77 protein-coding genes and 3 pseudogenes are annotated in these 81106 nt (G+C 38.3%); 40 read left to right on the top strand and 40 right to left on the bottom strand.

All coding sequences use genetic code 11. The features are described 5' to 3' along the window. The 6 genes and pseudogenes from AACV00_RS03590 to AACV00_RS03565 all read left to right on the top strand — a co-directional run. Positions 1 to 816 (top strand): annotated as a pseudogene (locus tag AACV00_RS03590) (electron transport complex subunit RsxC); the annotation flags it as partial. Between the two features lie 5 nt (positions 817 to 821). Further along, on the top strand, positions 822 to 1898 hold the full coding sequence (gene rsxD / locus AACV00_RS03585) for an electron transport complex subunit RsxD (RefSeq protein ID WP_004243022.1): 1077 nt from the start codon (positions 822 to 824) through the stop codon (positions 1896 to 1898). An 11-nt stretch (positions 1899 to 1909) separates the two neighbouring features. Continuing rightward, entirely contained in the window at positions 1910 to 2536 is a 627-nt protein-coding gene (rsxG, locus tag AACV00_RS03580; protein ID WP_004251120.1) for an electron transport complex subunit RsxG, read from the top strand. A 1-nt stretch (position 2537) separates the two neighbouring features. Continuing rightward, a complete protein-coding gene (locus tag AACV00_RS03575) occupies positions 2538 to 3242 on the top strand; it encodes an electron transport complex subunit E (protein WP_004243024.1) in 705 nt (234 codons plus the stop codon). A 12-nt stretch (positions 3243 to 3254) separates the two neighbouring features. Then, positions 3255 to 3893, top strand: a complete 639-nt coding sequence (nth, locus tag AACV00_RS03570) for an endonuclease III (RefSeq protein ID WP_004243025.1) — start codon at positions 3255 to 3257, stop codon at positions 3891 to 3893. A gap of 112 nt (positions 3894 to 4005) precedes the next feature. Beyond that, the gene (locus AACV00_RS03565) at positions 4006 to 5949 is read left to right on the top strand and encodes an exoribonuclease II (RefSeq protein ID WP_108716979.1); all 1944 of its coding nucleotides are present in this window, start codon (positions 4006 to 4008) and stop codon (positions 5947 to 5949) included. 223 nt (positions 5950 to 6172) lie between these two features. Here the strand turns inward: AACV00_RS03565 and yciH are convergent, their stop codons facing one another. From yciH to pgpB, 5 genes are all read right to left on the bottom strand, one after another. Next, positions 6173 to 6496: a stress response translation initiation inhibitor YciH gene (yciH, locus tag AACV00_RS03560; RefSeq protein ID WP_004248106.1), complete on the bottom strand. Its 324-nt coding sequence runs from the start codon at positions 6494 to 6496 to the stop codon at positions 6173 to 6175. Beyond that, positions 6489 to 7235, bottom strand: coding sequence for an orotidine-5'-phosphate decarboxylase (gene pyrF / locus AACV00_RS03555; protein WP_161737329.1), 747 nt, complete (start codon positions 7233 to 7235; stop codon positions 6489 to 6491). The genes yciH and pyrF overlap by 8 nt, the downstream gene beginning before the upstream one ends. 43 nt (positions 7236 to 7278) lie before the next feature. Next, positions 7279 to 8448, bottom strand: coding sequence for a lipopolysaccharide assembly protein LapB (lapB, locus tag AACV00_RS03550; protein ID WP_004243030.1), 1170 nt, complete (start codon positions 8446 to 8448; stop codon positions 7279 to 7281). Positions 8449 to 8460: 12 nt separating this feature from the next. Further along, complete coding sequence (locus AACV00_RS03545) at positions 8461 to 8778, bottom strand: LapA family protein (RefSeq protein ID WP_004243031.1); 318 nt, start codon at positions 8776 to 8778, stop codon at positions 8461 to 8463. A 158-nt stretch (positions 8779 to 8936) separates the two neighbouring features. Next, complete coding sequence (gene pgpB / locus AACV00_RS03540) at positions 8937 to 9656, bottom strand: phosphatidylglycerophosphatase B (protein WP_004248109.1); 720 nt, start codon at positions 9654 to 9656, stop codon at positions 8937 to 8939. 278 nt (positions 9657 to 9934) lie between these two features. Here pgpB and ribA point away from each other — a divergent pair, with 278 nt between their 5' ends. After that, positions 9935 to 10534, top strand: a complete 600-nt coding sequence (ribA, locus tag AACV00_RS03535; RefSeq protein WP_004243033.1) for a GTP cyclohydrolase II — start codon at positions 9935 to 9937, stop codon at positions 10532 to 10534. A gap of 229 nt (positions 10535 to 10763) precedes the next feature. Continuing rightward, positions 10764 to 11579: a MetQ/NlpA family lipoprotein gene (locus tag AACV00_RS03530; protein WP_060555474.1), complete on the top strand. Its 816-nt coding sequence runs from the start codon at positions 10764 to 10766 to the stop codon at positions 11577 to 11579. A 54-nt stretch (positions 11580 to 11633) separates the two neighbouring features. Here the strand turns inward: AACV00_RS03530 and AACV00_RS03525 are convergent, their stop codons facing one another. Together AACV00_RS03525 and acnA are read right to left on the bottom strand one after the other, a co-directional pair. Beyond that, on the bottom strand, positions 11634 to 13094 hold the full coding sequence (locus AACV00_RS03525) for a transferase (RefSeq protein WP_108716978.1): 1461 nt from the start codon (positions 13092 to 13094) through the stop codon (positions 11634 to 11636). 206 nt (positions 13095 to 13300) lie between these two features. Continuing rightward, positions 13301 to 15973 carry an aconitate hydratase AcnA gene (gene acnA / locus AACV00_RS03520; RefSeq protein WP_004248112.1) on the bottom strand — a complete coding sequence of 891 codons (2673 nt, stop codon included), beginning with the start codon at positions 15971 to 15973 and terminating at the stop codon, positions 13301 to 13303. A 221-nt stretch (positions 15974 to 16194) separates the two neighbouring features. Between acnA and AACV00_RS03515 the strand changes: the two genes are divergently transcribed. After that, complete coding sequence (locus tag AACV00_RS03515; protein ID WP_004248113.1) at positions 16195 to 17028, top strand: hypothetical protein; 834 nt, start codon at positions 16195 to 16197, stop codon at positions 17026 to 17028. Positions 17029 to 17087: 59 nt separating this feature from the next. On the opposite strand, the gene cysB is transcribed toward AACV00_RS03515, so the two are convergent. The 5 genes and pseudogenes from cysB to topA all read right to left on the bottom strand — a co-directional run bounded on the left by cysB (position 17088) and on the right by topA (position 23555). Beyond that, a complete protein-coding gene (gene cysB, locus AACV00_RS03510) occupies positions 17088 to 18062 on the bottom strand; it encodes an HTH-type transcriptional regulator CysB (protein WP_004243041.1) in 975 nt (324 codons plus the stop codon). A 441-nt stretch (positions 18063 to 18503) separates the two neighbouring features. Further along, a complete protein-coding gene (locus tag AACV00_RS03505) occupies positions 18504 to 19253 on the bottom strand; it encodes a hypothetical protein (RefSeq protein ID WP_071233752.1) in 750 nt (249 codons plus the stop codon). Between the two features lie 52 nt (positions 19254 to 19305). Beyond that, a pseudogene (locus AACV00_RS17620) lies at positions 19306 to 19380 on the bottom strand (hypothetical protein); the annotation flags it as partial. Between the two features lie 879 nt (positions 19381 to 20259). Beyond that, positions 20260 to 20784 (bottom strand): superoxide dismutase family protein, encoded by a 525-nt coding sequence (sodC, locus tag AACV00_RS03495; protein WP_017628093.1) that lies wholly within the window; start codon positions 20782 to 20784, stop codon positions 20260 to 20262. 173 nt (positions 20785 to 20957) lie between these two features. After that, positions 20958 to 23555 carry a type I DNA topoisomerase gene (gene topA / locus AACV00_RS03490; protein WP_108716977.1) on the bottom strand — a complete coding sequence of 866 codons (2598 nt, stop codon included), beginning with the start codon at positions 23553 to 23555 and terminating at the stop codon, positions 20958 to 20960. A gap of 305 nt (positions 23556 to 23860) precedes the next feature. Between topA and AACV00_RS03485 the strand changes: the two genes are divergently transcribed. Continuing rightward, on the top strand, positions 23861 to 24109 hold the full coding sequence (locus AACV00_RS03485) for a YciN family protein (RefSeq protein WP_036896103.1): 249 nt from the start codon (positions 23861 to 23863) through the stop codon (positions 24107 to 24109). Positions 24110 to 24441: 332 nt separating this feature from the next. Here the strand turns inward: AACV00_RS03485 and sohB are convergent, their stop codons facing one another. Continuing rightward, the gene (sohB, locus tag AACV00_RS03480) at positions 24442 to 25488 is read right to left on the bottom strand and encodes a protease SohB (protein WP_108716976.1); all 1047 of its coding nucleotides are present in this window, start codon (positions 25486 to 25488) and stop codon (positions 24442 to 24444) included. 213 nt (positions 25489 to 25701) lie between these two features. Here sohB and AACV00_RS03475 point away from each other — a divergent pair, with 213 nt between their 5' ends. Further along, on the top strand, positions 25702 to 26463 hold the full coding sequence (locus tag AACV00_RS03475; RefSeq protein ID WP_026090429.1) for a YciK family oxidoreductase: 762 nt from the start codon (positions 25702 to 25704) through the stop codon (positions 26461 to 26463). 23 nt (positions 26464 to 26486) lie between these two features. Continuing rightward, entirely contained in the window at positions 26487 to 27077 is a 591-nt protein-coding gene (cobO, locus tag AACV00_RS03470) for a cob(I)yrinic acid a,c-diamide adenosyltransferase (protein ID WP_004243052.1), read from the top strand. Positions 27078 to 27129: 52 nt separating this feature from the next. On the opposite strand, the gene AACV00_RS03465 is transcribed toward cobO, so the two are convergent. From AACV00_RS03465 to rnm, 4 genes are all read right to left on the bottom strand, one after another. After that, a complete protein-coding gene (locus AACV00_RS03465) occupies positions 27130 to 28041 on the bottom strand; it encodes a hypothetical protein (protein WP_223231924.1) in 912 nt (303 codons plus the stop codon). Between the two features lie 233 nt (positions 28042 to 28274). Then, entirely contained in the window at positions 28275 to 29201 is a 927-nt protein-coding gene (gene rluB / locus AACV00_RS03460) for a 23S rRNA pseudouridine(2605) synthase RluB (RefSeq protein WP_004243055.1), read from the bottom strand. 366 nt (positions 29202 to 29567) lie between these two features. Further along, positions 29568 to 30188: an L-threonylcarbamoyladenylate synthase gene (locus tag AACV00_RS03455; RefSeq protein WP_004243057.1), complete on the bottom strand. Its 621-nt coding sequence runs from the start codon at positions 30186 to 30188 to the stop codon at positions 29568 to 29570. A gap of 24 nt (positions 30189 to 30212) precedes the next feature. Next, a complete protein-coding gene (gene rnm, locus AACV00_RS03450; RefSeq protein ID WP_004243058.1) occupies positions 30213 to 31073 on the bottom strand; it encodes an RNase RNM in 861 nt (286 codons plus the stop codon). Between the two features lie 318 nt (positions 31074 to 31391). Between rnm and AACV00_RS03445 the strand changes: the two genes are divergently transcribed. From AACV00_RS03445 to AACV00_RS03420, 6 genes and pseudogenes are all read left to right on the top strand, one after another. Continuing rightward, the gene (locus tag AACV00_RS03445; RefSeq protein ID WP_071233754.1) at positions 31392 to 32969 is read left to right on the top strand and encodes an anthranilate synthase component 1; all 1578 of its coding nucleotides are present in this window, start codon (positions 31392 to 31394) and stop codon (positions 32967 to 32969) included. Then, a pseudogene (gene trpD / locus AACV00_RS03440) lies at positions 32969 to 34562 on the top strand (bifunctional anthranilate synthase glutamate amidotransferase component TrpG/anthranilate phosphoribosyltransferase TrpD). The gene AACV00_RS03445 and the pseudogene trpD overlap by 1 nt, the downstream one beginning before the upstream one ends. A 5-nt stretch (positions 34563 to 34567) precedes the next feature. Then, positions 34568 to 35941, top strand: coding sequence for a bifunctional indole-3-glycerol-phosphate synthase TrpC/phosphoribosylanthranilate isomerase TrpF (gene trpCF / locus AACV00_RS03435; RefSeq protein WP_012367970.1), 1374 nt, complete (start codon positions 34568 to 34570; stop codon positions 35939 to 35941). Positions 35942 to 35957: 16 nt separating this feature from the next. Beyond that, positions 35958 to 37148, top strand: a complete 1191-nt coding sequence (trpB, locus tag AACV00_RS03430) for a tryptophan synthase subunit beta (protein WP_004243066.1) — start codon at positions 35958 to 35960, stop codon at positions 37146 to 37148. Next, positions 37148 to 37957 (top strand): tryptophan synthase subunit alpha, encoded by an 810-nt coding sequence (gene trpA, locus AACV00_RS03425; RefSeq protein WP_036907997.1) that lies wholly within the window; start codon positions 37148 to 37150, stop codon positions 37955 to 37957. Before trpB ends, trpA begins: the two co-directional genes overlap by 1 nt. 270 nt (positions 37958 to 38227) lie before the next feature. After that, positions 38228 to 38542 carry a BON domain-containing protein gene (locus AACV00_RS03420; RefSeq protein ID WP_004243069.1) on the top strand — a complete coding sequence of 105 codons (315 nt, stop codon included), beginning with the start codon at positions 38228 to 38230 and terminating at the stop codon, positions 38540 to 38542. 651 nt (positions 38543 to 39193) lie between these two features. On the opposite strand, the gene ompW is transcribed toward AACV00_RS03420, so the two are convergent. Further along, positions 39194 to 39835 carry an outer membrane protein OmpW gene (gene ompW / locus AACV00_RS03415; protein ID WP_004243071.1) on the bottom strand — a complete coding sequence of 214 codons (642 nt, stop codon included), beginning with the start codon at positions 39833 to 39835 and terminating at the stop codon, positions 39194 to 39196. Positions 39836 to 40278: 443 nt separating this feature from the next. On the opposite strand from ompW, the gene AACV00_RS03410 reads away from it, so the two are divergent. Next, positions 40279 to 41040 (top strand): YciC family protein, encoded by a 762-nt coding sequence (locus AACV00_RS03410; protein WP_004243072.1) that lies wholly within the window; start codon positions 40279 to 40281, stop codon positions 41038 to 41040. A gap of 132 nt (positions 41041 to 41172) precedes the next feature. Here the strand turns inward: AACV00_RS03410 and AACV00_RS03405 are convergent, their stop codons facing one another. Then, the gene (locus AACV00_RS03405; RefSeq protein WP_046334290.1) at positions 41173 to 42957 is read right to left on the bottom strand and encodes a SulP family inorganic anion transporter; all 1785 of its coding nucleotides are present in this window, start codon (positions 42955 to 42957) and stop codon (positions 41173 to 41175) included. A 305-nt stretch (positions 42958 to 43262) separates the two neighbouring features. Between AACV00_RS03405 and AACV00_RS03400 the strand changes: the two genes are divergently transcribed. Further along, complete coding sequence (locus AACV00_RS03400) at positions 43263 to 43916, top strand: septation protein A (RefSeq protein ID WP_004243074.1); 654 nt, start codon at positions 43263 to 43265, stop codon at positions 43914 to 43916. A gap of 73 nt (positions 43917 to 43989) precedes the next feature. After that, positions 43990 to 44421 (top strand): acyl-CoA thioester hydrolase YciA, encoded by a 432-nt coding sequence (yciA, locus tag AACV00_RS03395; RefSeq protein ID WP_004243075.1) that lies wholly within the window; start codon positions 43990 to 43992, stop codon positions 44419 to 44421. Between the two features lie 97 nt (positions 44422 to 44518). Here the strand turns inward: yciA and tonB are convergent, their stop codons facing one another. Together tonB and AACV00_RS03385 are read right to left on the bottom strand one after the other, a co-directional pair. Continuing rightward, complete coding sequence (gene tonB, locus AACV00_RS03390) at positions 44519 to 45244, bottom strand: TonB system transport protein TonB (RefSeq protein WP_036972024.1); 726 nt, start codon at positions 45242 to 45244, stop codon at positions 44519 to 44521. Positions 45245 to 45359: 115 nt separating this feature from the next. Continuing rightward, positions 45360 to 45539 carry a YciY family protein gene (locus AACV00_RS03385; RefSeq protein WP_004248137.1) on the bottom strand — a complete coding sequence of 60 codons (180 nt, stop codon included), beginning with the start codon at positions 45537 to 45539 and terminating at the stop codon, positions 45360 to 45362. Positions 45540 to 45853: 314 nt separating this feature from the next. Between AACV00_RS03385 and cls the strand changes: the two genes are divergently transcribed. After that, positions 45854 to 47314 carry a cardiolipin synthase gene (cls, locus tag AACV00_RS03380; protein ID WP_004248139.1) on the top strand — a complete coding sequence of 487 codons (1461 nt, stop codon included), beginning with the start codon at positions 45854 to 45856 and terminating at the stop codon, positions 47312 to 47314. Positions 47315 to 47421: 107 nt separating this feature from the next. Continuing rightward, positions 47422 to 47751 carry an HI1450 family dsDNA-mimic protein gene (locus tag AACV00_RS03375; protein ID WP_012367973.1) on the top strand — a complete coding sequence of 110 codons (330 nt, stop codon included), beginning with the start codon at positions 47422 to 47424 and terminating at the stop codon, positions 47749 to 47751. Positions 47752 to 47898: 147 nt separating this feature from the next. On the opposite strand, the gene AACV00_RS03370 is transcribed toward AACV00_RS03375, so the two are convergent. Further along, the gene (locus AACV00_RS03370) at positions 47899 to 48435 is read right to left on the bottom strand and encodes an Ail/Lom family outer membrane beta-barrel protein (protein ID WP_004243080.1); all 537 of its coding nucleotides are present in this window, start codon (positions 48433 to 48435) and stop codon (positions 47899 to 47901) included. A gap of 351 nt (positions 48436 to 48786) precedes the next feature. Between AACV00_RS03370 and gloA2 the strand changes: the two genes are divergently transcribed. Beyond that, complete coding sequence (gene gloA2, locus AACV00_RS03365) at positions 48787 to 49176, top strand: SMU1112c/YaeR family gloxylase I-like metalloprotein (RefSeq protein WP_020945701.1); 390 nt, start codon at positions 48787 to 48789, stop codon at positions 49174 to 49176. Positions 49177 to 49264: 88 nt separating this feature from the next. On the opposite strand, the gene AACV00_RS03360 is transcribed toward gloA2, so the two are convergent. Continuing rightward, positions 49265 to 49567, bottom strand: a complete 303-nt coding sequence (locus AACV00_RS03360; protein WP_004251042.1) for a putative quinol monooxygenase — start codon at positions 49565 to 49567, stop codon at positions 49265 to 49267. Positions 49568 to 50007: 440 nt separating this feature from the next. Here AACV00_RS03360 and leuE point away from each other — a divergent pair, with 440 nt between their 5' ends. After that, positions 50008 to 50676: a leucine efflux protein LeuE gene (gene leuE / locus AACV00_RS03355; RefSeq protein WP_004243084.1), complete on the top strand. Its 669-nt coding sequence runs from the start codon at positions 50008 to 50010 to the stop codon at positions 50674 to 50676. 358 nt (positions 50677 to 51034) lie between these two features. Then, positions 51035 to 51955 carry a tRNA 2-thiocytidine(32) synthetase TtcA gene (ttcA, locus tag AACV00_RS03350; protein WP_004243086.1) on the top strand — a complete coding sequence of 307 codons (921 nt, stop codon included), beginning with the start codon at positions 51035 to 51037 and terminating at the stop codon, positions 51953 to 51955. A 314-nt stretch (positions 51956 to 52269) separates the two neighbouring features. Here the strand turns inward: ttcA and zntB are convergent, their stop codons facing one another. Continuing rightward, positions 52270 to 53253 (bottom strand): zinc transporter ZntB, encoded by a 984-nt coding sequence (gene zntB, locus AACV00_RS03345; RefSeq protein ID WP_004243087.1) that lies wholly within the window; start codon positions 53251 to 53253, stop codon positions 52270 to 52272. Between the two features lie 364 nt (positions 53254 to 53617). Between zntB and AACV00_RS03340 the strand changes: the two genes are divergently transcribed. Continuing rightward, entirely contained in the window at positions 53618 to 53950 is a 333-nt protein-coding gene (locus AACV00_RS03340; protein ID WP_004248145.1) for a DUF4377 domain-containing protein, read from the top strand. A gap of 292 nt (positions 53951 to 54242) precedes the next feature. Then, the gene (locus AACV00_RS03335) at positions 54243 to 54803 is read left to right on the top strand and encodes a porin (RefSeq protein ID WP_049236172.1); all 561 of its coding nucleotides are present in this window, start codon (positions 54243 to 54245) and stop codon (positions 54801 to 54803) included. Between the two features lie 355 nt (positions 54804 to 55158). Here AACV00_RS03335 and AACV00_RS03330 read toward each other — a convergent pair whose 3' ends face one another. Then, entirely contained in the window at positions 55159 to 56778 is a 1620-nt protein-coding gene (locus AACV00_RS03330; RefSeq protein ID WP_004251029.1) for a peptide ABC transporter substrate-binding protein, read from the bottom strand. Positions 56779 to 57003: 225 nt separating this feature from the next. Between AACV00_RS03330 and tpx the strand changes: the two genes are divergently transcribed. Then, the gene (tpx, locus tag AACV00_RS03325; protein ID WP_004243092.1) at positions 57004 to 57507 is read left to right on the top strand and encodes a thiol peroxidase; all 504 of its coding nucleotides are present in this window, start codon (positions 57004 to 57006) and stop codon (positions 57505 to 57507) included. Between the two features lie 99 nt (positions 57508 to 57606). Here tpx and tyrR read toward each other — a convergent pair whose 3' ends face one another. The 8 genes from tyrR to pspA all read right to left on the bottom strand — a co-directional run bounded on the left by tyrR (position 57607) and on the right by pspA (position 64240). Next, on the bottom strand, positions 57607 to 59172 hold the full coding sequence (tyrR, locus tag AACV00_RS03320; RefSeq protein ID WP_004243093.1) for a transcriptional regulator TyrR: 1566 nt from the start codon (positions 59170 to 59172) through the stop codon (positions 57607 to 57609). Between the two features lie 136 nt (positions 59173 to 59308). Further along, positions 59309 to 59731 (bottom strand): hypothetical protein, encoded by a 423-nt coding sequence (locus tag AACV00_RS03315; protein ID WP_049219577.1) that lies wholly within the window; start codon positions 59729 to 59731, stop codon positions 59309 to 59311. A gap of 457 nt (positions 59732 to 60188) precedes the next feature. Further along, positions 60189 to 61235 (bottom strand): YcjF family protein, encoded by a 1047-nt coding sequence (locus tag AACV00_RS03310; RefSeq protein ID WP_004243095.1) that lies wholly within the window; start codon positions 61233 to 61235, stop codon positions 60189 to 60191. Further along, positions 61232 to 62626: a YcjX family protein gene (locus AACV00_RS03305; RefSeq protein ID WP_004243096.1), complete on the bottom strand. Its 1395-nt coding sequence runs from the start codon at positions 62624 to 62626 to the stop codon at positions 61232 to 61234. The genes AACV00_RS03310 and AACV00_RS03305 overlap by 4 nt, the downstream gene beginning before the upstream one ends. Then, positions 62607 to 62861: a phage shock protein PspD gene (pspD, locus tag AACV00_RS03300; RefSeq protein WP_236645512.1), complete on the bottom strand. Its 255-nt coding sequence runs from the start codon at positions 62859 to 62861 to the stop codon at positions 62607 to 62609. The genes AACV00_RS03305 and pspD overlap by 20 nt, the downstream gene beginning before the upstream one ends. 87 nt (positions 62862 to 62948) lie before the next feature. Continuing rightward, complete coding sequence (gene pspC / locus AACV00_RS03295; RefSeq protein WP_004243099.1) at positions 62949 to 63305, bottom strand: envelope stress response membrane protein PspC; 357 nt, start codon at positions 63303 to 63305, stop codon at positions 62949 to 62951. Further along, positions 63305 to 63535, bottom strand: coding sequence for an envelope stress response membrane protein PspB (pspB, locus tag AACV00_RS03290; protein ID WP_004243100.1), 231 nt, complete (start codon positions 63533 to 63535; stop codon positions 63305 to 63307). Before pspB ends, pspC begins: the two co-directional genes overlap by 1 nt. Positions 63536 to 63571: 36 nt before the next feature. Continuing rightward, entirely contained in the window at positions 63572 to 64240 is a 669-nt protein-coding gene (gene pspA / locus AACV00_RS03285; protein ID WP_017628083.1) for a phage shock protein PspA, read from the bottom strand. 216 nt (positions 64241 to 64456) lie between these two features. Between pspA and pspF the strand changes: the two genes are divergently transcribed. The 8 genes from pspF to gstA all read left to right on the top strand — a co-directional run bounded on the left by pspF (position 64457) and on the right by gstA (position 72900). Then, positions 64457 to 65461 carry a phage shock protein operon transcriptional activator gene (gene pspF, locus AACV00_RS03280; protein WP_004248148.1) on the top strand — a complete coding sequence of 335 codons (1005 nt, stop codon included), beginning with the start codon at positions 64457 to 64459 and terminating at the stop codon, positions 65459 to 65461. A gap of 278 nt (positions 65462 to 65739) precedes the next feature. Then, positions 65740 to 67431, top strand: coding sequence for an ABC transporter substrate-binding protein SapA (gene sapA, locus AACV00_RS03275; RefSeq protein WP_004243105.1), 1692 nt, complete (start codon positions 65740 to 65742; stop codon positions 67429 to 67431). After that, complete coding sequence (gene sapB, locus AACV00_RS03270; RefSeq protein WP_017628082.1) at positions 67428 to 68393, top strand: putrescine export ABC transporter permease SapB; 966 nt, start codon at positions 67428 to 67430, stop codon at positions 68391 to 68393. Before sapA ends, sapB begins: the two co-directional genes overlap by 4 nt. Continuing rightward, positions 68380 to 69273, top strand: coding sequence for a putrescine export ABC transporter permease SapC (gene sapC / locus AACV00_RS03265; RefSeq protein WP_004243108.1), 894 nt, complete (start codon positions 68380 to 68382; stop codon positions 69271 to 69273). Before sapB ends, sapC begins: the two co-directional genes overlap by 14 nt. Further along, positions 69273 to 70274, top strand: coding sequence for a putrescine export ABC transporter ATP-binding protein SapD (gene sapD, locus AACV00_RS03260; RefSeq protein ID WP_004248150.1), 1002 nt, complete (start codon positions 69273 to 69275; stop codon positions 70272 to 70274). Before sapC ends, sapD begins: the two co-directional genes overlap by 1 nt. Next, complete coding sequence (sapF, locus tag AACV00_RS03255; RefSeq protein WP_004243110.1) at positions 70264 to 71073, top strand: putrescine export ABC transporter ATP-binding protein SapF; 810 nt, start codon at positions 70264 to 70266, stop codon at positions 71071 to 71073. Before sapD ends, sapF begins: the two co-directional genes overlap by 11 nt. Positions 71074 to 71281: 208 nt before the next feature. Further along, positions 71282 to 72070: an enoyl-ACP reductase FabI gene (gene fabI, locus AACV00_RS03250; protein WP_004243111.1), complete on the top strand. Its 789-nt coding sequence runs from the start codon at positions 71282 to 71284 to the stop codon at positions 72068 to 72070. Between the two features lie 218 nt (positions 72071 to 72288). Continuing rightward, positions 72289 to 72900, top strand: coding sequence for a glutathione transferase GstA (gstA, locus tag AACV00_RS03245; protein ID WP_004243113.1), 612 nt, complete (start codon positions 72289 to 72291; stop codon positions 72898 to 72900). Positions 72901 to 72978: 78 nt separating this feature from the next. Here gstA and pdxY read toward each other — a convergent pair whose 3' ends face one another. From pdxY to anmK, 4 genes are all read right to left on the bottom strand, one after another. Then, a complete protein-coding gene (gene pdxY, locus AACV00_RS03240) occupies positions 72979 to 73848 on the bottom strand; it encodes a pyridoxal kinase PdxY (protein ID WP_004248153.1) in 870 nt (289 codons plus the stop codon). 120 nt (positions 73849 to 73968) lie between these two features. Continuing rightward, positions 73969 to 75243 carry a tyrosine--tRNA ligase gene (tyrS, locus tag AACV00_RS03235; protein WP_049202939.1) on the bottom strand — a complete coding sequence of 425 codons (1275 nt, stop codon included), beginning with the start codon at positions 75241 to 75243 and terminating at the stop codon, positions 73969 to 73971. A gap of 130 nt (positions 75244 to 75373) precedes the next feature. Further along, on the bottom strand, positions 75374 to 76027 hold the full coding sequence (pdxH, locus tag AACV00_RS03230; protein WP_004243118.1) for a pyridoxamine 5'-phosphate oxidase: 654 nt from the start codon (positions 76025 to 76027) through the stop codon (positions 75374 to 75376). A 43-nt stretch (positions 76028 to 76070) separates the two neighbouring features. Beyond that, the gene (anmK, locus tag AACV00_RS03225; RefSeq protein WP_049219980.1) at positions 76071 to 77183 is read right to left on the bottom strand and encodes an anhydro-N-acetylmuramic acid kinase; all 1113 of its coding nucleotides are present in this window, start codon (positions 77181 to 77183) and stop codon (positions 76071 to 76073) included. Between the two features lie 220 nt (positions 77184 to 77403). On the opposite strand from anmK, the gene AACV00_RS03220 reads away from it, so the two are divergent. Beyond that, positions 77404 to 77871, top strand: coding sequence for an outer membrane lipoprotein (locus AACV00_RS03220; protein WP_004243121.1), 468 nt, complete (start codon positions 77404 to 77406; stop codon positions 77869 to 77871). Positions 77872 to 78215: 344 nt separating this feature from the next. Here the strand turns inward: AACV00_RS03220 and slyA are convergent, their stop codons facing one another. Together slyA and AACV00_RS03210 are read right to left on the bottom strand one after the other, a co-directional pair. Beyond that, positions 78216 to 78644, bottom strand: coding sequence for a transcriptional regulator SlyA (gene slyA, locus AACV00_RS03215; RefSeq protein ID WP_004243123.1), 429 nt, complete (start codon positions 78642 to 78644; stop codon positions 78216 to 78218). A 462-nt stretch (positions 78645 to 79106) separates the two neighbouring features. Continuing rightward, complete coding sequence (locus AACV00_RS03210; RefSeq protein WP_004243130.1) at positions 79107 to 79346, bottom strand: DUF1289 domain-containing protein; 240 nt, start codon at positions 79344 to 79346, stop codon at positions 79107 to 79109. A 180-nt stretch (positions 79347 to 79526) separates the two neighbouring features. Here AACV00_RS03210 and gloA point away from each other — a divergent pair, with 180 nt between their 5' ends. Then, entirely contained in the window at positions 79527 to 79934 is a 408-nt protein-coding gene (gene gloA, locus AACV00_RS03205; RefSeq protein ID WP_004248157.1) for a lactoylglutathione lyase, read from the top strand. Between the two features lie 95 nt (positions 79935 to 80029). Then, positions 80030 to 80668 (top strand): ribonuclease T, encoded by a 639-nt coding sequence (gene rnt / locus AACV00_RS03200; protein ID WP_004243132.1) that lies wholly within the window; start codon positions 80030 to 80032, stop codon positions 80666 to 80668. 70 nt (positions 80669 to 80738) lie between these two features. Here the strand turns inward: rnt and AACV00_RS03195 are convergent. After that, on the bottom strand, positions 80739 to 81106 hold a 368-nt coding region (locus AACV00_RS03195), incomplete at its 5' end, for an RNA-guided endonuclease InsQ/TnpB family protein (protein WP_161680047.1).

The raw sequence follows: 81106 nt of genomic DNA, 5'->3' as shown, positions 1-81106 counted from the left end.
GCTGTAGCGGCAGCATTGGCTCGGGTAAAAGCTAAGAAAGCTCAGCAAGCGCAAGCAACTGCAGAAATAGACACTCCTGCTGAAACCCAGGCTGAGGTAGAAACCGATCCGCGCAAAGCTGCTGTAGCGGCAGCATTGGCTCGGGTAAAAGCTAAGAAGGCTCAACAAGCGCAAGCAACCGCAAAAGTAGACACACCTACTGAAACTCCTGCTGATGCTGAGCTGGAAATCGATCCGCGTAAAGCTGCTGTGGCTGCTGCTATTGCTCGGGTAAAAGCTAAAAAATCCCAGCAAACGCAAGCAACCGCAAAAGTAGACACACCCGCTGAATCTCCGGCTGAGGTGGAAACCGATCCACGTAAAGCTGCTGTGGCCGCTGCTATTGCTCGCGTAAAAGCTAAAAAAGCTCAACAAGCACAGGCAACTGCAAAAGTAGACACACCCGCTGAAACTCCAGCTGAGGTGGAAACCGATCCGCGTAAAGCTGCTGTGGCTGCTGCTATTGCTCGGGTAAAAGCTAAAAAAGCTCAACAAGCGCAAGCAACTGCAGAAATAGACACACCTGCTGAAACTCCGGCTGATGCTGAGGTGGAAACCGATCCACGTAAAGCTGCTGTCGCCGCTGCTATTGCTCGGGTAAAAGCTAAAAAAGCCCAACAAGCGCAAGCAACTGCAAAAGTAGACACACCGGCTGAAACTCAGGCTGAAGTGGAAACCGATCCGCGCAAAGCTGCTGTCGCTGCTGCTATTGCTCGGGTAAAAGCTAAAAAAGAAGCACAGCAACGCCATGCTAAAGAAGAAGTGACATTGGATTAATACAAATGAAATTTAGACCAATACAAAATAACAATAGCAAATTGAAAATCGCCAGCTCTCCATTTACTCATAATCAACAATCCACCAGTCAAGTGATGTTGTGGGTAATATTGGCCGCTATTCCAGGTATTCTATGCCAACTATACTTCTTTGGTTTAGGGACGCTATATCAAATCATCTTGGCAATCATTGTCGCGCTATTGGCGGAGACTATTTGTGTCAAACTCAGAAAAGAAGATCCACTTCTATACCTAAAAGATAATTCCGCTTTACTAACAGGTATCTTACTAGCAATTAGTATTCCTCCTTTAGCGCCTTGGTGGATAATTGTTTTAGGGACATTTTTTGCGGTTGTTATTGCCAAACATATTTATGGCGGATTAGGTCAAAACCCATTTAATCCCGCGATGGTCGGTTATGTGGTGCTATTGATCTCCTTTCCTGTACAAATGACATCATGGATGCCCCCCATTGAATTACAAGCCGTATCTTATAACTTTATAGATAGCTTAAGTATTTTCTTTACCGGACATACACCCTCAGGACTCACCCTTGAAGATTTAAGGCGCTCTGTAGATGGCATTACCCAAGCCACACCACTTGATAGTTTTAAAACTGGATTATTAACCCACTCTATTGATGAAGTATTAGCAACGCCAATCTTACAAGGTGGATTTGCGGGAATGGGTTGGCAATGGGTAAATGTTGCCTATCTGGTTGGGGGCGTTATCTTGTTATATAAACGAATTATTAGCTGGCAAATTCCTGTTGCCATGTTAACGCTGCTTGGTGTTTGTTCTCTGATCAGTTGGGGGATCGATGCTACTCGTTACTCTCAGCCACTATTACAGCTTTTCTCAGGTGCGACGATGTTAGGGGCTTTCTTTATTGCCACCGATCCTGTTAGCGCCTCCACCACACCGAAAGGGCGATTAATCTATGGTGCAATCATTGGCCTATTAGTGTGGATTATTCGTGTCTATGGTGGCTATCCTGATGCCGTGGCCTTCTCAGTCCTATTAGCTAATATTGCTGTACCGCTTATTGATAGTTATACCCGTCCTCGGGTTTATGGACATTAATGGAGATAATGATGATCGAGATACTAAAACGTCATGGGTTAACATTAGCTATCTTTGCGGCCTGTACCACAGGGTTAACGGCTGTCGTCTATCACTTGACGGCGAATACTATCGCAGAGCAAGCGGCTTTAGAAAAACAGAAATTATTAGACCAAGTGATCCCAACCTCTCTCTACAATAACCATCTCGCGCAAGATTGTTATATTTTGACAGATAAAGCATTAGGTAATGAAAAACCACATAAACTTTATGTTGCTCGTTTTAATGGTAAACCTGTCGCCGCCGCATTAGAATCAACGGCACCTGACGGTTATTCAGGGGCGATTGAATTATTGGTTGGTGCTGATTTTAGTGGCAAAGTACTCGGTGTTCGCGTGACAACACATAATGAAACACCGGGGCTAGGTGATAAAATAGAAACGCGTATTTCAGATTGGATTTACTCATTAAGTAACAAGTTTATTACCAGTGATCATGACTCACATTGGGCGGTAAAAAAAGATGGTGGTGATTTTGACCAATTCACTGGAGCAACTATCACACCAAGAGCCGTCGTTAATGCATCAAAACGTACTGCATGGTTAATACAATCTTTACCTGAAAAATTAGATACCCTTTCAGCTTGTGAGGCGAATTAAAATGAGTATGATCAAAGAACTGTTTTCACAAGGATTATGGAAGAATAACTCTGCTTTAGTTCAATTATTAGGGCTGTGCCCATTACTGGCAGTGTCTTCTACCGCGACCAATGCTCTAGGCTTAGGTCTAGCCACAACATTAGTATTAGTTTGTACCAATGTGGCAGTGTCTAGTTTACGTCGTTGGGTTCCCTCTGAAATTCGTATTCCAATTTATGTTATGATTATCGCATCCGTTGTTAGTGCGGTACAATTGCTTATCAATGCCTATGCTTATGGTTTATACCAATCGTTAGGAATATTTATTCCTCTTATTGTCACTAACTGTATTGTGATTGGTCGTGCAGAGGCGTTTGCAGCTAAAAATGAAGTTTTCCCTTCAGCAATTGATGGCTTTGCTATGGGATTAGGTGCAACAGCGGCACTTTTTGTTTTAGGGGCAATGCGTGAAATATTAGGTAATGGCACTTTATTTGATGGTGCTGATTTATTATTAGGTGAATGGGCGCAAGTATTAAGGGTTGAGATAGTACATTTAGACTCACCTTTCTTACTGGCTATTTTACCACCTGGTGCCTTTATTGGTTTAGGTTTTATGCTGGCCATAAAATACCTGATTGATGAAAAACAGAAAAAACGCGTTCCATCCACGACCAAAACCTATGAAAAAGAACAAGGTTGTGGCAGTCATATTGTTAAAAACTAATTTGTGAGCATAATGAATCAAGCTAAACGTATAGAAATTTTAACTAGGTTGCGGGATAACAATCCGCATCCTACTACTGAGTTAAGATTTAACTCCCCGTTTGAATTATTGATCTCCGTGTTACTCTCTGCACAAGCCACCGATGTTAGTGTTAATAAGGCAACAGCAAAACTTTACCCTGTTGCCAATACACCTCAAGCAATGCTGGAATTAGGTGTTGAGGGGATCAAATCCTATATTAAGACCATTGGCCTATTTAATACAAAAGCTGAGAATGTGATTAAAACCTGCCAAATATTGGTAGATAAACATCATGGCCAAGTTCCTGAAAATAGAGAAGCTTTAGAGGCATTACCCGGTGTCGGCCGTAAAACAGCGAATGTCGTACTTAACACCGCTTTTGGTTGGCCGACCATTGCTGTTGATACACATATCTTTCGCGTGTGTAATCGCACTAAATTTGCACCGGGAAAAAATGTTAATGAAGTGGAACAAAAACTGCTAAAAGTGGTACCGGCAGAATTTAAAGTCGATTGCCACCATTGGCTTATCCTGCATGGTCGTTATACCTGTATTGCCAGAAAACCACGGTGTGGCTCTTGTATTATTGAAGATCTCTGTGAGTATACCGAAAAAACAGATCCACAATAACATTGTGCAAATTTCTCTGTTTTTCTGATGCATATTACTTGCGTCATTACACACAATCGAATAAAACTATTGCCCACTTTTATTATTAAAATTGCCGACTTTCCGGAAAAATATGTTTCAAGACAATCCGCTGCTTGCTCAGCTAAAACAGCAACTCCATGCCCAAACACCGCGCGTGGAAGGCCTTGTAAAAGGGACAGATAAAGGCTTTGGCTTCCTTGAAGTTGATGGTCAGAAAAGCTATTTTATCCCTCCTCCTCAAATGAAAAAAGTGATGCACGGTGATCGCATTATTGCTGCCGTACATACCAATAATGATAAAGAGTCCGCTGAGCCTGAAGAGCTGGTAGAACCCTTTTTGACTCGCTTTGTCGGCCGTGTTCAGAAAAAAGAAGGTGATAATCGTCTATGGATTATTCCTGATCACCCTCTACTCAAAGATGCCATTCCTTGTCGTCCTATAAAAAGCTTAACGCATCCATTTGCCGATCAAGATTGGGCAGTGGCGGAAATGCGCCGACACCCTCTTAAAGGTGATAAACATTTCCAAGCTGAATTAACTGATTTTATTACCGATAAAGATGACCATTTTGCACCTTGGTGGGTGACATTAATGCGTCATCAATTAGAGCGAAATGCACCTGAAGTAGACAGTGAAACATTAACCTTACATGATGATCTACCGCGTGAAGATTTAACTGCGCTCTCCTTTGTGACCATCGATAGTGCTTCAACCGAAGATATGGACGATGCGTTATATATTCGTAAAGAAGAAAATGGTCAACTTTCACTGTATATCGCTATTGCCGATCCAACGGCTTATATTCAGCCTAATAGTGAATTAGATACCATCGCAGCACAACGAGCGCTAACAAACTATCTACCGGGCTTTAATATCCCGATGTTACCTCGTGAGCTATCAGATAATCTCTGCTCATTGCGCCCTAATGAAAAACGCCCTGCGTTAGTCTGCCAAGTGGGTATCATGGAGGATGGTGCATTAACCGATGAGATCCACTTCTACTCAGCATGGGTAGAATCAAAAGCAAAACTGGTTTATGACAACATTTCTGATTGGCTAGAAGGTGAAGAAACACAGTGGGCACCCGAAAATGAGATTGTTCATGAACAAGTCATGCTGTTAAAAGAGATGAGCGAGAAACGTCATATATGGCGTGAACAACATGCTCTCGTCTTTAAAGAGCGTCCGGACTATCGCTTTATTCTTGATGACAGTGGCAACGTATTAGATATCGTGGCGGAAAAACGTCGTACTGCCAACCGTATCGTGGAAGAAGCGATGATCACCGCCAATATTTGTGCGGCAAAGGTACTTAGTCGTAATCTCGGTTTTGGTATTTATAACGTTCATACTGGTTTTGATCCGCTCTATATTGATCAAGTCTCACAAACCTTAAAAGAGCACGGTATTGAAACTAACGCAGATGAGTTATTAACCCTTGAAGGTTTCTGTCGCTTACGTCGTGAACTGGATAATCAGCCAAACCAATTCCTTGATAGCCGTATTCGTCGTTTCCAAAACTTCGCTGAAATAAAAACAGAGCCAGGCCCTCACTTTGGTTTAGGCCTTGAAGCTTATGCGACATGGACATCACCGATCCGTAAATACAGTGATATCTTAAATCACCGTTTATTAAAAGCGATTATCAGCAAAAGTGCGGCAGAAAAACCGCAAGATGAAGATTGTGTTCGTATTGCCGAACGTCGTCGTGCTAACCGTATGGCCGAGCGCGATGTCGGTGATTGGTTATATGCGCGCTTCTTAAAACCTTTTGCTGGCACTGAGAGTACCTTTAATGCCGAAATTATTGATATTACTCGTGGTGGTATTCGGGTACGTTTAGTTGAAAATGGGGCTATTGCCTTTATTCCTGCACCATTTTTACATGCGGTACGTGACGAAATTCAATGCAGTCAAGAAACTGGCTCTGTCATTATTAAAGGCGAAACAGCCTATAAGCTTAATGACATTATTGCGGTACGTATTGAAGATGTGAAACTAGAAACGCGTAATATTGTTGCTCGTCCGATTTAACAGCTATTTAGCGTAATAGATATTATCAAGCTGATAACCTTACTCAGGTTATCAGCTTTTTTATTTATTGCATTTTGCGACTCTACAGATATATAAAGTGACACTGTCACCACTAAAACTAGTTTGCTAATAATAAAAATGCGCCGACCTTCAACAAGATAAGCGCACTATATGTAGAATACTAGGCTTCAATCGATGATTGGGGTTGTGATAAAGAACTACCTTAGCCTCCGGCCAATTTCACTTTCATCCCTTTCGCTTCTAATAAAGATTTAATTAAATCCCGTTTATCACCTTGGATTTCAATTAATCCCTCTTTAACACTGCCACCACAACCACATTTCTTTTTTAATTCAGCCGCTAATTTAGCCAGAGCTGCATCATCCAAATCAATACCGGAGATAACACAAACACCCTTACCTTTACGGCCACTGGTTTGACGTTGGATACGCACAATACCATCACCGGCGGGGCGTGTAGGTTTCTGCTCTTCTTCTTTAATCCGACCAATATCAGTGGAATAAACCAGCCGAGAATTATTATCCATGTTGCACAACACCTTGTATAGAACGATTAATTTGCTGTAAAGTTTCCAGTGGATTTTCACTGCGTGTAATAGGTCTGCCGATCACCATATAATCCACCCCAGCCACTATCGCTTGCTCTGGCGTCATAACTCGACGCTGATCACCCACTTCGCTCCCCGCGGGTCGAATTCCGGGAGTGACCAATAAAAAGTCATCACCACACACTTGTTTAAAACGAGTGGCTTCATGGGCCGAACATACCACACCATCAAGACCACAGGCTTTAGCCAGTAATGCTAAGCGTTCGGCTTGTTCTGCTGGAGTTAAGTTAATGCCCAATTCAGTGAGATCGGATTGATCCATACTGGTCAACACAGTGACAGCGGTTAATAGCGGTGCCTCTTTGCCAAATGATCTTAAGCTCTCCTTTGCCGCACGCATCATACGACTACCACCACTCGCATGCACATTTACCATCCATACCCCTAAATCGGCAGCCGCGGCAACTGCTCTCGCCCCCGTATTGGGTATATCATGAAATTTTAAATCTAAGAAAATATCAAATCCTTGCTGTTGCAATTGCGTTACAAATTGCGGTCCAAAGCGAGTAAACATCTCTTTACCAATTTTAAGGCGACAAGATGAAGGGTCGATACGTTGTGCAAAATCGAGTGCACTTTTTTGGTCTTCATAGTCTAGTGCCACAATAACGGGCGCGCAGGTAGAGCTGGGCGATTTTTTATCACAATCAAATGACATTTTAAGGCCTTTATTTATCAAGAGACTATTAAAAGTGACATCGTCACTGACCATCTAAGCCACGTATCGGCTTAACGGTATCCCAAGAGCGACAGGATGGACAATGCCAATATAATGCATGGGAGGTAAAACCACATTTATGGCAACGGTAATCAGGTTTTGTGCGGATCTGCTCACCGACCATATAACGTAATAAGATCAGACTCTCTTTTGCGCGTCCTTCTTCTGCTTCAGCTAAATGATAGCGCATTAAACGATAGAAAAGTCGCATGGTAGGATGACGTTCTAGTTGGCGATTAATATATAACTGTGCGGCTTCAATGCCCTCTTTCTCTTCAATAATATCGGCAAGATAAAGCTCTGCAATGGCACCACAATTACTCTCGACACATTGACGTAGATAGGCTTCCCAACGTGCAGGATCACCTTGAGATTGGAAGCATTCAAAAAGCATTGGCAAGGTTTCACTGACCATCTCTTTATCTTGCTCAATTACTTTCATTAATACATCAATGGCTTTATTTTTTTCATCGCGCGCGATATAGATACGACCATACATAATGGAAACACGGGCACAAAGTGGATCCATTTGCCCGGCTTTTTGTAGAAAACTTAGCGCATTATCAAGATTATCACTGCTCATTTCTTGCAATGCGAGTTCACAATAGAAATGAGCAATTTGCTCTTTAAGTTCATGTTGACCCAGTTTTACCAATTTCTCTGCGGTTTCTATCGCCTTACCCCAGTCACTGGTAAGTTGATAAATGGCTAGGAGGGATTGTAATGCACTTTGACGAAAATCCTGCTCATCAATCAGCTGTAAAAACATATGTTCAGCGCGATCATAAACCCCTGCTGCGACATAATCACGGCCAAGTTGCTGAATAGCGAGAAGACGTTGTTCAAAAGAGAGTGCCGCGCTCTCCATTAACGATTGGTGAATACGAATCGCACGTTCAACTTCACCACGAGAGCGAAATAGATTACCTAAAGTAAGATGTGCTTCAAAGGCTGAGCTATCCTCTTTAAGCATTTCAAGGAACAGATCAACCGCTTTGTCTTGTTGATCAGAAAGTAAAAAGTTAACCCCTGCCACATATTCACGTGACAGGCGATCGGCATTTTGCTGTTTATCCTGTTGCGCACCACGACGCCCCATATACCAGCCATAAGCCGCAGCGACCGGTAATAACAGAAACAGCAACTCAAGCATCTATTCTCGTCCTTATTTTACAGTAGAAACGGCTGTAGAACGATTTTCTTGGCTTTCTTGTTTGGTTTGCTCACTTTCAAGGCGCTTAATTTTACGCTTTGCTCTTACTAATGATAAACGTACTCGCAAGTAAAAAACGCCACTGACGATCCAGCCCAGTACAAAACCAACACCAAACAGCGTGGCTAATAAAGTAGAGATACGATATTCACCTTGAGCAATAAGATAATTGAAGGTGATCACCTGATCATTATTTGAACCTAACGTCATGGCTATTACGACAATAGCTAGCACCAGAACAACCAAAATAAAAAGTAGAACTTTCTTCACATTATTTCCTTTTTATTCTCTTTTCTTTGGATAAGGGATAAAGGTAGCATTTTCACCACTCACAAAGAAAGTCATTTCTTAGAATCATCTGATTTTCGTATATTTTTTCACATAAATAGTGAAAAATAAATTCGCTATCTCAAAAAGAAAAACGATTATCAAGGTTTTAACAACAATCGTCGTTCAATCATCCAAAATGCACACCACACCAACACAGCACTAATCAGAATACCGACAATCACATCAGATGCCCAGTGCATACCTAATATTATTCGTCCGACAGTCACATCAATACCCCATAATATCCCTAAGCTGGCTAAAAAATAGTGGCGTCGTAACATACACAGCACAAACACAAATAAAGCCAGTGTTGCAGAGAATAAGCTGTGTCCAGAAGGAAAGGCATAACCGGTTTCTGCTCGCCAATGGCTTAATTGCCATTGAGGGATCAGCGACGAATGAGATAATCCATTATGCAACAGTTGCTCACGCTCAGGACGAGACACTTGGTAAAAATGTTCTGGTGATATTGATAGTTGGTTACTGACCCAAACCACATAAGGTCGTGGCTCTTTAACGCTATTTTTTACAACCACTTTGATCAACTGCCCCAACATCAAAGTCGCGACCATAATAATTGCCAACTGAATAAATGCTTTTTTAGGTAGTTTAAGAATAAAAAAGAGCAAAACAAGGCAAAGTAATATAGTTAAAGCTCCCCAAGGTTTAGCCGCACTATTGGCTATCCATAAAGTGCTTTCGCCTCCCAGAGGATGTGCTGATGGTTGCCATTGCCATCCCAGAATAAGCACCACAATAGGTACAATCAAAAGCAATCCACTTCCTAAAAGCATCAATACTGATATTTGCTTATTCAATCTATTTGTCCTTATCTATTCTGTATGCACTGTTTTTATTTACTGATGATTAACTGATATAAATGATTAGTATAAACAATACCAGTTTAGCAATAAATAATTATGCAAGTAGGCTTAAAATCTGATAATTTGTTTAGGTGTGATTTATTAAGTGTGTGTTATCAAATTCCCTGCCGATTTAGACAAGGAACCATTTCAGTGTTTTATTTCTCTTTGTCCTCGTTATAAAGTGTATAATCTTGAACGAGAGTATCACCTGAAATTATGAGTCAAAAATAATGAAATTAAGACGTATCGCAGAAGCAAAACTCCCTACTCCTTTTGGTGAGTTTTTAATGGTGGGTTTTGAAGAAATTGCCACAGGAAAAGATCATGTTGCCCTCGTTTTTGGTGACATTTCTGGCACAAAACCCGTTTTATCCCGTATTCATTCTGAATGTTTAACTGGCGATGCACTATTTAGCCTGCGTTGTGATTGTGGCTTTCAGCTAGAAGCTGCCCTTTCACAAATTAGCAAAGAAGGCCGTGGTGTATTACTTTATCATCGCCAAGAAGGTCGCAATATTGGTTTACTTAATAAAATCCGCGCTTATGCATTACAAGACCAAGGATTAGATACTGTCGAAGCTAATCTAAAGTTAGGATTTAAAGCCGATGAGCGCGACTTCACCCTTTGCGCTGATATGTATAATCTATTAGGCATACATGAAGTACGATTATTAACCAATAATCCAAAGAAAATCGAAATAATGAAAGAAGCTGGGATCAACGTGGTAGAGCGTGTTCCATTAATCGTAGGACGTAATCCAAGTAATGCTCATTATCTTGATACTAAAGCGGATAAAATGGGACATATGTTATTTAAAAAAGCGCAATAACATAAATATCGGATAGATTATCAGCGTTATTATTCAATCCGGGTGATTTAGCCCGGATTTTATTTTCCTGCACTTACCCCCATCAAGCTACTGACTATTTTCAAGATGATTTTTTTATCCTTTAATTATTAAATTATATCATGTGAAATTTTATCATATGGCAAGCTGTTGACTCTTTAACTGGCTTTAAGCTATTTATAACTAAATAATTTTTAATAGGAATAGCATAATGCCATTACATTTTTCTGGTAGGATTTTTGCGTCTCTTTTATTAGCTGGGACACTATTAACAGGTTGCGATAACAATGATAACAACCGTTATGCAATTAAAGTGGGGGTGATTAATGGTGCAGAGCAAGATGTGGCAGAAGTCGCTAAAAAAGTGGCTAAAGAAAAATATGGTTTAGAGGTTGAGCTGGTGGGTTTTAGTGGCTCATTGTTACCTAACGATCCCACTGCAAACAAAGAATTAGATGCCAATGTGTTCCAACATCGCCCTTTCCTTGAGCAAGATAATCGTTCTCGTGGTTATAACCTCGTCGCGGTAGGCAATACCTTTGTTTTTCCTATGGCGGGTTATTCAACCAAAATTAAACATCCTCAAGAATTAAAACCCGGTGATACAATAGCACTGCCCAATGATCCAACCAACTTGGGGCGCGCATTATTATTGCTACAAAAAGAGAAACTGATCACCTTAAACCCTGACAGTGGCCTATTACCCACAACACTCGATATTATTGATAATCCACTTAAATTAAATATTATGCAATTAGAAGGTGCGCAACTACCACGAGTATTAAACGATCCCCAAGTAACAGTTGCGATAATTAGCACAACTTATATCCAACAAATTAATTTATCACCAACCAAAGACAGTATTTTTATTGAAGATAAAAGTTCACCTTATACTAATATTATTGTTACAAGAGAAGATAATAAAGAAGCAGAGAATGTACGCGATTTTATTAGAGCCTACCAGTCACCCGAAGTGGCAACAGCCGCTGAGACTATTTTTAAAGGTGGTGCTATTCAAGGGTGGTAAACACGACTTATAATTTATCAGGTCACTTATAATAAGTGACCTATTTATTAATAGTTATGACCCAAAATAAAACTTTAATTTATTATTTTCATCTGCTTTAATTGATACTTGAAGATCATTACCATATTGATCATATATAATACAATTCATTTCTTCATCTTTCCTACTGGATGTAAATGCTTTTCCATATTCTATACTATAGCTCCAGAAACATACTCCATCCTCATCATTTGCTGATGTGACCGGAATTAAAGTATCTGGTTTAAAATGGAATTCCTTAGTGTAATAATGAGGCTTTAATGGAATTTTTTTAATATATTTATCAGTCGATGTGCTAATAATCTGATAATGACCTTTTTGAAAATAATGAAAAGATTTATTTTCTTCATACTCTACACTCTTAGTTATCGTTCTATTATTACCGTTAAACCTTAGATAATATTTCGTCAAGACATCACCTGATGTTTCTAGATCTTTTTCTATTCTAGGATTTACCAGCGGTTCTATGTCTACATCTGCTTCTGTAAATATTTTTTTTGGTGCAACGTCCAGAATGATAAAATTTAAATAATCACTGTAATTATTTTTAAAGGCTGTAGTATACTCTTTTCCTTTAATGTGAGTCTGTGCACAAATCCTAAAGGTATCTATCACTTTATTAACAGAAAGATAAATAACACAAGTAGATGCATCAGGGGAGTTCAATGTTGCTTCTTCACTGCTTGGAAATACAAATCCATTTTCTTTATCAGATAAAGAAATATCATTGCGGTCAATAGGAAGATTTTTTTCATTTACAATATGTGTATTTCTATAAATATCTTCTTTGGCTATTTTTATGATACGACCATTTTTATCTAAAGCCTCTATATAAATAGTAATAGGTACCTGATGTCTACCATTAACATATGCAGTCGCTGTACTGTTATATCTATTAATATAAATATAAAATGCTCTTAGTTCATTAATATCATCCCAAGAGCCAAATTGGCTCTTAATAACCTCACCTTTCGATACAATTGTATTTCCCTCAACAGTCGCATAACCAGTCACCCAACCATTTTTTTCAACTATTGCATCACCACGAACAATAGCATATTCTGATACTTTAGCATTATCTTTAATAACAGCATTATCATATATTACAGCATCGTCAGATATTCTCGCATTATCTTTAATAACTGCATTATCATATATTACAACATCATCAGATATTGTCACATTATCTTCCACTAGCACATTACCATAAATCTCTGCATTGTCTTTTACTTTACTATTTCCCTTAACTATTGCATTACCGTAGATCTTCACATTATTTCTTATAATTGCATTATCTGTGACTTTAGCATTACCAAATACCATTACATTATCAAAAATAAAACAATTATCATCTCTGCTTAAATTACTTTCATTTTCTATCCATCCTCCTGGACTATCTGTATACACTCTTCTAATTCTATATAAAGTAACACCATTATATTCTTTTGTTTCACTCGTTATTTTATATTTCTTCATAAACACCTCCATAATAACACCCTGTTAATATTGTTATATTAACTTGATACTCATTAAAAATACGTTTAGCATTTAATGGTTAGTTTATAGTATTAGATGAAATCATTTGTCGATATTATGAAATATAAAAATATTCTATTATAAAAAAGAAAGCGAAGAATTAATTCATCATTCTTCGCCAACTAATTAATACTTACTAAATTATTTTACAACATATTACGAATAACATAATGCAAGATCCCGCCATGTTCAAAATAAGCCAGCTCAGTTTGCGTATCAATACGACAACGAGCCATAATAGTTTCTTGGCGACCATCTGCAAAAGTAATATTGACAGCGACATCTTGACCCGGTGTTAGCGAATTAAGCCCCGTTATCTCAATTTTTTCATCACCTTTGAGCCCTAAAGTCTGGCGTGATACACCGTTAGGAAATTCTAAAGGTAATACTCCCATACCAATCAAATTAGAACGGTGAATACGTTCAAACGATCCGGCTATCACCACTCGCACACCTAATAATCGTGTACCTTTGGCGGCCCAGTCACGGCTAGAGCCTGATCCATATTCATTACCGGCAATAATGGCTAAAGGCGTATTTTCTTGCTGATAACGCATCGCCGCATCATAAATGGCTAACGTTTCTCCCGTTGGAATATGTTTTGTAAAGCCCCCTTCGATCCCCGGCACCATTTCATTACGAATACGAATATTTGCAAAAGTTCCTCGCATCATAACTTCGTGATTACCACGTCTTGAACCGTAAGAGTTAAAGTCTTTTGGTTCAACACCATGCTCTCGAAGATAACGCCCAGCAGGGCTATCGGCTTTAATATTCCCAGCAGGTGAAATATGATCGGTGGTCACCGAGTCACCTAATATGGCTAAAATACTAGCTTGGTGAATATCTTTAATCGCCTCTGGTGTTTTTGTCATACCTTCAAAAAAAGGAGGATGGCGAATATAGGTAGAATCAGGTTGCCAAGCATATACAGGGGTATCTTGTATTTTTAGTGATTGCCAAGTTTCATCACCATCAAATACCGCAGAATACTCTTTATGGAACATCTGCGTTTTTACTTTTTCCACCGCATCGGCAATGGCTTTACTGTCAGGCCAAATATCTTTTAAATAGACCGGATTGCCCTGCTTATCTTCACCTAATGGCTCTTTGGTCAAATCAATATTCATATTACCAGATAGCGCATAAGCCACGACTAAAGGAGGAGAAGCAAGCCAGTTGGTTTTCACTAAAGGATGGATACGACCTTCAAAGTTACGATTACCCGATAATACAGCGGCTATAGTTAAATCATTATCTTTAATCGCCTCTTCAATCGGGGCTAATAAAGGCCCTGAGTTACCAATACATGTGGTACAACCATAACCAACCAAATTAAAACCAAGTTTATCTAAATAAGGTGTTAATCCCGCCAGTGCTAAGTAGTCAGTCACCACTTTAGAGCCGGGGGCTAGTGACGATTTGACCCATGGCTTACGCTGTAGGCCTTTTTCTACCGCATTTTTAGCCAGTAGACCTGCGGCCATTAAAACATTAGGGTTAGAGGTATTGGTACATGAGGTGATCGCTGCAATCACTACCGCACCATCCGTTAAGGTAAAAGGAGGCTGATTATCAATAGTGACCTGAGGATATTGAGCAAGAGGTTTTTTATTTGTTTCAAGCTCTACAGCAGCTTTAAATGCTTTTGGTACATTCAGCAAGTTAACTCTATCTTGTGGTCGTTTAGGGCCAGCAAGACTTGCTTCCACAGTGCCCATATCTAACGATAAGGTTGAGGTGAAAATAGGTTCATCACCGGCATGACGCCATAAGCCTTGCTCTTTACTATAGGCTTCAACTAATGCAATTTCTTGCTCTTCACGCCCAGTAAGACGTAAATAATCTAATGTAATTTCGTCAATAGGAAAGAAGCCACAGGTTGCACCATATTCAGGTGACATATTGGCAATCGTCGCTCGGTCAGCAAGAGGCAAAGAAGCCAGTCCATCACCATAAAACTCAACAAATTTCCCTACCACACCATGTTGACGTAACATTTGCGTTACGGTTAATACTAGGTCAGTCGCTGTGATCCCCTCACGTAGTTTACCCGTTAACTTAAAACCTACCACATCAGGGATCAGCATTGAGATCGGTTGGCCTAACATCGCAGCTTCCGCCTCAATGCCACCAACGCCCCAACCCAACACGCCCAGACCATTGATCATAGTAGTATGTGAATCGGTTCCAACCAAAGTATCAGGGTAAGCAATATGTCGGCCATTTTGTTGCTCAGACCATATCGCTTTACCTAAATATTCTAAGTTAACCTGATGGCAAATGCCCGTTCCAGGAGGTACTACACGAAAACGTTCAAACGACTGTTGCCCCCAACGTAAAAAGAGATAACGCTCATAGTTACGCTGCATTTCAATTTCAACGTTTTTCTCAAAAGCATCATCACTGGCATATTTATCAACCATCACCGAATGGTCGATAACCAAGTCAACAGGAGAAAGTGGATTAACTTTTTCTACATTTCCCCCCAAAGATTTTACGGCTTCACGCATAGCGGCTAAATCAACAACGGCAGGTACACCCGTAAAATCTTGCATTAATACTCTTGCTGGGCGATAGGCAATTTCACGGGAGGCGTGGGCATTTTTTTGCCAATCCACCAATGCCTTAATATCATCTTCAACAACCGTATCATCATCAAGATAGCGGACTAAATTTTCTAGCAGAACCTTTAACGATTTAGGGAGACGAGTGATATCCCCTAATTGACGAGCAACTTCAGAAAGACGGTAATACTCATATTGATGAGTACCTACAGAGAGCGTAGAAAGACTCTCCTTTTTCAGACGTAACGACATAGCTCCTCTCCTTCTTATTTTTATGCTGACAGCAATCACAAACTATCAAAATAGGTAAGGTTATCTATTAACCATATCATAGAAAGAGAAATTTCGCTTACGGACCACACGATTTGTTAATATGATGTTATTGAGATTATATTACTAACAAAACTTAATCTCTTTCTTTTAACTTAATTAGGATTTAATGGGGGTATTATTGCAAATAAAGGATAATGTATATGAACAATCAACAAGCCGAACAACTAAAAAAGATTATGATGGCTGATAGTTATTTTGCACAACCTATTACGCCCCCTTTTCCACAGCCTTTAGCAATAAAATCATTACAACAGACACTTAATATCAAAGATACAGAAGGACTTGTTCAATTTATTATCGCTTCACCTAAACGTTTTAACGAATCAGAAAAAATGATCATGACACAACTGAAAGATATACAAATTGCCTTAATCTCTATTATGTCGAATCATCTTTCAGTATTAAAAAAAGAAGATAGTGAAGCTTATTATCAACCAGAGCATTGGCTAGAAACCCTTAATCATTTGCCTTTGCTTAGCCGTAATAAAGTTGAAAGCAAACGACTTGATAAGCAAACATTTGATTTTTCAATTGCTCAAGCCTTTGTGCAACTGTTATTAGGTGCGGCCATTAATGCAGCGTCACCGTCATTAGCCGAGTTTATCGATTTTTTACGCAATCAGGGACAACAAATTGAACTAGGAATACGCCAATCCTTTGATAGCTATAAAACAATAACTATTGCAGGTGTGACGGAAATCCTTAATCATAATAATCAGCTTATTTTTGTACCTAAATTAAAAATAATGAGTCTACGTTTCTCACATCGAACAGCCAAAATGTTATTAGCCAGTTGTTCGGGGCGAAAATTTACGATTTCAGTAGAATACACAACAATCACCTCAATTTTTGATATTGGTGCACTTAATGATCCACTGATTAATCGACAATTTTATGCTTTTTTAAATAAGTTTCGTCAGTTGAGTATTACTCAATCTGATTCATTTTTTAGTGGGGACTTTTTATTGCAATAGCATTAATGTTATAAGTTACATAATGATAAAAGGCGGGATAATATACCCGCCTTTGCGTATTAAACTAAAGGTAACTCGATATCTTTAAATAACTCTTCAATTTCTTCATTGGTGCGTAAAGCTGTCGCTTGTTCCACCAAATTACGTGTTAGATGTGGGGCAAAACGCCACATAAAGTCATACATATAACCGCGTAAAAAACCACTACGTCGAAATGCAATTTTTGTGGTGCTATAACTAAATTTATCACGCATATCAATAGCGACTAAATCGCTATCAAGCATCGGATCAAATGCCATACTCGCAATCACACCAATACCTAAGTGTAGCCTGACATAAGTTTTTATTACATCCGCATCCGTTGCAGTAAAAACAATTTTAGGCTTTAAACCCACTTTACCAAAGGCTTCGTCAAGATCAGAGCGCCCAGTAAAACCATGGGTATAAGTAACGATATCGTAAGTTGCAAGCTCTTGTAAGGTAACTTCACGCTTTTGCGCCAATGGGTGATCTTTAGTTACCACCACAATACGATTCCAACGATAACAAGGTAACATCACTAAATCGTTATACAGATGTAGTGATTCGGTCGCTATAGCAAAATCACTTTTACCACGGCAAACATCTTCTGCAATTTGTGTCGGTGAACCCTGATTCATATGTAATGACACTTCGGGATAACGTTCTATAAAACCTTTAATCACAGGGGGTAAAACATAACGCGCTTGTGTATGAGTGGTGGCAATAGAAAGCGAACCGCGATCAGGATAAGTGTGTTCCCCTGCAGCCGAGCGGATAGCTTCTGTTTTGGATAATATCTCACGAGATAATCTGACAATTTCTTCCCCCGCTGGCGTCACATGTGTTAAGTGCTTACCACTGCGAGAGAATATTTGTATACCCAACTCATCTTCTAGCATACGAATTTGTTTACTGATCCCCGGCTGAGAGGTATATAAACGCTCTGCTGTCGTTGAGACGTTTAAATCGTTATTCACCACTTCAACGATATAACGCAACTGTTGTAATTTCATAGAAGCACGATCCCTTTACAAAAGACTTATTATTCTGTTATTCCGCTCATATTCATATAACCAAAAAGAATAATAAATAAGCAATATATAACCACTATATCACTTATTTCATTTCGGTCTAACGTAATTAATAAGGTTATTTAGGTTTTATTATATCGAATAGTTATAAGCTATAAAAATTGGTAGAAATCTTGCTGTCTGTGGATGGTCTTGATTGTATTGTGATAATAACAATTTACTGATTCGATTTGCTGTTAAAACCACTGTACTATTGCCTAGTAAGCGTTGGAAAGTACAGTAAACGGTCAGGAGCAACAGAATCATATTTAACGTAATGTACATACATAGAAGATGATCACCATCGAAGGTTAGCTCATATCAAATAAATCTATAAGATTGCATAGTTAAATTAATAGTTGAATTAGAATAGTAACCTATTGATTAATCAATATATCTAACAAAAGAAGTAAACGATTTCTCATCACTATTCTCGATTATTTCATTAAAACCAATCATTTTACTATAAGTCGAACCACTCAGTGTTTTAATATTACCGTTAGGGAAAATAGCTTTGTCATCCTTTGAGATAGTCGTAGTTAGTTTAGGTTCAACTTTATAATTAAAATAAATTTTTCCATTTAATTTATTGGATAAACTCTTTTCACCTTCTATTCTTGATAGTGAATAATAGATTGATTGGCCATTTTCACTTTCAATCATTATAGGAGCTATTGTTGTAAATAATTCTACTCTCGAATATTCACTATTAACAATAGGAAAAACAAGAGTACTAATTCTATCTTGTTTGTATTTCACCGATATTGGTGCTATATCTATTTCTTTCAACTTCCAATTACACCATCCCCCTCCATCAATAGGCACAGTGTAGGTCGCAGTTTTATTATCCTCTGCTATTTTACGTTCTACCTCTACTTTTTGTGTTAAAGAGGAGTAAGAGACTTCGGTATAATCAGAATTAAAATGAGAACGTTGGCATTTATTTGACGTATAAGTACCTCGGACTTGCACTACTGTTTCAGGGGAAATAGTTGAATAAACCGTGATTTTATTGCCATCATTATTCATATTGACGGGGAATTTATTATCAAGATATATATTGATAAGCCCACTACAACCACCTAACAATAGATAAGGAATAAGAACAAATAATTTAATCATTGTCATTAGCATATTTGAACCTTTTCATCGCCGTTATGCCTTCTGGCATAAATAATGTGGGTAATATATTACTGACAGGATCTGCCGTGATGTTACCTTGTGTTTTCCCTTCAATGGAAATATAGCAAGGTGTTGGCATAACAATATCCTTTTATCAAAAATAACAAATTAAACTAAACGATTACACTAAAAACACTTCGTCCGTTATATCCGCTATCTTAGACAGTGCGTACAATAAGACTTGAATAAAGGATAATAAAAGCTTATTAATAAACTGTAAACAGCTCCCATATTTAGTATCTCTCTAGCATAAGTCACTTTGCGTAAAATGATTAAAATATCACTATATCATGCTGTGAAAATAATCATAAAAAGTATTTGTTAGTATAAAATATGAATAATAAATAAACAAATTACTCATAACCCAGTAAATACTGGGTACAGTAAAATATATTTTGTTTCCAATATGGAAAGCTCAAAAAATAGTTCATAATGCATTGATTTTTAACAGTTAAAAATTAATCACATTCAATTTCATTACCTTGCCACTTTAAATAGCTCAATTTTATCAATATATTTAGCTAATAAGCTTGGTTTAATTAAAATATAATTCTAAATAAGCCGTTTATTTTATTTAGCCTATATAATATGTCTGTTTTTTTAATCTTCTTTTGGGCTTTTTATATTCATTTTATGAATAATGATAAAATTCGGATTGCATAAATAAGGAGAAACGAAATAAATAAAGATTCATATTATGTTAGATATATTATTTTTTATAAATAATTAATCAAATAAGTAATAGTAGAAAATGACGGGGAAAATAGAAAAAGAAAAAATGATATGGTTAACACCCAAAAAATACATAAGAAAAACCGCTTAAAGCAGTCGTTTTTTAATCAATATTAAATGTGATTTCATCACATTGCGATGGGATAAAACTATGCACTATTTTAGTGAGTATAACCATTAACCCAAAAGCCATCATCAGATAGCTTTTGGATTATAAATAAATGAATTATTTAATCACACCACATGCCATTCTAGCACCACCACCGCCAAGCGCTTCTGGGTTATCTGAGTAGTTATCTCCCCCAACGTGAACCATTAAGGCTTTATCTTTAATTTGATCAAGCTTAGTCAGTCTAGGAGCAAGAACGGCATAATCAGCGTCACCTTGACTATTGGCAACCAAACCAGGTAGATCACCTAAATGCCCTTCTTTGTTATAAGGCCCTAAGTGAACACCTTTATTTTCAGGATCAAGATGACCACCCGCTTTTAATGCTGGAACAGGTTTTCCATCTTTCATATCTGGCTCACAAGAGCCATTAGCATGGATATGAAAACCATGAACACCCGGTGTTAACCCAGTAAGTTTTGGCGTAAATAACAGCCCATAATCGGTTTCGGTAATAGTGACAACACCAATATCATCACCCGCCCCTGTAGGTAAGGCTTCTTTTAACGTAACATCTAAGCTCGCCGCACTGGCAACCGATGTAAAGAGTAGTCCAGAGAGTAACAAAGGTATCAGTTTCATAGTATCTTCCTCTTATTATTTATGCTCAGCATAAAGTCGTCGATATCAACAAATAGAGACTCACCATTAATACTGTTTCAATGTACGTTAATTAGCATATCCTCTTAATGCAAAAAAAGCGACTTATGTCAGTAAGTCGCTTTTTTATCTTAAAATATCAATAACTATCGATATTATTTACTTTTTTCAACCCATTTGCCATCAATATAAAAGGCTGACCAACCTGTTGCTTTCCCCTCTTTTTCAGAAGAGACATATTGCTGTTTAGTTTTACGACTAAAACGTACTATGGTTGGATTCCCTTCTGGATCGGTTACAGGTGCTTGTGCTAAGTAGCGCATTTTTTCCGATAATCTATCTTTAAAACGTACTAACTCAGCCACTTTCGGTGCACGGGTTTCCCTTGATTTAGGGAACGTATTGGCCGCAAGGAAAATACCCGCCGCGCCATCACGTAACACAAAGTAAGCATCCGATTTTTCACAAGGCAACTCAGGTAGTGGAACCGGATCTTCTTTTGGTGGTGCAATTTCACCACTCTTTAAGATCTTACGTGTATTTTTACACTCTTCATTGGTGCAACCCATGTACTTGCCAAAACGCCCCATTTTTAGATGCATTTCAGCGCCACATTTATCACACTCAATCACTGGGCCTTCATAACCTTTTAAGCGGAATTCACCTTCTTCAACTTCATAACCATCACATGCAGGATTATTACCACAAACATGTAATTTACGATGAGTATCAATAAGATAACTGTCCATTGCCGTACCGCATTTCGGACAACGACGACGGGCACGTAATGCATTAGTTTCCGCATCATCTCCTTCCAAGATATTAAGTAATTCATCTTCAGGAATAAGATTTATCGTTTGTTTACAACGCTCTTTTGGTGGTAAAGCATAGCCCGAGCACCCTAAGAATACCCCTGTCGTCGCTGTTCTAATTCCCATATGACGGGAACAAGTAGGACATTCAATAGAAGTAATAACCATAGGGTTAGGTCGCATTCCACCTTCTTCTGGATCTTTTTCAGCGACTTCTAGTTGCTGACTAAAATCTGTGAAGAATGCATCTAATACCGCTTTCCAGTTTTCTTGGTTGTTGGCTACATGGTCGAGATGATCTTCCATTTGAGCCGTGAAATCGTAGTTCATCAAATCACTAAAGTTTTCTTCTAAGCGATCGGTAACAATCTCACCCATTTTTTCTGCATAGAAACGGCGATTTTCAACTTTGACATAACCTCTATCTTGAATGGTAGAGATAATTGAAGCATAAGTTGAAGGTCGACCAATACCTCGTTTTTCTAGCTCTTTAACTAATGTAGCTTCACTAAAACGCGCTGGTGGCTTAGTAAAGTGTTGCGTTGGCGATAACTCAGCTAACGCTAATTGCGCCCCTACATCAACCGCTGGTAATGTTTTATCTTCATCTTTACTGCGCATTGCTGGCATGACTTTTGTCCAACCCGCAAAACGTAATGTGCGACCTTTAGCGCGTAGTTTATAATCCCCTGATGCAACCGTAAGTGTGGTTGAGTCATATTTTGCCGGTGTCATTTGACAGGCGACAAATTGATCCCAAATCAGTTGATATAAACGCTTCGCGTCGCTATCCATATCTTTTAAAGATTCAGCCGTCACATTGATATCAGAAGGACGAATAGCTTCGTGTGCTTCTTGTGAGTTCTCTTTGCTTGAATAAACATTCGGCTCTTTAGGCAGATATTTTGCACCAAATTTATCGTGAATATAATCACGTGCCATTTGGATTGCATCCTGACTCAGGTTGGTAGAGTCAGTACGCATATAGGTGATATAACCTGCTTCATAAAGACGTTGAGCCAACATCATGGTCTTTTTCACCCCAAAGCTTAAGCGAGTACTTGCCGCTTGTTGCAATGTAGAGGTGATCAAAGGGGCACTTGGTTTACTGGATGTTGGTCTATCTTCACGGTTTTTAACGATGAAAGTGGCATTCTGTAACGCCTTAACCGCCACCTGAGTTTCCTCAGAGGAGACTGGTTTAAAGGAGTTATCTTGATAGTGCGTCACTTCCATACGCAAGGGTTGTTCATCGGGTGTCAGCAGTGAAGCGTGTAATTGCCAATACTCTTCTGGCACAAATGCTTTAATTTCACGTTCACGCTCGACGAGTAGGCGTACCGCAACTGACTGTACACGCCCCGCAGATAAACCACGCGCCACTTTTTTCCATAACAGCGGAGAAACCATATAGCCAACCACACGATCCATAAAACGACGTGCTTGTTGCGCGTTAACACGGTCAATATTCAGCTCACCCGGTGTTTGGAATGCTTGTGTAATGGCATTTTTCGTAATTTCATTAAACACGACACGACTAAATCTATCATCTTCACCGCCGATCACTTCGCGTAAATGCCACGCGATAGCTTCTCCTTCGCGGTCAAGGTCCGTTGCGAGATAGATATGATCTGCTTTTTCAGCCAATGCTTTTAGTTCAGCGACTACCTTCTCTTTACCCGGCAGAATTTGGTAGTTTGCATGCCAACCATTATAAGGATCGACACCCATACGGCTGACTAAGGCTGATTTCTCATCCTTTTTAACCTTTTTCACGCCTTTCGTGGCGGATGAGTTTTCGCTCTTCTGGCTGCCAGAACCACTTTTTGGCAAATCACGAATGTGACCCACGCTAGATTTTACTACGTAGTCATTGCCAAGATATTTATTGATTGTTTTGGCTTTAGCCGGGGACTCCACGATAACAAGAGCTTTACCCATAATTACCTTTACCTAATTAAACTTTGTCATGACGGTATTGTTTAATACCCTCAGCTCAGAAAACTTTTGAAATCTCTTTTTATATTGCGTTAGTTTTGCAATATATCAACCTGTTTTTATTCAAAGCTTTTGTTTAAACGCAAAACACGTTACTTTTTTTGAGGTATTTTAATCACCTCATCACTGATTCAGGTCTAAAACATAGCGATGTCTATGTATATAGAGTAGCTAAGCTTTTAAAAATGCCACACTCTACCTGATAAAAAGCGAGGCGCAACAAATTATTTTTCTAAGGAGCATAAATGATGTCGACACAAACTACACCTATTTCCGCAGAGATGCTACTTGAAAAAGCGAATAAAATCATACGTGAACATGAAGACTATTTACAAGGTATGTACGCAGATTCTGTTGAACAAAAAGGCAATGTACTGGTATTTAAAGGCGAATTTTTTTTAGATGAACAGGGCTTACCCACGGCTAAAAGTACCGCTGCATTCAATATGTTTAAACATTTAGCACATGTGTTATCTGAAAAATACCATCTAGCGTGATGATTTTTACTGACTATTTTGGCACTTATTGCCAAGAAATCGGTTATTAACTATCAATATAAGATATAGAGAAGATTTTCAGAGCCTATCAATTCAATATGTAATATCAATTATATTTATTTTCTCTTTATCGCTATATTGAGTCTTCCTAGAAAGAGGAAATATTGCCCGATTGTTGTTAAAAATTATCAATTATTTTTATGCCAGTGTGTACCTCACTGGCTTTTTTTATTCGAAAAACGCTGAATAAATAATAAAAAAATAGCGATACTCAGCTTACATCTAACTACTGAATATCGCTAATTTGATAGCAACTCGTTATTTGATAATGCTTATAACAGTGGGTTTTTACCCCTTTGTAGCCAACGCATCATTAATTTATCCACGCTTTCCATTGCGCCACCAGTAACTCGTTCTACCATTTTTTTCTTCAGGATATATTGAACGGATAATACTTCAAAATCATTAATACGACTGATGAGCCAATCATCGCTGACCCCCACTTCATCAATCAGCCCTTTATCTACAGCATCCGTTCCATACCAATACTCGCCGGTTGCAACACTATCAATATCTAATTCAGGGCGATATTTATGTACGAAAGACTTAAATAGCAGATGAGTTTCATTGAGATCTTGTTTAAATTTCTCACGACCTTCATCCGTATTTTCCCCTAATAGGGTTAGCGTGCGTTTATATTCACCGGCAGTATGTAACTCAACATCAATGTCATTTTTCTTTAATAAACGATGAATATTGGGTATTTGAGCGACCACACCGATAGAGCCGATAATCGCAAAAGGTGCCGCAACAATTTTATCAGCGATACAGGCCATCATATAACCCCCACTGGCGGCGACTTTATCGACCACTGCAGTTAATTTGATCCCTTTATCTTTTAAACGAGTTAACTGGGCTGCTGCTAGGCCATAACCGTGAACCATACCACCGGGGCTTTCAAGACGAAGCAGTACTTCATCACCCGCTTGTGCCACAGAGAGGATAGCGCTTATCTCTTCACGTAATGCACCAACTTCATGGGCATCCATGCTACCTTTAAAATCAATAACATATAAACAAGGTTTAACAACGCCTTTGCGCCCTTCTTTAGCATTGTTTTTACTCAGTTTTTGCTCTTTCTTTTGTTGTTTTTTAAACGCTTTATGCCACACTTTTAATTCAGCCTCATCCATTTTGGCTTGTTGCATAACACGTTGTTTATCGTGGTAAGACTCAGCAAGATCAGTCACCTTTAATGTGCCTTTTCGATGTTGCTTTTTACTACCGATAACCACAAAAAACGAAACAATAGCAATAATAGCGACAACAACTGTCGCAATCTCAGCTAAAAACAGTCCATATTGTAAAATATACTCCACAAAGGCCTCTTTTAAGGTTAATAAAACACAGTGAAATCATAGCACCTAGTTTAACGAAATTTTACGCTGATGCCAGTAACAAAGGCGCCATTCTGGCAGTTATTATCTGTATCACTAGCCGTTAATCACTTTAAAAATGAGTCGCTAAACTGGTTCTTAAGCACATAAGACGTTACACTTTATTTATTTTTCAATAAACAGGATATTAATATGTTGCAATATCAACCCGATCATACTGTATTAAGAGATAAAATAATTCTAGTAACGGGGGCTGGTGATGGCATAGGTAAAGAAGCTGCTCTCACATATGCTCGCTATGGTGCGACATTAATCTTGTTAGGACGTACCTTATCTAAGCTTGAAGATGTACAAAATGAGATTATCACTTCAGGCGGGCAACAACCGATGCTTTACCCTTTAGATCTACTCACCGCGAGCGAGAACGATTATCAGGAATTTGCTGATACTATCGTAAAACGTTTTCCTCATTTGGACGGTGTATTACAAAATGCCGGCCTACTCGGTGTTGTTGAGCCGATAATTAACCAACCAAGTACACTTTGGCATGATGTGATGCAAGTCAACGTTAATGCAACCTTTATGTTGACTAAAGCCTTAATCCCCCTAATGCTTAAGGCACCTCATGCAAGCCTTATTTTGACAACCTCCAGTGTAGGTCGCCAAGGCCGTTATGGTTGGGGGGCTTATTCTGTCTCTAAATTTGCCACAGAAGGCTTAATGCAAGTGTTACATGAAGAATATAAAGACAGTAGCTTGCGTATTAACTGCATCAATCCGGGTGGAACACGCACCAGTATGCGAGCAAGTGCTTTCCCCGATGAAAATGCACAAAAACTTAAAACGCCAAAAGATCTAATGCCGTTATATCTCTATCTAATGAGTGATGACAGCATTGAAGTGAGTGGTCAATCTTTAGATGCACAACCCGATCGTAAAGCCGGACCTGCTGAATAACTTGAGAATATAAGGTTTATCCTATGAGTGATGCACAACACCAACAGCGCCAACAACGTTTGAAAGAAAAAGTTGATGCCCGAATTGCGCAGGCGCAACGCGAACAAGGCATTTTGATGATTTTTACTGGTAATGGTAAAGGGAAAACCACCGCCGCCATGGGAACCGCTACACGTGCGGTTGGTCATCATAAAAAAGTCGGTGTTGTGCAATTTATTAAAGGGACATGGGAAAATGGAGAACGTAATCTTTTAGAACAAGCCGGCGTTCCCTTCTATGTTATGGAAACCGGTTTTACATGGGAAACTCAAGATAAAGCTGCCGATACACAAGCCTGTTTAAATACTTGGCAATATGCACTGCAATTACTCAATTCACCTGACTATGATTTAGTTGTCTTAGATGAACTTACTTATATGATCAGTTTTCATTATCTACCACTTGAAGATGTGGTTGCGGCTATTACTTCTCGTCCTGATCATCAAAGTGTTATTATTACAGGACGAGGCTGTCATAGACAATTAATAGAATTAGCTGATACCGTTACGGAAATGCGTCCTATTAAGCATGCGTTTGACAGTGGTATCAAAGCACAAAAAGGAATTGATTGGTAAAATAAATGCGTATAATAAACTCGTATTATGTGTTCAGATTGCCGTAATATATTTATATCAATACAGGTTCACCTAATATACCTGCACCAAATATTCTTCCGGTCTCTTTTATTAATTGAAAGTAGGCTTCTTTATCATCCAGTATATCATTTTGTATTTGTTGGCTATAAATCCATGCCATAGACATGATATGCAGATGATAAATATTATAAAGCTCTTGTTTCTTATCAGGATCACGAGACGCTAAATACGAGTAAACTATTTCATAAATAGTATTGGCTTCTTGTACTAATTCTTTATTATTAAAATTTATTTCACTCAGTGTAGGATTAAAATCCTCAGTACGTGTATCTTTTTCATTTATCCAACTAAACTGTTCTTTCTTAGCTTGTTTGGTTAATAAATCGTGATTATTCTCGAAATGAATACCATAAGGATATTTGGCTAAAAACGTTTGAAACTCCTCTTGAGAGAAGCATTTAGTCAATACATTGCCTACCCCAGAATTCTTCCAATCTGGTAAATAAGGAGGAATAGGCTCATTTAATGGAATGTCACAACGAAAGATATTGTTGTCGATAAACACAGCATCTGTGCTATTAATGGCACCATGTATTAATTGTCCATTGATCCAAACAGAGCGCGTATCTAAATAAAAGTGTTCTTTATTTTCTTCTGAAGTAAACACGGAAGTAAAGCTATAGTATATTTCCTGAGAGGGATTAATAATCCCCCCATTATTTCCAGGGTAAACCATAAATACTTTCTTTTCACCTGAGTTTGATTCTAATATATGCTCTCCATTGGTTAATGTTATTTTTTTTACCTCACCTTTATTAATCGAAAAATGATTAGTATCAATTTTAAATTGTAACGGCACATTGTTATTGTTACTGATATAAAAAATGCCTGTTTGTGTTGTCGATGTTGTTGCCTCATCACAGCCTAAACTAAGAAAGTTCATACACAACACTGTTGTTAAATAAATATAACGATGCATATTATCGCGTATACCTTATCGTAATAAATACAAATAAAATATTAATATGATAGAAACAGCTTATCATCGTATTAATATAAGCATCATAGTTTTATTTATTATAAAAATAAAGCTATCAAAAAAAGAAGTCTGCTAAAAATTAGCAGACTTCTGTATCTAACTGAAAATTTAATTTGAATTTATCAATAATTATTCGTTTATTTGCTTTTACTTCCCGCTGATTGGCGGCGGCTTGAAGCACGCTTAGCCGGTGAAGTTGAAGTACGCGCAGAAATTTTGGTATGGCGTTTCACCGCCCGACGAATTTGATTTGCTTTAATTCGACGCTGATCTTTTTCGACAGCCACTTTGGTTACTGTCTCATCGTTTAGTTCCACCAGCTGGCGTAAATAGTTAATTTGATTTAAGCCTAGCTCAACCCATCCGCCACGTGGAAGTCCTTTAGGCAAATCAATATCACCATAACGAACACGAATAAGGCGACTAACCTGTACACCTACCGCTTCCCACATACGGCGGACTTCTCGATTGCGTCCTTCCGTTAGCGATACATTGTACCATTGGTTAATGCCTTCACCGCCGCGATAAGAAACCGAACGGAATGATGCCGGCCCATCTTCTAATTGTACCCCACGAGTCAATTGACGAATTTTTGCATCATCAATTTCACCAAAAACACGTACCGCATATTCACGCTCAACTTCACGACTTGGGTGCATTAAGCGATTGGCTAACTCACCATCAGTGGTAAAGAGTAATAAACCACTGGTGTTAACATCAAGACGACCAACGGCTATCCAACGCGCACTATTTAAACGCGGAAGACGTTGGAATACGGTCGGTCTGCCCTGTGGATCACTACGTGTACATAGCTCACCTTCTGGCTTGTAATAAGCTAACACTCGACAAACATCTTTTTGTGCTTCGCGAATACTTAATATACGACCATCTAAACGGATTTTGGCTGTAGAATTGGCATCAATACGATCGCCTAATTTTGCCTTCACGCCATCAATACTGATACGGCCTTCTTGAAGATAGCCTTCAATCTCACGTCGAGAACCATGACCAGAACGAGCAAGAATTTTTTGTAATTTTTCAGTACGTTGCGATTTATCGCTCATGAAACAACCTCATGTGTCGCCTTCACAGGCGTCATAAAATAAATTAGTTTTAAAATCAATCAGGTAAAAAATAACCCATGTTTATTAAACTGTTTAACAAACACAGGTCTATTGATTCAGGGATAAGCCATGCCAAAGTGACAATAAAATGAGCATGACAAATAAAATCGTGTCGATAAAATAGCGCCTAAGGCTTCCATCGTTACTATGCCGTTTACTTCAAAAACAGCTTTCTTGATGTCACTAACCACAAGATGCGCCCAATGGCTTTATCGCAGTGCGTAAATTTAACACAAGCAATAAATCTCTTCACCTTTTATCTCACTATAATAAGTCCCCTATGATGCATTTACCAAATTTAAAAGGTTATTGAAAAGGCGTAATATCGCCCATTCCTTCACGGACAATAACGGGGCTATCTTCTGTTAAATCAATCACCGTGGTTGGCTTTTGCCCCAAGTAACCACCGTGGATCACTAAATCAACCTGTTTACCCAATAAGTCATTAATCTCTTCCGGATCTGACTCTGCAAAATCATTACCCGGTAATATTAAGCTGGTAGACATTAATGGCTCACCGATATTTTCTAATAATGCCAGCGCAATAGGATTAGAAGGTACACGTAAACCAATTGTTTTACGTTTATCATTCATTAAACGCTTAGGTACATCTTTGGTGGCTTTTAAAATAAAGGTGTAGTTACCAGGCGTATTATTTTTAATTAAACGGAAAACAACATTATCAACATAGGCATAAGTGGCAATTTCTGATAAATCTCGACACATTAGAGTGAAATTATGATGTTTATCGAGTTGGCGAATTCGACAAATACGCGTCATCGCATCTTTATTATCCAAACAACAACCTATCGCATAGCCTGAATCTGTTGGATAAATTACCACTCCGCCTTTGCGTAAAACATCCGCACTTTGTTCAATTAAACGAGCCTGCGGATTATCAGGGTGAATGTAAAAAAGTTGGCTCATATATCCCTCAACGACTTTTTGATGTTATCCCTGCCATAATGTCCATACAGGTTCAACATTAGCGGGTAACCATAAATTACGTCCTAGCTCTATCCACGAGCAAGGGCGATGAAAATCAGAACCTAACGAAGCTTTAAGATCATAAGCTTGTGCTAAAGCTGCGTGTTGTTCTCGCTCTTGTGGTGGTTGTTGGCATTGTGCCACTTCTATAGCATCACCACCTTGTTGTTTAAAATAAAGCACTAATCGCTTTAACCATTTAGAGGATAGACCATAGCGACCAGGATGTGCCAATACCGCAACTCCACCCGCTTGATGAATAGCCGTGACAGCGTCACCAATTGAACACCATTGTGGCGGTACATAACCTGTTTTTCCTTTCGCTAGATAGCGTTTAAATACTTTATTGACCGATGCCACATGCCCTTCATTAACCAAAAAACGCGCAAAGTGTCCTCGTGTCACTTGCCCGCCTTTCGCTAGGGCACTTGCTCCTTCCCATGCCCCAGCAATACCCGCTTTAGCTAAACGTTCGCCGATCATTTTAGCGCGAGTTTCACGGCATTGACTCTGTTTTGCTAGGCATGTCGTCATGGCTTGATGTTCGATATCAATCTGTAATCCAACAATATGGATTTCTATATTCTCCCACAAAGTCGATATCTCGACACCTGATATCAAAGTTAAAGGTAAACTTTTTTCTGCAATATAATTTTTGGCAGGTTGGATAGCAGCGGTAGTATCGTGATCGGTTATCGCTAATACCGTAATTTGTTTTTCAATGGCTCTATCGATTAATTCATCAGGTGAGAGCTCGCCATCTGATGCAGTAGTATGGCTATGCAGATCATAAATCACGCGTAAATCAGATAGCAATTCAGTCATTCCTTCTCCCTGTTTATCCTCAGTGATACAACGAATTTTTAAGAGTATGCCATAAAGTACTTGACGAACCCAATATAATCCAGTTTACTAGTACACAACATGAGCTAGTCTATTAAATATAAACTTATCATCCGCTGTAAGGAGATCTTATGAATATCAATCAACGTCTTATTGCTCTGTGGTGGCGCAAAACTCTTTTATGGGCGGTTTGATCTCCTGCTTAGCATCAGTGATATCTAAAACCCGCCTACCGCGGGTTTTTTTATGTGCCAATTTTGTGCTTATCAGCACCAGAAAAAAGAAAATAGAGCGATAATAATGAACACTTCACTTGCATTCCCATTAACAACTAAGGTAACGGCATTGCCTTATCACAGCGAGCCGGCGTTACTTTTCAATACGTTGTGTGAACATCGTCATCACACCTTATTGTTAGAATCCGCACAAATTGATACCAAAGCTAATTTAAAAAGTTTGTTAATCGTTGATAGTGCATTACGTATTAGTGCAAACAAAAATCAAGTGACTGTCGATGCGTTAAGTCTCAACGGCCAATATATCTTAGCGTTATTAAAAAACGCACTAAAAGAAAAAAGCACACTCTCCGTAGAGCGAGCGGAACAATGTATATTTACTTTTGCATCATCATCTTTCCCTCAAGATGAAGAGAGCAAGTTAAAAGCAGCTAGCGTATTTGATGTTTTACGTTTTTTCCTAGCAAATAGCACCGCAAAAGAAGCCAATGCTGTTTTTGTGGGAGGGTTATTTGCCTATGACTTAGTGAACGGATTTGAATCCTTACCTGATTTAGAAGCGGCTTTTTCTTGTCCTGACTACTGTTTTTATTTAGCTGAACAGTTAATTGTGATCGACCATCAACATCATCATAGCCAATTAATTTCCGTTGCCTTTACGGATAATCCACAAGAGTGTCAGCGTCTTGATAACCGTCAGGCACAATTAGTTGCACTCGCACAGCAACCTTTAAAACAACCACAACGTCAACCATTAACACCTCAGCAAGCGGTTGTAAGTAGCAATATGAATGACGAAGAGTATGGTGCTATTGTTGAAGCGATGAAAACCTATATTCGTCGTGGCGATATTTTCCAAGTTGTTCCATCACGTCGTTTTCAAATTAACTGCCCTTCACCACTGGCTGCCTATCAAGTTTTGAAACAAAAAAACCCCAGTCCCTATTTGTTTTATATGCAAGATGCGTTATTTACCGTTTTTGGTGCGTCACCTGAAAGTGCGTTGAAATATCAAGCAAGTGATCGCCAAATTGAAATTTATCCTATCGCAGGTACACGCCCAAGAGGTCGCAATGCCGACGGCTCAATCAATGCTGATTTAGATAGCCGCATTGAGCTTGAAATGCGCACAGATACCAAAGAGTTATCAGAACACCTTATGTTGGTTGATTTAGCACGCAATGATTTAGCGCGTATCTGCCAAGCTGGAAGCCGTTATGTCGCTGAATTAACCAAAGTGGATCGCTACGCTTTTGTTATGCACTTAGTATCAAGAGTAGTAGGAACATTACGTCATGACTTAGATATTTTTCATGCCTATCAAGCCTGTATGAATATGGGGACACTCTCAGGAGCACCGAAGGTCAGTGCTATGCAACTGATTGCACAATATGAAAAAACCAAACGAGGCAGTTATGGCGGTGCAATTGGCTACTTTACTGGTAACGGTGATTTTGATACTTGCATAGTTATTCGTTCTGCTTATGTAGAAAAAGATATTGCAACTATTCAAGTGGGCGCTGGTATTGTGCTCGATTCTGATCCCAAAATGGAGGCGGAAGAAACTCGCAATAAATCACAAGCGGTTATCAATGCCATTTTACAGGCGCATGCTGAAACTCACATGCAGGAGGCTTGCTAATGGCGACGCTCTTACTACTCGATAATATCGACTCTTTTACTTATAACTTAGTCGACCTTTTACGCAGTCAACATCATCAAGTGATCATCTATCGCAATGATGTCAGTGCTTCTTTTATCGAAAAACAATTAAACCTGTTAGATAACCCTATTCTTATGTTGTCTCCCGGCCCTGGTACACCTTCACAAGCGGGTTGTATGCCTGAGCTACTTAATCGCATGTTAGGTAAATTGCCTATTATTGGTATCTGTTTAGGGCATCAAGCCATTATTGAAGCTTATGGCGGTAAAGTCTCTTCTTGTGGAGAAATTTTACACGGTAAAGCTACGCTCGCCACCCATGATGGGCAGGCGATGTTTGAACATCTGCCAAATCCTCTGCCCGTCGCTCGTTATCATTCACTCTCTGGCGAAATTGTGCCTGAGCAACTTATCGTCAATGCGTGGTGTGATAACACCGTGATGGCCGTGCGCCATCGCCAACATCGAACTTGTGGTTTTCAGTTTCATCCAGAATCAATTTTAACCACTAAAGGCGCACAACTTTTACAACAAACCATTGCATGGGCACAAGCACCAAGAGGAGACGCATAATATGGATACTATCTTCAATAAATTATTTGCAGGACAACAATTAAGCTTAGAAGAGAGCCAAACACTGTTTAGTGCGATTATTCGTGGTGAATTAACAGAATCACAGTTAGCAGCGGTATTGATTAGTATGAAAATGCGTGGTGAGCACCCTCAAGAGATTGCCGGAGCGGCTCGTGCCCTATTGGATAATGCCTCTCCTTTTCCACGCCCAGATTATCTGTTTTGCGATATTGTGGGTACTGGCGGCGATGGAGCCAATAGCATCAATATTTCAACAGCCAGTGCGTTTGTCGCGGCAGAAATTGGTCTAAAAGTGGCTAAACATGGTAATCGTAGCGTGTCTAGTCGCTCAGGATCATCAGATTTATTAGCGGCATTTGGTATTCCGCTAGATAAAAGTGCCAACGATGCCCGCCAATTGTTAGATGAAATTGGACTATGCTTTTTATTTGCGCCGCTTTATCACAGTGGTTTTCGCTTTGCCGCACCTGTGCGCCAACAGCTAAGAACACGCACACTCTTTAATGTGTTAGGCCCATTAATTAATCCAGCGCGTCCGCCTTTAGCATTAATTGGTGTTTATAGTCCTGAATTATTAATGCCTATTGCAGATACCTTAAACGTCTTGGGCTACAAACGTGCGGCAGTGGTCCATAGTGGTGGAATGGATGAAGTGTCATTACATGCTCCCACACAAGTGGCTGAATTACACAATGGGGAAATCACTCGTTATCAATTAACCCCAAGTGATTTTGGTCTGCGTCCTTGTGCGATAAGTGATCTTGAAGGCGGTACACCTGAGGTTAATCGCCAATTATTGGCTAATTTACTGCAAGGACAAGGTAAACGCGCACACACTGAATCCGTCGCTGCCAATGTCGCCTTATTAATGCGTTTACACGGACAAGAAGATTTGAAAGCCAATACCGAAGTTGCTATGCACGCAATCTATAGCGGTAAAACCATTAATCGCGTTAATGCGCTAGCCGCAAGAGGATAAAAATAATGACTGTATTAAATGCCATTGTTAAAGATAAAGCCGAATATTTAGTTGCACGTAAAGCACAGCAACCTTTATCAACCTTTATAGATAAGATTGCGCCATCGACACGCTCATTTTATCAAGCATTAACGCAATCACACCCAGTGTTTATTTTAGAGTGTAAAAAAGCATCGCCCTCAAAAGGGATTATTCGCTCTGATTTTGATCCCGTTGCCATTGCGAAAATTTATCAACCCTATGCAGCCGCTATTTCGGTACTGACTGATGAAAAATATTTTCAAGGCAGTTTTGATTATTTACGTCAAGTGAGTGATGCCGTTCATCAACCTGTTTTATGTAAAGATTTTATTATCGATGAATACCAAATTTATTTAGCTCGTTTTTACCAAGCTGATGCCATTTTATTAATGCTTTCTGTTCTTAATGATGAACAGTACCGTGCGCTTAGTGCCGTTGCTCACCAATTAAACATGGGAGTATTAACAGAAGTGAGCACCGAAGAAGAGCGTCAGCGAGCCATTGAGCTTAAAGCAAAAGTGATCGGGATTAATAATCGTAATTTACGTGATCTCTCTATTGATTTATCCCGTACCGAACAACTTAGCCAAGGTTTACCGCAAGAGGCTATTGTTATCAGCGAATCTGGAATTCATACCCATCAACAAGTTAAAACACTAAGTCAATATGCTAATGGCTTTTTAGTGGGTAGTGCCTTGATGTCACAAGAGAATATTGCCCAAGCGGTAAGAGCACTTATTTTGGGAAAGCATAAAGTGTGCGGCTTAACCCGTACACAAGATGTTAAAGCGGCCTATCAAGCGGGTGCCTATTATGGAGGATTAATTTTTGCTGAGAAATCACCACGAAGAGTGACACTGTCACAAGCACAATTATTGGTAACACAAGCGCCATTAGCTTTTGTGGGCGTTTTTCAAAACCAATCTATTGAGCTTATTTGTGACTATGCTAAACAACTTAATTTATCTGCGGTTCAGTTACATGGCGCTGAAGATGCACAATTTATAGCCCAACTAAGGGAAAAAATCGCCCCACAATGTGAAATTTGGCAAGCGCTTAATATGGCTTATCACCATGATATTCAGCACATTGCGCAAGTTAACAAATATGTATTAGATAATGGTACAGGTGGCACAGGCAACACCTTTGATTGGCAAACTATTCCGCCTACTTTACGCCATAAAGCATTACTTGCAGGTGGCCTAAACAGTGATAACTGTTTAGACGCTCTAAACACCGGTTGCTTAGGACTTGATTTTAATTCAGGGGTGGAATCTTCAGCAGGTATCAAAGATCCACAACGTCTATCGCAAGTCTTTACACAATTACAACAAAGCAAATTTTCACAAAATTTCTGACAAGGACAACATCACAATGAGAAAACTTAATCCCTACTTTGGTGAGTTTGGTGGTCAATATGTACCAGAAATATTGATCCCTGCATTAGATCAACTTGAACAAGCCTTTATTGACGCACAAAACGATCCGTCATTTCAGCAAGAGTTTCAAGATCTACTCAAAAATTATGCAGGTAGACCAACGGCACTGACACTCTGTCGCAATTTGACCCAAGGTACTCGTACCCGTTTATATCTAAAACGTGAAGATTTATTGCATGGCGGTGCTCATAAAACAAACCAAGTATTAGGCCAAGCACTGCTAGCAAAACGGATGGGAAAAACAGAGATTATTGCAGAAACGGGCGCTGGGCAACATGGTGTTGCCACTGCGTTAGCTTGTGCTCTGTTAAATATGAAGTGCCGTATTTATATGGGGGCAAAAGATGTTGAACGTCAATCACCCAATGTATTTCGTATGCGTTTAATGGGTGCCGAAGTTATTCCGGTGCATAGTGGTTCATCAACATTAAAAGATGCGTGTAATGAAGCGTTACGTGACTGGTCTGGCTGCTACGAGCGTGCTCACTACTTATTAGGCACTGCGGCAGGCCCGCATCCTTATCCCACTATTGTTCGCGAATTCCAGCGCATGATTGGGGATGAAGCTAAGGCGCAAATTTTAGCCCGTGAAGGTCGTCTCCCTGATGCCGTTATCGCCTGTATTGGCGGTGGCTCTAACGCCATTGGCTTATTCGCCTCATTTATACCAGAAACCTCAGTACAATTAATTGGTGTTGAGCCGGCAGGAAAAGGGATCGAAACAGGAGAGCACGGAGCACCATTAAAACATGGCAAGTTAGGCATTTATTTCGGTATGAAATCACCGATTATGCAAACCGAAGAAGGCCAAATTGAAGAGTCCTATTCTATTTCTGCAGGATTAGATTTCCCATCCGTAGGCCCGCAACATGCGCATTTAAACAGCATTGGCCGTGCAGATTATGTTTCTGTAACAGATGATGAAGCCATTGAGGCTTTTAAAACGCTATCACGCCGTGAAGGGATCATCCCCGCATTAGAATCGTCACATGCTCTGGCCTATGCGTTGAAACTGATTGCCCAAAATCCAGATAAAGAACAACTCTTAATTGTCAATTTATCCGGACGAGGTGACAAAGATATTTTTACTGTTAACGATATTTTAGCTGCACGAGGAGAAATTTAATGAGCCGTTATCAATTATGCTTTGAAGCATTAGCACAAAAACAACAAGGCGCGTTTGTTCCCTTTGTCACTTTAGGTGATCCCGATGCTGAACTGTCGTTAAAAATTATTGACGCATTAATTGAAGGGGGTGCAGATGCGTTAGAGATAGGCATTCCATTTTCTGATCCACTGGCTGATGGCCCTACTATTCAAGGGGCAAACTTACGGGCATTAAATGCTAATGTCACCCCAACCCTCTGTTTTGAGTTATTAAGCCAGATCCGCCAAAAACACCCCACTATTCCGATTGGACTATTGGTGTATGCAAATCTTGTTTTTAGCAATGGCGTTGATAATTTTTACCATAAATGCCAACAAGCGGGTGTTGATTCAGTACTGATTGGTGATGTTCCCTTACGTGAAGCAAAACAATTTCGAGAAGCGGCATTTAGCGCGAATATTGCCCCGATTTTTATTTGCCCGCCCAATGCAGATGATGAGTTATTACAAGAGTTAGCCACCAGCGCAGAGGGATATACTTATCTATTATCAAGAGCCGGTGTTACGGGGACAGATAAACGAGCAGAACAGTCACTCACTCATTTAACCAGTAAACTTAAAGCTTATAATGCACCACCTGCATTACAAGGTTTTGGGATTTCTGAGCCACAACAAGTTTCACAGGCCATTAGTAATGGTGCATTTGGCGCTATCTCAGGATCAGCCGTTGTACAAATTATTGAAAATAACCTACATCAACCTGATGTGATGTTAAAAATGTTGACGCAGTTTGTGCAACAAATGAAAGCCGCAACAATAATCGTTTAAGTCTAAAATTATTATCGCCGTCTGCTTAGAGAAAACTTTTTCCTAAGCAGATTTTTCCTAATTTAATCATTAACAATCGACCATCACTTCCCCATCAGCCTCTATTCGTAGCGCGAGTAATGCTTGATTCGCCTGAACAAGCATAAAACTATTTTTGCTCAGTCAGTTGGCAATCTGTCATTTCTTGCACATACTTTATATAGGGTATACAGCTTTAGGTTTTCTATTCAGTAGTACTCAATCAATAATGTCATTATAAGGAGTTTGATAATGAAACTATGGGCAAAAATTTCTACCGTATTAGCGGCATTACTTATGGCCATGACTTTATCTGCATGCTCTCCAACGGCAACATCAGAAGGCACTGGGGGATATTTTGATGACTCGGTGATCACCACTAAAGTAAAAACAGCTTTAATTGGTGAGAAAAACCTAAACTCAACACAAATTAGCGTTGAGACATTTAAAGGTAAAGTTCAGTTAAGTGGTTTTGTCTCTTCACAGGCTGATGCAAATCGCGCCATAGAAACCGCACGTAAAGTCACTGGCGTTAAAGGTGTCATTAACTCAATGGTTATCCGTTAAGCTATTTTTTATAAGTCAGTAAGAAAAAAGCCACTTCGGTGGTTTTTTTCTTGTCTCATCTAAAGCAATCCACACTCTTTGGTATGAAGATCAATTTTTGACAAATTCTCTGTTTTACTAAAATTAGCCGTTTCTTTTTTACGGGTAAAATACCCCAAAAAAAACCGTTAAAACTAAAGCTATACTTATCTTTTTTCGATGTTATTTTCACCACACTGGTGACTTTCACTTAAATTTGATGCGACCATCATTTTCTTAATAGTACTATTCAATATCAGTAATAATATTTTTGGCCGATTTAGGCGCTATTTTTTAATTATTATTAGGCAATATCATACGCAAATAAAACATGCAAATAAAATACATCTATACATTCCCATTTATGCGAGCCAATTAAATGCTCATCGAGAATAGTGATTATTTTTTTAACTAATAAAAAATATAAAGATGCATTTTTAATGCACCATTAAAATATACCTCTATTATTTTAGTTATAATCAGCTAAGCCTTAATACACATAATAGAGGTAATAAAATTTTTTAGTCTAAACACGATCACTGTAGATAAGCAATTATGATTAACACAGATAAAAAAAAGCGGAGCCACTGCCCCGCTGATACTTAATAGCATATTCTGTTATTGCAAGAATAATTAGAAACGATAACCAACACCAAACATAAACACAAATGGGTCTAAGCGAGTATCCACTTTATAGTGGTTTCCATCGCCATCTTTAAATTTGACATCGGTTTCGATATTCATCCACCAAACAGAAGCATTCAGCATCCAGTTTTTATCTAGGTTATAGTCTAAACCTGCTTGTGCTGCAAAGCCCCAAGAGTTTTTAAGATCAAGATCATTTAATCCAAGTTGGCCTACCGCTGGATTATTATTGAATTTTTCATCAAAGAAGGTCGTAAAGTTTAGACCAGCACCTAAATAAGGGCGTAATTTATCTTCAGCACCACCAAAGTAATACTGTGCCATTAATGTTGGCGGTAAATGTTTAACTTTAGCAATTTCGCCCACACCAGTTAAAGAAACTTTATGCTCAAAAGGTGTTGCTGCTAATAACTCAACCCCAATATTATCAGTTACCATATAACCAAAGGTTAAACCTAATTGAGTGTTGTTATTAGCATCAAAATGCCCACCTAATATAGTATCTGAACCTGTATTAGGACGAACTGTTGCAGTACCCGCACGGAATAAAAAATCGCCCGCTTGATGAGCAAAAGAAATAGACGGTGCAAGTGTTGCAGCCGCTAGAATAAGCGCAGAAAGTTTTTTCATTATTTAACCCATTCCTGTAATAAGTAAAATCTCCGCTAAAATATACCCATTAATAAGTAATTATGATCTAATGCCGATCACAACTTTGGAATTATTTTTGCAGAAAGTGTTATTCCTCTCTTTATTATTTATGATGCTGATTATTTATAATTGATCCACATCAAATTTAGCATTAATACAATATTTTCTTATAATTAAATTTATTGTTTTTAAGAATCATTAAATAAAAGAACCTCATTAAAAGATAATATTTGACAATATCGTTATTTAATTGTTAATTTAATGTTTCATCTGATTTGATTATTTAATTTTCATTCACCAAACGAATGAAAAAAACCTTTCAATAACAATAGCTATAGAAATAACAGAAATGATCCCTTTTTGTTGTCTTAAAAGGTACAATATGTCCCATTGACTTAGTCTATTTGTATAGGAGCAGTTTCATGCCTACCCCGGCACGCACAATCTACCGTGATAGTCTTAACTTTTATAAAAATGAACAACGTAGCATTATCACGCTATCTGCAGTTTTGGCCCTCATTTTAGCTGTCATATATCTATTGGTTGGCCCTAATGCACAAGAATCACAAATAATTAATGACTTTATTATTAATTTTCAAAAAACCAGATTCGCTGATGTCTCACCCGCTGAATTAGAAGCGATGAATAACAGTGTTATTGGGGTATTTCAAAAGGTCTTACTGGTCTATGTTTTTGAGCTTTTTCAGCAAAGTATTCTGGTTTTAGTGATTTTAATGTTGGCAATGGCACTTTCTGCCGGTCATAACGTGACATTGAACCAAACGTTTAATGCCAGCTTACCCCGTTTACCGAAGATGTTTCTGCTAATTTTGCTCTGCTCTATTTTAATTAGTGCAGGCTTTATGTTGATTATCCCTGGTATCATTTTATTAGTGGGATTTGCACTAGCGCCAGTCGTACTGGTACGCCAACAATCTATTGGTAGCGCAATACGTCTAGGCTGGAAAATGGGCTTTGGTGAATCAGGGGCGCTGATCCCTGCCTTAGGAATTTGGATTTTATTACAATTTGGGATTGGCTTCTTAAGCAATATTACGGGTGAATTGCCTAACATGATCCACAAATTTTTATATTATTTTTTAAAGAATATTACGTCTGCATGGATGATTATTTATCTATTCCGTCTGTTTATGCTGACTGAAAATAAATATATCACCAAGTAATCCCCTCGTAGCAAACAATGCCGTGCTAATGTGATTAATAAATTAGCACGGCATTGTTATTAACATAATCATTTAAAAACAATCAATTAATCTTACACACCTATCCAGCCACTAAACCCCATGTTATTCATTCTATCCACCCGTTTCCGTATCCCTGATGAAAGTGGCTTGGTTATCTTCAGCAAACGGCACTTGTTGTTGCTGTTTGTGTTTTTCTTTTATTTGTTGTCGACTTTGATATAAACGAATAACAAAATAGAGATCGGGGGCAATAATTAAATCATCATCATTGATAGTGATCTTGTTACGTGCAATCCAACGATTTAATTCTGTTCTGCGCCCAGCCAATACCAATTTAACGCCTTTGATCCTAAGCTCTCTAATTAGCTCATCAATAACAGCAAAAACACTCACATCGTCATAAGTAAAACTTACGGTAGCATCAACCGCTAACCATGCAGGACGTTGTGGCGCACTGTCCACTAGCTGTAGTACCCGCTTTTTAAAATAGCCAACATTGAAATAGGTTAAGGGGGAATTAAAACGATACATCATCAATCCTGATATCGATTCAATGCCGTTACCTTGGTTGATTGAGTGGATCATTCCTTGTTCATCAACACCTAATAACTGATCACTTGGGCGGAATACAATACGTAAAAATTGCAATAACCCAAGTAACACAGCAAAACCAATGCCGTTAATCAATCCCGCTAACAACACCGCTAATAAAGTAAACGTTGCTAAGGTAAAAGCTTGTCGATTTCGTTTACGATAAGACCAAATATGACGAATACTTAGCAATGACCAAGAGGAAACAATCAGCACAACGCCTAAAGAAGATAACGGAATGTAGGCAATAAAGTCGGTCATAAAAAGCAACACAACTAAAATCACTAACGCTGCCACAATAGAGACCAATTGTGTTTTACCGCCAACAGAATCATTCACCGCAGTACGGCTACTGGCGGCACTTACTGCAAATCCTTGCGAAAGTGCCGATGCGATATTAGCAATGCCTAATGCCTTTAATTCTTGGTCGGCATCAACATCATAACCATTTTTGCTAGCAAAACTTCTTGCCGTCATCATAAAGCTAACAAAACTAATCACCGCAAGGTTAATAGAAGGAACAATTAATTCACGAAGTGATCCAAGATGAAAGCCACTCATTGAAACGATGGGTAAAAAGAGATCACCGTTGTCTGCTTCTTTATCAACAATAGCAATCCCATAATTGACTAAATCAAACTGCCAACTCAAATAGGTCATCACCACCATAGCAATTAACGGAGCGGGCCAACGTTGTCTAAAATGACGAATACCTAATAGTAATGCTAAGGTTAGCGCCGACATCAACAGTGTTGGCCAATGTGCTTCTTTTAATCGAAAAGGTACTTCAAGTAATTTTTCAATTAAATATTCTGGGGAGGTGGTAAAACCAAATACTTTACTCAATTGCCCCACCATGATAGTGATGGCAACGCCATTTAATAGACCTTGTAATATAGGTCTAGAGAGAAAGTCCGTAAATGCGCCAAAGCGAAAATGACTCGCAAGAATGCACCAAAAACCGGTCATTGCAGTCATTATAATGGCCAGTTGCCAACGGGTATTTTCATCCCCCGCAGAAAGAGGGATGACAACTGCGGCTATCACGGCACAAGTTGCAGCATCAGGGCCAGTAATTAATTGGCGTGAAGTGCCAAATAAAGCATACATGATCATGGGTAAGATACAGGCGTATAATCCCACAATGGCATTGATACCGAGTAATTCGGTATAAGCGATAGCAACAGGCAATGCAACCGCAGCAACAGAAAGCCCTGCTTTAATATCATATCCAAGATATTCACGCTGATAATTAAACAATAAGCCTAATCCAGGCATCCATTTTATTATTCTTTTTCCGTTCATTGATTTCCTCTTATCTGAATTACTTTTTCGCGCATTCATCAAAAAGTCGCGTGAAGAGATAATGGCTCAATGAATCATATACTAGAGTGATGTTTTAATCTCCTACCATAATCAATACTTTATCTTTAAATGACACAAGATTAAATTAAACCTTATATTCAATGAGTTAATCTAATATAAAACCGCCATATTGTGATAAATAAGCCTGATCTTATTAAAGATATGCAATTGTTTACCCTTTTCATGTCGCTTTGCATTAGAATAACCTAGTTTATAAATTTAACGACAATAGGTTTCTATCGGTTATGAAAAACGGCTGGCTTAAGCAATTACTTGATTTCGCTCCACTATTAGTGTTTTTTATCTTTTATAAATGGCAAGATATTTTCTATGCTTCTGGCGCATTAATTGTAGCAACATGGATTTCAGTCGGTTTAACATGGCTTATTTTCCATAAAGTCGAAAAAGCACCACTGATCACCGCAATCGTTGTAACGATATTTGGTACATTGACTATCGCTTTCCATTCAGATGTCTTTATTAAATGGAAAGTCACCGCAATCTACGCCATTTTTGCGCTAGTGCTTATTGCGATGCAACTCTTTACGCCGAAAACATTAATGGAAAGAATGCTAGGTAAAGAATTAGCGATGCCAGCGACTAATTGGAAAAAACTCAATATCGCTTGGGTACTGTTCTTTTTAGCTTGTGCGCTGGGTAATCTTTATGTCGCATTTTCTTTATCTCAAGAAACTTGGGTAAACTTTAAAGTCTTTGGGTTAACAATATTAACCTTAATCTTTACTGTGATTAGTGTTGTGTATATCTGGAACAACCGGTTACCCGAAGAAGAGACGAAAGAGGAATCAACAGAAAGTCATACATCTGAAACATCAGATAACGGAACAACATCAACATCTAAAGTATTACATAAAGATGTGACATCTAAATCTGAATAATGACCTCTATTTTATCGGGAGACTGCCTCAAGGGAGTCTCCTTAGTTTTAACATTGATAGATAGTATTTCCCCATGACTGAACAACAATCTTTGCCTAATGGTGAGCTAGTATTACGTACGCTTGCCATGCCAGCTGATACTAACGCCAATGGTGATATTTTCGGTGGCTGGATAATGTCTCAAATGGACATTGGTGGTGCCATTTTAGCGAAAGAAATTGCCTTAGGTCGCGTTGTTACTGTAAGTGTAACAGGCATTACCTTTCTAAAACCTGTTGCCGTTGGCGACGTCGTTTGCTGTTATGCTCGTTGTTTAAAAACCGGTAACTCTTCAATTACTGTTAATATTGAAGTGTGGGTTAAAAAAGTAGCAACCGAGCCGGTAGGTCAACGGTATCGTGCCACTGAAGCCGTGTTTACTTATGTGGCAGTCGATGAGAATAATAGTGCTCGTCGCCTACCTGAAGGTAAAACCAATTTTACCTTAGCAAGTACCATGGAATAACCTTTTAAACTCAATAAAACCAACAAAAAAGGCACTTATCAAAAGTGCCTTTTTTATCATTGAGTGATGTGACGTTTTATCAATCAATGGTTTCTTATTAACTTGCAGAAACACCATCTATATTAAAATCAATGATAACCACTTTACCTTTATAAGGGATTTTCTCATAACGCCATTGACGCATTGCTTTTCTCACTTCGCGTTCAAAGACATTTTTGGGGTTAGCAGAGAGAATTTCTACATTATCTACCCGTCCATCGGCATCGATATCAAAGCGTACTTTTATTGAACCCTCAATACCCACGGCCTTGGCACGAGGAGGATAGATAGGTAACCCTTGGCGAAGCACATTAGGTATTTTTCCTTCCCCTTGGCTAGTTGTCGCAACAGGCTTTTCCTCACCTTTATTACTCGGTGTAGCATTGGGGTTAAGATTCTTCATCTCATTTCCCTTGTTCAGCGCCAATGGTTGTTGCTGTGGTCGTTCGACGGGTGGCTTTGGTTTTTCCACCGGTTTTGGCTTAGGTTTTGGTTTGGGTTCGGGCTTCTTCTCTATCGGTTTTTCAATCACCGGTTTTACATCTGGGATCGGTTCTGGTTCTGGCTCAGGTTCTGGCTCGACAACAGGCTCAGGCTCCGGTGGCGTCACCTCTTCAACTACAGGCTCAGGCTCTCCTACTGGCTCATCTGCAGCAAAGGCTAGCATCTGTATAGAGATAGGTTCTGGTGCAATTGGCTTATCTTCTACAACATACAGTATGGCAGCCGCAACAAGCGAGGCATGCAAACACAGTGATATAAATACCCAAAGCTTAAAGCGCATAACTGATCTTATTTCACCTAAACAAAAAATAATGTCCCTAGTTTAAATGCAAATAGCAATCATATTCAATAACGTTTATCAAAATGATTGCTATAACAACTAAAAAAGCTAAAGATCAATTTAGTTCGGTGTATTGCACGAACAACAGCGCTCTATGTTTTCTAGAAGTATCAAGCTTACGCATTTGGTAAATACGTAAGTTACGGCGTGATTGACCCTCTAACCAACGGCGACGGCGACGTAACGCTTGTCTCATCATTCGCCAACGTGCCACTTCATTCCTGCTATGTCTCATTGCAATCAATACCTATTTTTTCAAATAAGTGGTGTATTATAGGACGTTCATTTTATGATCCAAGGGGGGATTGATAATTTGCCTTATTTTTTATTTATGCTTTATACCTTATACCTTTCTCTCAAAAATAAAATGTATCAAAATAAGTATCTAGCGACTTATTTGATGTTTATCTCTTACCAGAGAGATTTGACAGAGAAAATAATCCTGATTTAATAACAACATTTGGCAAATAATAGAAATAATGAACTATTGTTAGTAAATTGCCTCCGACCTATTCATGCGATTCTTTTTCAACGGAAAATAGCTTTACTATGACAACATTTTATACTGTATTAAGTTGGCTAACTTTTTTCTTCTATTGGCTATTGATCGCAGGGGTCACATTTCGTGTCCTAATGCATCGACGACCTGTCACCTCAACGATGACATGGCTACTGATTATTTATATCCTTCCTTTAGTCGGTGTTATCGCCTATTTTGCCTTTGGTGAACTTCATCTTGGTAAACGCCGTGTCGAACATGCTAGGCAGATGTGGCCTTCCGTAGTTGCATGGCTTGAAGAATTAAAAAAATGTAAACATATTTTCGCTAAACACTATAGTGATGTTGCGGAGCCCATTTTTCAGTTAACCGCTAAACGCCAAGGTATTAATGGTGTAAAAGGTAATAAGATCCAGCTACTAACAACTTGCGAAGACTCATTAAATGCCATCACGCGTGATATTAATAATGCGCGCGATAATATTGAAATGGTGTTTTATATCTGGCAATCCGGAGGATTGGTAGAGGAAGTCACTGAAGCCCTTATTCAAGCGGCTAAACGTGGTGTAAAATGTCGCATTATGGTGGATTCTGCAGGAAGCCGTAGTTTCTTTCGCACCAATGGCCCTGCAAGAATGCGAGCCGCCGGCATTGAATTTGTCGAGTCATTGCAAGTCAATCTGTTCCGTTTCTTCTTGCGTCGTATGGACTTACGTCAGCATCGTAAAATAGTATTAATTGATAACTACATTTCCTATACCGGCAGTATGAATATGGTCGATCCACGCTATTTTAAACAAGATGCGGGTGTCGGTCAGTGGATTGATATTATGGTCAGAATGGAAGGCCCTGTTTCTACGACACTGGGTATTATTTATGCTTTCGACTGGGAAATGGAAACCGGTGAACGCCACTTACCACCGCCACCAGATAACAATATTATGCCATTTGAACAAGCAAATGGGCATACTACACAGGTGATTGCCTCAGGTCCCGGCTTTCCTGAAGAACTCATTCAACAATCATTAATTACGGCCATCTATTCAGCCAGAAAAGAATTAGTCATGACAACCCCCTACTTCGTGCCAAGTGACGATCTGGCTCATGCCATTTCAACCGCCGCTATGCGTGGTGTTGATGTCAGTATTATTGTGCCACGAAGTAATGACTCTTTCCTGGTACGTTGGGCAAGCCGAGCCTTTTTTACTGAAATACTTGAGGCGGGTGTAAAAGTTTTTCAATTTGAAGATGGCCTATTACATACAAAAAGTGTAATGGTTGATGGTCAACTGAGTATGGTTGGCTCGGTTAACCTTGATATGCGTAGTTTATGGCTTAATTTTGAAATAACTGTTGTGATTGATGATGAATGTTTTGCTAGTGATCTTAGCATCGTACAATATGATTATATTGCCCGTTCAACACAACTTACTCTTGATGAATGGGAAAAACGTCCATTTATGAATCGGGTGTTAGAACGCCTTTGTTATTTCTTTAGCCCACTTCTCTAGAAAGAGTGATACAATCAGCTCAGTAATTATATCAACAATAAAATAGTTAGCGAAAACAGCTAACTATCGATATAAATAGCGCGACAATATTGACATAATTTATAGGCATGACCATGAACCAACCAACCTTAATCAGTGAAGAAGAAGCTTTAGAACAAGCCTATGATCTCTTTTTAGCGCAAGCCGCTGATAATCTTGATGTAGCCGATCAGCTGCTTTTTAATTTACAATTTGAAGAACGAGGTGCAGCTGAAGTTGTTACATTAGGGAATGATTGGCAATTTATTGTCGGTTTACCTGTTTCATCAGCCCGGTTTAGTGAAGTGATTATCGGTCTTGCACCGGATGAAAATGCCGATATTGATGATATTTTTGGTCGTGTATTAATTAGTCGTGATCCCCTGCAACCCATGTACCATATTATTTGGAAATCTTAACTTCTTAATAACCACACAATTTGTCTGTTTAACTACACTGGCGAACTTATCAATTTTAATTTGTTTAAAAGTAGCTTATATAAAGACTAAAAAGGTCGCAAAAGCGACCTTAGAAAATATATTGACTATCGTGTGTGACACCTTTGATTAAAAACGATAACCGATACCCACTACCCAAGTAGTAAAATCAATATCATATAGTTTGGAGTACTCATAAGAAACATCAATAGCCAAGTTAGTGATTGGGTTTACTTGTACACCTAATCCATAAGCCATTGATATCTTATTTTCTTTTTCTCTTTCATCATAGTAGTGAAAGTCTTCATGAAAATAGCCAAAACCTATTAGTCCATATGCACTAACATAATTGTTAAGGCGGTAACTTGGACCTGCCGTTAACGAATAGTAGCTAATCTTTGAAGTACCTGCATATCCCCAATGATCATAACCATCATTTTTATTTTTTGCATATGAAAACGAACTGATAACGCCCCAATCATTAGCTACTTCATGATTATATTTTAAGTTAATACCTTTAAGGTTATCATTTATTAAATCTTCATCGACTTTCAATTTAGATTTAGCATACCCTATCGACACTGTATTTTCTAATGTTGCATAAGCATTAAAAGAAAGAGTAGAAACAACGAGTATTGAAGTTGAAAGCAAAAAATTAAATTTCATTTTTATTCTCTATATAAAATAACAAAAAACTAAAAAAATTATATTTTTTATGAAGTTAAGCATCTTTAAACAATAAAAACGATACAATAAAAAACATTTATTATAAAGAAATTCTTATTAATAAAATGAAAATAAAATCTCTCTATTTAATTAGAGTAAACTTATATTATTTTTATCCACCATTAAGTAAATATTAAGAATTGTTATTGTTTTTGATTATTCTAAATTAACCAAAATATAAAAATAAAAAATCATACGCTTATATAAAATAAATATTATTAAATCTATTATTTTATGCTATCTTTATAGCATAATTTATCTTATGTTATTTTTTTATTAGTTGAGTTATCAATGTTAAAATTAAATAAAATTCATCATGTGGCGATTATTTGTTCTGATTATACCGTCAGCAAACATTTTTATTGTCAAATACTGGGGCTTACCCTATTAAATGAAAAATACCGTGAAGAAATACAATCTTGGAAAGCTGAGCTTGCGTTAGGTACAGTCTACCAAATTGAATTATTTAGCTTCCCAGATGCGCCAGCACGTTTAAGTTACCCAGAAGCACGTGGTCTACGCCATGTGGCATTTGCAGTGGACGATCTTGATGCTTCAGTTGCTTATTTACAACAAAACAATATTCAATGTGAGCCAATACGTATTGATCCTAGTAGCCAAAAACGTTTTACCTTTTTTCAAGATCCCGATGGCTTACCTTTAGAGCTTTATTCAATATAGTTCACAACATATAACAAGGCCGCAATAAATAATGCGGCCCCAATTAATATATTATTTATTAATACGTTAAAATATAGACATAAAATGATTAATCTATATTTTTATCAAATACACTATTGACTAAAGTGATTTTTGACTCTGCTTTTGTATATTGTTTAATCATCGGAATGATGCGACGAAAATGTTCACTATTACAATGAATATCTAGTGCTTCTTTATTTGGCCATGATTCAATAAAAATAAAGTGACCGGGATCTTTCTCATCAACAAATAAATCATAGCTAATACAAAGTGCTTCTTGTTGGCTAGCTTTCACCAATTCTTGGTAAAGTGGTAAGACCGTTTCTATTGATCCTGATTTAATAAAATCTTCTGCAATAACCTTTATCATAAATATCCCTTACTATTAATATAGAATGGTGATGAGGTACTATTTACTATTATAGAGGTTATATTATTATTAAAAATAATAGAAAAATTCAAACATAATACCGCCCAAACCAATAGGGTTTAATGGCCCAAAGAGACCAATAGGTAGAAAAGTGGTTGCCATGATCTATTTCCTTAGTTTTATATGCAAGTGTATACGTTGCTATTATTTTTGATAAAAATAGATAAATCAATAAGATAAACTCTACTTTTTAAGATAATATTGACCCTATTCACTTTTGTTCTGTATCACGATGATCTTCCCCCCTATTTTCTACTAAAAAACAACTTACTTTCTGTATAAAAATCATTATTTACGAATAATTATGCTAAAAGTGTATAAAAATAGGCGTTTAAATTTTTCTGTTTCTCTTTATATAATAACAGGTCAAAGTTTATATCATGTACAGTAAAAGTATGGGGGTTACTGTGTGGCTTGAACAATTTGGAGTGCTCAATATTTGGACATATCTTGCGGGTATGTTCTTTATTATTATCGTCCCCGGCCCTAATTCCCTTTATGTGCTTAAAACCAGTGCATCAAGAGGAGTTGGTGCAGGTTATCGAGCCGCATTAGGGGTTTTTATTGGCGATGCTATCTTAATTTTCTTAGCATTTATCGGTGTGGCATCAGTTATTAAAGCCTCTCCTGTGCTTTTTACTATTGTCCGTTTCTTAGGTGCTTTTTATCTACTCTATCTCGGTATCAAAATTATTCATGCTAACTTCTTTGCCAAAAAGCAAAGCCATACTGAGACAAACTGTATTCAAGAACATGTATTTCGTAAGGCATTAACATTAAGCTTAACCAACCCCAAAGCGATTTTGTTTTATATCTCCTTTTTTGTGCAATTTATCGACTTTAACTATGCACATACTGGTTTATCCTACTTGATCTTAGCTTCTATGCTTGAAGCATTTAGCTTTGTTTATCTCTCTTTTCTTATTTTTGGTGGTGTAGCATTGGCGCGTTTCTTCGGTTCACGTAAAAATATCGCTAAACTGGGAAATGGTATTGTTGGGCTATTTTTTATGGGGTTTGCCACCAAACTTGCCACACTCTCCTCTTAAATAGACGTCCTTTAGTGACTTAAATAAGGGGCTGTTGTTATCAATAGCGATTATCTTTGATTATCTTTATAGTAATCGCTATTTTCCCCGTTACTATCTTGGTCAGTAAGTCAGCCCCACAGGGTGGCGATTATTTTACTTAGCAGTTTCGAAATGCGCTATGCTTCTGTTATCATTGTCGGCTTATCATTTCCTTGCAATAAGTGGTGATTAAATTTTGCTTTTTAGCTTTATTCGTTTAAACGCATAGATATTATGTTATTCCGATAAAGCACGTCATGCAACAAATTGAAAACAAAGCAGAAAACCCCTTTAAAGTAAGTTAAAAAACCTTAGCAACGATATAGAACCGTAAAAAATGAGCATCCCAAAAGAGCAATATAATTTTAACAAATTACAAAAACGCTTACGCCGTAACGTTGGGCAAGCTATCGCTGATTTTAATATGATTGAAGATGGCGATAAAATCATGGTGTGCCTTTCTGGCGGGAAAGATAGCTATACTCTCCTATCTATCTTAATGAATTTGCAAAAAAGCGCGCCAATACAATTTTCCTTAATTGCCGTTAATTTAGATCAAAAACAGCCGGGCTTCCCTGAGCATATTTTACCTGAATATCTTGAGCAACTGGGTGTAGAGTATAAAATTGTTGAAGAGAATACTTACGGTATTGTAAAAGAGATCATCCCAGAAGGTAAAACCACCTGTTCACTTTGCTCTCGCTTACGTCGTGGTATTTTATACCGTACAGCCACCGAAGTTGGGGCAACAAAAATTGCTTTAGGTCACCATCGTGATGATATTTTAGAAACACTGTTTCTGAACATGTTTTATGGTGGAAAGCTAAAGGGCATGCCACCTAAATTAATGAGTGATGACGGAAAACATATCGTTATTCGTCCATTGGCTTATGCCCGAGAAAAAGACATTGAGCGTTTTGCTCAAGCAAAAAATTTCCCTATTATTCCCTGTAATCTTTGTGGCTCTCAACCTAACTTACAGCGCCAAGTGATCAAAGAGATGCTAAGAGATTGGGATAAACGTTACCCTGGGCGCATTGAAACCATGTTTAGGGCAACCCAAAATATTGTTCCGTCGCATCTATGTGATACCCAATTATTTGACTTTGCTAATATCAAACAGGGTGATGAGATTATTAACGGCGGTGATCTAGCATTTGATAAGGATGATATTCCAACAAGCCCTATTCTTTCCGATGATGAAGATGAGCGTCCTGATTTTAGCCAAGCTAGATTGGATGTTGTTGAGGTAAAATAAGCATAGCCAGTATTATCCCTAGCAAACCATCGTCGTTGCGCTGGGGTTTAATATGCTTTGCTTATGACAAGAATAATAAGCAAAAAAAAACCGATGTTTATTTAACATCGGTGTAATAATGGTCAATTATTCTGTATTAAGAACTCAATATGAGAAAAACTACAATTATGGAGCACAACGTTCATCGCTCAACGTTGTATTCACCTGCGAGAGTTATAATGCCAGATGTTGGCATTTAAAAAATTGATATATCTCAAACAGAGTTAGAGAATTCTTTTTTAAATCCATTTAGTTACGATTAATTTGCTGAAATTTCACAACCACCTACTACGCTTTAACCACCAAGCAACAATCACAATCAAGAAAAACAGTGAAAAGCAAAATATAGCAAAGCCATAAGGAAATTCATTACCGGGGATCCCCCCTAAATTAACCCCAAATAGTCCTGTCAAAAAGGTCGTGGGCAAAAATAGCATCGCCATTAATGACATAGTATATGTTCGTCTGTTCATCGCATCTGCCATCATTGAAGTAATTTCATCAGCAATAACGGCTGTACGAGAAATACTACTATCTAAATCTTCTAATCGACGCGAGAGACGTTCTGATATTTCAACCAAACTAATGCGATCACTGTCGCTCATCCAAGGTAATTTTTCGATAGAAAGTCGGGAGAATACATCACGTTGTGGCGCCATATAACGGCGTAACACAATCAGTTGCTTACGTAGCAATGCCAATTCACCTCGAGCCGGAATTTGCTGATCGAGGATCATATCTTCCAACTCAATTAATTGGTCATGAAGTGTTTCAACAAAATCACCTATTTCATCTGTCACTGCATCGGCCATAGTGATCAACCAACTACCACTATTTTCTGGACCATCACCCACTTCTAAAGAGTGGATCACCGAATCAACGGAATTAACGCGACGATGTCGGCTCGAAATAATCATTTGACCATTAATATAAATACGATACGCAATCAGTTCATCCGGCCGATCATCGGGGTTGTTATTAATCGTTTGCAAATTAATAATAACTCCTTCCCCGATACGCTGTGCCTTAGGTCGAACATTTTCAGCTAAAAGCACATCTTTTGCGATAGGAGGAAGTAACTCAGTCTGATTAATCCACTGATCACTTTTGGGTTTACGATAATCGAGATGAACCCAAAAAGGCCTTTCATTACTTGCTATGCTATTAGCCGTGATCGGCATAATTCCGCCATGCCCATTAAGCTGAGCCGTATAGATAGCATCAGAATCTTCGATTATAGCGTTATTGACACTTTTCATTATTCGTCCTCCTTGATACCATCATTTAAAATATAATTTTATGCATTTTTCTAAAATCATGTAAACAATCAATAATATTGCCTTTATTTGATTATGTTGCAAGAGGTTAAATCAAGCCACTATTTAGCCTAGATTAACGCCATCACATCCGCCCATCCACAACAATATTATTGAGTAAAATATTTTTTACTTTAAGATTTTTACACTAAAATAAGCATTAATTATTAGGTTATGATAGATTTTTCAATATATGCCTATATTTAGGTTATCGATTGGCACTAGATATTAGTCATAAAAATGAAATTTGCTTAAAATAAACGTAAATATTAAATTAATTTGTCGCCCCTGAAATAAGGCTATTAATATGAAAAAGTTTCTCACCATTCCTTTATTTTTACTTTTAGCAGGATGCAATACAGCGACAGGAACCAACACCCAAGTTATGAACGATTCGACAAAAACACTGCTTATTGACTCTCAGCTTTATGATTGTGTTGGTGTTGCACCAATGAAATGCATGAAAGTAAAAGAATTACCTGCTGGTGAATGGTCTCTCTTCTATCAAAATATCGAAGGATTTGATTACCAAGCGGGAACGCAGTACAAAGTAAAAGTCAAAGTTACAGATATTCCTAATCCTCCTGCGGATGCACCAAGCATCAAATATACACTGGTTGAGATCTTAGATAAAAAGTAAATAACTCACTAGCTAAACAATGGATTTTCGGATCCATTGTTTATTTCGCTATTATTACGCTTTCCTTTAGCTATAAATTATAAATAAGATCCAATAATAATAACGATTATTTATAAAATATCTTATATTATCTAAGATTATAGTAATTACCCTTCTATTAATACCAAAATAATTTCTTTTAACTCAATAAGAATGCTAGTTTTTTTTAAGAATCATTCCAAAGAAATTAACTTGAAATATGTTATTAACTCACTAAAAATATCGCCATCTCCAACAAATTAGATACGCGATAATGAAAAAAAATCTTATTTTATTTATAAGCTTTATTTTACCTTTCTCTCCATCACTACATGCTTTTGAGAATAATCAGGCAATTTATGGCGGTTACATATATGGAAAAATAAAAAACCACAAAGCAAATGGTGCAATAATAAGTTATCACTATGGATCCGATATTCACTGGGGAATGTTACTTTCATTACTGCATATCAAGTCAACACATCAAAGCCATTTTATAGACGCTAGCTCACTTAAACTAGGCACAAAAGATGAACATGCAAAGGTTTCTGCATTGTTAATAGGCCCAACGTATCGAATTACACCTTCTTTGGCTATCTACGCCCAAATGGGGCCTAAAAAATTAAAATATCGAGTTGATAAAAGTTATTCAGGCGTTGCGGTAACCGATACCATTATCGTCGACACCACCAATGTGATGTTTCAAGCGGGTATTGATTATAGCCTTAGAAAAAATCTAGGCATTAATCTTGGCTATTTACATTCAGATACTGAGTCAAACAAACATAATATTAGACTAAATAGTATCCAATTATCCCTAGGCTATCGTTTTTAATGTTTTATAAATAAACGATAACATAAGTTAAAAATAATCTTATCAATTTTATTTGTTGTTAAAATACGTTTACTGACCACTGAAATTATAATTATAAAGCTATATTAAGTAGTTATACCTATAAATAAAAAGTATAAATTTATACTTTGCATCAACTGCACGATTAGTCAAAACATTCATGCAAAATTATATTAACATAATTTTGCAATGTTTATTCCTTTTGAGTCTCCTTCTGTTGCATAACAGAGGGATTTTTTTTCTCTATCTCTCTTCCCCTAAAAAAAAGTACGCAATAATCATTACGTACTCTTTGCTAATATTTTGGCTTTCTTATCTTATTGCCTGTAACACTTATTTAATGCTTTATAACATACAGCATATGGCTATAAGCGACATCTTCAGGATTCTCAATGGGATAACCTTTTAGCCAAGGTTTAATTAGACGCCCATTAGTATACTGATAGATAGGGGCAATAGGCGCCTCTTCCGCAATAACCTGTTCTGCACGATTATAGAGACGATTTCTTTCCTCTTCATCTGTCGTCATATTGGCTTGGACTAAAATCTCATCATATTGCTGGCTCTGATATTTTGGGATGTTTCCAGCATGCTTAGAGCCTAATAAAGATAAAAATGTGGAGGGTTCATTGTAATCGCCTATCCATGACGCTCTTATCACATCAAAATCACCTGAATTACGACTATCAATATAAGTTTTCCACTCTTGATTGCGTAAGTTTACCTTTACGCCTAACTTTTTCTTCCACATAGAAGCAACAGCAATGGCGATCTTTTGATGATTTTCTGAATTATTATAAAGCAGAGAGAGAGTTAAAGGATTATGAGGACCATAGCCGGCTGCTGATAACAATATTTTTGCTTGGCTATCTAATTCATCCTGACTGTATTCATCATATAGCGTTGGCTCAGGTGTAAAATTAGCCGTCACATCAGGAGTAAAGCGATTCGCTGATTTTTCTCCAGTACCAAGGACTTTGTCTGTAATAATTTTTCTATCAATCGCCATAGCTAACGCTTTGCGAACCCGAATATCTTTGGTAGGCCCTGCTTGTGTATTAAATGCATAATAGTAAGTACCTAACTGCTCAGGGATATACACTTGCTCAGGAATATCTTTCATCAATTTGTGATATAAGTGTTTAGGAAAAGACTCTGTAATATCAATATCCCCAGCTAAATAACGTTTAGTCGCTTGTGATTCATGATTAATAGGCACAAAAGTGACTTTGGTTAACACCGTATTGTGGTGATCCCAATAGTAAGGGTTTGGCGTTAACACAATTTTCTCATTCACAACGCGATCTTTTAGTATAAAAGCCCCATTGCCGACTAAATTACCTACTTTGATCCATTCTGAACCGTATTTTTCGATTGTGTGTTTAGGTACAGGATAAAGTGAAAAATTGGTCGCTAAACTAGGGAAATAAGGAACAGGTCGTTCTAAGGTAACTTTTAACGTTTTTTCATCAATGGCTTCCACACCTAACGCGGTTGGTTTTAATTTACCATCAATAATTTTTTGGGCATTCTCAATAGAAGCTAGGGCTGCATACCAAGCAAAAGGAGAAAGATTTTTTGGATCAACTAATCTTTGCCAACTATAAACAAAGTCAGAAGCCGTCACCTTTTCGCCATTTGACCATTTAGCATTATCACGTAATGTAAAAATCCAAACCCGGTTATCTTCTGTTCGCCATGATTGTGCCACTCCAGGAATGGGACGCCCTCGCTCATCTTCTATCACTAATCCTTCAAATAAGTCTCGTTGAACTTGAGCCTCCGTTAAACCTACGGCATTAATGGGATCAAGTGATGCGGGTTCATCTTTTAAATGTCGCACTACTTCCTGTTTTTTGTCGAGTATCGTTCCTGATGGCACCACTGCCGCATTAGCCTGTGATATGAGCAATCCTTGAACGACAAGTGCACATGATATAACGAATATTTTGCGCATGTCTGTTTCGTCCTGTAGTCTATAAGCGAGTTAACTTAATAATTATAAAAGCCTGATAAAAAGGCACAATCACTGATTGCAAAAATTTTATCAATTTTACCGTTTTCACTCTTTTATTTTAGAGATGTAGACAAATTTTAATCATGGTTACGCATTAACGAATATTATCGTTAATAATTTAGTATTAATAATGGTTAGTTCAATAAGTAACAAAGGAGAACAACAATGGCACATCAAGTGACTTTACAAGGTAATGCGGTGACTTTAGCTGGAAATTTCCCCACTGTAGGCCAAAAAGCAGCCGATTTTTCTTTAGTAGGTAAAGATCTAAATGATGTTTCTTTAGCGCAATTTGCCGGCAAACGTAAAGTATTAAATATTTTCCCAAGTGTAGATACTGGTGTTTGTGCAGCGAGTGTTCGCCAATTTAATAAAGTAGCCAACGAATTAAATAATACCGTTGTACTGTGTATTTCAGCAGATTTACCTTTTGCACAAGCACGTTTTTGCGGTGCTGAAGGTTTAGATAATGTTGTCACATTATCAACAATGCGTGGTGCGGAATTTAAAGAAAACTACGGTGTCGCGATTACATCAGGTCCTTTAGCGGGATTAACTAGCCGTGCTGTGATTGTACTTGATGAAAGTAACAACGTTATCTACACCCAATTAGTTGATGAAATCACCACTGAACCTAATTATGACGCAGCATTAGCTGTACTAAAATAATTGATAATAACGTTATTCATACCGAGTAATGTAAAAAACAAACGGGCTAATATAGCCCGTTTATTTAAATAAAAACCATTAACACATTGTAATATAATATTATTTCTCTGTTTTATCCGCTTTTTTACTTGTTAAATCATATTCACGTAATTTATTTGCGATCGCGGTATGAGAAATACCTAAACGTTTAGCCAGTTTACGTGTACTTGGATAATCACGATATAGACGCCTTAAAATAGAAGCTTCAAATCGCTTAGTCATTTCATCTAACGAGCCTTCAAGCAAATCTTCATCAAATAAAGTATCCGCAGTATGCTCAGGCAAGGCGATATCTTGAGGTCGCAATGTATTGCCTACTAACTGAGCCATGGCTTGATAAATTGTGTTTCTTAATTGGCGAACATTACCAGGCCAGCCATATTGTACTAAATAAGCAGATAAATCAGGGGAAATAACAGGTTTTGATGCTTTCTGCTCTAAACAATATTGATTAATAAAATGCAGTGCTAACGGCATGATATCCGCTTTTCTTTCCCGTAGCGGTGGTAGAGTTAATGTCAATACATTAAGTCGATAGTAGAGATCTTCCCTAAATAGCCCTTTTTGTACTAATTCCCATAAGTTTTTTTGTGTTGCACAAATTATTCGAACATCAACTTTAACTTCGTGCTCTTCCCCAACACGACGGAAAGTACCATCATTTAAAAAACGCAGGAGTTTAATTTGCATTTGTGGCGACATTTCGCCAATTTCATCCAGCAAAACAGTGCCTCGATTGGCTTGTTCAAAAAAGCCTTTTTTACCTTCGATAGCATTAGGATATGCACCTGCCGCATAACCAAATAACTCACTTTCAACCACATCATCAGGCATAGAGGCACAGTTAAGACCTAAAAATGGCTCTCTGGCTCGAGGACTTAATAAGTGGCAAGCTTTAGCAAATAGATCTTTGCCCGTCCCCGTATCCCCCACTAATAATAAAGGATCATCCATTTTTGCCATTTTCTTAGCGCGTTCAACTAATTGTTTCATGGGGGTGCTAACAGCAATAACTTGTTCAAACCCCGAATTATCATTAACAATTAATTTCGGATGCTCATGAATTATTCCGCGATATTTCAATAAAATAAGTGCACCAACACAATGATTAAACTGATTATCATCAGTCAGTTTTATTGGCACAATCTCCATATCAAAATGTTGTTTTTTTAATTTGATGGAGATAATTTCAGCATGAGGATCTTTTTGTTCTAACCAGCGATGGATATTAAAGTTAGGTATCAGTTGGTTAAAAGATTTTTCATTTTTATCATTTTCATCTAATTCAAACAGATGCCGTGTAGCTGGGTTTAATAACTTAATTTGACCTTTGGTATTAATAGAAAAGACAGGGACAGGTACTGATTCTAATAGTGTCCACATAGCTCGATGCTCTTGCTCTGATGGCATAAAAGCCACAGTACGAACATCGATAACCCCCTCAATTCTTCTGATTTCAGCCATTAAAGGTTGAAATATATTAAAATCGATTTGCGAAAAATTTAGATAAATAAGACCAATAGGAAAGATTTCAATTCCACGCAAATCGATATTTTTTAATACAAGCAGATCGAGTAATTCGCGGGTTAACCCGATGCGATCTTTACAGGTAACTTCTAAGCGCATTTTAAACCTTCTTAATACTGAGTGCCCCTGAACTAATTGCTGATATTATACATTAATATCAATTAAATAAAGGGCTTTGTCAGCAAAAGTTGACACTATTAGCATTTATTTTTACACAAAAGAGGTGATATTTTGATTATAAATGCTTTTTTAACGCTTTTAAAAAATTAAAACAGAAAAATGTTGAAGGTTGAATGATCTCTTTTAACTCATAAGCGATAAAATGCTTGATCCTTTCCAATAAAAACATAAGTTCTCTTCTTATAAATTTTTTGATTGTACAACAACCATGAGAAAAACAAAAAATGAGATAATCTAGTGCATATATCGCTGCTTTCTTTTTATTATTGTTTTTTACATACTCAAAGATCTGTGCCGTTTCTTTAATTGGTGATAATATAACTTGCTTTTGTTGTGCATATTTTATTTTATCAATTGCATCATCCAAAATAGGCGTTAAAAAGGCCAATTGACGGTTAATATGAGTAATATTCAAAGAAGAACCAATATAAAACTTGCGTCTTTGTTTTGAAAGTTTTTTTATTGTTTCAATCTTCATTTTTCTTTCCTCGTACTTTAGATATAAACTAATATAAAAACACTATTATAAAAAATACTAACCAGCTAATAATTTAATATTAAATATCATCGCAGTTATACATTTATATTATGTTGACGCTATTTATCATACTAAAGTTGATAAGCTTTACTATCAAAAAAAGAAAAAACGTTAGCTAAATGTTAAAAAATAAAATCAAATAAATACAATAAGTTAAATAAACACCTTAAAGCTATTAATCTTTACTTATAACTATTTTTTTACCAATGTAATACCAACTAACTTTACAACAATAAAATGTATATTTTTTGATAGAAATAAATTATTTCCTTGCCCATACACACATCACTTTTATATACACTAACAATTAATTTAGCGATAAAAAAACCTCAACAATAATACTTATTGTTGAGGCTATTCAATTTATATTGAATTAAAGAATATATTGATAGGTAACTCACTCTTTCTTCTTATTACCTAATGTATTTTTTAATTGACCAATAAGCTCTTTTCTAAAGTCACTCAATTTAGGCTTATTATCAATCCAGGGTAATGGACGGCATAACTCCATTGCTTTAATTCCCAATCGGGCAGTTAATAATCCAGCGCCAATGCCTTGAGCGGCACGCGTGGATAACCGAGCAGCCAAATCTTGTGAAAGCCAATCCATTCCCACTTCTCTCACTAATTCAGTCGCCCCAGCAAACGCAATATTGACGAGTACCAAGCGAAATAGCTTTAGTCGGCTATAGTAACCAAGTTCAATACCATATATTTGTGCAATACGATTAATTAACCTAATATTTCTCCAACCAATAAACGCCATATCCACCATTGCTAATGGACTTACTGCAATCATAAGGGTTGATTCCGCTGCAGAACGACTAATTTCAGCCCGTGCTTGCTTATCTAAAATCGGTTGTACTAATTGGCTATATAATTCTAAAATTTCTCTATCGTTATGCGTATCATGTAATGTACTTTGCCAACGAATATAAGCAGGATGTTGTGAATTAATACCTGCTTGTTTGGCTAAATCTTCACAAAAAGGGCGACCATTCCCTATTGCATGACTATAGAGTAATTCTCTCGCTTTATCACGCTCGTCAGCCCGTTGGCGTAAACGATAAATACGACGCCACTCAGTAATTACCGATCCCATACCCGCAATAACAATTAATCCTCCCGCACTGGCTGCGCCTAAAGCAATCCAATCAGAATTTATCCATGATTGATAGATCCACTGTCCCGCTTGAGCAATAACACTGACACCTAAAATAGTACTCGCCACTGTTATTAAGCGTTTCCATAAACTTTTTCTAGGCTTTAGGGCCGATTGGATCTCACCTTCTAAACGCCCTTCATTTTCCTGTGCCTCTAATTGCGGATTGTAGGGAACAAATTGTTCATCTTGATTGAAATCAAGCCCTTTTTTTAAGCTAATTTCTTCGTTTTGTAAGGTTGATTGTTTAAAATCAATACGTGATTTTAATGGCTCATTCATTTTAGTTTATCCCCTAATAAAAACTCCAAGGCACTATCCATACGAATATGGGGAACGGCACTGTCTCTCGATATTTGTTGAGGCCGGAAAGATTCAAAACTAAATCCTTGCTTTTGCCAAAATGCCTTTTCAGGCAATCTCTTAGGAACTTCTCCTGGAAAATAAACGAGCGGCTGATTATCCGTTAGTCGGTAGCCTTTTACGGCTGGGATTTTTTCACCATGATGATCGACAATGCCACTTTCTGTCGCAGCAATAGAAGCAAGCCCCATACAATCAATGCTTATTCCTTCAAAAATAGCATTCTGTTTCGCATCTTGAATAAGTTGCTGTAACAAAGAGACTAAATTTTCATGCTGATCTGGCGTGATATGGTCAGCCTTAGTGGCTGCAAATAGCAGTTTATCAATACAGGGGGAGAATAAACGTCTTAATAAGGTTCGTTTGCCATAATGAAAGCTGCGCATTAATTGTGTGAGCGCTTGTCTCATATCATTAAAAACATCCGCACCTTGATTTAGGGGTTGTAGGCAATCGACTAAGACAATTTGTCTGTCAAACCCTTGAAAATGGTCGCGATAAAATCCTTTTACAATATGTTGACCATAATATTCATAGCGCTTTTTTAACATACCAATATTCGTTTTTTTATCGGCATTTTTTAATTTAGCACTATCGTATTGCGTTAAGTCAGCCCAAGGGAAAAATTGTAAAACAGGTGCACCGGATAATTCCCCCGGTAAAACAAAGCGTCCCGGTTGAATAAAATGTAGTCCCTGTTTTTTACAGGCTAATAAGTATTCAGTATAAGCTGCGGCGATCTCGGCTAACAGCGTTTCATCAGCAGGGGCAAAGGGATCACATTTTTTTATTAACGACTGCCACTGTTGCACAGGTGCCGTTCGTTGTTGATTAACTCTATTCATCTGCTCAGACCATTCAAAATAGTCTTGCTCAAGCATAGGTAAATCAAGTAGCCATTCACCGGGATAATCAACAATTTCTAAATAGAGCGATGAAGTCTCTTTTATAAAACGCGTTAAAGACTCATGAGAGCGATAGCGTAATTGCAAACGTATTTCACTGACACCTTTAGTGGGAACAGGCCAGCTGGGTGGCGTATGGTAAAGTGACTCCATAGCTTCATCATAAGTAAAGCGTGGAATACTTAAGTTATGTTGCGGTATACGTTTAACCCCTAATAACTGTTGGTTGCGTGCCGCAGAAAATAAAGGTAAACGCGCCCCACTATGTACATTGGTGAGTTGATTGACTAAAGAGGTAATAAAGGCTGTTTTACCACTGCGGCTTAACCCTGTAACAGCGAGGCGTAAATGCCTATCTACGCCTCGATTAATCAGTGCAGTTAGTTCATTTTGTAAGCGTTTCATGTTTCTCCCAAGACACGTGACGCGATAACTTATCTAGCCCCATTTTTATCATAGGCTCAGCTATCAATAGAACCAACCAACGTAACGGTCTATAACTCACACGTTTTAATATACCGCCGGTTATTGCGGCTGGCCCAAATAAAGTTAATAACATTAAAGCAAATGTTACCCCTTTTTTCGCCCATTTAGTGAGTTTATTTGTTTTAACGGTTGTCGGTATCAAAGTGGAATTCATCATTCCTCCTTAATAAGCAAATGGTTTATATCCAAATAAAGACGCTCCTAGTATTGGAGCGTCATATTAGATTAAGTGGCAAGAAAATTATAAATCTTGAAAGCGTTTATTGAGCTGATAAGTCGAAGAAGTAATATAACGTTCCATTTGTTGTAAACGTTTTTCACCTTTTGTTAATTGACTATCCACTTCTTTTAAAATAGCTTTTAAATCCTCTTGCTGTTCCTGATGTTGGTTATAATTATCAGGTGCAGGCTCCATAAAGAAACTTAAAACAAGATAAACAACAATGGTTAAGCCAAAAAAACCAGCAAAGAGTGCAATCACCGCAATAACCCTGACTAATAGCACAGGAATATTAAAATAATGGGCAAGCCCAGCACATACGCCACGGATCATGCCTTCTTGTGGCAAGCGATACAATGATTTGCTCTGCATCGTCATTATGATTGCCTCCAGTTAGGATGTTCTGCATCAAGAATATCTTCTAATGTCTTAATGCGTTCCTGCATTTGCTGAGCTTTATCCACCAGCGCGCTCAGTCGCTGCATTTCTTGTTGGGTTAACTGAACCTTCCCTCCCCCTTTTTGGCTGTTATAGTGCAACCATAACCAAATAGGAAGAATAAATAACACAAAAATTGTCAGTGGTATTCCCAGAAATATATAGCCCATTACATATCCTTTATAAGATGGTTATTACGCTTGCTGTTACTCTTTATTAGTATTGATTTTAGCTTTTAATGCCGCTAATTGCGCGCTAATTTCATCATCGGCTTTCAGCTCAGCAAACTGTTGTTCTAATGATTTTTCTTTACCTAATCCATAGCTTTGCGCTTCGCCTTCCATATGATCAATTCGACGCTCAAATTGTTCAAAGCGCGCCATTGCCGCATCCATTTTACCGCTATCTAATTGACGACGAACCTGACGTGAAGAGTTTGCAGCTTGGTGGCGAACCACTAACGATTGCTGTTTAGCACGCGTTTCTGTCAGTTTATTTTCTAATTCACTGATTTCACCTTTAAGGCGATCTAATGTTTCATCAATGATAATTAGTTCGTGTTTTAAGGTATCGCACATTGAAGCAACACGTTGTTTTTCAATTAACGCCGCACGTGCTAAATCTTCTTTATCTTTAATCAGCGCGAGTTCCGCTTTATCTTGCCAATCTTTAATTTGTTTTTCTGCTTGCTCAATACGGCGCTCTAAGCTTTTTTTCTCTGCTAGCGTGCGTGCAGAAGTTGTTCTGATCTCAACTAACATGTCTTCCATTTCTTGGATCATTAAGCGGATCATTTTTTCAGGATCTTCTGCTTTATCCAGCAAAGAAGCGATGTTGGCATTAATAATATCAGCAAAACGTGAAAATATACCCATGATGTTATCCTTAATAGCTATGATAAATAATAGCCTTGAGTGTTGATTAAATAGCGTTATTAACAATAACGCCCAGTTGCTATAGTTAATACAATTTGCGTGCCAACTTTTCAAAACAACTTAACACATTAATAAATAACATTTTATTTTTCCTCGCCTATTTTTCACACTACTGATAGACTGGTGAGAAATACCTCAATATGGTGATTTTAACCAATGCAAGAGAATTTAGAGACAATAATTGGTGTTGATAGTCATTTTATCGATGTTTTAGAACAAACCTCAGCCCTCGCTCAACTCAAAAAACCGGTGTTGATTATTGGTGAACGTGGTACTGGTAAAGAGCTTATCGCTCATCGATTACACTATTTATCACCTTGGTGGCAAGGACCATTTATTTCCATTAACTGTTCGGCATTAAACGATAATTTGCTTGATTCAGAGCTGTTTGGTCATGAAGCGGGGGCATTTACCGGAGCGAAAAACCGCCATCAAGGACGTTTTGAGCGTGCCGATGGCGGCTCTCTTTTTCTTGATGAGCTAGCCACTGCACCGATGCTGGTACAAGAAAAGTTGCTACGCGTTATTGAGTATGGCCATTTAGAACGAGTGGGAGGTAGTCAATCGCTGCATGTCGATGTGCGCCTTATCTGTGCCACTAACGCAGATCTACCGGCAATGGCGGACGAGGGTAAATTTCGTGCTGATTTACTGGATAGATTGGCCTTTGACGTAATTCGCCTGCCCCCTTTAAGAGAGCGTAAAGCCGATATTATGCTACTGGCTGAAAACTTTGCGATTGCTATGTGCCAAGAGTTAGGGTTGCCCTTTTTCCCCGGTTTTAGTGACAATGCCCGCCAAATTCTTTTAGATTACCGTTGGCCGGGGAATATTCGCGAACTAAAAAATGTGGTTGAACGTTCTGTTTATCGCCATGGCACCAGTGAGCGTGAACTGGATAATATTATTATCGACCCTTTTGCGCGCTTTTCGTCTTCAACCATAGCTGAGCAACCTCAGCCTCAAAAGGAGATGATCTTTTCATTACCACCATTACCGCTAGATTTACGCCAGTGGCAACATAGCACAGAAAAAAACTTACTAGAGCAAGCATTGAAAGAGAGTCGTTATAACCAGAAGATGGCGGCAGAAAAATTAGCATTGAGCTATGATCAATTACGCGGATTAATAAAAAAACATCACATAAAATTGTCGGTCTAGTTTTGTATAAGATGAGCAAAGACAGAATGAAATACAGACAAAAAAAAAGCCAGCACCCGAGCTGGCTAGTAAAATAATACTGGAAGCAATGTGAGCAATGTCGTGCCCTTGTGCGAAAAACCTCTATCGCCAAAGGACAATACGGATGATAATCTTTATCATTAGCGTTTGTAAAGCTTTTTATTGAGAATTTTTCTCAATTTGTTTTTTTTGACAATTTTGGGCTAGCCAGTTTTTTAAGTTACAATAGCCAAATCGTTTATCTAAAAGACATAATTATGCGCCCTATTTTACTTATTAGTACTATGCTACTGGCTTCAATAAGTATGACTTGTATGGCAGAGATAGCTACCAAAGCTACAGAGCTATCTGTCGCGCAAGAGCCTACAAACATTCATCAAAATGGCTTTGTCTATTGTGTTGATGGCAGTGTAAATACGTTTAATCCTCAACTTTCGAGTAGTGGATTAATTATTGATCCCCTAGCCGCGCAACTTTACGATCGTCTTTTAGATGTTGACCCTTATACCTATCGCTTGATCCCTGAAATTGCCGCACGTTGGGAGTCTCTCGATAATGGCGCAACTTATCGCTTTTATTTGCGTAAAAATGTGTCATTCCAGACAACACCTTGGTTTACGCCTACACGTAAACTCACCGCAGACGATGTTATCTTTAGTTTTGAGCGCATGTTTTCTGCCAATAATCCTTATAATCAAGTTAATGGTGGTAAATACCCCTATTTTGATAGTTTAAGTTTGGCGGATAATATCAAATCAATTAAAAAGTTAGGCAAATACACCGTTGAATTTAATCTAAAATCTCCTGATGCTTCATTTTTATGGCATTTAGCAACCCATTATGCGCCTATCCTTTCAGAAGAATATGCCAGTAACCTTGAAAAATCGGGTAATCAATCGCAACTTGATTGGAAACCTGTAGGCTCAGGGCCTTTTTATCTTGATGAATTTCAGCCAGGCCAATTTGTTCGATTACTGAGAAATGAGCAATACTGGAAAGGTCAGCCCAAAATGCAACAAGTGGTTATAGACACGGGTGCAGGCGGTACTGGACGTATATCTAAACTCTTAACGGGAGAGTGTGATGTTTTGGCCTATCCTGCGGCAAGCCAATTAAAGGTCTTACGTGATGATCCTCGTTTACGCCTTACATTACGTTCAGGAATGAATATTGCTTATCTTGCGTTTAATACTAATAAGCCACCGTTTAACGATCTAAAAGTGCGTCAAGCCATCGCTTATGCGATTAATAATGAACGACTAATGGGATCTATTTATTACGGTACGGCTGAAACAGCCGCATCGGTTTTACCTCGTGCCTCTTGGGCTTATGATAATCGCGCTAAAATTACCGAATATAACCCTGAAAAATCGAAGCAAATATTAAAAGAGTTGGGACTTGAAGGACTTAAATTAAACCTTTGGGTTCCCAGTGCTCCGCAATCTTATAATCCCAGCCCGTTAAAAATGGCTGAATTAATTCAAGCTGATTTAGCCCAAGTAGGTATTCAAATGAATATTCGACCTATAGAAGGTCGCTATCAAGAAACCAGTTTGATGGATAGAACTCATGATATGACTTTATCAGGATGGTCAACGGACAGTAACGACCCCGATAGTTTTTTCCGCCCATTATTTAGTTGTGCGGCTATTAGTTCGCAAACCAATTTAAGTCATTGGTGCTCACCGGCATTTGACAATGTGCTACAACAGGCGCTTTATAGCCAACAACTGGCCTCTCGTATAGACTATTATCACCAAGCACAAGATATTTTAGCGCAAGAGCTACCGGTTTTACCATTAGCTAATTCTTTACGTATGCAGGCTTATCGTTATGATATTAAAGGACTTGTATTAAGTACATTTGGTAACGCTTCTTTTGCCGGTGTGTATCGCGAAGCAGAAGTTGATGAGGATAGTCACAACCAAGAGGCTACAACAAACCCATGATTATCTACTCGATACGTCGCTTACTGTTATTAATTGTGACGCTCTTTTTCTTGTCACTGGTGAGTTTTAGTCTCAGCTATTACACACCCAATGGGCCGTTAAGTGGTGCTTCTTTATTTGATGCCTACTTTTTTTATACCCACAATATGTTCCATTTTGATTTTGGAATTTCTTCAATTAATGGCGAACCCATTAAAGCACAACTTATTGAAGCATTTCCTGCCACTATGGAGTTATGTGCACTGGCATTTATCTTTGCCCTGCTTATCGGCATTCCTGCGGGGATCATCGCGGGTGTATGGCGCAATAAACCTGCGGATACTTTTATTAGTCATCTCGCACTTTTGGGCTTTTCAGTTCCGGTCTTTGGTCTTGCATTATTACTGACACTTTTCTTTTCATTAAAGCTAGGTTGGCTACCTGTTTCAGGCCGTATTGATTTACTGTATAACTTACAGCCTATAACGGGGATCGCAGTCGTTGATGCTTGGCTATCGGATTCGCCTTATCGTCAACAGATGATCATAAACGTTTTGCAACATTTAATTCTACCCGTGACTACACTAGCTATTGCTCCTACTACGGAAGTCATTAGGTTGATGCGTAATAGTACAGAAGAGATCATGGTCGAGAATTATGTGAAAGCAGCGGCAACCCGTGGCTTATCACGCTTTACTATTATTCGCCGTCATATTCTACATAATGCATTACCCCCTATTATTCCCAAATTAGGCTTACAGTTTTCTACCATGTTAACACTAACGATGGTGACCGAAATTGTTTTTAACTGGCCAGGATTAGGCCGTTGGCTAGTAACGGCCATTCGCCAACAAGACTATTCGGCTATTTCAGCCGGTGTTATGGTTGTTGGTTCAATGGTTATCATCGTCAATGTGTTATCAGATATTGTCGGTGCGATGAGTAATCCAATGAAACACAAGGTGGGATATGCCTTTAGATAGCCAGTTTTATAAAGAGAAAAAAACACCATCACCAGCTGCGGTGATTTGGCAATGTTTTTCTAAAGATATTCTCTCCATGGTGGGCTTTTATGGTGTTATCTTCCTGTTAATATTAAGTATTGTTGGTCCTTATATTGCGCCTTATGCACTCGACCAACAATTCTTCGGTCATCAATTAACACCACCTTCTTGGTATCAAAACGGTAATGTCACCTTCTTTTTTGGTACTGATGATTTAGGGCGCGATGTCTTTAGCCGTATTTTAATTGGTACGAGTATGACCTTTGGTGGCGCTTTTATTGTCACCTTTGCGGCGACACTGATGGGGTTAATTATGGGTTGCCTTGCAGGAATGACCCATGGCCTAAAATCCGCAGTGTTAAATCATATTTTAGATACACTGTTATCCATTCCATCACTCTTATTAGCCATTATTGTGGTCGCTTTTGTGGGGGCAAGTTTAGAGCACGCCATGATAGCAATTTGGCTAGCACTACTCCCCCGCTTAGTGAGAATGATCTATTCAGCGGTAAATGATGAATTAAATAAAGAGTACGTTATTGCCTCGCGTCTTGATGGCGCATCAAATATCTCTATTTTATGGTATACCGTATTGCCGAATATTACCCCAGTATTGGTTTCTGAATTAACTCGGGCTTTTTCTATCGCAATATTAGATATCACGGCATTAGGGTTTCTGAATTTAGGCGCTCAATTACCTTCACCTGAATGGGGGGCGATGCTCGGCGATTCCCTAGAGTTAATCTATGCAGCACCTTGGACAGTCCTTATCCCCGGAGCCACCATTATGATCAGTGTATTACTTGTCAATTTATTAGGGGATGGCTTACAACGTGCCATTAATGAGGGGGTGGAATAATGCCGTTATTAGACATACGCAACCTAACTATTGAATTTATGACGCCCGATGGCCCAGTAAAAGCGGTAGATCGCGTTTCCATTACCCTCAGTGAGGGAGAAGTGAGAGGTTTAGTCGGTGAATCTGGCTCCGGAAAAAGTTTGATCGCTAAGGCAATTTGTGGCGTGACTAAAGATAATATTAAAGTGACTGCGGATCGCTTTCGGTTCGATGATATTGATTTACTTAAATTGTCACCAAGAGCACGTCGTCGGGTAATTGGTCATAATGTGTCGATGATTTTCCAAGAGCCTCAATCTTGTCTTGATCCGGCGACCAAAATTGAACACCAGCTTATTCAAGCAATCCCTGGTTGGACATTTAAAGGCCACTGGTGGCAACGTTTTCATTGGCGAAAACGCCGTGCAATTGAGTTACTTCATCGGGTTGGTATTAAAGATCATAAAGATATCATGCGTAGCTATCCTTATGAGTTAACCGAGGGTGAATGCCAAAAAGTGATGATAGCCATTGCCATTGCTAACCAACCCCGTTTACTGATTGCCGATGAACCAACTAATGCGATGGAGCCGGCAACGCAAACACAAATATTTCGTTTACTCACCCGTTTAAATCAAAATAATAATATGACTATTTTATTAATTAGCCATGATTTGCAGTGGATGAGTAAATTAGCCAGTAAAATTACGGTCATGTATTGTGGTCAGACAGTGGAAACCGCCATACCTGAAGAACTATTGGTTACCCCCTATCATCCTTATACACAAGCCCTTATCCGCTCTATTCCTGATTTTACTAACTCTTTGCCTCATAAAAGCCGTTTAAATACGCTACCCGGTGCGATCCCCTCTTTAGAGCACCTACCTGTTGGGTGCCGTTTAGGCCCTCGTTGTCCTTATGCACAACGTCAATGTATTGAAGCACCTCGATTACGTGCATTTAAAAATCATGCGGTGGCTTGTCATTTCCCATTAAATGTGGAGACGACAGATGTTCGATAAATTACTTGAAGTCAAAAACTTATCAAAAACATTTCGTTACCGTACAGGATTATTCCATCGCCAGCAGTTGAAAGCGGTAAAACCGGTGAGTTTCACTCTTGAACCGAAGCAAACACTGGCGATTATTGGCGCTAATGGTTCAGGTAAATCAACATTAGCTAGAATGTTATCCGGCGTTACAGAGCCAACGGGTGGTGATATTTTTATAAACGGTCATCAATTAAGTTTTGGCGATTACTCTTATCGTAGTCAACGCATTCGGATGATATTTCAAGATCCCACAAACTCACTCAATCCACGTCAGCGTATTGGGCAAACATTAGACTTACCATTACGACTTAATACCGAACTTAGTGGCATAGAGCGAGAAAAACGCATTTATCAAACTTTGCGGCAAGTAGGACTATTACCAGAACATGCTAATTACTATCCACATATGTTTGCCTCAGGACAACGCCAGCGGATCGCCTTAGCTCGTGCACTTATTTTACAGCCACAGGTGATTATAGCGGATGAAGCTATTGCCTCTTTAGATATGTCTTTACGTTCACAAATTATTAATTTGATGTTAGAGCTACAAGAGACACATGAAATTGCCTATATCTATGTGACACAAAATTTAGGAATGACTAAGCATATTAGTGATAAAGTCATGGTGATGGATAATGGTGAAGTGGTCGAGCGTGGTAACACCGCTGAGGTATTAGCATCACCTTTACATGAAGTGACACGTCGATTAGTGGCTAGTCATTTTGGGGAAGCACTTACGGCAGAAGCTTGGCGACAAGATTTACCTTAATATTAAACAGCATTAACATCATATTAATTGTTTATTATTTCACCCTTTTCCTTCAACTCCTCGGAGGTGCAAGGGAAATTAAACAAATTTACAAATGTCGTGGTAGAATCAGCCACGATTTATTAACAATAAGCGTGATAACCTAACAGATAAATAAAATTCTGCATGATGTTATTATCGCAATTTACGAACAAACAAGGATACAGCTATGGGCTTTATGACCGGCAAACGCATTCTGATTACTGGTGTTGCGAGCAAATTATCAATTGCTTATGGTATTGCCAAAGCCATGCATGATCAAGGCGCTGAACTGGCTTTTACTTATCAGAATGAAAAACTCAAACCTCGCGTTGAAGAGTTTGCAGCCTCATTAAATTCTAACATCGTATTAGAGTGTGATGTGTCAAAAGATGAAAGCATTGACGCAATGTATGCAGAGCTAGCAAAAGTTTGGCCTAAATATGATGGTTTTGTTCACTCTATCGGTTTCGCACCTGCTGACCAATTAGATGGCGACTATGTTAACGCTGTCACTCGTGAAGGCTTTAAAATTGCCCATGACATCAGTGCATATAGCTTTGTTGCAATGGCAAAAGCAAGCCGTGCAATGTTAAATCCAAACTCTGCATTATTAACGCTGACTTACCTCGGTGCTGAGCGTGCAATTCCTAACTATAATGTTATGGGGTTAGCTAAAGCTTCTCTAGAAGCAAACGTACGTTATATGGCAAATGCTATGGGTCCTGAAGGTATTCGTGTTAACGGTATCTCTGCAGGTCCAATTCGTACCTTAGCAGCATCTGGTATCAAAGATTTCCGTAAAATGTTAAGCCATTGCGAATCTGTCACCCCTTTACGTCGCACAGTCACTACTGAAGATGTGGGTAATACTGCAGCTTTCTTATGCTCTGACTTATCTGGCGGGATCACCGGTGAAATCATTCACGTAGACGGTGGTTTTAGCATTGCAGCAATGAATGAATTAGAGTTGAAATAATTTCCCTTTATTTCATTACATTCTTTCTGAAAACCTCGAAATTCTTCGAGGTTTTCTTTTTTCATGAATAAGTTGTACTGTTCACAGATTTACAAAAGCCTATTTTATTTGCCAGATTTGCGTTTGCTAAATTCTTATAACGCCTTATTATCTAATGTTAGTGAGGATATTTCTTATCTTCACGGGTATCACCACTCATTGATAGGGAGTTATTTAAGATGAAATTGTACTACACGCCGGGTAGTTGCTCGCTTTCTCCTCATATCGTTCTACGTGAAACGGGTCTCGACTTTTCTATTGAGCGCATTGATTTACGCACCAAAAAAACAGAGTCAGGGAAAGATTTTCTTGCCATCAACCCTAAAGGGCAAGTTCCGGTTCTTCAATTAGATAATGGTGATATTTTAACGGAGGGTGTTGCTATTGTGCAGTATCTTGCCGATCTGAAGCCAGATAGAAATCTTATTGCCCCACCAAAAGCATTAGAACGTTATCATCAAATTGAGTGGCTAAACTTTCTTGCCAGTGAAGTTCATAAAGGCTACAGCCCTCTATTTTCATCTGATACGCCTGAAAGTTATCTCCCTGTGGTAAAAAACAAACTAAAAAGTAAATTTGTTTATATTAATGATGTACTAAGCAAACAAAAATGTGTTTGTGGTGATCACTTTACTGTGGCGGATGCGTATCTGTTTACGTTAAGTCAATGGGCACCTCATGTGGCGCTAGATTTAACCGACTTAAGCCATTTACAAGACTATCTAACACGCATTGCACAACGTCCTAATGTGCATAGTGCACTAGTCACGGAAGGATTAATAAAAGAGTAAGATTGCTATAAAGGCGAGTCTCATTAATAAACATAAAAAGCGGAAATTAATGACTTCCGCTTTATATTAACAATATGATTAATCTAACTGCGTTGCACAGAAGTTATGGGTTGGGTGCACCATTTGATCTTGAGCGGCGACGAGTTGTAACTCGTACTCATTCATCTCTTTAGTTTTTAACATCACTTCATAAACAGCAGCAGCAACATGCTCTAATGCCGTTTTTAGCTCAACACCTTTTAGTAAATCCACCAGCATTAAACCACTGGTTAGATCCCCGACACCAACAGGCTGACGTTCACCAAAATCAACCAGCGGTCGGCTCACATGCCAACTGTGATCTGCAGTCACCAGTAACATTTCAAAGCGATCATGACGAAAGCCTGCTCGTGATAAATGTTTTACTAATACAATTTTAGGCCCTTGCTGGCATAATTGACGGGCCGCTTTTACACATTGGTCAACATTATGCAGCGTTGCTCCACCAGCTAATGTTTCAAGTTCTAATAAGTTGGGTGCAATAATATCACTGATGGGCAAGGCATCTTCACAAAGTACGCCAGAAACTTCTGGAGGCACAATACAACCTTTTTCAGGATGTCCCATAACCGGATCACAAAAGTACCATGCGTTAGGATTAGCTTGTTTGACTTTTTTTACAATATCAACAATGCGTCGGCCTTGCTCTGCCGAGCCAAGATAACCACTTAATACCGCATCACACTGTGCTAATTTACCAATAGCAGCGATACCATCAACGATCTCAGTGATATGCTCCGCCGACATCACACAACCCGTCCATTTTTCTGGATATTGTGTGTGGTTGGAAAATTGAACCGTATTTAAAGGCCAAACATTTACCCCCATACGGCGCATTGGAAATTCAGCAGCGCTATTACCTGCGTGACCAAAAACTACATGAGATTGAATAGAGAGTATATTTTTCATGACATAAACCGATTATTGTGAATACACACAACACCCAAGCTTTATTATCATAGGCGAGGTATACACATTTATTTATTGTTATCAAAAAAGGGCAACCTACTGTTGCCCTTTTGTTGTCAATTATTTCCAGATAACAAGGCAGTAATGTTTTTTACCGCGACGTAAAATGGAATAATGACCAAATAAGAAATCTTTTTCTTCAAAGATGTATTCAGGATTATCCTGTTTTTCGCCATTAATAGATACTGCGTTAGAGCCAATCATTGTACGAGCTTGACCACGAGAAGGAACTAATTCTGCATTGACCAGTGCTTGTTGTAAATCATTGCCTTTTTCTAACTCAATAGTTGGCATACCATCTTGCGCTAATTGTTCAAGATCAGCTTGCGTTAAATCTGCAATAGCTCCTGAAAATAGGCTATCGGTAATACGTTTAGCGGCAGTTAAACCTTCTTCACCATGAACTAAACGTGTAACTTGTTCTGCTAACACACGTTGGGCGCGAGGTGCTTGACCGCTGTTTTTATCTTCCTCTTCCAGTGCATTAATCTCCTCAATGCTCATAAAAGTGAAGAATTTTAAGAAGCGATACACATCCGCATCCGCGGTATTGATCCAGAATTGGTAGAATTTATATGGGCTCGTTTTCTTCGGATCTAACCAAACAGCACCACCTTCTGTTTTACCAAATTTAGTACCATCAGATTTGGTAATTAAAGGTACTGTCATACCAAATACTTGTTTTTGGTTGAAACGGCGAGTTAGATCAATACCCGAAGTAATGTTACCCCACTGATCTGAGCCACCAATTTGTAACTCGACACCGAGGTTTTTGTTTAATGACGCAAAGTCATAAGCTTGTAACAGATTATAAGCGAATTCAGTAAAAGAGATCCCCACATCGTCACGGTTTAAACGCTGTTTAACCGCTTCTTTGTTGATCATTTGGTTCACAGAGAAGTGTTTACCGATATCACGCAGGAAGGTTAGCACATCCATTTGACCAAACCAGTCATAGTTGTTTGCTAATTCCGCACTGTTTTCACCACGGTCGAAATCTAAGAAAGGTGACACTTGTTTACGAATTTTTTCTACCCACTCGTGAACAGTATCTTGGGTATTCAGTTTGCGCTCGGTGGCTTTAAAACTAGGATCACCAATAAGACCCGTTGCACCACCCACCAACGCCACAGGCTTATGCCCGGCTAGTTGGAATCGTTTTAAACACAGCAAAGGAACCAAATGCCCCAAGTGCAGGCTATCAGCGGTAGGATCGAAGCCACAATAGAGAGCGATAGGACCTTGCTCCAAACGCTCCACTAAAGCTGCCTCATCCGTGACCTGAGCGATAAGCCCACGCTCCTGCAATTGTGTGATTAGGTTCTTGCTAGACATCAATGACTCCATCGGTTTATTGTTTTTTGTCTATTTAAAATATAAGTGAAACACAAGTGGTATAGCATAAAGCGCCACTACATTAAGTACCAGTAGAAAAAGCCTTTTTGATACAAATTTATTAGCCCAATTAAGGTGCTAAACGTTCAATAGACCATCCTTCTGGTGATTTTTGGTATATAAAGCGATCGTGTAGACGATTTTCTCTACCTTGCCAAAATTCAACAGAGTCAAAAGTGACTCGATATCCTCCCCAGAAACTGGGTAGAGGTACTTCTCCATGTTGAAATTTTTGTTTTAACTCCAAAAACTTACTTTCAAGCACCCCACGGGCAGAAATGCGAGAAGATTGTTTTGATGCCCAAGCTGCTATTTGGCTATCTTTAGGACGGCTATGGAAATATTTTACGACTTCAAATGCTGAAAGTTTCTCAGCTTTCCCTAAAAAACAGACTTGTCGCTCTAAAGGATACCAAGGGAAGAGTAAACTGACTCTTTGGTTATGTTCTAAATGACTCGCTTTACGGCTACCTAAGTTGGTATAAAAAACTAAACCTTTTTCATCAAAGTGCTTTAGCAACACAATGCGTTGATAAGGTTGTCCATTTTCATCAACGGTTGCCACACACATTGCAGTTGGATCACTTAAGCGAGCTTCACAAGCTTGCTTAAGCCATTTTTCAAATAAAACTAATGGCTGTTCGGTTAATTCATGACGGCGTAATCCACCTTTCATATATTCACGTCGAAGATCAGCAACATCAATAAAATCCAGATCTGTCATTTTTCACTCTCTCTTTTGAGATACTGTGCTCAGCATATCACGCTTATCGAGGATTTGTAGGATAAATCGCCCCTAAAATTGTTTCTCGTGATGCCCCTGTAACAGAAGGTAAATTGCCGGGTTCATTTGCCATTGTTCGTGCGGCCAACCACGCAAAAGCTAATGCTTCCATATCATCGCCACTAAGACCATATTTGTCCGTTAACGAGACTTCTGTACCGGGTAATAAGCTGGCAAGACGATGCATAATTTGACCGTTTTTTGCCCCGCCACCACACACCAATAAACGCTCACATCCACCATTGAGTTGTACTTGCTGTGCAATACTGATAGCGGTTAGCTCTACTAAAGTTGCCTGTACATCCTCTGGAAATACATTGGGTACTTTAGCCAAATGATAATGTAACCATTGGGTATTAAAATATTCTCGTCCAGTACTTTTTGGCGCTGAACGAGAAAAATAGGGATCTGCCAGCATTTCCTGTAATAATTGGGTATTCACATTTCCAGTTGCTGCCCATTGCCCATTATCATCATAGGCTGTCTGATTATGAACCCAGTTCCAACTGTCTAACAGCATATTGCCAGGGCCTGTGTCATATCCTTTCACTGCAACGCCAGGTAATAGCAGCGAAATATTGGCAATACCACCAATATTTAACACAATGCGTTTTTCTGTAGGATGGCCTAATACTGCAAGATGAAATGCAGGAACCAATGGTGCACCTTGCCCACCATATGCCATATCACGACGACGAAAATCCCCGACAGTGGTTATTCCTGTCAAGGCAACCACTCTATTGTTATCACCAATTTGCATGGTAAACGGGATATCACTTTCTGGCTCATGCCAAATTGTTTGACCATGACATCCTATCGCCGTGATATCAGCAGCACTTAATCGCGCTTTCGCTAATAATTCCATAATAGCTTTTGCATAGAGTTCACCCAGTTGCGCATCTAATAAGCCTAACTCATGCAACGTCACAGGTTGGCCTTGGCAAACGGCTAAAATGCGTTGACGCAAGGTTTGAGGATAAGGTAAAAAATGGTTGGCTTGTTGAGCAACCAGTTTATTACTAATGGCTGCCAGCACCACATCAACACCATCTAAACTTGTACCAGACATCACACCAATGTATCGCCCTGCTTTCATGCCCTTTTCCTTATAATCAAGATGATGCAACTTTTTAACATATAATGTTATATTCTTTTTTTCGGAAATCTCTTCAGTGTTTACTTGCGCTCTTTACTATATAGTAAGAGGTATACGATTAAAATCAGTGTCGACATATGCAAAAAATAAGCTATAACTGATATTAAATTAAATTGATATAATCTGAAAAATTATTATCAGATTTCCATTAGGAGTAATTATGTTTAAGCATTTACTTGTTGGTCTTTTTGCTGTGACAACGCTGGCTGGTTGTGTAAATACAAGCTCTTTATCAGGTGATACTTATACAGCAAGTCAAGCTAAACAAGCACAAAACGTAACTTATGGCACCATTGTTTCAGTACGTGCAGTAAACATTCAAGCCGGTAGTGATGAAAATGTTCTTGGTGCTATCGGTGGTGCCGTATTAGGTGGTTTATTAGGTAATACAATTGGTGGTGGTACAGGCCGTAACCTAGCAACCGCAGCGGGTGCTATTGCTGGTGGTATGGCTGGACAACAAGCACAAGGTGCTTTAAATACAACCAAGGGTGTGCAATTGGAAGTACGTTTAGATAGCGGTAAAACTGTGGTTGTCGTACAAAAAGCAGACAATACTGCCTATAGACAAGGTCAACGTGTTGCTGTGATTGGTAACGGTAATAATCTCACCGTTTCTCCACGCTAAGTTTATTTACTTGAGATGTGTGATAAGCAAAACAGGCAACCATTCTAGTTGCCTGTTTTATTAATAGAAATTATTTTACTTATAATAACCAGTTTTATAACTTATTAATTAATTCAAACATTGCATTATCTACCTTTAATTAATGATAAAAATCACTCGTCTTTTATCATCAATTATTAATTGATAACGATTTTATTATAAGATCAACAATAGACTTCATAGATAAAATCATCTTATCTACCCTCTAGTAGAATTATAATAAATCCTTTGAAATTAAATAATAAATAGAATTATTACAAATAAAACCATTAGAAATAAAATTGCTGTAAATTAGCCCAATTTAATTAGTCATGCAATCTAATTATATTTTTCTCTAGCTTTTTAATAAGATAAATCAAGTTGTCTATTTCTTCCTTCTTTATACCACTTAATATTTCTTGACGTGTCTTCTCAATAACTGCATAAACTTCTGAAATAAAAGGTTCTGATTCTTTTGTTAACGTTATACGCTTTGCTCTGCGATCACTTGAACAAGTATGTCTACAAATCAGTTTTTTTTCTTCTAACTGATCGAGAGTTCTCACTAATGATGGTTGTTCAATACCAATTGCTTTAGCCAACTGGATTTGAGATTGTTCTGGAGGCAGTTGACTAATATTATACAACGTTACCCAATGAGTTTGAGTCAATTTTAATGGCTTGAGTCGGTGATCAATTAAGGCACGCCATAATCGAACTAAACGCGCTAAATCAGCTCCTAATGTTGATTCCACTTATCCCTCCTTAAATTCGCTTTTCTTTCAGCTTTTACAAAGTTTAGATATGTTCTTTAAAAACACTATTTTGTAAATTACATTATTTATTGATTGATGAGCCGACCTCTTTATCTTATTTTTATAATATTAGAATCCTATTTATTAGATAGGAAATTATTTTTAAGATCCAATTATGTATATTTATCGCCACGAATGAATCTCTATAAAGAATAACCTTGTTATAAAAACTAATCTATATTTTTTTACATAATAATCATTATTATTTCACAAGAAATGCCGAGAAAACAAAAAAACCTTACAATTCACGGAATTAAAAACCATTAACAAAACAAATATTTACAATGAATATTATTTACCTTAAAAATTAAATAAAATGAACTAACTAAATACAATCAATAAACTAATTAAATTATATTAAAACGTTAGTTTTATTTTAAAATTTAAAAATAAATAATAAATTTAAAATAAATCCAGCTGTTCATTCTCTTTTTCTGTTTCAGACACTGTTTTTTGTTGAGCTCTTAAATATCGTTGTCGACAAAGTCTCAATACATTTCGTTTTTCTTGTTGACTCATCGTTGACCAACTAAAGCGTTCTTGACGACTACGGTAACAACCAATGCAATACCCTTGTAAATTAGATTCACATCGACCAATGCAAGGGCTTGGGATATCGAAGAATTCTAATTGTTCTTGCATTGATTATTCTCCCCAATTATTTGTTACTATAGAGTATAGTAAAAAGAGATATTATCTGCCCATTTACTACAATACTGATGAGTAAAGCGTAAATTGAACTATAGGGCTGTAACGCGTTATAGTACAACACCATCAGTTTATACTGTCGGGTGTCATATTTAACAAACACGAGAGGTTTATATGCGAGTACTTCATACCATGATCCGTGTAGGCGATTTACAACGCTCTATCGATTTTTATACCAAAGTTTTAGGTATGCAACTTCTACGCACCAGTGATAATGAGGAATATAAATACTCGTTGGCTTTTGTTGGCTATGGTGATGAAAGTAGCGGTGCTGTTATTGAATTAACCTATAACTGGGGTGTGACTAGCTACGAAATGGGGACTGCATTTGGCCATGTTGCATTAGGGGTTGATGATGTAGCTGCAACTTGTGAGGCTATCCGTCAAGCGGGGGGTAACGTTACCCGTGAAGCAGGCCCTGTTAAAGGTGGTACAACAATTATCGCCTTTGTAGAAGATCCTGATGGATATAAAATTGAATTAATCGAAAACAAAAGTGCCAGTCAAGCTCTGGGTAACTAAATATTAGTAAAACCAGAAAGGCATTGTATTGCTTTTCTGGTTCCTGATTATTATTAATTTCTGATGTGCTATTTTCATCGGATAAGTACAGTTTAATGCCTGATAAAATAAACCCTAATGAATTATGTAACCGCTTTCGAGGTTACTATCCAGTCGTTATTGATGTTGAAACGGGTGGATTTAATGCCAAAACAGATGGCTTACTTGAAATTGCTGCTATCACTTTAAAAATGGATGAGCAAGGTTGGTTAAAACCTGATAATACATTGCATTTTCATGTCGACCCCTTTGAGGGCGCAAATTTAGAGCCAGCGGCGTTAGAATTTACCGGAATTGATCCTACAAATCCTCTTCGTGGTGCTGTCAGCGAATATGAAGCGTTACACGCCATTTTTAAAATGGTACGTAAAGGAATGAAAGACGCCAACTGTAACCGTGCGATCATTGTGGCTCATAATGCTAATTTTGATCATAGCTTTGTTATGGCGGCAGCTGAGCGAGCAGGTTTAAAGCGTAACCCTTTCCACCCTTTTGCTACTTTTGATACTGCGGCTTTAAGTGGTTTAGTACTAGGACAAACTATTTTAGCTAAAGCCTGTATTACTGCAGGTATCCCCTTTGATAGTAAACTCGCTCATGGGGCTTTATACGATACCAATCGTACATCATTACTGTTTTGTGAATTAGTTAACCGCTGGAAAAAATTAGGTGGTTGGCCACTACCAACGCCCTAATCAAACTTATCTATTTGGCTGTGCCATTTGACATCCTCCACGCCCTAAAGGACGTGGAGCCCTACTGCGTTCAGACTGATGTCTGAATCACCTCGGCGGGTTCCTGCTTCGACGGGCGGTCTGACTGCACCCTCCCTCCACAGGCAAGCACGGCATGTCCTGCCGCTAAAATGTTACGTGCCCCGTTGATATCAGCATTCGCTGTATATCCACATTCAAGGCACTCGAATTGACTTTGTGACTGGCGGTTTTCCTTTGCTGTATGACCACAGCAAGCGCACTTCTGACTGGTGTAGGCAGGAGGTATTGCCAGTACCTGACCTCCTCGCCAGAGCTGCTTGTACTCAAGCTGACGGCGCATTTCATACCAGCCCTGCTCCAGTATTGAGCGGTTTAAACCAGATTTAGCTTTTACGTTCCGTCCAGGCCGTTCTGTCG

The sequence above is a fragment of the Proteus sp. G3927 genome (assembly GCF_963894685.1).
Lineage (GTDB): Bacteria > Pseudomonadota > Gammaproteobacteria > Enterobacterales > Enterobacteriaceae > Proteus > Proteus mirabilis.
This window is presented reverse-complemented; position numbering and strand designations above follow the sequence as displayed.

Excerpts from the sequence above, each read along its gene's own strand:
- rsxD (WP_004243022.1), top strand. The coding sequence starts at position 822 with ATGAAATTTAGACCAATACAAAATAACAATAGCAAATTGAAAATCGCC.
- rsxG (WP_004251120.1), top strand. The coding sequence starts at position 1,910 with ATGATCGAGATACTAAAACGTCATGGGTTAACATTAGCTATCTTTGCG.
- AACV00_RS03575 (WP_004243024.1), top strand. The coding sequence starts at position 2,538 with ATGAGTATGATCAAAGAACTGTTTTCACAAGGATTATGGAAGAATAAC.
- nth (WP_004243025.1), top strand. The coding sequence starts at position 3,255 with ATGAATCAAGCTAAACGTATAGAAATTTTAACTAGGTTGCGGGATAAC.
- AACV00_RS03565 (WP_108716979.1), top strand. The coding sequence starts at position 4,006 with ATGTTTCAAGACAATCCGCTGCTTGCTCAGCTAAAACAGCAACTCCAT.
- yciH (WP_004248106.1), bottom strand. The coding sequence starts at position 6,496 with ATGGATAATAATTCTCGGCTGGTTTATTCCACTGATATTGGTCGGATT.
- pyrF (WP_161737329.1), bottom strand. The coding sequence starts at position 7,235 with ATGTCATTTGATTGTGATAAAAAATCGCCCAGCTCTACCTGCGCGCCC.
- lapB (WP_004243030.1), bottom strand. The coding sequence starts at position 8,448 with ATGCTTGAGTTGCTGTTTCTGTTATTACCGGTCGCTGCGGCTTATGGC.
- ribA (WP_004243033.1), top strand. The coding sequence starts at position 9,935 with ATGAAATTAAGACGTATCGCAGAAGCAAAACTCCCTACTCCTTTTGGT.
- AACV00_RS03530 (WP_060555474.1), top strand. The coding sequence starts at position 10,764 with ATGCCATTACATTTTTCTGGTAGGATTTTTGCGTCTCTTTTATTAGCT.
- AACV00_RS03525 (WP_108716978.1), bottom strand. The coding sequence starts at position 13,094 with ATGAAGAAATATAAAATAACGAGTGAAACAAAAGAATATAATGGTGTT.
- acnA (WP_004248112.1), bottom strand. The coding sequence starts at position 15,973 with ATGTCGTTACGTCTGAAAAAGGAGAGTCTTTCTACGCTCTCTGTAGGT.
- AACV00_RS03515 (WP_004248113.1), top strand. The coding sequence starts at position 16,195 with ATGAACAATCAACAAGCCGAACAACTAAAAAAGATTATGATGGCTGAT.
- cysB (WP_004243041.1), bottom strand. The coding sequence starts at position 18,062 with ATGAAATTACAACAGTTGCGTTATATCGTTGAAGTGGTGAATAACGAT.
- AACV00_RS03505 (WP_071233752.1), bottom strand. The coding sequence starts at position 19,253 with ATGCTAATGACAATGATTAAATTATTTGTTCTTATTCCTTATCTATTG.
- sodC (WP_017628093.1), bottom strand. The coding sequence starts at position 20,784 with ATGAAACTGATACCTTTGTTACTCTCTGGACTACTCTTTACATCGGTT.
- topA (WP_108716977.1), bottom strand. The coding sequence starts at position 23,555 with ATGGGTAAAGCTCTTGTTATCGTGGAGTCCCCGGCTAAAGCCAAAACA.
- AACV00_RS03485 (WP_036896103.1), top strand. The coding sequence starts at position 23,861 with ATGTCGACACAAACTACACCTATTTCCGCAGAGATGCTACTTGAAAAA.
- cobO (WP_004243052.1), top strand. The coding sequence starts at position 26,487 with ATGAGTGATGCACAACACCAACAGCGCCAACAACGTTTGAAAGAAAAA.
- AACV00_RS03465 (WP_223231924.1), bottom strand. The coding sequence starts at position 28,041 with ATGAACTTTCTTAGTTTAGGCTGTGATGAGGCAACAACATCGACAACA.
- rluB (WP_004243055.1), bottom strand. The coding sequence starts at position 29,201 with ATGAGCGATAAATCGCAACGTACTGAAAAATTACAAAAAATTCTTGCT.
- AACV00_RS03455 (WP_004243057.1), bottom strand. The coding sequence starts at position 30,188 with ATGAGCCAACTTTTTTACATTCACCCTGATAATCCGCAGGCTCGTTTA.
- rnm (WP_004243058.1), bottom strand. The coding sequence starts at position 31,073 with ATGACTGAATTGCTATCTGATTTACGCGTGATTTATGATCTGCATAGC.
- AACV00_RS03445 (WP_071233754.1), top strand. The coding sequence starts at position 31,392 with ATGAACACTTCACTTGCATTCCCATTAACAACTAAGGTAACGGCATTG.
- trpCF (WP_012367970.1), top strand. The coding sequence starts at position 34,568 with ATGACTGTATTAAATGCCATTGTTAAAGATAAAGCCGAATATTTAGTT.
- trpB (WP_004243066.1), top strand. The coding sequence starts at position 35,958 with ATGAGAAAACTTAATCCCTACTTTGGTGAGTTTGGTGGTCAATATGTA.
- trpA (WP_036907997.1), top strand. The coding sequence starts at position 37,148 with ATGAGCCGTTATCAATTATGCTTTGAAGCATTAGCACAAAAACAACAA.
- AACV00_RS03420 (WP_004243069.1), top strand. The coding sequence starts at position 38,228 with ATGAAACTATGGGCAAAAATTTCTACCGTATTAGCGGCATTACTTATG.
- ompW (WP_004243071.1), bottom strand. The coding sequence starts at position 39,835 with ATGAAAAAACTTTCTGCGCTTATTCTAGCGGCTGCAACACTTGCACCG.
- AACV00_RS03410 (WP_004243072.1), top strand. The coding sequence starts at position 40,279 with ATGCCTACCCCGGCACGCACAATCTACCGTGATAGTCTTAACTTTTAT.
- AACV00_RS03405 (WP_046334290.1), bottom strand. The coding sequence starts at position 42,957 with ATGAACGGAAAAAGAATAATAAAATGGATGCCTGGATTAGGCTTATTG.
- AACV00_RS03400 (WP_004243074.1), top strand. The coding sequence starts at position 43,263 with ATGAAAAACGGCTGGCTTAAGCAATTACTTGATTTCGCTCCACTATTA.
- yciA (WP_004243075.1), top strand. The coding sequence starts at position 43,990 with ATGACTGAACAACAATCTTTGCCTAATGGTGAGCTAGTATTACGTACG.
- tonB (WP_036972024.1), bottom strand. The coding sequence starts at position 45,244 with ATGCGCTTTAAGCTTTGGGTATTTATATCACTGTGTTTGCATGCCTCG.
- AACV00_RS03385 (WP_004248137.1), bottom strand. The coding sequence starts at position 45,539 with ATGAGACATAGCAGGAATGAAGTGGCACGTTGGCGAATGATGAGACAA.
- cls (WP_004248139.1), top strand. The coding sequence starts at position 45,854 with ATGACAACATTTTATACTGTATTAAGTTGGCTAACTTTTTTCTTCTAT.
- AACV00_RS03375 (WP_012367973.1), top strand. The coding sequence starts at position 47,422 with ATGACCATGAACCAACCAACCTTAATCAGTGAAGAAGAAGCTTTAGAA.
- AACV00_RS03370 (WP_004243080.1), bottom strand. The coding sequence starts at position 48,435 with ATGAAATTTAATTTTTTGCTTTCAACTTCAATACTCGTTGTTTCTACT.
- gloA2 (WP_020945701.1), top strand. The coding sequence starts at position 48,787 with ATGTTAAAATTAAATAAAATTCATCATGTGGCGATTATTTGTTCTGAT.
- AACV00_RS03360 (WP_004251042.1), bottom strand. The coding sequence starts at position 49,567 with ATGATAAAGGTTATTGCAGAAGATTTTATTAAATCAGGATCAATAGAA.
- leuE (WP_004243084.1), top strand. The coding sequence starts at position 50,008 with ATGTACAGTAAAAGTATGGGGGTTACTGTGTGGCTTGAACAATTTGGA.
- ttcA (WP_004243086.1), top strand. The coding sequence starts at position 51,035 with ATGAGCATCCCAAAAGAGCAATATAATTTTAACAAATTACAAAAACGC.
- zntB (WP_004243087.1), bottom strand. The coding sequence starts at position 53,253 with ATGAAAAGTGTCAATAACGCTATAATCGAAGATTCTGATGCTATCTAT.
- AACV00_RS03340 (WP_004248145.1), top strand. The coding sequence starts at position 53,618 with ATGAAAAAGTTTCTCACCATTCCTTTATTTTTACTTTTAGCAGGATGC.
- AACV00_RS03335 (WP_049236172.1), top strand. The coding sequence starts at position 54,243 with ATGAAAAAAAATCTTATTTTATTTATAAGCTTTATTTTACCTTTCTCT.
- AACV00_RS03330 (WP_004251029.1), bottom strand. The coding sequence starts at position 56,778 with ATGCGCAAAATATTCGTTATATCATGTGCACTTGTCGTTCAAGGATTG.
- tpx (WP_004243092.1), top strand. The coding sequence starts at position 57,004 with ATGGCACATCAAGTGACTTTACAAGGTAATGCGGTGACTTTAGCTGGA.
- tyrR (WP_004243093.1), bottom strand. The coding sequence starts at position 59,172 with ATGCGCTTAGAAGTTACCTGTAAAGATCGCATCGGGTTAACCCGCGAA.
- AACV00_RS03315 (WP_049219577.1), bottom strand. The coding sequence starts at position 59,731 with ATGAAGATTGAAACAATAAAAAAACTTTCAAAACAAAGACGCAAGTTT.
- AACV00_RS03310 (WP_004243095.1), bottom strand. The coding sequence starts at position 61,235 with ATGAATGAGCCATTAAAATCACGTATTGATTTTAAACAATCAACCTTA.
- AACV00_RS03305 (WP_004243096.1), bottom strand. The coding sequence starts at position 62,626 with ATGAAACGCTTACAAAATGAACTAACTGCACTGATTAATCGAGGCGTA.
- pspD (WP_236645512.1), bottom strand. The coding sequence starts at position 62,861 with ATGAATTCCACTTTGATACCGACAACCGTTAAAACAAATAAACTCACT.
- pspC (WP_004243099.1), bottom strand. The coding sequence starts at position 63,305 with ATGACGATGCAGAGCAAATCATTGTATCGCTTGCCACAAGAAGGCATG.
- pspB (WP_004243100.1), bottom strand. The coding sequence starts at position 63,535 with ATGGGCTATATATTTCTGGGAATACCACTGACAATTTTTGTGTTATTT.
- pspA (WP_017628083.1), bottom strand. The coding sequence starts at position 64,240 with ATGGGTATATTTTCACGTTTTGCTGATATTATTAATGCCAACATCGCT.
- pspF (WP_004248148.1), top strand. The coding sequence starts at position 64,457 with ATGCAAGAGAATTTAGAGACAATAATTGGTGTTGATAGTCATTTTATC.
- sapA (WP_004243105.1), top strand. The coding sequence starts at position 65,740 with ATGCGCCCTATTTTACTTATTAGTACTATGCTACTGGCTTCAATAAGT.
- sapB (WP_017628082.1), top strand. The coding sequence starts at position 67,428 with ATGATTATCTACTCGATACGTCGCTTACTGTTATTAATTGTGACGCTC.
- sapC (WP_004243108.1), top strand. The coding sequence starts at position 68,380 with ATGCCTTTAGATAGCCAGTTTTATAAAGAGAAAAAAACACCATCACCA.
- sapD (WP_004248150.1), top strand. The coding sequence starts at position 69,273 with ATGCCGTTATTAGACATACGCAACCTAACTATTGAATTTATGACGCCC.
- sapF (WP_004243110.1), top strand. The coding sequence starts at position 70,264 with ATGTTCGATAAATTACTTGAAGTCAAAAACTTATCAAAAACATTTCGT.
- fabI (WP_004243111.1), top strand. The coding sequence starts at position 71,282 with ATGGGCTTTATGACCGGCAAACGCATTCTGATTACTGGTGTTGCGAGC.
- gstA (WP_004243113.1), top strand. The coding sequence starts at position 72,289 with ATGAAATTGTACTACACGCCGGGTAGTTGCTCGCTTTCTCCTCATATC.
- pdxY (WP_004248153.1), bottom strand. The coding sequence starts at position 73,848 with ATGAAAAATATACTCTCTATTCAATCTCATGTAGTTTTTGGTCACGCA.
- tyrS (WP_049202939.1), bottom strand. The coding sequence starts at position 75,243 with ATGTCTAGCAAGAACCTAATCACACAATTGCAGGAGCGTGGGCTTATC.
- pdxH (WP_004243118.1), bottom strand. The coding sequence starts at position 76,027 with ATGACAGATCTGGATTTTATTGATGTTGCTGATCTTCGACGTGAATAT.
- anmK (WP_049219980.1), bottom strand. The coding sequence starts at position 77,183 with ATGAAAGCAGGGCGATACATTGGTGTGATGTCTGGTACAAGTTTAGAT.
- AACV00_RS03220 (WP_004243121.1), top strand. The coding sequence starts at position 77,404 with ATGTTTAAGCATTTACTTGTTGGTCTTTTTGCTGTGACAACGCTGGCT.
- AACV00_RS03210 (WP_004243130.1), bottom strand. The coding sequence starts at position 79,346 with ATGCAAGAACAATTAGAATTCTTCGATATCCCAAGCCCTTGCATTGGT.
- gloA (WP_004248157.1), top strand. The coding sequence starts at position 79,527 with ATGCGAGTACTTCATACCATGATCCGTGTAGGCGATTTACAACGCTCT.
- rnt (WP_004243132.1), top strand. The coding sequence starts at position 80,030 with ATGCCTGATAAAATAAACCCTAATGAATTATGTAACCGCTTTCGAGGT.